Genomic DNA, 115343 nt, shown 5'->3' with positions numbered 1-115343 from the left:
CGCTATCGGCTAAAGCAAGCTTTGGAACTCCCTCAACATGAAACCGCCGCACGTGCAACACTTCATGTCGAACCGCCCCATCGGGAAAGTATCCATTGGTCGGAGCAAAGAGTTGAATGCTTTTGGCGTCTATGACGACTGCGAGCTTTCCCTGACCAGTAGTTCCACCTTCATTCTGCTTCGAATCGAGAATTACATTGATTTCAACGCCCGCACCTTCTTCCACGTCAAGGACGAACTGTTGGACTGGCTCATTAAGACGGGCAAGATATTCGGGTTGCATATTCACGAGGAGCGATATTTGGCAGGAAGACACTACATGAAGACTACCCGAAACCGGTTATGTGGGGATGTCCGTTCCTGGCCGATAACGGACGCTCATTCAGCAATTGTCCACCACGGAAAGCGACGCAATCCATGTCGCCTGGCTTGCAGGATTGCCTCTTGCCATCCGCTTCCATCTTTCCATCGCCTTCCGAGGGCGACCGTTCGCTCATGCGCCCCTCGGGCCCAGTCTTCGTCCGGCTGCCGCGAGTCGGATTGCGGTCCAAACGGGAATTCGAAATATCTCAATCGCTACATATATTGGTAACATTTAGGAATAATTCGATATAGAATGACGCCATGCACGGAAATACCTACACCGTTGAAGAAGTCGCCCGGCAACTCAAGTTGCACGTCAAGACAGTGCTGCGCCATATCAAGGAGGGCCGCCTGCGGGCCTCCAAGATCGGCAAGTCCTATCGGATTTCCGGTCCGGACCTGAATGACTTTGCCGGTTTGGCGGCGCCAGTAGCGAGCCAAGGCGAAATTGTGGCACGTACCACGAGCATCGTAGAGGTACCCGGGATATCGGCCGAATTTGCCAGCCGCATCGCAACCAACCTGCAGGCTTTGCTGATCAGCCGGAGAGGACACGGCCAGCCCATGCATCTTGATACCGCCTATAACCCGTTGGAAAGCCATCTGAAAATCATCCTGGTTGCATCGCCCAGAGAGGCCGCATCGGTGCTGGAGGCAATCGACTCCTTTCTTGGCTCGGCGCAATGATGCCGATATTCAGGACGCTCGATGCCGAGCGCCTTGCCCTGGCACGCTATCGCGATCTGCTGGACGAGTGGCCGGTTCCTCATACCCGTCGCATGGTGCCAAGCGGCATCGGAGAAACCTTCGTGCTTTCCTGCGGCCCGTCCGACGGGCCGCCGCTGGTGCTGCTGCATGGCGCCCAGGCCAACGCGGCAAGCTGGCTGGCGGACGCGGCGACATGGGCGCGGCACTTCCGCGTCCATATCCTTGACATGCCGGGCCAGCCCGGATTGAGCGCGCCATCCCGCCTGGTTTCCATCAGTCGCGCGGCCCTATGCTGGCTCGACGACGTGATGGATGGGCTTGGACTGGTCAACGCCTCGTTCGCCGGCATTTCGCTGGGTGGCTGGATGGCGTTGAACTACGCAGTATCGCGTCCAGGGCGGGTGGCGCAACTGGTGCTCATCTCGCCCGCCGGGATCGGACGGCAACGGGCATTCCTGCTCAAAGCCTGGCCCTGTTTGATGCTCGGGCAGTGGGGATTGCGCAGGATCCGTCGCATGGTGATCGGCCCTGTTGCCGGCGCGCTGTCGCCGTTCCATGCCAAGCTTGCCTCGCTGATGGAATACATCGGCCTGCATGCGCGTATTCAACCTATCGTGCTACCCAGGTTCAGCGATGCTGCTCTGGGTTCGCTGGCCATGCCGGTCATGGCAGTGCTGGGAGGAAAAGACGTGCTGCTTGATTCGGCCCACACGCGGGCGCGGCTTGAACGGTGCGTGCCGCACGCTTGCATACACTGGAGGCCAGAGGCCTTTCACTTCATCACCCGTGAAGCTGAAACCATCCAGGCATTTCTTCTCGCGCCTGACGCGCGCGGCACGCCATGAGAAGCGTGATCATTCCGATGGGCACGGTCCGGATACTGCATTGCCCGGCCCAGGAAGGGCGCATTGCCAGCGAAGGTGATACGGACTCCCTGCTCAGTGCAGCATGGGAGCACTGTGCGCAGCTGGTGGCCATCGATGCCAGCTGCCTGGACGAATCCTTTTTCCAACTGTCGTCTGGATTGGCGGGCCGGCTTGTCCAGCGCTTCGTGAACTACCGCATGCCGCTCGCCATTCTCGGCCAGCTCGGCCGCCATCTTGATGCCAGTCGGGCGCTTAGTGACTATGTCCGAGAATCCAATCACGGAAACGCCGTCTGGTTTCTCGACCGCTTTGCGGACCTGGAAAGCCGGTTGGGCTCCGACGTGCTTGCACCGCGCCGGCCGTTGCGGTGACAGGCGTCCTCCTGGGGCAAGAAGCCATGCCGGGCGCCCGTCACCGATAGAATCAATTCCGTTAATTAATCATGCTGGAGAGGTAGAAATGCGCAAGACATGGATGTTCGTGGCCCTGATCGCAGGTGGAGTTATCTCGACCGCGGCGTCGGCACGGACGATATGCACCATCGTGGCCGACGCATCGGAGAACGGCTCCATCGTCCAGAGTGGAGATTGCACCCGCCGCTTCACGCCGGCCTCCACCTTCAAGATCGCCATCAGCCTGATGGGCTTCGATGCCGGCGTCTTGCAGGACGAACATACGCCGGCCTGGCCCTATCAGCCAGGATATCCTGACTGGGGCGGCGACGCCTGGCGCCAGCCCACCGATGCCAGCCGATGGATGCAGTATTCGGTGGTCTGGTTTTCGCAGCGTGTAGCGCAGCAGCTGGGGGCGGCGCGGTTTCAACGCTATACGCGCGATTTCCGCTATGGCAACCAGGACGTGTCGGGAGAACCGGGCAAGCGCAATGGCACAAAGGGAGCATGGATCAATTCATCGCTGCGCATCTCGCCTTTGGAACAGATCGCTTTCCTGCGCAGGCTGGTGAACCGGCAACTGCCGGTCAGCGCACACGCGTATGAGATGACCGGCAGGATCACGCGCATCGCGGCTGCGCCGGACGGCTGGGAGATCCACGGCAAGACAGGCACCGGTTCACCGGGCTCCGATGGGCGCTACGATCCTGCGCATGCCTATGGATGGTTCGTGGGCTGGGCGATCAAGGGCGACCGGAAGCGCGTGTTCGCCCGCCTTATCCAGGACGATCATCCGACCCAGCCCAACGCCGGCCTGCGGGCTCGCGACGGCCTGCTGGACGACCTTCCGGCATTGGCCGATCATCTCGCAGGTCGGCCGCGATGAGCGTCGGCCAGCGCAATGCGCGGATCGATGCGCTGCGTGGCGTATCCATATTGCTGGTGCTGTTCCATCATTTCAACATCGCCTACCCGCTCAAAGATACGGTGCCGGCGACGATCTTTGGCGCCCCCGTGGTGCAGGCGATCGCCCGCAACGGCAACTACGGCGTCACCATTTTCTTCGTGATTTCCGGCTACCTGATGACGGCCAACACCTTGCGCCGATGGGGGCGGCTCGACGCCATCGATGCGAGGCGCTTCTACGCGCTGCGCATGGCGCGCATACTGCCATGCGTGTTCCTGTTGCTGGCAATGGTGGCGCTCCTGGCCGCGCTGGGAGGGACGCTCTTCCAGAACCGCGGATTTGGCGAGCCGCCGCTGCCGATGTGGATGACGGGTCTGGCCAGCCTCACCTTCTGGATGAATGTACTGATTGCGCAGCATGGCTGGGTGAACTATCCGCTGGGTGTGCTTTGGTCACTTTCCGTTGAAGAGGTGTTCTATCTGGCGTTTCCGATGGTTTGCCTGACGTTGCGCAGGCCGCGCTTCATCGGCGCGTTCTGGCTGCTGTTCGTCGTGACGGGCCCCTTATACCGCCTGGCGCACCAGGGAGATGAAGGCGGCTTTCTGTATGCGTACCTGGCTTGCTTTGACGGGATTGCCATCGGTTGCTGTACGGCGATCATGGTTGCACGAGGTACGCATCCATGGATGTCGACGCGCTGGCTGCAGTGCATGACGATCCTGGCGATGACATTGCTCTACCTGTGCTGGCCGATTTCCCGTAGCAATGTACTGGGCGTGACTGCAATGGCGCTGGGAACCGCTCTGCTGCTGGCCGGCGCTTCTGGAAAAACTATAGCGCCAGGTTCCGCGGGATACCGATTCCTGGCGTTCTGCGGCGGTCTTAGCTACGAAATCTACCTGTTCCACCTGATCATCCTGGGCCTGATGCGCACCGCAATCCCTCCCATCACCGCGTCATCGGCTGTAAAGCTGGGACTGTTGGCCGGATACCTTATCTGCTCGTTAGGGGTGGCCTGCGCTGTGGCTCGCTTTTTTTCGCGTCCCTTTAATCGCCTTGCGCATGAATGACCGTATCTGGCCGATAGCAGTCCTAAACGCGATGTGATAAGATTTATGTCAATCGCCTGACAGCCCTCATCCCCGAAAACGGTTCTAGTCGGCTGTCGAGTTTCAGGCAAAACGTAAGCGAAAGCCCGCCTCTGGCGGGCTTTCTCCATTTCCGGCCTCCGTTTTTCCATCTTGCATTGCTGAAAAAAATTTCTAGCCTGCAAAGGTTACTCGACTCAATCCCTTCGAGCCAGACGACCTGGCTCCAGACGCTTGGCCCTCGGCGCCAACACCGAGTATTACTGCACATTTCATTTATATCTGTAGGGCCGCTACGTGGCCGGTTGCGGATATCTTAGAGCGACAGACCATTGGCGTTGAGTAGTTTTTTGGTCATTCAACTGTCCAGGGCGACTGAACTAGAAACGTCCACGTCGCCGAACTAGATGTCCACCATCACTGAAATACGCACTAACCAAGACCGACGTCAATGCCGATCTTGTTCTTTCAAAAATTCGAGAGAGAAAATCCGCATATCTCGGCAATCGAAAGCTGGAAGACATCGTACATACCTTGGTAAAAGCAACAAAAGGAGCCGCAGAAGAGTTCTTAATTCAATGCGATGACTTGGAAGTTCATGACCTCAGATTATTAAATCTGGCGCGCTTGGCTGCAGAAGGCGAATCCATCTCAAAGTATTTAACATGGCTAGCATCTGAATCTATAGCTTCAAAAATCCGACGCATTAGCTTTGAAACTCTAAGCGATATTCCCGTTGATCAAGGAAGTATTTCAGTATCTGGGCAAGCGACACAGAGTAAAGTCCTTTTCGAACTTTTCTCAGATGTTATCTTCGGCCCTGCTCAGCCTGCAGGAAGCTATCTCCAGTTTGGGGAAGTCCTGACCATTAAAGCCGGAAGTCATCGTGCATCCAAGGCTCCTGCGCTCAAACGAAGAGTGGTATCAGAGATCAGATCAAAAATAGGTTCGCGGCATCGTATACGTACAAACCAGCGGGAACATCAGCCGGAAGGTCGTCCTATGGCTATGCACTGGCATGCGCCAAACCGCTATCTTCTAATTTTGACGCCAGCTTGTGACCTTGTTCGATGCTCGTCGTCAAAGAACGTCTTGTGTGTAGTTGGCATAGCTGAAGATCTGAGCAAACTTAAAGACCAAATTTCCGAAAAGCTGTATGGCAAACATAAACAAGGGCTACGGCATCTGTTGAATGCCAAAGGTCCAGGCGCACCCATTCTAATTACCTGGCAAAAAGATCAGACCCTCATGCTTCCCCTTAGAGAATTGATCGGAGGAACATATCGGAGAGTTGCTCAAATGAATGAGCTGTACGCTCATGAGGTAAAAGAAGAGGTGCTAAGGCAGCTGGGCCGAGTCGGGACCCAAATCGATCCTCCACCTCCCTTCGCACTTCATGCTCAGCTTCGGTGGAAGACGTCTAGCAATAACCAGCCGCTGCAAACAGCAGAGACTGAAAAAGACGGCTTTTACGCAGCGGTACTTTCCTATGCCGATCAAGGTGAGGATAAATATCCTGTCGCTATACTCTCGGCCGAATTCCAGCGATGGGCGATTGCAAAGATCGAAGCAAGCATGCAAGGACAAGCTTCATTCACAAAGCTAGAGAATTGTCTGAATACTCTTCGGCAGAACACGTTGTTCACGTTAAAGAAAAATCTAGCGCACAAAGGTGAATTGCAAGTCCGACTCAAAGATGAGGAGAACGAGAACTTGAATTCATTCGTTGTCGATATTGCTTTGAGTCTTTAGGATAGATGCCCCCTTTCTTCTTATCTCGTAAGAAGAAAGGGCATTTTAAGCACCTTTAAGTGTTTCTTGCAGTCGGCTGGAAATACCAATCAATTGAGCAATCCGTTTCGCGTATGAAATCTGTCTAGGTCACGTTTTTGAAAATTTTATTAGCGCGACTTAGCATTGAACGTAAATAAAAGTATTGGCGTCCGCCATCGATTTTCGTCCCTGTCTCTGGATGTAAATAGGACTACTCCAAATTGAGCAAACTGGCGGATGCAGGATTGAATGACAAAAAAGAGAGCCATATAGGCTCTCTTTTTTTCATTTATTTACTATGACCATTCGTTTTCACGGGAGTGACAATTTTTTCACTTACTGTAACTCTCTACAGCACTTTTAAACATCAATATTCCCCGCCTGCAACGCATTAGACTCAATAAACGCCCGACGCGGCTCAACATCATCCCCCATCAGCGTCATGAAGATCTGATCCGCCGCAATGGCATCCTCGATCTGCACCTTCAGCAAACGGCGCACAGTCGGGTCCATGGTGGTTTCCCACAGCTGCTCGGGGTTCATTTCGCCCAGGCCTTTGTAACGCTGCTTGTTGACGCCGCGTTCGGCTTCGTCGCGCAGCCAGGCCATGGCCTGGCGGAAGTCGGTGACGGCTGATTCCTTGCGCTTTTCGCCCTGGCCGCGGGCGACGGAGGCGCCTTTGCGGATCAAGCCCTTGAAGGTCTGCGCGGCGTTCGACAGCACCTGGTAGTCGGGGCCGCTGGCGAAGTCGGCGTCGATCACGGTGGCCTTGATGTTGCCGTGGTGGCGGCGCTGGATGTGCAGGGCGAGCTTCTCGGAGAGTTCGTCGAGCTTGGCCACGACTTGCACGCTGGGGTCGGCGATTGCCTTGGTGAGTTCGGCGGCGGTGGCTTCGGCTTGTTCCAGGTTTTCCATCTTCAGGGTGACGCCGGCGTTCATGATGGCGTCGAGCGCGGCTTCATCGATGGCGCGCGTGAGGCGCATGATGATGGCGTTGGCGGTGTTGTACTGGCGGGCCAGTTCGACCAAGGCGTCGCCGCTGATGCCGGGGGCGTCTTCGGCCGGTTTCAGTTCGGCGTCGTTCAGGGCGATCTGCATCATGTATTGCGCTTCTTCGAGGTCGTCCTTGAGGTAGCGCTCATCCTTGCCGGCCTTGACCTTGTACAGCGGCGGCTGGGCGATGTAGATGTGGCCGCGTTCGACCAGCGCCGGCATCTGGCGATAGAAGAGCGTGAGCAGCAGGGTGCGGATGTGGGCTCCGTCGACGTCGGCGTCGGTCATGATGATGATGCGGTGGTAGCGCAGCTTGTCCGGGTTGAATTCGTCGGCGCCGATGCTGGTGCCCAGGGTGGCGATGAGGGTGGTGATCTGCTCGGAGGAGAGCATCTTCTCGAAGCGCGCCTTTTCGACGTTCAGGACCTTGCCGCGCAGCGGCAGGATGGCCTGGAACTTGCGGTCGCGGCCCTGCTTGGCGGAGCCGCCCGCGGAGTCACCCTCGACGATGTAGAGTTCGCACAGGGCCGGGTCGCGTTCCTGGCAATCGGCCAGCTTGGAGGAGAGGCCCAGGCCGTCCATGACGCCCTTGCGGCGGGTCAGTTCGCGCGCCTTGCGCGCGGCTTCGCGCGCGCGGGCGGCTTCGACGATCTTGCCGCAGATGATCTTGGCGTCGTTGGGCTTTTCCATCAGGTAGTCGGTGAGCGTCTTGGCGACGATTTCCTCGACCGGGCCGCGCACTTCGGAAGAGACCAGCTTGTCCTTGGTCTGCGAGCTGAACTTGGGTTCGGGCACTTTCACCGAGAGCACGCAGGTGAGGCCTTCGCGCATGTCGTCGCCGGAGATTTCGACCTTGGCTTTCTTGGCGAAATCGTTCTCGTCGATGTACTTGTTGATGACGCGGGTCATCGCCGCGCGCAGGCCGGTCAGGTGGGTGCCGCCGTCGCGCTGCGGGATGTTGTTGGTGAAGCACAGCACCTGCTCGTTGAAGGCGTCGTTCCATTGCATGGAGACGTCGACCGAGATGTTGGTGTTCTGGTCCGACATCTTGTCGCCGGTGGCCTGGAACACGGTCGGGTGCAGCACGTTCTTGTTCTTGTTGATGTATTCGACGAAACCGCGGGTGCCGCCTTCGAAGGCGAAGTTTTCTTCCTTGCCGGTGCGCTGGTCGGTCAGCTTGATGTGCACGCCGTTGTTGAGGAACGAGAGTTCGCGGATGCGCTTGGCGAGGATCTCGTAGTGGAACTCGACGTGGGTGAAGATTTCTTCGTCGGCCCAGAAGTGGACTTCGGTGCCTTTCTTGTCGGATTCGCCGATGACCTTGATGGGCGAGACCTGGATGCCGTCGATGGTTTCCAGTTCGCGGTTTTGCACCACGCCCTTGGCGAACTCCATGGAGTGCACCTTGCCGTCGCGGCGGATGGTCAGCAGCAGTTTCTTGGACAGTGCGTTCACGCAGGACACGCCCACGCCGTGCAGGCCGCCGGAGACCTTGTAGGAGTTCTGGTCGAACTTGCCGCCGGCGTGCAGCTCGGTCATCACGATTTCGGCGGCGGAGCGCTTGGGTTCGTGCTTGTCGTCCATCTTCAGGCCGGTGGGGATGCCGCGGCCATTGTCGGTGATCGAGATCGAGTTGTCGGCGTGGATGGTGACGTGGATCTCGCTGCAGTAGCCGGCCAGCGCTTCGTCGATGGAGTTGTCCAGCACTTCGAACACGAGGTGGTGCAGGCCGGTGCCGTCAGAAGTATCGCCAATGTACATGCCGGGACGCTTGCGCACCGCCTCCAGGCCTTCCAGGATCTGGATGGAGGAGGCGCCGTAGCTTTGTTGCGCGGAGTTGGTGTTGTCTGCTGGGCTGGAGGACATGGTTACCTTCTGAAAAAGCTAGCCAAACGACTAGAGACTGCGGGTGAAACGACAAAGAAACGACAAAATGCGACAGGGTTACGGCTGAAAACGGAATTCTTAAAAGCGACTGAGGGGCCGTCTCGGACGGCCCCTCGTGCGCTTGCAGGCGGCAGCGCTTAAATGCGCATCGGCATGACGACGTATTTGAAGTCGGCGTTGTCCGGGATGGTGACCAGGGCCGACGAGTTGGCATCGCCCAGGGCGATGTTGACGTAGTCGTTCTTCAGGTTGTTGAGCACGTCGAGCAGGTAGCTGACGTTGAAACCGATGTCGACGGTGTCGCCGCCGTAGTCGATTTCGAGTTCTTCGACCGCTTCTTCCTGGTCGGCGTTGGTGGAGCTGATCTTCAGGCTGCCGGGAGCGATCACCCAGCGCACGCCCTTGAACTTGTCGCTGGTCATGATGGCGGCGCGCTGCAGCGAACGCAGCAGCTGTTCGCGGCTGATGGTGAAGCTGTTCTTGTAGCCCTTGGGCACCACGCGGGTGTAGTCGGGGAACTTGCCTTCGACCAGCTTGGAGATCAGTTCGATGTCGGCGAAGCTCAGCTTGACCTGGTTGTTGGCGATTTCGAGTTTGACTTCTTCATCGCTCTCGTCGAGCAGGCGCTGCAGCTCGATGATGGTCTTGCGCGGGATGATGACTTCCTGGCGCGGGAATTCCTGTTCGGTGGCGACCTGGCAGAAGGCCAGGCGGTGGCCGTCGGTGGCGACCGCGATGACGTTCTTGCCTTCGACCACCAGCAGCAGGCCGTTCAGGTAGTAGCGGATATCCTGCTGGGCCATGGAGAAGTGGACCATGTTGAACAGGTGCTTCAGGGTCTTTTGCGGCAGGGTGACTTGCGCGTTGTACTGCTCGGCCTGGGCGACGGTGGGGAATTCTTCCGCGGCCAGGGTCTGCAGCGCGAAGCGCGATTTGCCGGATTGCACGGTCAGGCGCTTGTTGGCAAGCGAGATGGAAACTTCGCCGGAGTCGGGCAGGGCGCGCAGGATGTCGAGCAGCTTGCGCGCGGCCACGGTGGTGGCGACGGCGTCGCTGCCGGAGCCGACTTCGGCGTGCGTGGTGATCTGCACTTCGATGTCGGTGGACAGGAAAGACACTTTCTCGCCGTCCTTGCGGATGAGGATATTGGCCAGAATCGGCAATGTGTGCCGACGCTCGACAATACCGCTCACGATCTGCAGAGGACGCAGGAGCGTGTCTCTTTGGGTTTTAACCAATTGCATAGTCTGTTTGTCCTTGCTAATAGTGGTTTAAAGGATGCCGCTGGCTGACTTGCCGCTTATGCAAATGTCGCGCGTGTTCCCCTTCTGGTGAAAACAACCCGGAACCTGCCTGGAATACGCAACGCTCCTGCATTTGCACGGCCTGCCCGCAGCCGGTCCGAAACCTGTTCCCAAGCCGCCGGCAAGCATTCTGGCAGGCTGATTGTTGTGTTTTTAATCACACACCTGGACCACCCTGCGCGCCGGACAGCGCGTTAGGAACATTTGAAGGCAAATCCCCCATTTTTAAAGAGGTTTTCTCCGAAGTTTCCTTGATATCCCGCGGATTTCCTGCTCATTGGGCGGCCCTGGCGTCCGCCGGCGAAATATCGCCTTCCATTGTACCAATCATCCCCCTTCAACGTAAGTTTTTGCTTAGTAAACCGGTACCTTGGCGGCCGGGATTACGGGGATCGGCAGGGCTGGGAAAATGGTCCGGGAATGCCGGGGGCCGGGTAATTCCGTTCAGTTAATCCTGAATTTATCTCCGTCGCCCTGACGAAAGTCAGGGCCCAGCGTCGTTCAGCGTCTTTCGGGGCGCAACGAAAGACACTGGGTCCCGGCTTTCGCCGGGACGACGGGTTGGAAAGCGGCGGCAGCGGCCGTCCCAACGCGCCGGCCGCACATGAAAATGCCGCCCCAGCCTGCGGGCGGCATGTTGACGACATGGCGTACGGCTTGCCGGGTCAGCCCTTGAGGGTCTGCTCCAGCACGTGCAGCTCGTGGTTGCATTCCGGGCTCTTGGCGCGGTCGGCGGCGATCTTGCGCACCGCGTGCAGCACCGTGGTGTGGTCGCGGCCGCCGAACAGGTCGCCGATTTCGGGCAGGCTCTTCTGGGTCAGCTCCTTGGCCAGGTACATGGCGATCTGGCGCGGCCGGGCGATGTTGGCCGGGCGCTTTTTCGAGTACATGTCGGCGACCTTGATGTTGAAGAAGTCGGCCACGGTCTTCTGGATGTTTTCCACCGAGATCTGGCGGTTTTGCACCGACAGCAGGTCCTTCAGGGCTTCCTTGACGACATCGATGGTGATGTCCTTGCCGTGGAAGCGCGAGTAGGCCAGGATCTTGCGCAGCGCGCCTTCCAGCTCGCGCACGTTGGAGCGCAAGTGCTTGGCGACGAAGAAGGCGACGTCGTCGGACAGCACGACTTCTTCGGCGGAGGCTTTCTTCATCAGGATCGCCACCCGCATTTCCAGTTCGGGCGGCTCGATCGCCACCGTCAGGCCGGAGTCGAAACGGGAGATCAGGCGGTCGTCCATGCCGCTGATTTCCTTGGGGTAAGTATCGCTGGTGATGATGATCTGCTTCTTGGCCGCGATCAGCGCTTCGAAGGCGTAGAAGAATTCTTCCTGGGTGCGGCTCTTGCCGCCGAAGAACTGGATATCGTCGATCAGCAGCAGGTCCAGCGAGTGATAGTAGCGCTTGAAGTCGTCGAAACCCTTGCGCTGGTAGGCGGTCACCACGTCGCGCACGTATTGCTCGGCGTGGATGTAGCGGATCCTGGCGCCCGGGTTATCCACAAGCACCTGGTTGCCGATGGCGTGGATGATGTGGGTCTTGCCCAGGCCCACGCCGCCGTACAGGAACAGCGGGTTGTATGACACGCCGGGGTTGTTGGCGACCTGGGTGGCGGCCGCGCGGGCCAGTTGGTTGGCCTTGCCGGTAACCAGGTTGTCGAACGTCAACACCGGGTTGATGCGCGACTGTTCCTGGCGTGGGGCGACCGCGCGCACCGGTTCCGGTTCGGGCTGGTAGGCCTGGGCCGCGGGCAGGCCGAGGCCGGAAATACCGCCGCCGCCGGCGCCCGGATAGCCGGGTTCGGCGCCGCCGTTGGTGGCCGCTGCGGCGCGCCGGGCCTGGCCCACGCGCGGGTCGAGCACGAATTGCACTTCGATCGGGGACTCCCAGTATTCGCTGGCGAGGTTGGTGATGCGGCTGGCGAACTGGGCCTTGACCCAGTCGAGCTTGAAACGGTTGGGCGCGGCGATGCGCAGCAACCCGTCTTCATAGTCGAGCGGCACCAGCGGCTTGATCCAGGCGCTGTATTGTTGCGGAGTCAGTTCCTGCTCGAGTTTGGTGGAGCAGGTCTGCCAGAAGTTTTCCATGAAGCTTTCTTATTGAATAGGAGTGCGGCGCCGTTGAACGGATTCAGGTCAGGACCGGTGGATAAAAAACAATGTCGGCCGAGGCGCAAACAAGGGACGCATTTTACCCTGCTGCCGGAAAGTTATCCACAGGACGCGAGGCAGTTTGGCAGAGTAAAAAATCATATCCATCGGCGGGAAATGGCCGATTCGGACATTATTTTCCTGACAAGCGGCACCGCCATGCGGCTTGCCGGGGGACAGAGCCGATCGATTTCCTTTTCGACAATATTTTGATGGGGACAGTGTTTTTTGCAACCGGTGATTCCGTTTGCGGGAGACTGCCCGGCTTTGTCCCTTTTTTACTTCTTTTTATTCTTTTTGGCGGCTTTCCAGCCGGAGGGCGCCGACCGGTTCAAACGACCACGTCGCCATCCACGAATACCTTGAGTTCGCCCGGCTGGTAGGGCGTCCAGACTTCGTTGTTGGTCAGCGGCTGGGTGACGATGACGGCCACGCGGTCGTTGACCGTGGTGACCTGGGCGAAATCGACCGACAGCTCGTCATCCGACAGCTTGGCGGTGGTGAAGGGATGCTTGCGGATGATGTAGTAGAGGTGGGTGGAACAGTGCGTGTAGAGCGCCGATCCGTCCGAGAGCAGCATGTTGAAGGTGCCGTGGCCGGCGATATAGTCGGCGATCTCGCGCAGCGCGGCGCGCAGTTCGGCCAGCGGCGGCAGCGTGTCGCCGAAGCGCTTGCGGAACTCTTGCAGGATGTAGCAGAAGGCCTGTTCGCTGTCGGTGGTGCCGACCGGGCGGTAGGGGCCGTCGAGCTGCGGCGTGAAGTTTTTCAGGTCGCCGTTGTGGGCGAATACCCAGTAGCGCCCCCACAGTTCGCGCACGAAGGGATGGCAGTTGGCCAGCGCCACGCGGCCCTGGGTCGCCTTGCGGATGTGGGCGATGACGTGCTGCGACTTGATCGGGTATTGCTTGATCAGTTCGGCCACCGGCGACGCGATCGCGGCCTGGTGGTCGACGAAGGTGCGCACGCCGGCGCCTTCGAAGAAGGCGATGCCCCAGCCGTCGCTGTGATGATCGGTCAATCCCCCGCGGGTGGCGAAACCGGTAAAGCTGAAGACGATATCGGTCGGGGTGTTGCAGTTCATCCCAAGGAGCTGGCACATGGTATTCGAGACATTGATAAGTGTTGCCGGACTGTCAAAGTTATCACGATTGCCGCCTGCCGGGAGCGGCCGGCCCGGCCGACGCGGATAAAAAACGCAGATAAAAAAAACCCCGCGAGCTTGCGCTTGCGGGGTTAATCCTTCCTAAAGAGGGAGGAGGAGACGCGGTACGTACTACAAAACCTCAGAACTACTACTCGACTAGAAGTCGGCTTGCCGTGGAACGGCGGCGGGCGCTCAGTCGCGCGCGGCCATGTTGCGCAGTTCGTTGGCGAAATTCGGTTGGGTCAGGCTGTATTCGTTGGCCATGCGGTTCAACATGCGCTTGCCGCTGAACTTGTGCGCCAGGATACGCTGTTCCAGCGACTTGCGCGGCTTGACCAGCAGCACGGCGGCTTGCGCCAGGCCCAGCAGCAGCGGCTTGAACACCATCAGCACCGTCACCAATGCCCCCAGACCCAAGGCCGGGCGCACGTAGGCAGCCAGCATGCCGATCAGCGCCTGCGAGAAGGGAATCGCGGTTTCGGCGGGAAAGGCCAGGTTCAGGAAGGACATGTTATTTCTACCTCTGATAAGTCTTTGCGGTGCGCATCAGGCGCGTTCAATCTCACTGTTGTTGCATCGCAGTATATGTTTGTGCGGTTTGTATGACTACTTTAGAGTTCTCATATCAGTTATAGCGCTGATGAATATGGCCAAACGACACTGCCGCTCAGCGTTTGTGAATATCTCGCCGGCTTTGCTGGTGTAGCCTCGGTAGCGGGGGCTTTGTACCGACGAAAAAAAACCCCACAGGCATGGCCTGCGGGGTTAATCCTTCCTAAAGAGGGAGGAGGAGACAACGGATCGGTGTCCAGACGCGTTGATCGAATCAGCGTCAACACAGGCGCCGTACGCGCCTGGACAACCGAAATTCCTGACACCGGAGGCGGTGGCCGGTTGGGCCTGCCGCCATGTCGCGCAGCGAATGGCGCGCGACCGGTAAAAACTTGAATCCTGTACTGCCTTGCCGCCGGCGCTTTTTCAGCGCCTGTCGGCCGCTGTTGCCAATTAGCCGCGGGAAGCGATGAAACGCAGTTCGGCGGCCAGGTTCGGCTGGGTTGCTTCGAACTTGTCGGCCATGCGGTTCAGCTGGCGCGAACCGTTGGCGCGATCCTGTTCGGCGGCGACCAGGGCCACGGCTTGCAGCTCATGGGCCTTGACGAAGTGGATGAAGATGTTGCGCAGGACGGCTGCGAACTTGCTCTTGAACGTGGTGTTGACGGTGCTTTGTGCGATGGTTGCCATGATTCGATCCTTGACGTTGTGTGTTATGTTGCATTGCAGTGTAGTGAACTCACATTTATTTGACCAATTTCCTTTTCGGATATCAGTTATATAATTCGTGAATAGCTATTTCCGGAATTCATTCGCGATCCACTTTCCGCCGCAAAGGCCCGCCCTATGAGCTTCCTCACCCTGGACCTGAACCTGCTGCGCGTATTCGACGCGGTCATGACCGAGCAGAACCTGACGCGCGCAGCCAACTTGTTGGCCATGACCCAGCCGGCTGTCTCCAATGCGCTACGACGGCTGCGCGATACCCTCAACGACGACCTGGTGATCCGCACCGCGCATGGCGTCAAACCGACGCCGCGCGCCGAAGAACTGTGGCCGACCGTGCGCCGGGCGCTGTCCGAGCTGGAAGCGGTGATCGCGCCGGAAAGCTTCGACATCTCACGGGCCCAGAATACCTTCCGCATGGCCATGGTGGACGCCACCGCCGCGCTGTGGCTGCCGTCGCTGGTACGCACCATCATGCGCGACGCGCCGCGCATCAAGATCCGCATGATGCCGCTGACCACCCGCGACCCGCGCGCCATGCTGCTGCGCGGCGACATCGACCTGGCGGTGGGGTTTTTCCCCGGCGTGACGGCGCAACTGGCCGATGGCCAAGGTATGGCCAAGAGCCAGATCAGCCATGCCCGGCTGTACACCGGCCAATACGTATGCGTGATGCACAAGAACCACCCGCTGGCGGCCCAGCCGCTGACGCTGGATACCTACTGCGCCGCCGACCACCTGCTGGTGAGCCTGTCGGGCAAGCCGCATGCGGTGATCGACGACGTGCTGGCCGGCATGAACCGCGAGCGCAAGATCCTGCTGACGGTGAACCAGTTCTTCACGGCCGGGCGCATCGTCGCCAGTTCGGAACTGCTGACGGTGCTGCCGCGCCACCTGGTGGCCGCCACCGGCATGGCCGAGGTGCTGGTGGTCAAGGAGTTGCCGTTCCAGACGCCGGAAGAACACGTCGACATGCTGTGGCACGAGCGCGATGCGCGCAATCCGGCCCACAAATGGCTGCGCGCGCACTTGAGTGCAACGACGCACGACGAATTCGGTCGCATCAACATGAAGCGCTGATGCGGCGCATAGAAATATAAGAATCCCGCCGGCCCCGGGAGACAGGCGGCCGGCAGGGAGCTGCCCGCACCGTATGATCCACCCTCACGGGAACAACCATGCCAATGCCGCGCCCCCGGAAAATCCTCTTGTGGCTGCTCGCCAGCCTTTTCATCGTCATCGCCGCCGCGCTGATCTTCCTCCTGACCTTCGACTGGAACCGGGCCAAGCCCTGGATCAACCAGCGCGTGTCCGAATCGATCGGGCGCGAATTCGCCATCAACGGCGACCTCTCGCTGCAATGGCAGCGCGCCGGGCAGACCACGCCGCCGCAATCCGGATGGTCGAGCTGGGTGCCCTGGCCGCGGCTGCAGGCGCAAGACATCACGCTGGCCAATCCCGATGCGTTCAGCCAGTCCGGCAAGATGGCCTCGATCAAACAAGTCACCTTCACCCTCAACCCGGCGCCGCTGCTGGTGCATGACATCTCGCTGCCGACGCTGGAAATCCACAATCCCGACATTGCGCTCTTGCGCAACAAGGACAACGCCAATAACTGGACCTTCAAGAACAGCGACAGCGAACCGTCCGCCTGGAACCTGAAACTGGGGCGGCTGATCCTGCGCCAGGGCACATTCAAACTGGATGATGCGCTCCAGAAGATCGACATCAAGGCCGAGATCGACACCCTCGATCCCGACAAGGACAAGGTCTACGGCCTGGGCTGGAAACTGAAGGGCAGTTTCAACGGCGCGCCGGTGTCCGGCGATGGCCGTGCCGGCGGCGTACTCTCGCTGCAGGACCAGCAGCAGCCGTATCCCTTGCAGGCCAATGTGAAGGTAGGCAAGACCGCCATCGGCGTGCGCGGCACGTTGACCAAGCCGGCCCAGCTGGCGGCGCTGGATCTGCGCCTGTCGGTCTCGGGCGCCAGCATGGGCAACCTGTATCCGCTGACCGGGATACTGCTGCCGGAAACCCCGCCGTTCGCCACCGAAGGCCATCTGCTGGGCAAGATCGGCGCCGCCCATAGCGAATGGCGCTATGAAGAATTCACCGGCAAGGTCGGCAGCAGCGATGTCGGCGGCAGCCTGTTCTATAGCACCGGCGGCCCGCGGCCGCGGCTGGAAGGCGCGATCACCTCCAACCTGCTGCGTTTCGAGGACCTGGCGCCGCTGATCGGGGCCGACTCCAATGAGGAAAAAACGCAGCGCGGCGCGCAGGAACGCCAGCCGGCGGGCAAGGTGCTGCCGGTCAAGCAGTTCAGCACCGATGCCTGGGGCGCGCTGGACGCCGACGTCAAACTGACCGGCAAGCGCATCGTCAAGAAAAAGGACCTGCCCATCAGCGACCTGCACGCGCACCTGGTGCTCAAGGACAAGGTGCTGACGCTGGATCCGCTGAACTTTGGCGTGGCCGGCGGCAGCCTGAACTCGACCATTCGCCTCGACGGCCGGGACCAGCAGATGGAGTCGGACATGGCATTGACGGCGCGCCGCATCAAGATCCAGCAGTTGTACCCGGAACTGGACGCGTCCAAAACCAGCTTCGGCGAAATCAACGGCGACGCCAAATTGAGCGCGACCGGCAATTCGGTGGCGGCGATGCTGGGGTCGGCCAATGGCGAACTCAAGACGCTGGTCAACCAGGGCGCCATCAGCAAGTTCCTGCTGGAAGCGGCGGGCCTGAATGTGGGCAATATCGTCATCAGCAAACTGTTTGGCGATAAAGAAGTGAAGCTCAATTGCATGGTGGGCGATTTTCCGGTCAGTAATGGCGTGATGGATATCCGCACTTTCGTGCTCGATACGGACGATGCGCTGATCGGCGCCGACGGCACGGTGGACATGAAGCAGGAAAAGCTGGACCTGACCATCCATCCCAAGAGCAAGGGCTTGCGCATCATCTCGCTGCGTTCGCCGCTGTACGTCTCGGGCACGTTCAAGGAGCCGGACGTCGGCGTGAACAAGGCGGTATTGGCGTTGCGCGCCGGCGGCGCGCTGGCGCTGGGCTTGCTGGCACCGGTGACCGCCATCTTGCCGCTGATCAATGTGGATGGCGAACAAAAGACCGATTGCGCCAATCTGCTGGAGGAAGTGAAAAAACAGCCGCAGGCGCCGCCAGCCGGAAAAGCCGTTGCCGGGAAAGTTGCGCCTAAAAAATAGGCATGGGAGAAATTGGCATTTTTGCCATCATTGGCCGGGGGATAACTTTCCCGGCCTTTTTCATTTTTGGCGGCTTTTTTGCTGTCGTGAGTATTTGTTCAAATTATCGGAAAAGGCAAAACGCTCAAAAAATGCTTTGGAATACGCCCATTTCCCCCTGAAAGTCCGCTCCCGACGGGCCTGAAACGGCAAAAAATGCCAAATTCCCGAAAATTCCCCGTCCGCGCCAAGATGTCCACAAAAAGCAGCTCTACCTGTGGATAAAGGTCTGGATAACTTTTTCATGGATTGGGGAAAACCGGGAAAGTTATCCAAGATTATTTTTTATCCAATAACTGTCCGCCGGCCATACACGCCTTGCCAAGTGTTTATACTTTTCCCAACTCCATGATTCTTTTCCGGTAAACCGGGTTATCCACAGAAACGGGCCTGTGTTAACTATTACCTACTATTTATATATATAGACTTATTCAAAAAGACAAAAAACCGGAAAACCGGAAAACCGGCGGCAACCGACGATTCTCTCTATCTCATTTATCTCAAAACCCGTCTTGGATCTGATGCAGACGATGACTTCAAACCGCATCAACCCCATGGGTTGTTGAAGGAAGGCACAGGACGCCCTCAGCTCATTCCTTCAGGTCGACCGCAAGGGGTACCTCCAGCACCAGGTCGGTTTGCGCCTGGGCTACGCAAGGAAGGATCCAGCCTTCCTTTTTTTCTTCCTTGCTCAATCCCGGCCATTCGATTTGGTAACTTATCTCGCCTGACTTCAATTGGCACATGCAGGTACGGCAGGTTCCATTGCGGCAGGAACTGGGAATCCGGATGAATTGGGCCAGCGCCGATTGCAGCAGCGATAGGCCAGGGCGTTGTTCAAAACGCAAGCCGGCAGGTTGGATGTCGATGCAGTAGGGTGTCGCGGGAGGCATAGGGCGGTGGAGTCGATGTTGTTGGCCTGTCATTTCAGGCGTCTGTGGATAAGTCTTTGCATATCTATTGCGCGAATTGGGAATATCTCGGCAAGTTATCCAAAGGCGAAAATTTATCCAATATTTGTTCCTGCGCTATGCAGAAGCTTACCAAGCGTTTATCCCTGACGTAATTTGCTGATTCGATTCAGGTAAACCGGGTTATCCACAGAAAAGTCCTGCGTTAACTATTACTACTATCTTTATATATAAACTTTTAATTTAAAAAACAGAAAAGCGGAATTGCGGGGATAACCTGAAAAACGTCGCAAAAACCTGTCTGGCAGAAACAAGAATCCAAGAACGACAGTGCGCTCAACAGGCACCGGAGATGGCATCCAGCGTGCTAGTTCGGCAAGGGGGAGGGTGAAACAGAAACGCCTGCCGGTTCCAGGCCGGCAAGCGATGATGAAACTCAGTACTTCCAGATTTCCTGGAGCACCTGGAATGCTGCTTTGATGGCATTTTCGTTCTGGCGTTTCTCCAGTGAAACAAAACGCAGTTCGGTGGACAGGTCTACCGCGTCGGCGATCACCAGGCCATGGGCATGCGCCTGGCTCAAGGCGATCGATTCCCGCGCCAATGACAGGCCTACCCCCGATTTCACCAGATCCAGCATCGAAGATTCCTGGTCGACCAGGGCCACGGTGTCCGGTTGCACCTTGTGCTGGGCGAAGACCTTGCTCAACAGCCGGTGATGGGCGGATTCCGGCGGCGTCCAGATCCAGGGCAGGCGCGAGAGTTCTTTCCAGCCTTTGCCGGAGACCCGGCTTTTCCAGCCGGCCGGGGCGATCACGTTGTAGGTGAAGGGCGTGAGCGTCATGGCATGGAAACCCTTGCCCGGATCGTCCAGGAAAAATCCGACGTCCAGCCGTCCGTGCCGGATCTCATTCAAGACCGAGCCCGATATGTGATGGGACAACTTGGTGGACAGCTGCGGATGGCGTTCGACCAGCAACTTGAGGAAGGCGCCCAGGCGGATGAATTCCGGATCGAGGATGGTGCCGATGGCCAGCGAACCGGACAGGCGGTCGGCGCTGGTTTGCAAGGCGCCCGCATGGCGGCGCAGTTCCTGCAGGTCGGCCAGGACGCGTTCGGCCAGTGGCAGCAATTTGTTGCCTTCCACCGTCAGCACCATGCCGGCGGCGGTGCGGGTAAACAGGGCCAGGCCCAGCTGTTCTTGCAGCGACTTGATCTGCAGGCTGACAGCGGGTTGGCTGACATGCAGCTTTTCAGCGGCGCGGGTCAGGTTGCCTTCGCGGGCAACGGTAATAAAAGCGCGTAACTGTACGATATCCATCGCTAATTGTTATCAAATTCTTTATTCATGCATCATTCGGCATTATGTTGAAATGAGAGGTTTATAAGTCGTTCTTATATTACTGTTGATAATAACTCATTGGATAGGATCGAATTGGCGCGATATTCTTCCAACGTCTGCCTAATTGAGCGTTTATCGGCATTTCCATCGCGGGCCAGCAGGATTGGGAGACAAATCCGGCCCGATTTGATATCAATCACCAAAGGAATACTTATGAGCATCCCGCACATCGACCATTTCATCAACGGCAAGCTGAGGCAATCGGAAAGCGGCCGCAGCCAGGACGTGTTCAATCCGGCCACCGGCGATGTGGCGGCCAAGGTGTCGCTGGCGTCGGTGCAGGAAGTCAATGCGGCGGTGGCCGCAGCCAGCGCGGCAGCGCCGGCCTGGGCCGAGACGGCGCCGTTGAAGCGCGCGCGGGTGCTGTTCAAGTTCAAGGAACTGATCGAGCAAAACCAGGATGCGCTGGCCAAGGCGATCACACTGGAACATGGCAAGGTGTTTTCGGATGCCAAGGGCGAGGTGACCCGCGGGCTGGAAATCGTGGAATTCGCCACCGGCATCCCGCAACTGCTCAAGACCCAGTTCACCGACAACATCGGCGGCGGCATCGACAACTGGAACCTGCGCCAGCCGCTGGGCGTGACGGCCGGCATCACACCGTTCAACTTTCCGGTGATGGTGCCGCTGTGGATGGCGCCGATCGCCATCGCCACCGGCAACAGCTTCGTGTTGAAGCCTTCCGAGCGCGACCCGTCGCCGTCGCTGATGCTGGCTGAACTGTTCAAGCGCGCCGGCCTGCCGGACGGCGTGTTCAACGTGGTCCAGGGCGACAAGGTGGCGGTCGATGCGCTGCTGGAGCATCCCGAGGTGCAGGCGGTGTCTTTTGTCGGTTCGACGCCGATTGCCGAATACATCTATCGCAAGGCGACCGAGCGCGCCGGCACCTTCCCGCTGCGCGCACAGGCGCTGGGCGGCGCCAAGAACCACCTGGTGGTGATGCCCGACGCCAACCTGGAGCAGGCGGTCGACGCACTGATCGGCGCGGCCTACGGTTCGGCCGGCGAGCGCTGCATGGCGATCTCGGTGGCGGTGGCGGTCGGCAGCGTGGCCGACAAGCTGGTGGAGGCGCTGATTCCGCGCGTGAAGGCCCTGAAGGTCAAGAACGGCATGGAGGCCGACGCCGAGATGGGACCGCTGGTCACCGCCGCCCACAAGGTCAAGGTCGAGGGCTATATCCAGAGCGGCGTGGATGCCGGCGCCAGGTTGCTGGTGGATGGCCGCGGGCTGAAGGTGCCGGGCCATGAAAACGGTTTCTTCATCGGCGGCACGCTGTTCGACAACGTGACTACCGACATGAAGATCTACCAGGAAGAAATCTTCGGCCCGGTGCTGTGCGTGGTGCGGGTGCCGGACTTTGCCGAGGCGGTGAAGCTGATTAATGCGCATGAGTATGGCAATGGTGTGTCACTATTCACCGCCGACGGCAATACCGCGCATGAATTCTCGCGCCGTATCCAGGTGGGGATGGTCGGTATCAACGTGCCGATCCCGGTGCCGATGGCCTGGCATTCCTTTGGCGGCTGGAAGCGTTCGCTGTTCGGCGATACCCATGCCTATGGCGAAGAGGGGATTCGCTTCTATACGCGCTACAAGTCGATCATGCAGCGCTGGTCGGCGACCATCGGCAAGGGGGCGGAATTCACCATGCCGGTGGCGAAGTAAATTTCTGCAAGAGCGTCGTCCTGATGAAGGTCAGGATCCAGTGTCTTTGGCTTTTCGCCCCGTTATCGAGGCACGGTAAAAGACGCTGGATCCCGGCTTGCGCCGGGATGACGGGGAAAGAGCGACAGTAGACAAGAACGACAATAAAAACGGAGACACCATGCAATCGGCAGGGCAATACGACTACATCATCATCGGCGCCGGCACAGCCGGCTGCGTGCTGGCCAACCGCCTTTCCAGACAACCCGGCGTGAAGGTGCTGCTGCTGGAAGCGGGGGCCAAGGACGATTACATCTGGATCCATATCCCGGTCGGCTATCTCTATTGCATCAACAATCCCCGCACCGACTGGATGTTTCGCACCGAATCCGATCCCGGGCTGAACGGGCGCAGCCTGATCTACCCGCGCGGCAAGGTGCTGGGAGGCAGTTCCTCGATCAACGGCATGATCTACATGCGCGGGCAGGCGCGCGACTACGACGCGTGGGCGCGCATGACGGGCGACGACAGCTGGCGCTGGGACAATGTGCTGCCGCTGTTCAGGAAGAGCGAGGATTACTACCGCGGCAGCGATGAATTCCATGGCGCCGGCGGCGAGTGGCGGGTGGAGAAGCAGCGCCTGCGGTGGGACATCCTCGACGCGTTCCGCGAGGCGGCGGCCGAGAACGGCATTCCCAAGGTCGACGATTTCAACCGCGGCGACAATGAGGGCTGCGGCTATTTCGACGTGAACCAGAAACGCGGCATCCGCTGGAATGCCTCTAAGGCATTTTTGCGGCCGGCGATGAAGAGCGTCAACCTCGACATCATGACCGGCTCGCACGTGAAGAAGCTGCGATTCTCTCAAGGTGAGAATGGGCCGGTCTGCACCGGCGTGGAATTCACCGGGGGCGGCGGCGAGTGGTTCGCCGAAGCGAAGAAGGAAACCATCCTGTCGGCCGGCGCGATCGGATCGCCGCATATCCTGCAGTTGTCGGGCATCGGCAACGGCGAACTCCTGCAGCAGCACCAGATCCCGGTGGTGCATGCCTTGCCGGGCGTGGGCGAGAACCTGCAGGACCATCTGCAGATCCGCATGGCCTTCAAGGTCAGCGGGGCCAGGACGCTCAATGCGATGGCCTCCACGCTGGTGGGCAAGATGAGGATCGGCCTGGAATACCTGCTCACGCAAAGCGGGCCGATGTCCATGGCGCCGTCGCAGCTGGGCGCCTTTGCCCGCTCCGATCCGTCGCAGGCCAGCGCCAACCTGGAATACCACGTGCAGCCGCTGTCGCTGGAAAAGTTCGGCGATCCGCTACATGCCTTCCCGGCGTTTACCGCCAGCGTGTGCAACTTGCGCCCGACCTCGCGCGGCCATGTGCGGCTGGCTTCCATCGACCATGCGCTGGCGCCGAAGATCACCACCAATTACCTGTCCACCCCGGAAGACCTGAAGGTCGCGGCCGACTCGCTTAAGCTCACGCGCCGCATCGCCGCATCGCCGGCGCTGGCCAAGTACATGCCGCAGGAGTTCAAGCCCGGCGTGCACTACCGGACCGAAGAGGATCTCTACCGCGCCGCCGGCGAAGTGGGCACGACGATTTTCCATCCCGTGGGCACTTGCCGCATGGGGCGCGCCGACGATGCGGCGGCGGTGGTGGACTCGCAATGCCGCGTGCGCGGGGTGTCGGGACTGATGGTGGCAGACGCATCCGTGATGCCTGCCATCACATCCGGCAATACCAACTCGCCGACGGTGATGATCGCCGAGAAAGTCGCATCAGCTCTGCTTTCCGGGCGTTGAGGCGATATTCTTGGGGCGGTGGCCGATACGGTACTTATACGTATTGTAGGAATGGTACTACTCGGCTACTATGCGCCAAATATTAAAAAGAGCTTCTCGATTCGCCAGATAAGAACCGCGGTCCCTCATGCCAAAAGCGTCGGGCGATTTGCAGCAGGGCAGGCCTCGATGACCGGATGAACCGGCACGGGCATCAAAGGGAAAGATGAGACTATGACAGACGTCATTCTGGAGACAAGAAACCTGACGAAGGAATTCAAGGGTTTCACGGCGGTAAGCGCGGTCAATCTGAAAATTGAGCGCGGCCATATTCACGCACTGATCGGCCCCAACGGCGCCGGCAAGACCACCTGCTTCAACCTGCTGACCAAGTTCCTGGTGCCGACCTCGGGCCAGATCCTGTTCAACGGGAAGGACATCACAGCGGAAGCGCCGGCGCAGATCGCGCGCCAGGGCATCATCCGTTCGTTCCAGATTTCGGCGGTGTTCCCGCACATGAGCGTGCTGGAGAACGTGCGCATCGGCTTGCAGCGCAAGCTCGGCACTTCCTTCCATTTCTGGAAGAACGGCGAGAGCCTCAAGCAGCTCGATGCGCGCGCCATGGAATTGCTCGACGAGGTCGACCTGACCGATTTCGCGCAGACCACCACCGTGGATTTGCCCTACGGCCGCAAGCGCGCATTGGAAATCGCCACCACCCTGGCGATGGAGCCGGAACTGATGCTGCTGGACGAACCGACCCAGGGCATGGGCCATGAAGACGTGGACCGCGTCACCGCGCTGATCAAGAAAGTGTCGGCCGGGCGCACCATCCTGATGGTGGAGCACAACATGAGCGTGATCGCCGGCATCTGCGACCGCATCAGCGTCTTGCAGCGCGGCGCTGTGCTGGCCGAGGGCAGCTACGCCGAAGTCTCGCGCAACCCGCAGGTGATGGAAGCCTACATGGGCACCGCCGCCACCGAACTGCAGGGAGCGCACTGATGTCGACCGCAACCGTGAACTCTCCCGTGAATACCTCCCATTCCAATGCCCCGCTGGCGCTGCAGATCAGCGACCTGCAATCCTGGTACGGCGAATCGCACATCCTGCACAACGTCAACCTGAACGTGCGCCAGGGCGAAGTGGTGACGCTGCTGGGCCGCAACGGCGCCGGCCGCACCACCACGCTGCGTTCCATCATGGGCCTGGTCGGCACCCGCAAGGGATCGATCAGGATCAACGGCCAGGAAACCATCGGCCTGGCCACGCACAAGATCGCGCACTACGGCGTGGGCTATTGCCCGGAAGAGCGCGGCATCTTCTCTTCGCTGTCGGCGGAAGAAAACCTGATGCTGCCGCCGTTCGTCTCCAAGACGGACAAGGGCATGTCGATCGACGAGATCTACGACATGTTCCCCAACCTGAAGGAGCGCCGCAACAGCCAGGGCACGCGCCTGTCGGGCGGCGAGCAGCAGATGCTGGCGGTGGCGCGCATCCTGCGCACCGGCGCGCGCCTGCTGCTGCTGGACGAAATCTCGGAAGGCCTGGCGCCGGTCATCGTGCAGGCGCTGGCGCGCATGATCACCACCTTGAAAGCCAAGGGCTACACCATCGTCATGGTGGAGCAGAACTTCCGCTTCGCGGCGCCGCTGGCCGACCGCTTCTATGTGATGGAGCATGGCCAGATCGTCGAGTCGTTCGAGGCGTCGCAGCTGGAAGCGAAGATGCAGACATTGAACGAATTGCTGGGCGTCTGAACGCGCCGTTCGCAAGGCATGCGTCCTGATCCGGGAAGAGCAGGCTGCAAGAATCATGAAAAGTACTGCCAACAAGTACGTCGCGGGGGAGGCGATCCCTTTCCCGTCCAACATAAAGCTGTCTCGCAGGTCTATCAATTTAGCGGGCTCAACACTGAGGAGATGAAAATGAAACTTAAGGCAATGGCACTTGCTGTCACCGCTGCAGCCGCAGCGTTTTCGATGGCGCCGGCATCGGCGCAGATCTCCGGGGACGTGATCAAGATCGGTTTCATCACCGATATTTCCGGCGTGTATTCCGACATCGACGGCCAGGGCGGCGCCGAGGCGATCAAGATGGCGATCGCCGACATGGGCGGCGCGATCAACGGCAAGAAGGTCGAGCTGTTGGTGGCAGACCACCAGAACAAGGCCGACGTCGCCGCCAGCAAGGCGCGCGAATGGTTCGACCAGCAGGGCGTGGATGTGCTGATCGGCGGCACCAACTCCGGCACCGCGCTGGCGTCGGCCAAGATTGCGGCCGAGAAGAAGAAGCCCTACATCCAGATCGGCGCCGGCTCCGCGCGCCTGACCAACGAAGAATGCTCGCCGTACACCGTGCACTATGCGTACGACACCGTGGCGCTGGCCAAGGGCACCGGTTCGGCGGTGGTGAAGCAGGGCGGCAAGAGCTGGTTCTTCCTGACCGCCGACTACGCCTTCGGCCATTCGCTGGAATCCGACACCGCCAATGTGGTGAAGGCATCGGGCGGCACGGTGGTGGGTTCCGTCAAGCACCCGCTGGGCGCATCGGACTTCTCGTCCTTCCTGCTGCAGGCGCAAAGCTCCAAGGCGCAGATCATTGGCCTGGCCAATGCCGGCGGCGACTTCATCAATGCGGTCAAGGCCGCCAATGAATTCGGCATCACCAAGACCGCCAAGCTGGCCGGCCTGCTGGTGTTCATCAACGACGTGCACTCGCTGACGCTGAAGGCAACCGAAGGCCTGTACCTGACCGACAGCTGGTACTGGGATGCCAACGAGGAGACGCGCGCCTTCGCCAAGCGTTACTTCGCCGTGCGCAAGAAAATGCCGTCCTCGCTGCAAGCCGCTGACTACTCGGCTGCCCTGCAGTACCTGAAGGCGGTCAAGGAAACCGGTACCGACGATGCGGACAAGGTCATGGCGCAGCTGCGCAAGACCAAGTTCAACGACATGTACCAGAAGAACGGTTACCTGCGCGCCGACGGCCGCGTGATGCACGACATGTACCTGTACCAAGTCAAGGCGCAGTCGGAATCGAAGTATCCGTGGGACTACTACAAGCTGGTGCAAACCATTCCGGCTGAGCAGGCATGGACTACCAAGGCCGAGTCCAAGTGCGCGCTGTGGAAGTAATGCGCCAGGCGTACCGACTGTATCAACGCTGAAAAGCGGCAGTAAAAGAAGCGGCAGTAAAGGCAATCCGCGAAATCTGTCATTTCTGCTGGCCGGGAATGACAGATTTTTGCTGTTGGAAGCCGCCCCGGATTGTTTCGGAGGCAGTTTCCACGCAAGCACGCGATTGCGTTCTTCACCCATCTGGATGAACGGGTTTTTATGGAACTATTCGGAATCCCCCTGCAAGCCTTGCTGAGCCAGCTCCTGCTGGGGCTGGTCAACGGCTCTTTCTACGCCATGCTGTCGCTGGGCCTGGCGGTGATCTTCGGCTTGCTCAACGTGATCAACTTCGCGCACGGCACGCTCTACATGCTGGGCGCTTTCCTGGCGTGGATGGGCTTGAGCTACTTCGAGCTCAATTACTGGGTGATGCTGGCGCTGGCGCCGGTCCTGGTCGGCATTTTCGGCATCATCATCGAAAAGACCATGCTGCGCTGGCTCTACAAGCTCGATCACTTGTACGGTTTGCTGCTGACCTTCGGCATTACGCTGATGATCGAAGGCATCTTCCGTTCCATCTATGGCGTTTCGGGCCAGCCCTATTCGGTGCCTGAGGCGCTGCAGGGCGCGACCAACCTCGGCTTCATGGTGTTGCCGAACTACCGCGCATGGGTGGTGGCGGCTTCGCTGGTGGTGTGTTTCGCGACCTGGTTCGTGATCGAGAAGACCCGCCTGGGCGCCTACCTGCGCGCCGGCACCGAGAACCCCAAGCTGGTGGAAGCCTTCGGCATCAACGTGCCGCTGATGGTGACCCTGACCTACGGTTTCGGCGTCGCGCTGGCCGCGTTCGCCGGCGTGCTGGCCGCGCCGGTGATCCAGGTCTCGCCGCTGATGGGCTCGAACCTGATCATTACCGTGTTCGCGGTGGTGGTGATCGGCGGCATGGGCTCCATCCTCGGTTCCATCGTCACCGGCCTGGTACTGGGCCTGATCGAAGGCCTGACCCGGGTGTTCTATCCCGAGCTGTCGGCCACCGTGGTGTTCATCATCATGGCGATCGTTTTGATGATCCGTCCGGCCGGCCTGTTCGGCAAAGAGAAATAATCGGGAGACCGGCATGAACAAGAAACTGTTAGTTGTCATTCTGTTAATACTTGCATTGGCGGCGCCGTTCGGCCTGTATCCGGTGTTCCTGATGAAGATGCTGTGCTTCGCATTGTTCGCCTGCGCCTTCAACCTGCTGATCGGCTATACCGGCCTGCTGTCGTTCGGCCACGCCGCTTTCCTCGGCTGGGCCGGCTACATGTGCGGCCAGGCGCTGAAGGTGTGGGGCCTGCCGACCGAGCTGGGTTTGCTGGTGGGCACCGGCGTGGCGGCGCTGATCGGCCTGGTGATGGGCTTGCTGGCGATTCGTCGCCAGGGCATCTACTTCACCATGATCACCCTGGCGCTGGCGCAGATGCTGTACTTCGTGGCGCTGCAGGCGCCGTTTACCGGCGGTGAAGACGGCCTGCAAGGCGTGCCGCGCGGCAAGCTGCTGGGCTTCATCGACCTGGGCAACGACCTGACCCTGTACTACGTGGTGCTGGCCATCGCCATTTTCGGCTTCGCCCTGATCGTGCGCACCATCAACTCTCCCTTCGGCCAGGTGTTGAAGGCGATTAAGGAGAACGAGCCGCGCGCCATCTCGCTGGGTTATGACGTGGCGCGCTACAAGCTGCTGGCTTTCGTGCTGTCGGCGGCGCTGTCGGGCCTGGCTGGTTCCACCAAGACCCTGGTGCTGGGCTTCGAGACGCTGACCGACGTGCACTGGAGCATGTCCGGCCTGGTGGTGCTGATGACCCTGGTCGGCGGCCTGGGCACCATCGTCGGCCCGATCGTCGGCGCCATCATCATCATCATGCTGGAGAACAAGCTGGGCGACATCGGCAACTGGCTGGCCGGCGTGACCCATATCGACTGGTTCAGCACGCTGGGCGACTCGGTGACCATTGTGACCGGCTTCATCTTCATCATCTGCGTGCTCTTGTTCCGCAAGGGCATCGTCGGGGAGATCCTAGCCTTGAGCAAGAAGGGCGCGGCAAGCCAGCCGCACTGAGTTCGAGAGAGAAGCTTGCCATCCCCGCGATGGCAATCCTTGCCGCCGGCAAGTCATCGGGAGATGATTGCCGGCGGTATTTTTTTGCCGGTACGGCCGGGGTACATAACAGATGCGGCTGTTGCGTAACAGAGGCGGCCGGGCCGGATCTGTTGCCAATACGGAAGCCGGGGGCAGGGTAGAATAGCGCTCCCGGCCGGTAGGGGCCGGGCCATATTTGTCCAACAATAACAATCGCGCCAGTCTCCGGTCGTGCCCAGTGCCGCCGGGCTTGTCTTCGATCGAAAGCCTTTCCCATGCAATTTCGTTTTCCTGTACGGGTGATCCGCCATGGCTGATTACCTGATCCTGTGCGCCGCCGCCTTTGTCGCCGGCTTGATCGATGCGGTCGTCGGCGGGGGCGGCCTGGTGCTGGTGCCGACCTTGTTCTCGGTATTTCCCAATACGCCGCCGGCAACATTGCTTGGCACCAACAAAGTGGCGGGCGTCATGGGTACCAGCGCTGCGGCCATCAATTTCGCCCGCAAGGTTGCGGTACGCTGGAGCACGGTAACGCCGGCGGCGATCGCTGCCTTCGCCTTGTCCTTCTTCGGCGCCTATGTGGTCACCCATATCCCGACGGAGATGATCCGCAAGGCCTTGCCCTTCGTCTTGATTGCGGTAGCGATATATACGCTGAAGAAAAAGGACTTCGGGCAGACCCATGCGCCTACCCTGAGCGGCGCCAAGGAAATGGCGTATGCCGCATTGATCGGGGCCGGGGTGGGTTTCTACGACGGCATTTTTGGGCCGGGTACCGGCAGCTTCCTGGTCTTCCTGTTCGTGCGCGTATTCAGCTATGACTTCCTGTCGGCATCGGCGGTATCCAAGTTCGTCAATATCGCGACCAATCTGGCGGCCCTGTGCTGGTTCGGCTATAGCGGCCATGTGATCTGGCAGTTGGGCTTGCTGATGGCGGTATTCAATATTGGCGGTTCGCTGGTGGGTACCAGGCTGGCGATGAAACATGGCAGCGTATTCGTGCGCAAGTTGTTCTTGCTGGTGGTGGGGGCATTGATCCTGAAGAGCGGGTACGATGCCTTCCTGAAGTGAGCCAGGGAATGTATTTTCGGCGCGATGTTTCACGTGAAACATCGCATCGAAAATAAAAGCGGAAATCAAACGGAGCTACGGCTCCGTTTTGTTTTTTGGCATCCGCGGGAATTGTCGTCGCCCAATGTTTCACGTGAAACAGTCCATGCCGGCCAGCTAGCCGACAGATATCCGATAGCTAGCGGATATCGATAGGGCAGGGAATGAGGTAAACCAGCATCACCCCATGCCGATATTCCACTTAATACGATGGCTTGCCGACCCCATCATCCAAAAGACTTTATAATCTCGCCTCTGTTCACACCGTCTCTACGAGGCGCATCATGCTATTCCCCACACAATTTGACGTCATCGTCGTCGGCGGCGGGCACGCCGGCACGGAAGCCGCACTGGCCGCGGCACGCATGGGCCAGAAGACCCTGCTGTTGACGCACAACATCGAAACACTGGGCCAGATGTCCTGCAACCCGTCCATCGGCGGCATCGGCAAGGGGCACCTGGTCAAGGAAGTCGATGCCATGGGTGGGGCGATGGCGATCGCCACCGATGAAGCCGGTATCCAGTTCCGCATCCTGAACTCGTCCAAGGGGCCGGCCGTGCGCGCTACCCGCGCCCAGGCCGACCGCATCCTGTACAAGCAGGCGATCCGTTCGCGCCTGGAAAACCAGCCCAACCTGTGGCTGTTCCAGCAGGCGGTGGACGACCTGATGATCGAAGGCGACCGCGTGGTCGGCGCCGTGACCCAGGCCGGCATCCGGTTCCAGGGCAGGGCGGTGGTGCTGACCGCCGGGACTTTCCTGGACGGGAAGATCCACGTCGGCTTGAACAACTATTCGGGCGGCCGCGCCGGCGACCCGCCGGCGGTGTCGCTGTCGGCCCGCCTGAAGGAGTTGAAGCTGCCGCAAGGCCGCCTCAAGACCGGCACGCCGCCGCGCATCGACGGCCGCAGCATCAACCTGGCGATCCTGGAAGAACAGCCGGGCGACCTCGATCCGGTGCCGGTGTTCTCGGTCATGGGCAATGCGGAGATGCACCCGCGCCAGATGCCGTGCTGGATTACCCATACCAACAGCCGCACCCATGACATCATCCGCGGCGGCCTGGATCGCAGCCCGATGTACACCGGCGTGATCGAAGGCGTGGGCCCGCGCTACTGCCCCTCCATCGAAGACAAGATCCACCGCTTCGCCGGCAAGGATTCGCACCAGATCTACCTGGAGCCCGAGGGCCTGACCACCCACGAGTTCTACCCCAACGGCATTTCCACCAGCCTGCCGTTCGACGTGCAGCTGGAACTGGTGCGCTCGATGAAGGGCATGGAAAACGCCCACATCCTGCGTCCCGGCTATGCCATCGAATACGACTACTACGATCCGCGCGGCCTGAAGTCTTCGCTGGAAACCCGCCAGATCGCCGGCCTGTTTTTCGCCGGCCAGATCAACGGCACCACCGGCTACGAAGAAGCCGCCGCGCAGGGCATGCTGGCCGGCCTCAATGCCGCGCTGCAGACCCAGGGGCACGACGCCTGGACGCCGCGCCGCGACGAAGCCTACCTCGGCGTGCTGGTCGACGACCTGGTCACCCAGGGCGTGCAGGAGCCGTACCGCATGTTCACCAGCCGCGCCGAATACCGCCTGTCGCTGCGCGAAGACAATGCCGACCTGCGCCTGACCGAAATCGGCCGCCGGCTCGGTTGCGTCGGCGACGCCCAATGGGAAGCCTTCGAGAAAAAGCGCGAAGCGGTGGCGCGGGAAATGGAACGCCTCAAGAGCACCTGGGTCAACCCGCGCATCCTTGCCGCCGCCGAAGCCGAGCGCGTGCTGGGCAAGGCCATCGAGCGCGAGTACAACCTGCTCGACCTGCTGCGCCGCCCCAATGTGAGCTACGACAGCCTGATGAGCCTGAGCGGCGCCGAAGGCCAGCCGCTGGCCGGCCCCGGCATCGAAGACGGCCCGGTGCGCGAGCAGGTCGAGATCCAGGTCAAGTACGCCGGCTATATCGCCCGCCAGGCCAACGAGATCAGCCGCCAGGATCACAATGAAAACCTGAAGCTGCCGGCCGACCTCGACTACATGGAGGTCAAGGCGCTGTCGATCGAAGTGCGCCAGAAACTCAACAAGCACAAGCCCGAAACCCTGGGCCAGGCATCCCGCATTTCCGGCGTGACCCCGGCGGCATTGTCGCTGCTGCTGGTGCACCTGAAAAAGGGCGGCCTGAAGCTGGCGCAACAAAGCCAGGACAACGAAGCGGCCTGAGGACGGCAAGTACAAGAAAACGGAAACGGAATACGGATGAGCATCGCGGCAGACCAGACCCCATTGACCCGAACCCTGAAGGACGGCGCCGCCGAACTCGGCCTGCACCTGGGCGAGCGCCAGTTGTCGCGCCTGCTGGCCTACCAGGCGCTGCTGGCGAAATGGAACAAGGTCTACAACCTGACCGCGCTGCGCGACCCTGCACAGATGATGACCCATCACCTGCTGGATTCGCTGGCGGCGGTATCGGCCTTCGCCGGGGCGCGGCGCGTGCTGGATGTGGGCGCCGGCGGCGGCTTGCCGGGCATCGTGCTGGCGATCTGGGCGGCCGAGGCCGAGCCGCAGATGCACATCACCCTGGTCGATACGGTGCAAAAGAAAACCGCCTTCCTGACCCAGGTAAAGGCCGAATTGCAATTAGGCAATGTTTCGGTGATCCACGCGCGCGTCGAACAATTGCCTGTTGAGCAACAATACGACGTCATCACCTCACGCGCCTTTGCCGAACTGAACGATTTCATCGTCTGGTCGAACCACCTGTTGCAAGAGGGCGGCAAGTACATCGCCCTCAAGGGCGTCATGCCGCAACAGGAAATCGACCGGCTGCCGCCGGGCTGGAGCGTGGACAAGGTACAAGCCTTGCATGTGCCGGGGCTGGATGCCGAGCGGCATCTCATCTTTTTGGAAAGAAAGTCCCGATGACAACCTCCCTCGCCAAGGCCGCCGCTGCGGCCATTGCCGTGCTCATGCCGCTGGCCCTCATGGCCGCAGCAGGCGCGCAGGAAGTGAAGACCGTTCCCTCGGTCGACCTCAAGCGCTACGCCGGCAAATGGTATGAGATCGCCAAGATCCCCAGCGGCTTCCAGAAAAAATGCGTGTCCGGCACCACGGTCGAATACCGCCCCCGCGACGATGGCGATATCGACGTCACCAGCCGCTGCAAGAGCACCGAGGGCAACGACGAGGAGCGCGGCCTGGCGCGGGTGGCCGGCGGCAGCGGCAATACCCGGCTGCAGGTGAGTTTCATGCCGTCATGGCTGTCGTGGCTGCCGTGGGCCTGGAACGACTACTGGGTCACGGAACTGGACGCGCAATACACGCTGGCCACCGTCGGCAGCCCTTCGCGCGAATCCCTGTGGATACTCTCGCGCACGCCAACCGTCAGCGACGAGCAGTACGAGAACGCCGTCAACAACGCCACCAAGCAGGGGTTCGATACCGCGCGCCTGGTGAAGACCCGGCAGCCATGAATCAGCGCCGCCGTGCCCGCGATGGCGGCGCGGCGGCAAGCACGGAAAAAACAGAAAAACGGCAAAGGGAGAGGCAACATGCAGGCACTGTTTCATAGCATCGGCATCACCGACATCTGGCAACTGGTTGCCGCCACTATGGTATTCCTGCTGTTGCCCGGCCCCGGCACCTTTTGCGTGCTGACCTGCTCGGCCAAGCACGGCCTGCGCGGCGGCTTCGCGGCCATGGCCGGGCTGATGCTGGGCGATATCGTGCTGATGTTCCTGGCGGCCATCGGCGTGGCGGCGCTGCTGCATGCCAATCCGCTGCTGTTTCGCGGCATGCAGTACCTGGGCGCGGCCTACCTGGCCTACCTCGGATTGCGGCTGTTGTTTGCAAGAGGCGAGGGCGGTGGTACAGTCGTACCCTTTTCCAACGCCGCGGATTTCCGGCGCGGCTTTCTGGTGACGCTGATCAACCCGAAAGCCATCGTGTTTTACATGGCGTTCTTCCCGCTGTTCCTGGATCCCGCCACGCAACAGGGTGCGCTCACTTTCGTCACGATGGGCGCGGTGATCTGCTGCTGCACCGCCTTCTACGGCAGCATCCTGGTCCTGGCCGGCAATGCGGCCGCGCGGCGGCTGGCGCGCAACCGCACCATCGCCACCCTGGCTTCGCGCGCGGCAGGCGTGTTCCTGATCGGTTTCGGCATCAAGCTGACGACACAATAAGCGAGTGATCAAAACAATATGGCTAAAATTTTTTGCGTCGCCAACCAGAAGGGCGGCGTCGGTAAGACCACCACGGCAGTCAACCTCGCCGCCGGCCTGGCGCAACTGGATCAACGGGTTTTGCTGGCCGACCTCGACCCGCAAGGCAACGCCACCATGGGCGCCGGCATCAACAAGGCGACGCTGGAAGGCTCGATCTACGAAGTGCTGCTGGGCATGTCCGACATCCGCACGGTGCGCAAGGCGTCGGAGTCCGGCAAGTTCGACGTGCTGCCCGCCAATCGCGAACTGGCCGGCGCCGAAGTCGAAATGGTCGAGCTGGAGCAGCGCGAGGCGCGCCTGAAGAACGCCTTCGCCGCCGTGGCCGACGACTACGACTTCATCCTGGTCGACTGCCCGCCGGCGCTGTCGATGTTGACGCTCAACGGCCTGTGCTCGGCGCATGGCGTGATCATCCCGATGCAGTGCGAGTACTACGCGCTGGAAGGCCTGTCCGACCTGGTCAACACCATCAAGAAGGTGCATGCCAAGCTGAACCCGGACCTGAAGGTGATCGGTCTCTTGCGCGTGATGTTCGACCCGCGCATGACGCTGTCGCAGCAGGTTTCCGACCAGCTGGAACAACACTTCGGCGACAAGGTCTTCAAGACCGTCATCCCGCGCAACGTGCGGCTGGCCGAGGCGCCGTCCTACGGCATCCCCGGCGTGAACTTCGATCCCAATTCCAAGGGTGCGCAAGCCTATATCGCGTTCGGCGCGGAAATGGTCGAGCGCATCAAGACGCTGTAAGCCTCAGGCCGCGGCGTCGTTTTTCATCAGGCAATCCAATGGCAACATCTATGGCAACCAAAAAATCCAAAGGCCTGGGGCGCGGACTCGACGCGCTGCTGGGCGGCTCGTCCGACATCACCGAAGAAGCCCAGGCGCAAGCCGCGCAGGCCGGCCTGCCCAGCGTGATGGCGGTGACCGAGCTGCAGGCAGGCAAATACCAGCCGCGCAGCCGCATGGACGAAGGCGCGCTCAACGAGCTGGCGGCCTCGATCAAGGAACAGGGCTTGCTGCAGCCGATCCTGATCCGCGCCATCGGCCAGAAGAACGGCAAGGATATCTACGAGATCATCGCCGGCGAGCGCCGTTTCCGCGCCGCCAAGATCGCCGGCCTGACCGAGGTGCCGGTGCTGGTCAAGAATGTCGACGACCAGACCACCGCCGCCATGGCGCTGATCGAAAACATGCAGCGCGAAGACCTCAACCCGCTGGAAGAGGCGCAAGGCATCCATCGCCTGATCACCGACTTCTCGTTCACGCACGAACAGGCGGCGGTGGCCGTGGGCCGTTCGCGCAGCGCGGTCTCCAACCTGCTGCGCCTGTTGAACCTGGCCAAGCCGGTGCAGACCATGCTCATGGCCGGCGACATCGACATGGGCCATGCCCGCGCGCTGCTGGTGGTCGACTCGGCCACCCAGATCCAGCTGGCCAACCAGATCGTCGCCAAGCGCATGTCGGTGCGCGACGCCGAAAAGCTGGTCACCCGCGCTTCCGCCGAGCAGGCCGCCAAGCCGCGCGAAGGCAAGGAAAAATCGCGCGACATCGCACGCCTGGAAGAAGAACTGTCCGACCTGCTGGCCACCCAGGTCAGCATCAAGACCGGCGCCAAGAACAAAGGGCAACTGGTCATCAGCTTCAACGACCTCGATGCGCTGGATGGGGTGATTACCCGTTTGCGCGGGGAAGCGGTGGAGTCCTGATTGGCGATAAGCCGGTCGCAGATCAAGCCGCAATGCCGTCCAGTGCAAACTGGGCGGCATTTTTATTTGGCGCGCATCAAAACCTCGCCGTCATCCTGACGAAAGTCAGGATCCAGTGTCGTGCGCGGTGTCTCTGATGGGCAGCGAACGACACTGGGTCCCGGCATGCGCCGGGACGACGGGAGATGGTTGGCCGCAGTCCCAATGGCATGAAATAAAAAAGCCGCTTCAATCGAAGCGGCTTGAATTAATTATATAAATAATTTTTTGGACAGGCCCGAAATCAGAACGTCCGCTGCACATCCGAACGCGGCGGCAACTGGTAGCTCCAGGTCTCGGTCAGCACCTTGGGGCCGGACAACAGCGCCGCGCGCAGCTCCACCGCCTGCGCCGAATTCCGGACCTTGACCCGCAGCGTCAGGCGCCAGCCGTTGATGGCCGGGTTGGGCTGCAGTTTGGCATCGATCAGTTCGCCGTTGTTGCCGATGCTCACTTGCGGGCTGACCGGCGCGCCGGCCGGCAGCCTGGCCAGCGCCGGGCCGGTGAAGTCGACCAGCAGGGCGGTGGTGCCGTCGAAGCTGCGGATCAGGTTGGCCTGGGTCAGCTCGCCGTCGGTGTGGAAGGTCTGCTTCACCCAGCCCACTTCATCCTTTAGGATCGCCGCCTCGTCCATGGTCCAGTGGATGCGGTAATCGAACGCCATCGGCACGCCCCTGGCCGGCAATTGCGCCGGCAGCCAGTAGGCCACGATGTTGTCGTTGGTCTCGTCGGCGGTGGGGATTTCCACCAGTTGCACCGCGCCTTTGCCCCAGTCGCCCTTCGGCTCGATCCAGGCGCTCGGCCGCAGGTCGTAGCGGTCTTTCAGGTCCTCGAAGCCGGAGAATTCGCGGCCGCGCTGCAGCAGGCCGAAGCCCTTGGGATTGGTGACTTCGAACGAACTCACTTCCACGTTCTGCGGATCGTTGAGCGGACGCCACAGCCATTCGCCGGAACCGGTGTGGATCGCCAGGCCGTTGGAGTCATGGATGGCCGGGCGGAAGTTGCGCCTGGACGATTGCTGGTTGGGGCCGAACAGGAACATGCTGGTCAGCGGCGCGATGCCCAGGCGGGCCACCTCGCCGCGCAGGAACACGCGCGCCTGCACGTCCAGCACCGCATCCTGGCCGGGCGCGAGGGTGAACTTGTAGGCGCCGGTGGCGCGAGGGGAGTCGAGCAGGGCGTAGAAGGTCAGCTGCTTGTCGCCGGCGGCCGGGCGCTGGATCCAGAATTCGGTGAAGTGCGGGAATTCCTCGCCGCTCATCATCGCCGTGTCGATCGCCAGGCCGCGCGCGGACAGGCCGTATACCTGCCCCTTGCCGATCACGCGGAAATAGCTCGCGCCCAGCACGCTCATCACCTCGTCTTCCTTGTTGGGGCTGTTGACCGGATAGACCACGCGAAAGCCCGCATACCCCAGGCGCGCGGTGCTCTCCTTGTCGAAATGCAGGTCGCCGAAGTCGAAGCGGTCGGTGCTGTAGCCGATCTCCTGCGTGCGGCCGCCGACGATTTCATGGATCAGCACCGGCGAGTTGAACTGCATGCCCTGGTGGTAGAAGGCCAGCTTGAAGGGCGTCTTCTGGTCGCGCCATTCGAACTTCTCGCCCCTGGGCTGGATCTTCATGTAGTCGGCGAACTGCATGCTGGAAAACACCGGCGGCAGGTTGCTCGCAGGCTTGCGGTAAGGCTGGTCGACCAGCGCCTTGGCGCGGGCCGTCACCTGGTCCAGCGAAAAGGTCTGGGGTTGGGTCTGGGCCTGCGCAGCCGTTGCCAGCAGGGCGGCAGACAACAGCAAGGCGCCGCGCAGGGGAAGGCGCTTGAACACGTTCAGAATCACTCATTTCTCCATAAAGGCGCGGCGCCGGGCAGCGGGGGAGGCGTCCGGCGCGCGTTAAAACAGAATAATATAGCGAACCGTCCAGGTACCGGCGCGTCATAGAACAAGCAAATGCGCAAGCAAATGCGTAAGCAAATACGCAAGCAAACGCGCAGGCATCGATTGCGCAGGGCTTCCGCGCCGACGTGCATCACCCGTTTCCAGGCCGCGGCACCTCCAGCATGAGGAGATGCCGCGGCCAACGTTTACAAGAAGAGAGGAATTTACGTGTCCATCAAGCTTCCCGCCAGGCCGGCCGTCCACGCGCGCCGCCATCGCCGAACCGCATTGCTGTGCGCCCTGGCCTGTGCCGCCGCCTTGCTGGCGCCGCAGGCGCATGCCCAGGGCAAGCCGGCCTTGCTCGGCGACAAGGGCGCCTTCATCGACGACCTGATGTCGCAGATGACGGTCGATGAAAAGATCGGCCAATTGCGCCTGGTCAGCATCGGCCCCGACATGCCGGCCAACAGGCTGGCCGATGAAATCGCCGCCGGCCGCGTCGGCGGCACTTTCAACTCGGTCACGCGCGCCGACAACCGGCCGCTGCAGGATGGCGCCATGCGCTCGCGCCTGAAGATCCCGATGTTCTTCGCCTACGACGTGATCCATGGCCACCGCACCACCTTCCCGATCGGCCTCGGGCTGGCCTCGAGCTGGGACCTGGACGTGGTCGCCGCCGCCATGCGCACCGCCGCCGAAGAAGCCTCTGCCGACGGCATCGACATGACCTTCGCGCCGATGGTCGACATCAGCCGCGATCCGCGCTGGGGCCGCACCTCGGAAGGCTTCGGCGAAGATCCTTACCTGGTGTCGCGCATCGCCGAAGTCTCGGTGCGCGCATTGCAGGGCGAGCAAAAGCCCATCGCCGCTAACCGCCTGATGGCCAGCGTCAAGCACTTCGCGCTGTATGGTGCGGTCGAGGGCGGGCGCGACTACAACGTGGTCAACATGGATGCGCAGCGCATGTACAACGATTACCTGCCGCCCTATCGGGCGGCGGTGGATGCCGGCGCCGGCGCAGTCATGGTGGCGCTCAATTCCATCAACGGCACGCCCGCCACCTCCAACACCTGGCTGCTGCAAGACCTGTTGCGCCGCGAGTGGGGCTTCAAGGGGCTGACCGTGAGCGACCACGGCGCCATCACCGAACTGGTGAACCACGGCGTGGCGCGCGACGAGGCCGAAGCGGCGCAACTGTCGATCAAGGCCGGCACCGACATGAGCATGGCCGACCAGGTCTATATCAGCCAGTTGCCGGGCCTGCTCAAGTCGGGCAAGGTGACGCGGCAGGATCTCGACAATGCCGTGCGCGAGATCCTCGGCGCCAAGTACGACATGGGCCTGTTCCATGACCCTTACGTGCGCATCGGCCTGGCCGCCGGCGATCCGCCCAATGTCAATGCCGAGAGCCGCCTGCACCGCGCCGCCGCGCGCGCGGTGGCGCAACAGTCGATGGTGCTGCTGGAAAACCGCAATGCCACATTGCCGCTGAAGAAGAGCGGAACCATCGCGCTGGTCGGCCCGCTGGCCGACTCGCACATCGACATGCTGGGCAGCTGGTCCGGCGCCGGGGTGGACAAGCAGACCGTCACGCTGAGACAAGGCCTGCAGGATGCGCTCGGCGCCAGGGCCAAGCTGGTCTACGCGCGCGGCGCCAACATCACCGAAGACCGGCACATCGTCGATTACCTCAACTTCCTCAACTGGGACGATCCCGAGGTGGTGCAGGACCAGCGCAGCCCGCAAGCCATGATCGCCGAGGCGGTCAAGGCGGCGCGCAATGCCGATGTGGTGGTGGCGGCCGTGGGCGAGTCGCGCGGCATGTCGCACGAGTCGTCCAGCCGCACCCAGCTGACGCTGCCGGAGAACCAGATGGCCCTGCTCAAGGCCTTGAAGGCCACCGGCAAGCCGCTGGTGCTGGTGCTGATGAACGGCCGTCCGCTGGACCTGAACTGGGCGCGCGAAAACGCTTCCGCCATTCTCGAAACCTGGTACACCGGCACCGAAGGCGGCCATGCGATCGCCGACATCCTGTTCGGCGACGTCAACCCCTCGGGCAAGTTGCCGATCACTTTCCCGCGCTCGGTGGGCCAGATTCCCAGCTACTACAACCACGCGCGCCTGGGCCGGCCGTTCACCGAAGGCAAGCCGGGCAACTACACCTCGCAGTACTTCGAAGAACCCAACGGGCCGCTGTACCCGTTCGGCTATGGCCTGAGCTACACCGACTTCAGCCTGTCCGGCGTGACCATGTCGCAACCGACGATGAAGGCCGATGGCCGCGTCGATGCCACGGTCACGGTGAAGAATACCGGCCGTCGCGCCGGCGCCACCGTGGTGCAGTTGTACATTCGCGATGTGGCCGCGTCGGTGGTGCGTCCGGTCAAGGAGCTCAAGGACTTCCGCAAGGTATTGTTGCAGCCGGGCGAGCAAAAGGAAGTGCGCTTCACCATCGATGCCAGGGCGCTCAGCTTCTACAACGCCAGGCTGGAACATGTGGCCGAGCCGGGCGAGTTCCAGGTGCAGGTGGGGCTGGATTCGAAGGACGTGAAGACGGCTTCGTTCACCTTGGAATGAAACATATGTAACGCCGTATCGACCAAAGAAAAAAGCAGGACGTACCGGATGTACGCCCTGCTTTTTTCATTTCCTGTCATTGCCAACGGCTTGCGCCGGCGCCGATGGTGTTTTTCGTTTGGGTTCCTTTACGCCATCAAGACCGCAGGCTCGCCGTCTTCTTCGCCCAGGAAGCCGCCGCTCTGGTGCGCCCACAGCCGCGCATACAAGCCGTTGGCGGCCAGCAGTTCGCTGTGCGTGCCTTGCTCGGCGATGCGGCCCTGGTCCAGCACGATCAGGCGATCCATCGCCGCAATGGTCGACAGGCGGTGCGCGATGGCGACTACGGTCTTGCCTTCCATCAGCTTGTACAGGCTGGTCTGGATCGCTGCCTCGACTTCCGAATCGAGCGCGCTGGTGGCTTCATCCAGCAACAGGATGGGCGCGTCCTTGAGCATCACGCGGGCGATCGCGATGCGTTGGCGCTGGCCGCCGGAGAGCTTCACGCCGCGTTCGCCCACATGCGCGTCGTAGCCGGTGCGGCCCTTGGCATCGGCCAGCGTGCCGATGAAGTCGTGCGCTTCGGCGCGCCTGGCGGCATGGATCATCTCGGCGTCGCCGGCATCGGGGCGGCCGTAGAGGATGTTGTCGCGCACCGAGCGGTGCAGCAGCGAGGTATCCTGCGTCACCATGCCGATCTGCGCGCGCAGGCTGTCTTGCGTGACATGCGCGATGTCCTGGCCGTCGATCAGGATGCGGCCGCCTTCGATGTCGTAAAAGCGCAGCAGCAGGTTGACGATGGTCGACTTGCCGGCGCCGGAGCGGCCCACCAGGCCGATCTTCTCGCCCGGACGGATCACCAGATTCAGGCGATCCACCACCGGACGCGGCGACGCGCCGCCATAGCTGAAGTTCACGTCTTCAAAGCGCAGTTCGCCCTGTTTCACCTGCAGGGGTTTGGCGTCGGGCGCGTCCTTCACGTCGTGCGCGCGCGAGAGCGTGTTGATGCCGTCCTGCACCGTGCCCACGTGTTCGAACAGCGCCGCCATTTCCCACATGACCCAGTGCGCGATCCCGTTCAGGCGCAGCGCCATCGCGGTGCCGGCGGCGACCGCGCCGATGCCGACCTTGCCTTGCATCCACAGGTGCAGCGCGATGCCGGTGGTGCCGATGATGAGCACCATGTTCAGGATATGGTTGACCACTTCGAAGCCGGACACCAGGCGCATCTGCTGGTTCACCGTGACCAGGAACTCGCGCATGGCGCTGCGCGCGTAGCTGGCTTCGCGGCCGGCGTGCGAGAACAGCTTGACGGTGGCGATGTTGGTATAGGCATCGGTGATGCGCCCGGTCATCAGCGAACGGGCATCGGCCTGGTTGCGGGCCACCCGGGACAGGCGCGGCACGAAGTAGCGCATGGCGATCGCATAGGCGACCAGCCAGATCAGGAAGGGCACCAGCATCAGCAGGTCGAAGGTGCCGACCACGGCGATCAGCGTGACGAAGTAGATCACGATGAACACCATGATGTCGCCGGTGATCATGCAGAAGTCGCGCACCGCCAGCGCGGTTTGCATCACCTTGGTGGCGACCCGGCCGGCGAACTCGTTCTGGTAGAAGCTCATGCTCTGGCTGAGCATCAACCGGTGGAAATTCCAGCGCAGCAGCATCGGGAAATTGCCGGCCAGGGTCTGGTGCTTGTACAGCGTCTGCAGCGCCACCAGCAGCGGGCTGCCGGCCAGCACCAGGCCCAGCCAGAGCAGGTGGCGGCCTTCCTGCGCCCACAGTTGGGACGGCTCGACCTTGGCCAGCCAGTCGACAACGCGGCCCATCATGGCGAACAGCATCGCCTCGAACACGCCGATGATGGCGGTCATCGTGGTCATGGCCGCGATATAGCCGCGCACGCCGCGGGTACAGGACCAGATGAAGCGCATGAAGCCGCGCGGGGGCGGCAAGGGATGGTCTTCGGGATAAGGGTGAACCAGTTTTTCGAACCAGGCGAACATGCAAACTCCACAAAAGCCGGGCCTGCCGCGAAGCGGCGTCGCCGCGGCGCCGACGGTCGATGCAAGCGTGTCGGGCCAGGCAGGCGGGGCGTCAATTATTCATTCGTCGTTGCGCGCCGGCAGGTCGGTGCCGGTGGGATGACCGTGCGCGCAGGCATTGCTGGGCGGTGCGGCTTGGGGCCGCTTATCTTGTTGCCCGGTACGGCGATGACGTGTCTTCCTTGCTAACAATTTTCCTGCGGCACAGAGCCATTTTAGGGATCCGGAGCGTTGCGGAAGGAAAAGATGAAGCCGAATGATCTCATAACGGGGCGCATTGCGTACATCGCCGCACAGGAAAACACTTGTCGGGGAAAGCGAATTGTCGCTTCCCTGGAACAGGGCATTCTATCGGTAATGCCGTTCAGTTAAGCGTTGAACGGCATTTGTGTTTGTGCGGTCCAGATTCCGTTCGCCCTGAGTAGCTGCGCAAGCAGCGTATCGAAGGGCAGGCAAGAGCGGTAAGGCCGACACGCTGGCTTCGATACGGCCCTGGCGGGCCTACTCAGCCCGAACGGGCTCGGGTGATGCGTGCTTCAGGATTAGCCTTAACGGGACGGCATTAGCCTTCTATGGGTGCATGTTAAGTCTGGCTTAAGTCTGCAGCGGCAAGCTGGTCGGCAAATCCATCGACCACCCGCTTGCCATGACCAACACTACGCCACCCAGCAGCCCCGGCCGCGCCGCCATCTGGAAACTGATCAGGCCGTTCTGGGCGTCCGAGCAGAAATGGAAAGCCTTCGGTCTCCTGCTGGCGATCATCGCCCTGAACCTGGGCATGGTCTACATCAATGTGCGCCTGAACTCCTGGAACCGCGACATGTACGATGTGCTCCAGGCGCGCAATTATCCGCAGTTCAAATCGCTGCTGTGGCAGTTCTCCGGGCTGGCCTTCGTCTTCATCGCGGTCGCCATCTACAGCGTCTACCTGACGCAGGCGTTGCAGATCCGCTGGCGCTATTGGATGACCGAGCGCTACATGGACCGCTGGCTGGCGCACCGCGCCTACTACCGCATCGAACAGGGCCAGCAGGGGCGCCTCTCCGACAACCCCGACCAGCGTATTGCGGAGGACCTGCGCGCGCTGACTTCCGACACGCTGTCGCTGGTGCTGGGCTTCATCTCCAGCAGCGTCACCCTGCTTTCCTTCGTGCATATCCTGTGGGCGGTGAGCGGGCCGGCTGCCTTCTCCGTGCTGGGCCAGGCATGGAACATTCCCGGTTACATGGTGTGGTTCGCGGTGGCCTACGCGGCGGCCGGCTCGGCCATCGTATGGTGGATCGGCCGGCCGCTGGTCGGCCTGAACTTCAACCAGGAACGCTTCGAGGCGAACTTCCGTTTCGGCCTGATCCGCGTGCGCGAGCATTCGGAAGCGGTCGCCCTGTATCGCGGCGAGGCGCAGGAGCGCGCGCAGCTCACCGCGCGCCTGGACGACATCCGCGGCAACTGGTGGGACATCATGCGCGTGACCAAGAAGCTCAATATCGCAGTCAATTTCTACAGCCAGTTCGCGGTCATCTTCCCGATGCTGGTGTCGGCGCCGCGCTATTTCTCCGGCGCCATCTCGCTGGGCGTGCTGATGCAGATCAGCAACGCCTTCGGCCAAGTGCAGGATGCGCTGTCGTGGTTCATCAACGCCTTCACCACGCTGGCCAGCTGGAAGGCCAGCATCAACCGCCTGGCCGGCTTCAATGCCGATGTCGAGCGCGCGCAAGGCATGGCGCGCACCATCGAGGTCGAACGCCACGCCGGCAGCGCGCTGACCATCGAAGGCCTGCAGCTGTCCTTGCCGGACGGCGGCATGGTGCTGCGCGGCATGGATGCGCGGCTGGAGTCGGGCGAACATGTGCTGGTCAGCGGCCCTTCCGGCTGCGGCAAGTCGACGCTGATCCGCGCCATCGCCGATGTCTGGCCGTATGGGCGCGGACGCATCGGCCTGCCCGCCGGCGCGGCGGTGATGTTCCTGCCGCAGCGCAGTTACCTGCCCATCGGCACCTTGCGCGCGGCGCTGTCGTATCCGGCCGCCGAGGGCAGCTTCGACGATGCGACGATCGCGCGTTACCTGGCACTGTGCCGGCTGCCGCAACTGGCCGGCCGGCTGGACCAGGCCGCCAACTGGAGTCATGCCCTGTCGCCCGGCGAGCAGCAGCGCCTGGCCTTCGTGCGGGTGTTCCTGAACCGGCCGGCGCTGGTGTTCCTGGACGAAGCCAGCAGCGCCATGGACGGCGAAACCGAAGAAGCGCTGTACGCCGCCTTGCCGCGGGAGCTGCCGGGCGTGACGGTGGTCAGCATCGCCCACCGTGAGACGCTGGCGCGCTTCCATTCGCTGCGCTGGAGGTTCGTGCCGGCCGGCGAAGGCGAAGGATGCCGGGTAGAAGTCGCGGCGCTTTAAACGTCGTCCGGCGGCAAGCGAAAACAGGAAATGCAATACCGTTTTTGCATAACCCCGTACACTTGCGTATGCCACAATCTTTGAATGAAGGCGGCCAATCCGCCGCTTTCGCTCATTCCCGCACACTTGGAAAACTCACCATGAACGACCCCATCGTCTATCTCAACGGCGAACTTACGCCCTTGTCCGAAGCCCGCGTTCCCGTGCTGGACCGGGGTTTCATCTTCGGCGACGGCATCTACGAAGTGATCCCGATGTATGGCCGCAAGGCGTTCCGCGGCCGGCAGCACCTGGCGCGCCTGTTCCGCAGCCTGAAAACCATCTCCATACCGAATCCGCATGACGAAGCCGGCTGGTTCGCCCTGATCGAGCGCGTGGTGCAGGCCAACAGCCTGGACGACCAGATGATCTACATCCAGGTCACGCGCGGCGTGGCCAAGCGCGCGCATGCCTTCCCCAAGGAGGTGACGCCGACGGTGCTGATCATGACCAATCCGATGGTGTTGCCGCCGGCCGCCGCGCGTGAAAACGGCGTGGCTTGCGTGACCATGGAAGACCGCCGCTGGCTGAACTGCCAGATCAAGTCGACTTCGCTGCTGGGCAACGTGCTGGCGGCGCAGTTCGCGGCCGAGAATGAAGTGACCGAGGCGATCCAGTTCCGTGACGGTTTCCTGTCCGAGGCATCCTCGTCCAATGTATGGGTGGTCAAGGACGGCAAGATTTCCGCGCCGCCCAAGGACAACCTGATCCTGGAAGGCATCCGCTACGGCTTGATGGAAGAGCTGTGCGCCGTGCAGGGCATCGCGCTGGAAGCGCGCCGCATCCCGCGCGATGAGGTGTTCGCCGCCGATGAACTGTTCCTCTCCTCGGCCAGCAAGGAAGTGCTGCCGGTGGTGACGCTGGACGGCAAGCCCATCGGCAGCGGCAAGCCGGGCCCGGTCTATGCCAGGATCTACGCCGCCTACCAGGCGGCCAAGGCGCGCCTGTAACTCGCCGTTTTGAGGTTTTCCCCGCATGGGCCGCCAAGTGCGGCCCATGTGCGTTTGGGGGCGTATCGGGGCCTATCGGGCCTGATCCGCTGCCATATGGCGTAGAATGTCGGCATTCCCCCTCCCGCAACCCCGCCGCTTGAAGCCGGCCGTTTGAGCCCCATATGGGTACATTGAAAACGGAGCGCCAGCGGAACACGCCGAGCCATACTGCCATGACTATCCCCACCGAAGAATCCCTCATCGAATACCCGAGCGACTTCCCGATCAAGGTGGTCGGGATCCTGCACGATGAATTCGCCCAGACCATTGTCGAACTGGTGGTCGAGCACGACCCCGAATTCCATGCCGGCAAGCTGGAGATGCGGCCGTCCTCGCAGGGCAAGTACCTGTCGCTGACGCTGACCGTGCGTGCCACCAGCCGCGAGCAGCTGGACAACCTGTACCGCGCGCTGTCGTCGCATGAGAAGGTGAAGTTCGTGCTGTAAGCCCTTGCGCGATCGCGTATGAAACCCGGCGTTGCCTGCCAAGGCACGCCGGGTTTTTGTTTGAGGCGCCGGATCGAACTTTGTGGAACTACGCCAAAAACCGACACCGCAAGCACGCCAATGACGGAGCTTGGTTCACTATATGCCGATGTTTTCCGAAGAATCATCATGGCAAAAATCAAGCTCACCAAGTCCGCGGCATTGCCCGCCGGTTATGCCGGTATCCACGGCGGAATCGTGGAATTGCTCGATACGGCACGTCATGCGGCGGCGCGTAGCGTCAACGCGCTGATGACGGCGAGTTATTGGGAAATCGGCCGTCGTATCGTGGAAGCCGAACAGCAGGGACGGCGGCGTGCCGGATACGGGGAGCAGTTGATCGCTCGCCTGTCCGGTGACTTGACTGCACGGTTTGGGCGCGGGTTCAGCCGCCAGAACTTGCAGCAAATGCGATCATTCTTCCTGACTTGGCCGATTTGCCAGACTCTGTCTGGCAAATCTTCCTCCGTATCGTCAGCAGAGCGATTCTGGCGGCTGGACGAACTGGCGCGAATGTTCACGCTGCCGTGGTCTGCCTATGTCCGGCTACTGTCGGTCAAGGATGACCATGCTCGCCAGTTCTATGAAACCGAAGCCTTGCGCGGCGGATGGAGCGTGCGCCAGCTCGACCGGCAAATCGGCAGCCAATTCTACGAGCGTACGGCGTTATCGAAAAACAAGGCTGCGATGCTGGTGAAAGGCGCAAGACCAACGCCGGAAGATGCCATCACGCCGGGCGACGCGATCAAAGACCCGTATGTGCTGGAGTTCCTCGACCTCAAGGACGAATATTCGGAATCCGATTTCGAGCAAGCCCTGACCCGGCGATTGGAGGATTTTCTGCTCGAACTCGGCGATGGTTTTACCTTCGTCGGACGCCAGCGCCGCTTGCGCATTGACCAGACCTGGTACCGGGTTGATCTTCTGCTTTTTCATCGCCGCTTGCGTTGCCTCGTCATTATCGACCTGAAGCTCAGTCCGCTGACGCATGCTGATGTGGGCCAGATGCATTTGTATTGCAACTATGCAAAAGAGCATTGGACGCTGGCTGACGAGAATCCGCCCGTCGGCCTGATCCTGTGCGCCGACAAGGGCCATGCCTTGGCGCGTTATGCGCTGGAAGGGCTGCCCAGCAAGATCATGGCGGCCAACTATCGCACGGTGCTGCCGGATGCCGAACTGCTGCAAAAGGAGCTGGAAAGCACGCGGCGGCTGATGGAGTCTCACAGGGCAATTGCCCCCAAGGCGCGCAGGCGATAACCATGTATTGCGGCGTTAGCCGGGCCAGTCGCCGCTCTCGCGAAACAGTTTCATTTCCTTGAAGATCCACTTCTTGAACTCGGCCACGGCCGGCTTCTCCAGCCCTTCGGGCAGGTGCACGAAGTAATACGACTCGTCGGCTTTCAGGGCCACGTCGAACAGCCGCACCACCTCGCCGGCGGCGATTTCCTGCGAGGCGATCATGTGCCGGCTCAGCGCCACGCCGCCGCCGTCGGCCGCCGCGCGCAGGGTCAGCGAAGAATCCTCGATCACCAGTCCGCCGCTGGGCTCCGGCAAATCCAGCCCGGCTTGCTGCAGCCATGGCTGCCAAGATTCGCGCTGGTCCATGCGCAGCAGCGTGCATTGCGCGAGGTCGGCGGGTTTGGCGGGCTTCTTGCCGCGTTTGCTGCGGTAGGCGGGGGAGGCCACCGGGTAGTAGTAATCGTCGCTCAGTTTTTCCGATACCACGCCGCTATAGTTGCCGCGGCCGAAGCGCAGGCCGACGTCGACGCCGTCCAGGCGCAAGTCGGACAAATGGCTGCCCGACTGCAGCACCACCTCGATTTCCGGATGGCGGTCGATGAACTTCCACAGGCGCGGCGCCAGCCAGCGCGAGGCGAACGAAGGCGTGCTCGAGATCACCAGCCGTTGCTGGCGGTTCAGGCTGCGCAGATGTTCGGCGGCCAGCGCGATCTCGGACAGCGACTTGCGGATGGTGGCGGCGAAGCGCTGGCCGGTTTCGGTCACCGAGATGCGCTTGCCGTGGCGGATGAACAGCTGCAGGCCAAGCTCCTCCTCCAGCGCGCGCACCTGGTGGCTGATGGCGCCGGGCGTGACGTGGATCTCTTCGGCCGCGCGCGAAAAGCATTCGTAGCGCGCGGCGGCATCGAAGGCGCGCAATGCCGCCAGGTTGGGCAGCTTCCTCAAATCGGCCATGCTTGGTTCCTTGTGAATTCCATTCGCAATAACACCGAATATATATCGTTTTGGTTTGTGCGTGAGGCTTCCTACAATGAACTCCAATTCAACGAAATCACCGGAAATTCCTCTGAGAGGCCGCGCCATCAAGGCCTGGTGGCTTGCCCCGGGGTTTGTCCTGCGAAACGGGAAAAGGAGTGCGCCATGCCAATTTCATTCACAAACCAAACCGCCCCGCTATGCCTTGAAGAAGGGCGCGTCCACGCCGTGCGCCTGCAACATCCGGTACGGGTGAGGGTGCGTTGCGGGCTGGTCTGGCTGACGGTGGAAGAGGGCGGCGCCGACGTGTGGCTCAGTCCCGGCCGCGACTTCGATTTCCACGGCCGCGGGCTGGCGGTGTTTGAAGCCGTCAAGGGCCGCGCCGAGTTCGACATCCTGCCGCTGCCCGGCCCGCTGGCGCGCGCCGCCCGGGTCCTCCGCGGCTGGTTGGCCCGCAAGCCGCAGGCGACCGGGCCGGCCGCCGCCGACTGCTGCGCGGCGGGGGAGCAGGGCGCGCTGCGCATCAGCCGCCTGTTGCCGCGCGGACTGATCCGCTGGTTCTGAGCGGAATAACGGAAAGCCTGGCCGGTCGCCTTTTTCCAACGCTTTCCGCCAACAAATATTGCCCATGATGCAATATTGGCCGTCAAAACCCATGCCGCGCCGACGGGCCAGAGCGAAGTTCGCTAAACTGGCAGCCATGCAGACAGCAACACACACCGTCGGCGCGCAGCAAGCGGCCGCTTCGCCCGCCATCCTGGCCGGCCCCGGCCTGCCGCAGATCGTGCGGCGCGGCACCGAGCCCTACGAGGCCAGCTTCGCCGCCATGCGCGCCTACACCGACGCGCGCACCGCCGAGACGCCCGACCAGCTCTGGATCGTCGAACATCCGCCGGTCTACACGCTGGGCCTGGGCGCCGACCGTTCCCACGTATTGAATCCCCACGACATCCCAGTGGTACAGACCGACCGCGGCGGCGAAGTCACCTTCCACGGCCCCGGCCAGGCGGTGATCTACCTGCTGATGGACCTGCGCCGCAACCGCGCCGGAGCCCGTCTGTTCGCGCGCGAGTTCGTGTACAACATCGAGCAGGCGGTGATCGACACGCTGGCGGCGTATAATCTGGCCGGTGAACGCAAGCAGGGCGCGCCGGGCATCTATGCCGCCGACGGGGCGTGGCAGGGCGCCAAGGTGGCCGCATTGGGCTTGAAGATCCGCGGCAACGGCTGCACTTACCATGGGGTATCGCTCAACGTCGACATGGATCTGACGCCGTTTTCCTGGATCAATCCCTGCGGCTACGAAGGCCTGGCCACGGTCGACATGAAGACCCTGGGCGCCGCCGCTGCCCGCCTGGCCGACGTCCAGGCGTTGCTTGCCGAGAAACTGATCGCCCGCTTCACGGGCATAGAAGGGCGCTGAGGCACACGCCGGGCGCCGGAAATACCGACACCATGACTACCGACATCACTCCAGCAGCAGATTCCTCCAGCAACGCGGCGCGCGCCAACCCGCTCGACAAGCAGAAGGGCGCCGGCAAGACCGCCTGGATCCCGATCAAGATCGTGGCCGCCGAGAAACTGAAGAAGCCGGACTGGATCCGCGTCAAGGCCGGCTCGCCGACCACGCGCTTCTATGAAATCAAGGACATCCTGCGCGCCAACAACCTGGTGACGGTGTGCGAGGAAGCCTCCTGCCCCAACATCGGCGAATGCTTCGGCAAGGGCACCGCCACCTTCATGATCATGGGCGACAAGTGCACCCGCCGCTGCCCGTTCTGCGACGTCGGCCACGGCCGTCCCGACCCGCTCGACCCGAATGAACCGGAAAACCTGGCCAAGACCATCGCCCAGCTGAAGCTGTCGTACGTGGTGATCACCAGCGTCGACCGCGATGACCTGCGCGACGGCGGCGCCGCCCACTTCGCCGAATGCATCCGCCGCGTGCGCGAGCTGTCGCCCGAGACCCGCATCGAGATCCTGACCCCGGACTTCCGCGGCCGCATGGATCGCGCGCTGGAAATCCTCAAGATGGCCCCGCCGGACGTCATGAACCACAACCTAGAAACCGCGCCGCGCCTGTACAAGGAAGCGCGCCCCGGCTCCGACTACGAATACTCGCTGAACCTGTTGAAGCGCTTCAAGGATCTGCATCCGGAAACCCCGACCAAGTCCGGCATCATGGTCGGCCTGGGCGAGACCGACGAGGAAGTGCTGCAGGTCATGCGCGACATGCGCGCCCACAACGTCGACATGCTGACCATCGGCCAGTACCTGATGCCCAGCGGCGACCACCTGCCGGTGCGCCGCTACGTGCACCCGGACACCTTCAAGATGTATGAGGAAGAAGCCTACAAGATGGGCTTCGTGCATGCCGCCGTGGGCGCCATGGTGCGTTCCAGCTACCACGCCGACCAGCAGGCGCACGGCCTGGTCTGAGCAGCGGCGATCCCATCGCCGGACGCGGCCGGGCTATTCCGGCCGCGCGTAATGCAGCAGGACCACGCCGCATGAGAATGGCCTGGCATCGACCAGCCGCAGTGGAATGGCGCCGCCGATGTCCTTGAGCATGCCGCGGCCGTTGCCGAGCACGGCCGGATTGACCAGGAAGTGGAATTCATCGATCAGTCCGGCAGCCGCCAGCGCCGAAGCGAAAGCCGGCCCGCCGTAGGCGAGCATGTCCTTGCCCGGCTGGCGCTTGAGGTGCATCACTTCTTCCACCAGATCCCCTTTTGCCAGCACCGTATCCGGCCAGCGCGACTGCGGCAGCGTATGCGTGAACACGACCTTGCGCATGGCGACAATCTGCCGGGCGAACGCATTGCGCGCGTCGCCGGGCTGCTCTGCGACTTGCTGCCAGTGCGCGTAGAAGCCTTCTTCCGCCATCACCCGGCTGAGCAGGAGCGTATCGGCCGATGCGGTCAGCTCTTCGTGATGCCGGCGCAGCGCCTCGTCCCAGCGCCAGGGTTCGCCCCAGTTCCACGTCATCCAGCCGGTGTCGCCGTTGGCGTCGGCGGTAAAGCCGTCGATTGAAACCTGCATTTCCAGTTTGAGCTTTCTCATCCCAGTCCCCTTGTTGCGACCGCAGCGGTTTATCGGGCGCTGCGTCCGCCGAGTTCGCCGAGCAGTTCGCCCAGCCGCTCGAAGCCCTGGCTCCAGCCTCCTTTGTGCCCGTCGCGCGAGGCATCGGATGCGAAGCCTTCCTGGCGGAAAGTCATTTCAGTCTTGCCGTCGAGATCCTTCAAAACCACCGTGACCAGGGTTGGCGGTTCGGGTTGGCCATCCTGGCCGTCCCAGGCATGGGTGAACACGAGTTTCTCGCCGTGCACGATCTCGCGGTAGACGCCGCCCAACCACAATTCGGCGCCGTCCGGCGCGACCATGCACGCGCGCCAGGCGCCGCCGGGGCGCAGCTCGCCGCTGCAGTGGCTGATGCGGAAACCGTGCGGCGCCGACCAGCGCGTCAGGTGTCCGGGATCGGTCCAGGCCGCGAACACGAGGTCGCGCGGCGCATCGAATACGCGCGTGATGGTCAGCACGCGGTTGGCGGGGGCGGCTTTATTTTCCATGCGGTTTTCTCCGTTGCGGCGGGTGTTCTTTCCGGTCCTGCTGCAATTGCTCCAGGTACGCGTCGAGATTGTCGAAGCGCTGTTCCCAATAGATGCGGTACTTTTCAATCCAGTCGCAGGCTTCTTGCAACGGCTGCGCCGCCAGCCGGCACGGCCGCCGCTGCGCATCGCGCCCGCGTGTGATCAGGCCGGCGCCCTCAAGCACCTTGAGGTGCTTGGTGACCGCCGGCAGGGTCATGTCGAATGGCGCCGCCAGTTCGTTGACCGTGGTTTCCCCTGCGGCGAGCCGGGCGAGGATGGCGCGCCGCGTCGGATCGGCGAGCGCTGCGAACGTGGCGCTGAGCTGGTCGGGAGTCATGTTTTATACCAATTGGTTAATTTACTAAAAGGTAAAATAAAAAACGGCAACTGTCAACCGCAACCGTACCGGTTTCCGGCTCCCGCATATTGCAAAACCGCAGAGCTGCCTTCATCTGCATGTTTTCAGGCGTTCCCGGCCGCAAGCGCGGCGGGGGACTTTTGTCCGCCATCCGTTCAATTTCCCTGCGCATGTCCTTTTGCGCCCCTTCAACGACCGTCGGGCCGCGCTGAAATAAACCCGGCAGCAGGGTAAGATACGCGGTTCACCGCATCCGTATTGAAAGCAGGTTGTCATGTCGTCACCGATTGAGCCCGGCGCCGTGCCGGAAGAAAAACTCGAATTCGTCAGTTCGTGCAAGTTGCCCACGCCCTGGGCGACGTTCGAACTGCATGCTTTCTACGATGAGGTTGCCGACAAGGAACACCTGGCGCTGGCCCTGGGCGATGTCGGCAACGGCGAGCCGGTGCTGGGCCGCGTGCATTCCGAATGCCTGACCGGCGACGGGCTGTTCTCGCAGCGCTGCGATTGCGGCGCCCAGCTGGAAGCGGCATTGAAGAAGATCGCCAAGGAAGGCCGCGGCGTGCTGTTCTACCTGCGCCAGGAAGGGCGCGGCATCGGCTTGCTCAACAAGATCCGCGCCTATCATCTGCAGGACCAGGGCGCCGACACGGTCGAGGCCAATGAGCGCCTGGGTTTCCCGGCCGACATGCGCCGCTACACCATCGTGCTGCCGATGCTGGCGCACCTGAAGATCACCAGCCTGCGGTTGATGACCAACAACCCGCGCAAGGTGAAGGCGCTGGAAGACAACGGCATCCCGGTGGCCGAGCGCATCCCGCTGATCGCCAACCACAATCCGTTCAACATCGGTTACCTCGGCACCAAGGCGCGCAAGCTGGGCCACCTGCTGCCCGGCGTGGGCAAGGCCGGAGAAGCGCCCGCCAAGGTGCCGCTGGACGCGCACGACAACGAGTAGGAGCGCCGCAAGACGGACCGCGCGCGGTCCGTTTTTCATGGCGCGCAGTCCTCCGCAGTCTTCTTGACGCATCGGTTAGCATGGAGGTTCTCGCGCCGATTCCGCCCCCTATTTCTTCCCGAGCATGCCATCATGAACCCATCCGTACCCGCCGGCGATGCGCCGATTCCCGTTTCCCTGCTGACCGGTTTTCTCGGCAGCGGCAAGACCACGCTGCTCAATCACCTGATCGCCCAGCCGGAGATGAAGGACACCCTGGTCATCATCAACGAGTTCGGCGAGATCGGCCTGGATCACCTGCTGGTGGCCCACAGCCAGGAAGACACCGTGGTCGAGATGAGCAGCGGCTGCCTGTGCTGCACCATCCGCGGCGACCTCAAGAAGACGCTCAAGGACATCACCTGGCGTTTTGCCGAAGGGGGCCAGCGCAAGTTCAACCGCGTGGTGATCGAGACCACCGGCCTGGCGTCGCCGGTGCCTATCCTGCATACGCTGATGACCGATGTCTTCATCGCTTCGCGCTACCGGCTGGACGGCGTGATCGTCACGGTCGACGCCGTCAATGGCATGGCCACGCTGGATAACCACGTTGAAGCGGTGCAGCAGGCCGCCGTTGCCGACCGCCTGCTGCTGACCAAGAGCGACCTGGCCGACGCCGCCCAACTGGCGCAATTGCGCGAGCGCCTGCGCGCGCTCAACCCGGGGGCGCGGCAACTGCTGCCGCAGCATGGAAGGATTTCGCCGTCCGAACTGCTGGATGCGGGTTTGTTCAAGCCGGGCGAGAAGATGCCCGACGTGGCGCGCTGGCTCAACGAGGAGGCCTTTGCCGGGAAGACGGCGCACGATCATCATCACCATGATCATGGGCACGCCCATGGTCATAACCATGACCATCATGATCACGGCCACGATCATCATGACCACCATGACCATGCGCACGACGTGAACCGCCACGACGACCACATCCGCGCCTTCTGCTTCACTTTCGACGAGCCGATCGATCCGGCCCTGTTCGACGAATGGCTGAGCTTGCTGGTCGGTTTCAAGGGCCCCAACATCCTGCGCATCAAGGGCATCCTCAACCTCAAGGGAGAAGACAAGCCGACCGTGATCCACGGCGTGCAGCACATCTTCCATCCGACCGCGACGCTGCCCGAATGGCCGTCCGGGGATCGCCGCAGCCGCATCGTCTTCATCACCCGCGATATCGAGCGCGCCACCATCGAACGCTCTTTCGATGCCTTCATGCAGGCGCAGGCGATCGAGCAGGAAGAACGCAAAAAACAACAATCGGCGCCATACGGCTACTGAACCGGGACGGCGGCGGGCCGGTCGTTCATTCCGGCATCGGCCGCCGATAAAAATAAATCTGGTGTTTTTAATAATTTGACGAAGACCAGATTATTATCGGTATCGTTAAAAAGATAACGATTCGGTTATGCGGCGTGTGATCAACAAGCTGGGGGCAACGTTGTCGGCATCGCTTACGCTGATGCTGGGGCTGTGCGCAACCATAGTGGTATTCATCGCCACCAGCCACCTGGAAGACGACGCTGTCAGCCTGGATTTCGACCGCCGGGCGGCCTTGCGCACCTTCACCGTGCAGCGCGGCCTGGAAGAGGCCGTGCAGGTGTTGTCGACGATCAACCATTTCTACGCCACCGTCGGCGATCCCACCCGCCAGCAATTCCGCAACTTCACCGAGCCGCTGCTGGAGCGCTATCCGTATGTACGCGCCTTCGCCGTCCACCGCTTCGTCGCCGACGACGACCGGCAGGTGTTCGAAGCCTTGCGCCAGGGCATTGCCCCCGATTTCCAGATCACCACCCTGGCCGACGGCAAGCAGGAGCGGGCGCCCCAGCGTCCGTTCTACCTGGTGGTCGATTACATCGAGCCGATCAGCAGCAACCGGTCCGCGCTGGGCCTGGACATGAGCGCCAACCAGACCTTCAGGCAGGCATTGGAAACGGCGCTGGCCAGCGGCCGTCCGGCATCGACGCTGCCGATCCGCCTGGTCCAGCTGGGGGCCGACGAACGCGGCCTGTTGTTGCTGCAACCGGTCTACCGCGGCGGCATCCAGCCCAACAATGTCGATGAGCGGCGCGCCATCATGATCGGCGACACCGCCGCCGTGCTGCAGGTGACCGAATTGGTGAGCAAGATCCTGGACGGCGCCGGTTTGCTGGGCGACGAGCAGATCGGCCTGCGTATCTTCGTCGGCCCGCAAGCCGATGAGTCCAGCCTGGTGTACCGCCATGACAGCGCGATGGTGCAAAGCCATGCGCAACTGGCGACGCTGGGCAACCTGTTCCGTGAACCGTCCAGCATCATGACCAGCTTCGACATCGCCGGCCAGACCTGGCATGTGGAAATCAGCACGCCCCCGCGTTCGGTGTTTTCCGACCATTACGGCTCGCTGCTGATCTTGCTGGCCGGCATCATTTCCTCCCTGCTGGGCGCGGCCTACCTGCGCGCGCTGGCGCTGCGTTCGGATCGCGTGCAGCGCCTGGTCGAGGAAAAGACCGCCGAGCTGCGCCACACCAATGCGCTGCTGTCCGACGATATCAAGGCGCGCCGCCTGGCCGAGCGCGCCCTGCAACTGCGCCACCAGGCCATCGAAGCCAGCGCCAACGCCATCATCATCCTCTCCGCCCAGGAACCGGATTACCCGATCGAATACGTCAACCCGGCGTTCGGCCGCATCACCGGCTACAGCCCGGCCGAAGCCATGGGCCGCAGCATCCGCTTCCTGGAAGGACGCGACAGCGACCCCGGCGGCTTCGAAGCCGTGTGGAACGCCATGCGCGAGCAGCGCGAGTACAACGTGGTGCTGCGCAACTACCACAAGGACGGCTCGGAGCTGTGGAACGATTTCTACATCGCGCCGGTGAGGGACGACAACGGCGCCGCGACGCACTTCGTGGCGGCGCTCTACGACATCACCTCCATGAAACGCTACGAGGCCGAACTGGAATTCCAGGCCAGCCGCGATACGCTCACCGGCCTGATCAACCGCCACATGCTGCGCCACCACCTGGACCAGGCCATCGGCAACGCCGAACGGCAGAAGCAGGCGCTGTGGCTGGTGTTCGTCGACCTCGACCGTTTCAAGTTCGTCAACGACACGCTGGGCCACAAGGCCGGCGACACCCTGCTGCGCACCGTGGCCGGGCGCCTGCGCGCGGCGGTGCGCGAGGCCGACACGGTGGCGCGCCTGGGCGGCGACGAATTCATCATGATCCTGCCCGAGCAGGACGAGCTCACGCTCGACACCCGCAGCCTGCAACGCATCATGGATGCGGTGGCCGCGCCCATCGCGCTGGGCGGCCATACGCTGTTCATGACCTGCAGCATCGGCGTGGCCTGCTACCCGGCCGACGGCATCGACGGCGAGACCCTGATCAGGCACGCCGACATCGCCATGTACCGCGGCAAGCAGACCGGGCGCAACAACTTCCAGTTCTACACGCCGGCCATGAACGAGCAGGCGCTGGAACGCCTGCGCATCGAAGCCGACCTGCGTGGCGCGCTGGAGAACAATGAGTTCCTGCTGCATTACCAGCCCAAGGTCGACCTCGCCAGCGGCCGCGTCGTCGGCAGCGAGGCGCTGATCCGCTGGCAGCATCCGCAACTGGGCATGGTCTCGCCGGCGCGTTTCATCGGCCTGGCCGAAGAAACCGGGCTGATCCTGCCGATCGGCGCCTGGGTGCTGCGCACGGCCTGCGTCCAGTGCCGCCGCTGGCAGCTCGGCGGGCATGACGACATCAGCGTCTCGGTCAACCTGTCGGTGGGGCAATTCCTGCAGAAGGACCTGGTGACCTCGATTGCCGAGGTGCTGGAAGACACCGGCCTGCCGCCGGCCTCGCTGGAACTGGAATTGACGGAAAGCCTGATGATGACCGATGTCGAGCACGCCATCGGCATCCTGGGCGGCCTCAAGGAGCTGGGCGTGCGCCTGTCGATCGACGACTTCGGCACCGGCTATTCCTCGCTGGCCTATCTCAAGCGCTTCCCCATCGACGTGCTCAAGATCGACCGCTCCTTCGTGCGCGACATCACCATCGATGCCGACGACGCCGCCATCACCGCCTCCATCATCTCGCTGGCGCGCCACCTGAAGCTGCGCGTAATCGCCGAAGGCGTGGAAACCGACGAGCAGCTGGATTACCTGCGTCACTACGGCTGCGACGAGATCCAGGGCTACCTGTTCAGCCCGCCGGTGCCGGCCGAGAAATTCGAGCAGCTATTGAGGCAGGAGCGGGCCGTGGTCTGAGCGGCGCGCGCAATGGCCCGCCGGCCTTTTGCCTTGGACGGCCCGCTTCAATGGCGACCGATCCACGCCAGGATCAAGGCCACGGTCGGCAATGACAAGGTAGTGGATACCAGGATCGCGCGCGACATCCCGGCCACCTCGCGCTGATATAACTCGGCCAGCATGAAGGGGCCGGTGCCGATCGGCATGGCCGCCAGCAGTACCGCGCTGTCGGCCCACAGGCGCGGCAGCGGAAACACCCAGTACGCCAGCACCGCCGTCACCGCCGGCTGCAGCAGCAGCTTGAACACCACCAGCAGCGACACCGAAACGCCTTCGTCGTGGCGCACCGGCTGGGCCAGGAACAAGCCCAGTGACACCAGCGCGCAAGGGCTGGCCGCGCCGCCCAGGATCTTGAACAGCTGCTGCACGCCGCTGGGAATGGCCAGGCCCGACAGCGCCACCGCGATCCCGGCGACCGGCGCGATCATGATCGGGTTGCGCACCAGCGAACGGCCCACCTTGAACACCGTTTGCCCCAGGCCGGCCCCGGCATGCAGGCAGGTTTCCAGCAGCACGATGGCGACTGCGAACAGCAGGCAGGCGGTCATCACCATGGCGATCACCGACGGCGGCAGGCCATCGTGACCGAACGCCAGGTAACACAAGGGAATGCCGATGAAGCCGACATTGGCGTAGGACGCGCCCAGGCTGTCGATGATGAGATCGGCCGCGGGGGCTTTCTGGCGTGCGCGTATCCAGCCGGTCAGCAAGAATACGATGGCCACCCCGGCGGCGAACACGCCGATGAAGCGCACATTGGCGAAGTCGGCCGGCGTGAGCCGCGACATCGAATCGAACAGCAACGCCGGCAGGCCCAGGTAGATCACGAAGCGGTTCAGCTCGCTGGCCGCGCCCGCCGAGAGGATATGGCGCTTGCGACAGGCCCAGCCGAGGAAGATCAGCGCGAAGATCGGGAAGACGATATTGAAGATGGCGAGCATGGCGGCGCGCAGCGATGCTGCGCAGGAGGTGATGGTGATTGTCTGTATGGGGTAAGCGGCGCCGGTCGGCCCGAGGGCGCAGGCGGGATCAGGCCTGCTTCCTCTTCGATGCGTACTCTTCACTGGTCAGCACCCGCGCCAGGTGTTCGGCCGCGCTTTCGGCATGCTGGCGCGCCAGCTTGTCGGCCACCGCCGCGCGGCCATCGATGATGGCCTGCAGGATGGCTTCATGCTCGTCCCACACGGCGATGTGGGAGCGCACGTCCGACGAGAGGATGGCGCCCATGGCGCGGCGGATGTGGTGCCAGTGGAGGGCGGTGGTCTCGCCCACCATCGGGTTGCCGCAGCTGCGGTAGATGAACTGGTGGAAGTTCATGTCGGCCACGATGCGCGCCGACAGGTCGCCCATGTCCGAGACGGCGCGTCCGGCGGCGATCAGGGCGCGGCCCTCGCGCTCGCCGGCGCTGCGTTCATCGCCGTCCCGCTTCCAGCGCTCGGCGGCCTCGCGCGCGGCCAGGCCGTCCAGCACCGAGCGCACCTGGTAGAGCTGCATCAGCCTGGTCGGATCGAGTGCCGTCACCATCACGCCTTTGCGCCCGGCATCTTCGATGAAACCCTGGCGCTTGAGCAGCTGGAAAGCCTGCAGGATGGGTTGGCGCGATACGCCCAGCTGTTCGGCCAGGCCTTCCTGCGTGATTTTTTCGTTGGGCGCCAGCGTGCCGGAGCAGATCGCATCCAGGATGGCATCGTAGACCTGCTCGATCAGTTGCGCCGGAGCGTCGATTTTGTACATGGAGCTGCCGCTAAAAAGGAATCGGAATGGTAAGGCAAAGAACGGCGCAAGATGGAAAAGCCGGACATCGGGAAAATGTCGGCCCCGGCCGGTTTCCCACAAAACGCCATTTTCGTGTTCTGTATGCAGATTATTGCTGCGCCGCAGCTTTGTCAAGCCGCAGCGTCCGGCGCCAGGCGAGGGCGTAGAATGGCGGCCTTCCAACTGGCCGAACCTGATACCGAAACGCCATGCCCGCCCGTCCCGTCATCCCAGCCTCTGCCAACCTGCTTGCCGCCTGGCGCGCCGACCCGCATAGCGGCGACGCCGGCCATATGGCGCAACTGCTGGCGATGCCGCAAGCCGGGTTGGATGCCTGCCTGCAAGAGCAACACAGCCCGGCCATCCTGGATCTGCATTTCGGCGCCGGGCTGGCCTTCCTTTCCAGTTGGCGGCGTTTCGACCGGATGCGCGCGCAGGGCGGGGCGCAGCGTTTGCATTATGTGGCGATCCAGCCGCATCCCTGCACCGTCGGACAACTGCTGGCGCTGCATGCCGGCTGGCAAGAACTGGCGCCTTACGCCGACCGGTTGCGCGCGGCGTGGCCGCTGTTGCTGCCCGGCACGCACCGGTTGCTGCTGGATGAAGGCCGTGTGACGCTGACCCTGGTGTTCGGCCCGCTCGACGAAGAATTGGCGCGCCTGGAAGCGCCGTGCGACTTGTTCTACCTGCACGGGCGGCAGCAGGATTTCGACGCCGCCGCATCCGATTGGAACCCGCATGCCTGCAAGCGCCTCGCGCGCCTGGCCTGGACCGGCGCACGCGCGCTGGTGTTCGACGGCGCGGCCACGGCTGGCGCCATGCGCCAGGTCGGCTTCACCGGCGCGCCGGCTTTGCCGCCTGGATTGCCGCCGTTATTACCGCTGTTGTTACATTACGCGCCGGCATGGCCGCGGCCGCCCTCGCATGTGGCCGCGGCCGCGACCCCCTTGCGGCGCCAACCGGAACATGCGCGCCACGCGCTGGTGATCGGCGCCGGCCTGGCCGGTTGCGCCATCGCCGAACGCCTGGCCGCGCGCGGCTGGCGCATCGACCTGGTGGAGGCCGGCAACGGGCCGGCCACCCAGGCTTCCGGCAACCACGGCGGGCTGTTCATGCCGGCGCTGGCGCGCGACGACAGCCCGCTGGCGCGCCTGACGCGGGCCGCCTTCCTATTCGCCGGGCGCCACTGGGAGCGGCTGGGCGGCGTCGGTACGGCGGCGGATGCGGCCATTGCCGGCGAGCGCTGCGGCATCCTGCAGTTCGGCCGCGACGCCAGGCAGGCGCTGTCTTTCGAACAGGGCGCGCAAGACTGGAACTACCCCCCCGAATACGCCCGCTGGATGGACGCGGAACAGGCGCGCGCGCTGCTGGGCATGCCGGTCATGGGCGGCGGCTATTTCTTCCCGCAGGCCGGCTGGCTGAATCCGCCGTCGGTATGCCGTCGCCTGCTGGCCGTGGCGCAGCAGGGCGGGGCGCTGGCCACCCATTTCGGCCGGCAGGCGGCGGCCTTGCGTCGCGACGACGGGCATTGGCAGGCGCTGGATCCGGCGGGGCACATCATCGCGCAAGCGCCGGTGGTGATCCTTGCCGCCGGCGCCCAGGCGCGCGCGCTGGCGCAGAGCGCATCGCTGCCGCTGAACGCGGTGCGCGGACAGGTCACGCACCTGCCGGCGGCAGGGTTTCCCGAGCTGCCGGTGGCCTTGTGCGGCGACGGCTACCTGACCCGTCCCTATGGCGGCAGCGTATGCATGGGCGCCAGCTACGACCGCGACGGCGACACCGGCCTGCGCGCCGGCAGCCATGCCGAGAACCTGCAGCGCCTGCGCAATATGCTGCCGGGGATCGATCAACATTACGCCGTGCCGGATGCGCAAGCGGCCAATCTGCCGGGCCGCGTCGGCTTCCGCTGCATCGCCCCCGACCGCCTGCCGCTGGCGGGCGCCTTGCCCGACATGGAGGCCGCCGCCGCGCTGGCGCCCACGCGGCCGGAAGCGGTGCCGCGCCATGCTGGCTTGTACGGTTTGCTGGGCTACGCTTCGCGCGGGCTGATCTGGGCGCCGCTCATGGCCGAACTCCTGGCGGCGATGCTGGAGCGCGAGCCGCTGCCGCTGCCGCGCGACTTGCTGGCCGCGCTCGATCCGGCACGCTTCGTCTGGAAAGCCGACGCCGGGACGGCGGGGGCCGACGATTGCTGATGCCGGCCGGGCACGCCGCGGGTTGTTGGCATGCCTGGGGCGCGGCCGTCCCAAAGCGCGGCAGCCCGCCCACTGGGCCGGCCAGCCCCGGCTGGAGTAGAATGTCGCCTTTCGCGCAGCCCGCCTTGCGCCCTGTCCGCCGGGGCCCGCGCCGGGTTCGTCCGCCGGGACGACGCCCTCGGCTGCGCCGCTCCCATGCATTTCAAGCCACACTGGAAAGTCCCCGCACATGTTGCGCATCAATGAGCTATTCCTTCCGCTGGACCATACGGAAGACGACCTGAACGCCGCGATCCTGGAACGCCTGGGCATCGCCGCCGACGAGCTGGTCGGCTTCACGCTGTTTCGCCGCAGCTACGACGCGCGCAAGAAGAGCGCCGTGATCCTCACCTACACCATCGATGTGGAAGTGAAGGACGAAGCGCAGGTGCTGGCGCGCAACAAGAACAAAACCAATGTCGGTCCCACGCCCGATACCGGCTACCACTTCGTCGGCCGGGCGCCGGCCGGCCTGAAGCAGCGTCCGGTGGTGATCGGCTTCGGCCCGTGCGGGCTGTTCGCCGCGCTGGTCCTGGCCGAGATGGGCTTCAACCCGATCATCCTGGAGCGCGGCAAGACCGTGCGCGAACGCACCAAGGACACCTGGGGCCTATGGCGCCAGCGCGAACTCAAGCCCGAGTCCAACGTCCAGTTCGGCGAGGGTGGCGCCGGCACCTTCTCCGACGGCAAGCTCTACAGCCAGGTCAAGGACCCCAAGCATTACGGCCGCAAGGTGCTCAAGGAATTCGTCGCCGCCGACGCGCCGCCCGAGATCATGTACGTCAGCAAGCCGCACATCGGCACCTTCCGCCTGGTGAAGATGATCCAGTTGATGCGCGAGAAGATCGAGCAGCTGGGCGGCGAATTCCGCTTCGAGCAGCGCGTCGAGGATGTGCTGATCGAAGACGGCCAGATCCGCGGCCTGACCCTGGCCTCGGGCGAGCAGATCGCGGCCGACCATGTGGTATTGGCCATCGGCCACAGCGCGCGCGACACCTTCGAGATGCTGTACGAGCGCGGCGTCTACATCGAGGCCAAGCCGTTCTCGATCGGCTTTCGCGCCGAACATCCGCAGTCGCTGATCGACAAGTGCCGCTTCGGCCCCAGCGCCGGCCATCCCATCCTCGGCGCGGCCGACTACAAGCTGGTGCACCACGCCTCCAACGGCCGTTCGGTCTACAGTTTCTGCATGTGCCCGGGCGGCACCGTGGTGGCGGCCACCTCGGAGCCGGGCCGTGTGGTCACCAACGGCATGAGCCAGTATTCGCGCAACGAGCGCAACGCCAACAGCGGCATCGTGGTCGGCATCACTCCGGCCGACTATCCCGGCCACCCGCTGGCCGGCATCGCCTTCCAGCGCGAATGGGAAAGCCGCGCCTATGAACTGGGCGGCGGCAACTACGACGCGCCGGCGCAACTGGTGGGCGACTTCATCGCCAACCGTCCCTCCACGGCGCTGGGCAGCGTGGAGCCGTCCTACAAGCCGGGCGTCAAGCTGGGCGACCTCAACCCGTCGTTGCCCAAGTACGCCATCGACGCCATCCGCGAGGCGCTGCCGGCCTTCGACAAGCAGATCCGCGGCTATTCGATGCATGACGCCGTGCTGACCGGCATCGAGACCCGCACCTCTTCCCCGATCCGCATCAAGCGCGACGACCATACGCTGCAAAGCTTGAATACCAAGGGGCTGTATCCGGCCGGCGAAGGCGCCGGTTATGCCGGCGGCATCATGTCGGCCGCCATCGACGGCATCCGCGTGGCCGAGGCGCTGGCGCTGGATATCATCGGCCGGCAGTAAGGGACTAAGCATCCGGCAGACAAGACAAAGGCCGCTCCGGTTTCCCGGAGCGGCCTTTGTCGTTTGCCTGCAGCTTTTGACTGCTGCGTGTCTGCGTGTTGTTGCTTGTCGCTGTCGCTTGCCTGCCGATTACTTCTTGGAGCGGGTAGTCGCAGCCGTTTTTTCCGCAACCGCGGTGAATTGCTTGGCGGCGTTGCTCAGGTTGGCTTCCAGCGTTTCGACGGCTTGCTTGGTGCTCTTGGTCAGCTGTTCGTAGCCGGCGTTGGCGTTGGACAGGGTCGCCTTGAGCAGCGAAATCGCCTGTTCCGAACCCGGGGGCGCGTTCTTGCTGATCTCGTCGATCAGGGCGCCGACCTTGCGGCTGGTTTCGGCGACCTGGGCTTCGGCAGCCTTGGTGAATTCAGCTTGCGTGGCCGAAACGATGCCGGCCAGGTGGCGGCCGTAAGCGGCAGCCTTTTCAGCGCCCGGCTGGGCTTGCGCGGCGGCCAGCGCCAGCAGTTCCTGAGGGTCCTTGGCAGCGGCCAGTTGCTTGGCGGCGGCGGCGGATTCTTCCAGCGAAGCCTTGGTGGCCGACAGGTTCAGCTCGACGATCTTTTCCACGCCTTCGAAAGCCTTGGCGGTCAGGGTGTTGATCAGATCCAGCTGGGCTTGCAGGTTGGATTTGGTGGCGGCGGAAAACTGATCTTGGTACGAAAACATGTTCATCTCCTTGATGTTAATGACGATTTGATGCACTAAACGAACAGCCGGTATGGATAAACAAACGGCCTTCCACAGCGGCTTTCGACCAGAATCAACCAACAATCATGATTTGTGCGCCGCAACAATTCCTATTTTATGCACTTCTTTGGGGAGGTCAAGTGAATTTTGTGCGCCGCACAAAATAATTTGTAACATCGTCGAAAATATGCGACGCCCAATCCCGGCGCGGCTTTGCGGCCAATCAAGACGAACGTTCGGACACTTTCACCCGGGTTTCGCCGGTCGGAAGCTCATGCACCACAATGCCCGCCTCGGAAGACTCAAACTGGCAGCCGGCGCTGACTTCGATACCGCGCAGGCCATCCTGGTAACCCTGGTCCCAGCGCCACAGCAGCGATCCGCGCCCGAAATTGACATCCTTGGACGCCATGTTCCAGTCGCGCCCGGCATAGGGCAGGCGCACGATGTGGATGGTGGTGTCGGCGCCCAGCTCGGCCATCATCTTGCGGTCGGCGGCGGTGAGCATGACCGGCGGCAGGCGCTGGTAAAGGTCGTGCGCGGCGCGGCGCAACTGGTATTGCTTGAGATAGGCATCGATATGGCGCTGCGAGCGCGAGGCGAAGGTCACATCCTTTTCGCGCGTCTGCACTTCTTCCAGCGTTGTGGGCTCGGGGCCGTCGGCATGCCACAGGTCGACCATCATGCACAGCGTATTCATGCGCGGCTCATCGTTGAGGACCGCTTCCAGCGGGGTGTTGGAATACAAGCCGCCATCCCAGTACAGCTCGCCGTCGATGCGCACCGGCGCGAAGCCCGGCGGCAGCGCGCCGCTGGCCATGATGTGCTCGGGACCGATGGGGCGGGTGGCGGAGTCGAACTTGACCAGCGTGCCGCACGTCACCTTGACGGCGCTGACCGTCATGCGGATGCCGGCCTTGCGGTTGAGGTACTCGAAGTCGACCAGCCGCGCCAGCGTCTCCCGCAGCTCGGCGGTGCTATAGAAGCTGGCGTCCTCGGGCGGCACCGGCAGGCCCAGGGCGAACGGGTTGGGCGGGCGCGGCCGGAAGAAGCCCGGCGCGCCGCGCATGAAGGTATCGAGCGTGGTCAGCCGGGTGGACAGCAGGCGCAGGTTGTCGGGCAGATGCTGCAGGTCGAACAGGTCGGGATGGGCCACCGTTTCCCAGAACTCGCGCAGGCGCGCGATGCGCGTCTCGCGCGGGTTGCCGGCGATGATGGCGGCATTGATGGCGCCGATCGAGGTGCCGACCACCCAGTCCGGCGTCAGGCCGTTCTCATGCAAGGCCTGGTAGACCCCGGCCTGGTAGGCGCCCAGCGCGCCGCCGCCTTGCAGCACCAGAGCCACCCGGGGCTTGCCGGGTTCGGCTTGGTCGCGGGAGCGCGCGGCGGGCCTGGCCGGCACCGCCTTGCGGCGGCCGGCAGGGGCTGTCTGCTCGGGGATCTTGCGCATGTTCCTTCCTTTTGAAATCTCTCAGGAAAAGATCGGGCGGAAACGGAAACGTTCAGTAGACATCCGCGCTGCCAATCCGCCAGCGGGGTTCTAGCATAGCGCGGTTACAGAGGGAGGATGTGCGGCGGAGTGAAAGAAATATGGGGCAGGGCAAGCTCAGGCGCGCGTGCCTTGCCAGGACTCCACCAGCTGGCGCGCCTGGGTGCCCATTTCGTCCAGCGCCACTTCATGGCGGTGGTCGTAGATCATCATCGCGTACAGGTCGGCCAGCGCGTTCACCTCGGGCGACAGCGCGCATTCCTCGCCGGTGGCGGGGCGCTGCTGGCGCCAGTAGTTGATGGCTTGTTCGAGGTCGGTGAGGGAGAGCATGGGTTTCTTGTTGGTGACGGTGCATGGGAGCGGATCGGCCCATTCTAGCGCAATTCGGCTGCACTACTGTCTAAAAACACAGGTAAATCCGGTTCGCCAGGTCGACGATGAATGCCGGTTGCAGGTAGGCAAGAAATATCGCCGCCAGCACGCCCGCGCCGGCCAGCGCCAGCGACAGGCGTCGCCAGCGTCCGGCGCGAACATGCTCAGAGCGTCTGGCCACGGCAAAGTTCTCCACTCAGTTCACCGCCAGCGGGCGGGCAATCGCCTGCTCGCGCACCGGCAAGTTGATCAGCGTGGCGAAGATGCCCAGCGCCAGCGTGATGGCCCACACCGTGTCATAGCTGCCTTCACGGGTAAACAGCCAGCCGCCCAGCCACACGCCCAGAAAGCTGCCGACCTGGTGCGAGAAGAACACGAAGCCTGACAGCATCGACAGGTGCTTCACGCCGAAAATGCCGGCCACGATGCCGTTGGTCAGCGGCACGGTCGACAGCCACAGGAGCCCCATCGCCGCCGCGAAGACATACACCGACCAGGCCGACAGCGGCGCGGCCAGGAACAGCGCGATCGCCACCGTGCGCGAGAAATAGATGCCCGCCAGCAGGAAGCGCTTGGGCAGCAGGCCGCCCAGCTTGCCGGCGTAGTAGGAGCCGAAGATGTTGAACAGGCCGATCAGCGCCAGCGCCACCACCGCCACATTCGGATCCATGATGCCCTTGTCCTTCAGGTAGGAGGGCAGGTGCGCGCCGATGAACACCACCTGGAAGCCGCACACGAAGTAGCCCGCCACCAGCAGCTGGAAGGGACGGTAGGCGAACGCCTCGCGCACCGCCTCGGCGATGCTTTGCTCTTGCGCCGCCTTCACCAGCGGCGGCTCCCGCAGGCGCATCGCCATCGGCAGCATCGCCACCAGCACCAGCGCGGCCAGCCAGAAGAACGCCTGTTGCCAGCCGGCCAGCGAGATCAGTTGCTGCTCCACCGGCATCATCATGAACTGGCCGAAGGAGCCGGCCGCGGAAGAAATGCCGAAGGCCCAGGAGCGTTTTTCCGGCGGTGCGCTGCGGCCGACGATGCCGCTCACCGCGCCGAAGGCGGTACAGGCCAGCGCCGCGCCGATCAGCACGCCCGAGCCCACCACGAACAGCGCCGGTTGCGCCACCAGCGCCATCCACATTAGTCCGGCCGCATACAGGAACGCGCCCAGCACGATCACGCGCGCCGTGCCGAAACGGTCGCAGGCCATGCCGGCGAAGGGACCGATGGCGCCCCACATCAGGTTTTGCATGGCGATGGCCAGCGAGAAGGTTTCGCGCGTCCAGCCATGCGCTTGCGACATCGGCTGCAGCCAGAAGCCCAACCCATGGCGCACGCCCATGGCCAGCGTGAGCACCACGCCGCTGGCCAGCAGCACGGTCTTGAAATCGGGGGTACGGTCGGTTTGGAACATGTGTCTCTTCCCTTGAGGTTTTTTATCGTATTTTTGATCCCGGGGAGTTTACTGCAAAGGCGCCGGCGGTGCCGGCGGCCCCTTTCAGGCCAGGCGGTATGGCTGCGTACCTAACTGGGTGGCGATGGCGGCTTGCAGCGCGGCCGGGTCCAGCGGCTTGTGCAGCACCGGGAAGCCGCTGGCGCTGGCCAGGCCGATGCCTTGCGGCGAAGTGTCGCCGGTGACGATGATGGCCGGCACCTCGCTTCCCAGCGCCATCGACACGGCGCGGATCACGTCGATGCCGGTGACGCCCGCGGCCAGCCGGAAGTCGGTCAGCACCAGCTCCGGCGTGCCATCGGCCAGCACGCCCACCGCCTGTTCGCGCGAGCGCGCGGCCAGCACGGCATACCCCCAACTGGCCAGCAGGATCGACATGCCGTCGAGCACTTGCTTGTCGTCGTCGACCACCAGCACCGTGCGCCGGGCTATGTCCGGCCGGTGCGGCGCGGCCGGCGCGCTGGCCTGACCGGCGGCCGGTTCATGCCGGGATGGCAGGCTCACCGAAAAGCAGGAGCCTTGGCCGACCGCCGAACGCAGCGCGATGCGGGCGCCGATCAGGTCGGCGGTGCGCTGCACGATCGCCAGGCCCAGCCCCAGGCCCTGTTCGCGATCGCGCGCGATGTTCTCGACCTGGTAGAACTCGCGGAAGATGCTGTCGAAATGGTCGGCGGCAATGCCGATGCCGGTATCCATCACGCATATCTCCAGCAGGCCGCGGCGGCGTCGGCAAGCCAGCAGGATGCGGCCCCGTTCGGTATAGCGCACCGCATTGGAAAGGAGATTGGCCAGGACGTTCTGCAGCAGTACCGGGTCGGTGTCGATCCAGGCCGGGGTCGGGCGCACTTTCAGGCGCAGGCCTTTGGCGGCGGCGGCCTGGGCGAACTGGTTTTCCAGGGCGTCGAATGTCTCCTGCAGGCGCAGGCGGCGCGGTTCGACCTGGATGACGCCGGCGTCAAGGCGCGAAATATCCAGCAGCACATTCAGTAGCTGCGACATGCCCAGCAGTGCCGACTGCAGCCGTTCGGCCAGGGTTTCGATCGTGGCGCGTTCGATCTGCGAGGCCTGTGCCGCCATGCGCAAGGCGGCGATGTACAGGCCCAGCGCATGCGTGGGCTGGCGCAGGTCGTGGCTGGCGGCGGCCAGGAATTGCGACTTGCTGCGGTTGGCCAGTTCGGCGCGCTCCTTTTCCTCGGTCAGTTGGCGGATCAGCGCCGTGTTCTCGAAGCGCAGCGCGATGGCGTCGCGCACGGTGCGCTGGATCACCCGGCTATAGGCCAGGTTGACGCCCAGCAGGAACAGCGAAAGCACGCCCAGTACCGAAAACAGCGGCGTGTCATGGGCGAACGAACGTAGCGCGAACGGCAGCACGGTCGGCAACGCATAGGCATAGTAGGCCGGCCAGAACGACGACAACGAAGCGACCGAGCCGCCGGTCATGCCGGCCAGCACGATGCAGGTATAGACGGTGATGACGGTATTGTCCGGCGCGAAGAAGAGCGGCCCCATCGCGCCCCACAGGCAGCCCGAGATGCCGGCCCATGCCACGTAGCGCCAGCAGCGCGCCGATGTCGTCGCCGGCAGGTGCGCGCCGCCGCGCAGGTCGCGCCAGACCATGGCGATGCGGATCGCCGTGACCAGGCAGATCGCTCCCGCCCAGCCGAGCAGCAATGCATGCGGCACCTGGCCCCACAGCAGGAAGACCGTCAGGCTGGCCACCGCGATATTGCCCAGGAAGATCGGCGGCGACTGCCGATACAGGGTGTTGACCAGTTCGAGATAGACAGCGCGGTCCGAGGTCGGGAGCAGGGTTGTCATTGTTCTTATGCAATGGTGGCGGCGGCAATGCCAGGGTATTTTCCCGCGGGCAAGGCATCGGGTTTATTGTAATATCGGCGCACACAAAGGGGCTGCGTCGACCGGGGGGCAACAATGAAAACCATCGTACTGGCGGAAGACCACGCGATCATTCGCGATGGCTTGAAACTGCTCATTTCCACCAGGCCCGATCTGCGGGTGGTGGCCGATACCGGCCACGGCGACGAGGTCGAATGCCTGGTGCGGGAAAACCGGCCCGACCTGTTGTTGCTCGATCTCGACCTGCCGGGTTGCCACGGCGTGGAACTGACCCGCAAGATCAAGGCCGGGCACGGCGGCACGCGGGTGCTGATCCTCACCGCCAGTCCCAGCGCGGCATCGGTCGAGGCGGCCTTCGAGGCCGGCGCCGACGGCTATGTGCTCAAGCACGAGAATGCAGAGGAACTGCTATATGCGATCGCCCTGGTGCTGTCGGGCATCGTCTATCTCAGCAAGGGCCTGGCGCAACGGTCGGCACTGCCGCCCGCCCCCGAAGAGGCGCCGATTACGGCGCGCGAGCAGCAGATCCTGGCGATGATCGCGCGCGGCCAGTCCAGCAGCGATATCGCCGAGAAACTCAATCTCTCCGTGCTGACGGTGCGCAAGCACCGCCAGAATCTGATGGGGAAACTGTCCCTGCACAATGTCGCCGAAGTAACGGCCTATGTGTTGCGTTCCAGTGCACTGCCTCGATAGTAAGGCGTTGGCGGCGCGCACAAAATACTGCATATGCAGTATTTACCGGGAGATGGCCGGCTCTTAGCATGGGGGCTCTCCAACATTGGCCGAAAGCTTGTTCGGCATTGTGCCATGCCCGTACCGCATCGTTTCCCTTTGCCGCGTGCCGCGCATGGCCGGCCGGCCGCCTGCGCCGCCGGCATGCTCGCCTTGCTGGCCAGTACCGTCGCACAGGCACAGTCGCTCAACGAAGCGTCGCTGCAAGCTGTCTACAGCCAGATCGAAGCCTTGCGGCAGCAGCTTGTGCAGGAGCAGTTCGCCGCTCCTGCAGCGACGCCGCCGCCATCGGTGTCGCCGCTATCGCTGCCGACGATCCAGCCCGTCAAGCCGGGCGCGCTCCAGCCGGAAACCGAGCGCAGCGCCGCAGAACTGCAGAAGGAATTGGCGCAGCGGCAGCTGGAACTGGGCCAGCTCCAGAAACAGGAGTCGGAGAAAAGCCGGCAGGAACTGCTGCAGAAGCTGATGCTGCAAACCAAGCAGAAACAGCAAGAGCTGGCGCTGGTCCAGAAGCAGCCGGCGCAAATCAAGGAACAACAGCAGACCCAGAAGCAGCAGGAGTCGGAAAAAACCAAGCTGATGCAGCAAGAGTTGACCGAAAAGGAAAAGGAGTTGACGCAGAAGCTGCTGGAGAAAACCCGGCAGCAACAGGAAGAACCGGTTGGGAAGCAGTTCGAACAAGCCGAGCAGCAACCGCAGGAATCGATCCAGAAACAGCCGGAACAGGCTGAGCACCTGCCGGATCGCCGCACCCTGGCGGCCTATCTCAGCGCCGGACAGGGCGACCAGCAGGCACAGGCGCAATTGGCGGAGGCGCCCGATGCGGGGATAGCGGTCACCGCCGGCGCGATAGCGGTCACGGGCACCGTCGCCGATACGCAAACGCTCATTGCCGCTGCCGCAGCGACGATAGCCAGCGCGTCTTCCCACGCCAGCGCGCTATCTTCCTCCATGCAAGATGCCTTGCAGCGAGCCGGGCAACTTTCGGCCGTCGCCGCCGCACAATCGCAACAGTTGTCGCAACAGTCGCAACAGCTGAGCTATGAATATGTCACGGCGGGCCTGGTGACGCCGATGGCCAGTTGGCCGACCAACCTGGTGGCGACCTATAACGGCAACGTCAGCGGCACGCTCAACAATGGCGCGGCAGTCAGCGGCACATTCCAGGCCATGGTCGACTTCTCGACGATACACAGCATGGCGCCCAGTATTCCCGGCAGCATGACTTTTGCCGGCGGCCAGGGCAGCACCAGTTTCACCCTCACGCAAATGGGCGGCTACATCGGCGGCTCCATGTCCGGCACCTATGGCGGCCAGGCCGTGAGCGGCTATGTGATGAATGGCGTGCTTTACGGCCCGGCGGCCGAGCAGATGGCGGGGCAGTGGAGCATGCAAAATGCCGCCGCCACGCTGACCGGCAACGGCAACTTCCAGGCGCGGCGATGAGCGCCGCTGCCCGGCGTCGCCGCGATTGGCCCCGTTTTCCTTTCTCTTTCGTTGCCATGCCTTTGCTTCGTTCCCGCTTCTTTGGCCGCGCGTTGAGCGCGCTTCCGGTTGCCGCGGTGTTGGTGGCCTGCCCGCCGGCTCAGGCCCAGGTCCCCGGGCCGGCCGCCGATGCCGCGACAGCGCGCCAACAGGAGATCGGCCAGCAGGCGCTGCTGGAAATCGCCTTCGCGCGCAAACTGCTGTCTGAACGACAGCCGGAGATGGCGTGCCGCCTGCTCAAGGGCAGCCTTCCCGATGCCGATACCGAGGCCGAGCGGGTGCGCCTGCTGGCGCGTTGCTCATCGGCCCTGCGCGAGCGCGAGGCGGCCGAGGGCTACTACCGCCGGGCCATCGCATTGGCGCCTGATGATCCGACGGTCAAGGTCGAGCTGGCCGGGCTGTACCTTGCCATGGGGCGCAGCCAGGATTCATCGGCCATGCTGAGCGCCGCCGCCGGGCAAAGCGCCGGTGCGCAGCGCGACCAGCTGGAAACCGCCGCCGCGCAGTTGCGCGCCAACGACCCGGCGGCGCTGGCCGCCAATGTCGCCAATGCCGCCAACAAGGCCAAGCCCTGGTCGCTGCAGGTCTACATGGGGCTGACCTGGGACGACAACATCAACGCCGGGCCGGTCTCGCGCAGTGTGCCGGCCATCATCGGCGGCATTCCGGTTACCTTCGATCTGGTCGAGGACGCCATGCCGCACAAGTCGGCGGGCGCGGCGATGGGGCTCAATGCCAGCTACGGCATACCGCTGGACGGCCGCTTTTCCCTGCTGTTCCAGGGCGCCTGGTTCGGCACCGGCTATGTCGAGCGGCAGGACTACAACAACGACACCACCACGCTGGCGGCCGCCCTGGTCTATACCGGCAAGGCGTGGGCCGCCAGTCTCCAGCCCAATGTGCGCTACACGCGGCTGGACGGCCGTTTGCAGGAGAGCGCGCCGGGCGTGACCGGGCGCGTGGCGCGCAGCGTGACCGATACCGTATCGCTGACCGCCACCGGCGGCTACGCCAAACGCACCGTGCACACCGACGCCAACCGCAATGCCGATGCCTGGCAAGGCGGGTTCGGCGCGCTGGCGCAATTGACGCCGCAACTGCAGGTCGGCGGGGAGTACCTGTGGCAGCGCGAGCAAGCCAGCGCGGCGGTCTATTCGCGCCGGCTGTCGGGGCCGAGCGCTTACCTGCAGTACCGCATCGCCCCGGATCTGCTGCTGGGCGCCAACCTCAGCTATACCGATGTGCATTACGACCAGACCATGGCGCTGTTCGCCGAACCGCGCACCGACCGCCAGACGGTGGTTTCGCTGTCGGCGCTGTGGGATATCAGCCGCTACGTCGGGCGCAACATGGTAGTGCGCGCCCAGTACACCAATATCGACAATCCTTCCAACATCGCCTACAGCGATTTCCGCCGCAACATGTTCAGCTTGGGCGTGCAGATGCAGTTCTGACGGCGGGGGCGCGCCGGCCGATGCGCCGCGCATATGCTTGCGCGGAAAACGCAGCATGAGAAAACCAAGCAAGCACATGCGAAATGCTTCGTTCTGCTCAACGCCGCGCTTTGCTTTAATGATCCTCCGCCCTGGTGCGCCCACATTGGGGCCGCGCCGGCCATCTCAGGAAGGATCATTGTTTCATGTCAGCGGCCATCGACGCCTTGCGCGCACCCAGCGTGCGGCGCTTCTCCCAACGCCCCGCCCAGCGCATTGCCAGCCAGGCCCAGGCGCTGCAAGTCGCCCACGCGCTGGCGCAGGAATTCGCCCAGGGCGCCGCCGGGCGCGACCGCGAACGCCGCCTGCCGTTCGAGGAGATCGAGCGCTTCTCGCATAGCGGGCTGTGGGCCATTTCGGTGCCGCGCGCCTATGGCGGCATCGGCGCCTCGTGGGCCACGGTGGCCGAGGTCTTCAAGATCGTCTCCGCCGCCGATCCGTCGATCGGCCAGATTCCGCAAAACCATTTCGGCAATCTCAACGTCATCGCCAATGCTGGCAGCGAAGAGCAGAAACGCTTTTTCTTCGGCGAGGCCCTGGACGGCGCCCGCTTCGGCAACGCCGGGCCGGAACGCAACAGCAAGAACGTGCTCGACGTACGCACCCGCGCCGTGCCTGACGACGAGGCCGGCGACGGCAGCTACCTGCTGACGGGCACGCGCTTTTATTCCACCGGCGCCTTGTATGCGCACTGGATTCCCAGCCGCGCCATCGACGAGCGGGGCGATCCGCTGTTCGTCTACAACCGTGCCGACGCGCCGGGTTTGCGCGTGGTCGACGATTGGTCCAGCTTCGGCCAGCGCACCACCGCCAGCGGCAGCGTGGTGTTCGACCGCGTGCGGGTGCCGGCATCGCAGGTGCTGCATGTGAAGGATTTGCTCAAGCAACCCAACAACATCGGCCCGGTATCGCAACTGATCCAGGCCGCCATCGACGCCGGCATCGCCCATGCGGCGGTGCGCGACGCCATCGAATTCGTGACCACGCGCTCGCGCCCCTACGCCGACAGCGGCCTCGAGCGCGCCTCCGACGATCCCTACATCATCCGCGACATCGGCAACCTGAAGCTGCGCCTGCACGCCAGCGACGCACTGCTGGAACGCGCCGCAGGCGTGCTGGACGCCTTGCCCGAGGCCATCAGCTTCGAGCAGATGGCCGCAGCCTCGGTGGCCGTGGCCGAAGCCAAGGTGCTCTCCACCGAGCTGGCGCTGCTGGCGTCCGAAAAATTGTTCGAACTGGCCGGCTCGGCGTCCACGCTGGCTACCCACAATCTCGACCGCCACTGGCGCAATGCGCGCGTGCACACGCTGCACGACCCGGTGCGCTGGAAATATCACGCGGTCGGCAACTACGCCCTGAACGGCACGCCGCCGCCGCGCCATTCGTGGAGCTGAAGCGCTCCGCCGCCACCGACCGCCTATTGACCATTGTCCGAAGAAACGCCATGACCCAGACCGCAGCTCCCACTGCCCCCACCGCCACCGCGCCCGATTCCTTGCCGCCGTCCCCGGCTTCCGCCACCCCGCGCATCGTCGCCCGCATCCGCGACGACGCCGAGGCGCTGGCCGTGGCGCGCAAGCTGGCCGAAGACTTCGTGCGCGAATCCGCCCTGCGCGACCGCGAGCGCAAGCTGCCCTGGGACGAGCTGGAGCGCTACGTGCGTTCCGGCCTGTGGGGCATCACCGTGCCCAGGGAATACGGCGGCGCCGGCGTCTCCTACGGCACGCTGGCCGAAGTGATCGCCACCATCTCCTCGGGCGACGGCTCCATCGGCCAGATCCCGCAAAACCATTTCTATGCGGTCGAGCTGATCCGCGTCAACGGCAACGAATCGCAGAAGCGTTTCTTCTTCGAGCGCGTGCTGCAAGGCGACCGCTTCGGCAACGCGCTGGCCGAGCTGGGCACCAAGACTTCGCACGACCGCAAGACCAGCCTCACGCGCGACCCGAACGGCCCCGGCTACCGCATCAACGGCCGCAAGTTCTACGCCACCGGCGCGCTGTATGCCGACTGGGTGCCGACCTCGGTGATTGATGAAGCCGGCGTGCAGCAGCTGGCCATCGTGCCGCGCCACGCGCCGGGCCTGACCATCATCGACGACTGGTCCGGTTTCGGCCAGCGCACCACCGGCAGCGGCAGCGCCGTGTTCGACAACGTGCACGTGCCGGCCGATGCCGTGATCGGCTTCGCCGCCGCCTTCACGCGCCCGACCCAGATCGGCCCGATGGCGCAGATCCAGCACGCCGCCATCGACCTGGGTATCGCGCGCGCAGCCTACCGCGACCTGATCGCCTTCGTGCAGACGCGTTCGCGCCCCTGGATCGACAGCGGCGTCGAACGCGCCGGCGACGATCCGCTCACCATTCGCGAAGTGGGCGGCCTGACCATCCAGCTGCATGCCGCCGAAGCGCTGGTGCAGCGCGCCGGGCACAAGGTGGACGCGGCTGCCGCCGCGCCTACCGAAGACAGCGTGGCCGAAGCCTCCATTGCCGTGGCCGAAGCGCGCGTGCTGACCACCGAAGTCTCGCTGGCGGCCGGCAGCAAGCTGTTCGAACTGGCCGGATCGCAATCGACGCTGGCCGAACACAACCTCGACCGCCACTGGCGCAATGCCCGCACCCACACGCTGCACGACCCGGTGCGCTGGAAGTACCACGCCATCGGCAATTTCTACCTGAACGGCAAGAAGCCGCCACGCCACGGCGCGCTGTGAGAGACGCCATGCCGACTATCGGCGGCCGGCGGCGATGTCGCCATTGAGCTGACGCCTGCGCGGCAGGAGAGGGAACATGAGCAAGAAGGAAATCCGGCTCAACGCATTCAACATGAACTGCGTGAACCACATCAACCACGGCCTGTGGACGCACCCGCGCGACCGCTCGCAGGACTACACCGACATCGGCTACTGGACGCACCTGGCGCAACTGCTGGAGCGCGGCAAGTTCGACGGGCTGTTCCTGGCCGATATCGTCGGCGTCTACGATGTCTACCAGCAGTCGGCCGACATCACGCTGCGCGAATCGATCCAGTTGCCTGTGAACGATCCGCTGCTGCTGGTCCCGGCCATGGCCGCAGTGACCGAACACCTCGGCTTCGGCATCACCGCCAACCTGACCTACGAGGCGCCGTTCCTGTTCGCGCGCCGCATGTCCACGCTCGACCATCTCACCAAGGGGCGGGTCGGCTGGAACATCGTCACCGGCTACCTCGACAGCGCCGCGCGCGCCATGGGCCTGACCGAGCAGCTGGAACACGACCAGCGCTACGACCGCGCCGACGAGTTCATGGAAGTGGTCTACAAACTGTGGGATGGCAGCTGGGAAGACGGCGCCGTGGTGCGCGACCGCGCCAACCGCGTCTATGCCGACCCATCCAGGGTGCACAAGATCAGGCACAGCGGCGACTACTACCGCGTCGAGGGCATCCACCTGTCGGAGCCGTCGCGCCAGCGCACGCCGGTGCTGTACCAGGCCGGCTCGTCGGGGCGCGGCCAGGCCTTCGGCGCACGCCATGCCGAATGCGTGTTCATCTCCAGCCAGACGCGCGATGCCGCCCGCAAGCTGGTGCAGGGCATCCGCGCAGGCGCCGCGCGCGAAGGGCGCAATCCGGACGACGTCAAGATCTTCATGGGCCTGACCGTGGTCACCGCGCACACCGAACGCGACGCCCACGACAAGTACCGCGAATACGCCAGCTACGCCAGCCCGGAAGCCGGACTGGCGCATTTCTCGGCCGGCACCGGCATCGACTTCTCGCAATATGAACTGGATGAGCCGATCCGCGCGGCCAAGACCAATTCCATCGAATCGCTGGTCAAGACCGTGACCAACCCCGAACTCAACTGGACCAAGCGCAAGCTGCTGCAACAGCTTGAGCTGGGCGGGCGCTACGCCACCGTGGTCGGCTCGCCCACCCAGGTGGCCGATGAGCTGGAAGCCTGGGTGGCCGATACCGGCGTCGACGGCTTCAACCTCACGCGCACGGTCACGCCCGAGAGCTTCGAGGATTTCGTCGACCTGGTGATTCCGGTGCTGCAGGAGCGCGGTTCCTACAAGCGCGACTACGCCGCCGGCACGCTGCGCGAGAAACTGTTTCGCGGCGCCCCGACCTTGCCGGCGCGCCATGTCGGCGCCGGCTATCGCACGGGTGTGACCGCCTGAGGGCGCGTTGCGCCAACGAGGGGAATGCCATGCCCTTGCTCGACATCCGCGACCTGAAAGCTTCCTTCTCCGGCCGCGATGCCGTGCGCTGATCGCGGGGGCGGCGGCATCGCGGGCGTCGCAGATGGAGTCGCTGCGCGCTTAGTCGCTGCGCACATAAACAAGCGGGAAAAGATTCGTTCCACTGCCACGGGGCCGTCGTTACATTGGCTGTTTTTCTTGCCGGGGACGAAGGATGAAACATGCAGTGGCGACATGGATCAGGGGATGGACGGGCGCCGTATTGACGGCGGCATTGGCGGCGGCACTGGCGATGCATGCGCCGGCCCGGGCGCAGGACAAGGTGCTGAAGGTCGGCGTGACCAGCGGCCCGCATGCGCAGATCTTCGAAGCGGTCAAGCGCGTGTTCGAGCGCGACAATCCGGGTTACAAGATCAGGATCATCGAATTCAACGACTACATCCAGCCCAATGCGGCGCTCGATGCCGGCGAACTCGACGCCAACAGCTACCAGCACCGTCCGTTCCTGAATGCGCAGATGAAGGCGCGCGGCTACAAGCTGTATGCCGAGGGCAAGACCATGATCGGGCCGATGGCGGTCTATTCCAAGAAGTACCGCAAGCTGGAAGACATTCCCGCCGGCGCCAAGATCGGCATCCCCAACGACCCGGCCAATGAAAGCCGCGTACTGCTGCTGTTGCAAAAGCATGGCGCGCTCAAGCTGCGCGCCGGCATCGATGCCCTGACCGGCACCAATGCCACGCCCATCGACATCGTCGAGAATCCGAAGAAGTGGAAATTCGTCGAAATCGATGCGGGGCAATTGCCGCGCACGCTGGACGACCTCGATGCCTCCGCGATCAACGCCGACTTCGCCGCCAAGGCCGGTTTGAACCCCGCCAGGGACAGCCTGGTGGTGGAGAACGGGGACAGCCCCTATGCCTGCCTGATCGCCGTGCGCGAGAAGGACAAGGCGCAGCCCTGGTTGCCCAGGTTGGTGCAGGCCTACCAGTCGGATGAAGTGAAGCGGTTCATCGAAAGCGAATTCAAGGGCGGCATCCTGGCCGCCTGGTAATGCCGATTTCGTTTTATTCCGTTGCTGTCCCCGCATACGCCACGCAGCGCCGCGCCAGCGTATCGGTGGGATCCACCAGGACGACGGTCTTGCCGCTGCCGTGCTCCAGTTGCGGGTACGGCAGCAGCAGCGGCAGTTCGGTACATCCCAAAATGACCACGTCGGCGCCTTGCCGCACCAGGTCATCCAGGCCGGCGCGGATGTCGTCCTGGCACTGGCCTTCGGTATAACCGGCCTTGACCCCTTCGCGGCCGTAGATGGCGTTCATCACGCGCTCTTGCATGGCCGGCGAGGGCGTCAGCTGTTCCAGTCCCTGTTCTTCCAGCGCGCGGCGGTAGACGCCGCTGCCGACAGTGCCCGAGGTCGCCAGCAGGCCGACCTGCTTCAGCTCAGGAAAACGCGCGCGGATGCTTTCCACCGTCACCGTCAGCATGTTGACGATAGGGATGGAGAGGCTGGGCTGGATGCGCTCGACGTAGGCGTGCGCAGTGTTGCAGGGAATCGCGATGAGGTCGGCGCCGCCTTCCTCCAGTTTCTTGCAGGTGGCGTACAGCGCGATGGTCGGGTCCGGCCCCTGGCCGACCAGGTTCTCGGTGCGGTCGGGGATTTGCGGGTTCTGTTCCACATGCACCTTGATATGGTCCTGGTCGCGTTCGGCCGGCGTATTGCGCACGATCTTTTGCATGAAATCCACCGTGGCCGCCGGCCCCACGCCACCCACCACGCCGATCTTGAACGGCTTGGCCGACGTCTCGCGCCGGCCATCGGCCACGCATTGCGCATAGACCTGGTTGGCATCGACGATCGGCACCGGCAGCGTGCCGATGGCATGCGCCACCAGCGCCACTTCGGTGAGGCCGGGCAGGATCAGGTCCGCGCCTTGCGCCACCAGATCCTGCGCCGCCTCGGTCAGCAGTTGCAACGGCTTGCCGGTGAGCGCCCCCTGCTTGATGCCGCCTTCGCCATAGACCGCCTCGGTCACCGCGTCGCGGCCCTGCGGCATGCAGGGATAGATCACATCGAAGGCCGGCGCGGGAAAGTAGCGTTCGAACAGGCCGCTGGCGCGCGTGTAGTCCGAGGTCAGCACGCCGATGCGGGCGGCCTGCGGGTGGATGCGGCGCACGTGGCTGCGCAGCGCCTCCATCAGGTCGACGATGGGCAGCGTGGTGTTGGCCTTGAGTTCGTCGAGGAAGGTATGGCTGAGGAAGCAGGGCAGCACCACCGCGCCGACGCCGCGCCGTTCGAAATCGCGGATCATGTCGAACACATACAGCTTGCGCTCGGTGGTGGCGGCGCTGGTCGAACCGCTGCCGCGAAACGGATGCTGCTCGAACACGACATCGGCCTGTTCGATATTGCCGTGCGCCGCCATGGCTTTCATCAGCTTGAAGAAAACGTCGGCGCTGGCCAGCGGGCCGAGCCCGCCGATGATGCCGAACGAGCGGGTGCCTTCGATGAGGGGAGCCATGGTGTTTCCTTTGCGTTGGTGGGCCGGACATGTCGTCCGATACCTGCCAGTATGCGCTCCGGGAAGGGCGGCGTTCATGCTTAGCGTGCATGGAAGGGCGGGGCCGAGCGCGGCAGGTTTTTGCGGCCTATGCAGATAAGGCATGACGGGAGACGGATTTCCCCATGTGCTTGGATTATTGTCTCCTGCCTTTGCCCGCCATCTCAATTGGCTGATGCGAACATGTAGCGGCTGGCGAACGGCTGGCCCTTTTCCATCGGGGACGGCATCAGTCTGCGCAGGCCAGCCGTCCCGATGTTGAAACGGAAGGAGAGCAGAGCGGTGCGTTCAATGATGGCGTTCATGGGAACGTCTTGTGATCAATAGGTATACCGCAAGGTCAACTGCAGGCTGCGAGGCGGGGCCGTGGCGTAACGGATTGCGTTGGTGCTTTGGCTATTGTTGGAAGTCGCATCCTCCGGGCCGATATCGGACCAGCGCGCATAATAGGCATTGAAGACGTTCTCCACATTGAGCCTGACGGTAAAACCGGGAAAAGGCGCCATCCAAGCACCGGCATTGATCACCGAATAAGGCTGCGCCATCTTGGCGGTGCTGTTGGAGGCATCGCCAGCGATGCGACTCCTTGCCTTGCCCCAGGCATGTTCCAGGTTGGCATGCGCACCCCAGCCGGCCTGCCGGTAGCGCGCGCCGATGATGGCGCGCATCGGCTGGATCGAGTTCATTGGCACCCAGCGCTTGCCGACAACGGGAATGGATTGCCCCCAGGCCGTTGGCCGGCCGAATATCGATTCTTCTACATCGCCGCGTGCATAAGCGATGGCGGCATTGGCTCGCCATGCGGCATTGATATCCCATTCGCTTCTGGCCTCAAATCCTCGGATATGCGCCCGGTTTTCATTGACGCTCTTCCATTCCTGGAGCGCGCCCACATCAATCCTGTCGCCGACGACCCGGTTCTGAATGAAATCGCGATAGCGGCTTGTAAATGACGCCAGCGAGTAGCGAAATCCTTTGCTGGCACCGCGTACGCCAAGCTCTATACCGGTTACCTTTTCTGGTTTTAAATGGGGATTGCCCGAGTACATGTAAGTGAAAAACGGCAACTGATGGAAGTAGTTGGCGTTCAGTTGTTCCGGCGTGGGGGCGCGAAATCCCCGGGCATAATTAAAATAGGGCGCAAAGGCCGGCGCAAGCTCCCAGATCAGCCCCAGGCGCGGCGTGAAGGCATAGTCGCTGCGCGTTGCAAACGAGGCTTTTCTGGTTGCAAGTTCTTTCTTGTCGAGGGCCGATAAGGAAGACTCGTCCGGCACCAGACGGAAAAAATCGTAACGCAATCCCGGAATAATCTTGAACTGTGAGATGGATATCTCATCCTGAACAAAGCCGCCTGCCAGCAGATAGCTGCTGTCCGGGGAGACTTTTTGCGGAAAGTGCAGTCCGCTTCCCGGAACGGTTCCTCCAAGCGTCATCGCGATGTTGGAATAGCTGACATCCAAGCCGTGGCGCAGGGCATGGCTGGTCTGCCCGACCCGAAAATGGGTATCGGCCACGATATTAAAACCGATGGTCTTGTCGCTATATCGATTGTCGCGCAGGCGCTGAACTGTGCGCGGTGGCGCAACGGCGCCGAGGAAGGCGCCTTGTTTTTCAAAAAACCAATTATTAAGAAAATCCGTCAAGAACGAACCAGTAGGAACGGGCCCAAACACGCTTTCCTTCGTCAATTGCCGAATACTCGAATCCTGCCAATACAGATGCGCATGCAGCCGACTCAGCCAGTCTGTCTCGCTCCCATCGTGGAAATATTCGAGCGACAGGCGTTTGCGCTTGGTCGTGTCATAGGCATGCATCGAGCGCGTGGCCCGGAAAACCGGTGTCGGCGAGACTTGGTTTAAGGCATTGGTATCGACTTGCAGGTTCAGGTTCTCCAGCGTGGCTTGCAGGCGATTGGCGGGATTCATCTTGAACCCCAGCTTGGACAGGTAGTAGCGGCTTTCCATATTGACCGGATTGGGCGCGGTGCGGGTGCGGTCGAGCTGCTTGCCATTCTCTTGCGACCAGGTCTCGTGACCGCTGCGCAGGCTGCCCATGAACATGCCCTGCCAGCGATCGTCGTCAAAGGCGACACCGGCTGAGTGGTTGAAGGAATTGTCTTGTTGTGCATAGGACGACTGCATGAAGCCGCCTGTGCTTTTGCCCGTGCCGATCAGGTCGCGCGGCCCCAGTGTGGTGACGCTGACCACCCCGGCCAGGCTATCGGCGCCGTATTGGGTTGAATTGGCGCCGCGCAAAATTTCGATCTTGCGGAAGCTGTCGATCTCCCAATAGTCGCCGCGCCCGGTCTGAAATGCGGGCCCGAATGAAAAACTGTTGGGCAGGCGGATGCCATCCTGCACGATCAGCACCCGGTTGCCTTCAATGCCGCGAATGTTGATGGCTTCATTGCGGGCGCGGCCGGTCGCTGAACGCGTCGCTGAAAAGTTCGAAGGTCGGGTGCGCACCATCACGTCCACCTCGTCCCTGAGTGCGTCCTTGATGTTACGGGCGCCTTTTTCCTGGAGGTCTTCGCGCGTGACGACAGTGACGGTAGCCGCGATGTCATCGGGAACATGGTCGTCATGGACGGTAATATCGTCGAGTCGGCCACGGGTATCCGGGACGCCTTCGCTGCCAGTCGCGCCAGCGGTTAAACACCAGCCCTGGCAACAAGCCAATGCAATGGCCAGGGGGATCTTTCTCAGCATCGGGTCAGCCTTTCTTCTTGAAGGTGTTGGCTGACGTGACGCTGGCGTAACACGAATGGTTGGGAGGAGAGAGCCAGCGCAAGGAGGCGGGTTGGGCCACTTGCGCCGGCTGGTTTCTTCCATCGCTTCCCTGGCCGGTTGATGCGGCGGGAATAAACGGGAAACGGCCTCGCACAGGAGAATGCTTGGAAACGTGCGACAGCCGAGGCGAATGCATGCTCGTGACTGGATTCGCGCAAACCGGAGCCGCCATTCTTATTGAGAACGATTCCTATGTATGTAGAAGAAATCGGATATTTCCTGGCAGCCGGGCTTCGCTTCATCTGATCACCGTCGCATGGAGGAGCAATGCCAGCGGTTCCGGCCGGAAATAAATTCGTCTGCGGTTAAAATGCAAGGCCGATCCACTGGCAGGCATAAGGGTGTGCAGACGTTCTAAGCCTCGCCGCCAACCACAACGAACAACATGAGCTATACCCCGAGCCGGGCCATGGGCTACGGCTGCCTGATGCTGAGTATGTCGATGGTCGGCGCCTATGTCGCGCTGACCAAACCGCTGGCGGCGGCGCTGCCGATCTTTTTGCTCGCATGGCTGCGTTTCGGCATCGGCGCCGTCGCCATGCTGCGCTGGATGAAGAAGCCCGCGGATGAAAAGCCGTTGTCGCCGCAGTCGCGCCGGCTGGTGTTCCTGGAGTCCTTCCTCGGCAATTTCCTGTTCACGATCTGCATGATCACCGGCGTGTCGATGACCAGCGCGGTATCGGCCGGGGTGATCATGTCGGCCATTCCCGCCGCGGTGGCGCTGATGAGCTGGATCTTTCTGAAAGAGAAGATCACGCCGCGCGTGTGGGGCGCGGTGGCCTGCGGGGCGTTGGGCATCGGCATGCTGTCGTTCGCCAAGAGCAGCCACGGCGCCGGCGAGGCCCACGGCCAATATGCCTGGCTGGGCAACCTGCTGGTGTTCGGCGCGGTGCTGTGCGAAGCCTCGTATGCGGTGATCGGCAAGAAGCTGACCGCGGTGCTCACGCCCAAGCGCATCAGCGCCATCATCAACCTGTGGGGCCTGCTGCTGATGACGCCCATGGGGCTCTATACTGCGTTGCGTTTCGATTTTGGCGCCGTATCGGCCAATATCTGGCTGCTGCTGGTGTTCTACGCGCTGGCCGCCAGCGTGTGGACGGTATGGTTGTGGATGACCGGCCTGAAGGTGGTGCCGGCCGGGCGCGCCGGCGTGTTCACCGTGATGCTGCCGGTCAGTGCCGCGCTGGTGGGCGTGGCGGCATTGGGCGAGAGCCTGAGCGCGTTGCAGGGCGCGGCCTTCGCCGTGGCGTTGGCCGGCATGCTGCTGGCGACCTTGCCGGGCGGAGCCCAGACTGAATTTCAGGAAAAACCATGAACAAACCGAACCGCCCGCAAGGCAAGCAGCAAGTTAAACCCAACGGCAAGGCGGCCGCCAAGCCGCAAGGCCCGGCCAGGGACAAGCCCAGGACCCACGTCGCCACCGATGCCTCGCGCCGTCGCCAGCATAATGCCCATGCCGCATCGCAGGTGCTGGACGAGGGCGAGGAGCAGGTCTTGCAACTGGCCGCGCTGGCCGCCGCCGTGGCCGTTGGCGAGCCGGATGCGGCCGGACGCCGCGTGGGCCAGGACGAACTGGAGCGCATGGTCCGCAAGTGCCTGCGCCAGCGCGATGACGAAACCTTGTATGAAGCGCTGGAGCACCTGCGCTTTGAAGACAGCCGCGGCCATGCCTTGCTGCGCGCGGTGGCGGAAGAGACCGCCGATATTGTGTTCATGCGCCGCGGCGAGAAGGAAATGGAAATCAACGCCTTCCTGATCCCGTTCCTGGCGCGTACCCAGGGCGGCTTGCAGGCCGGGCGCGTGTTTACCGATGGCGATGCCTTCGACACGCTGCGCGCCAGCTTGCAGGAAGCCGGACTGGAGAGCCCGCAAGCCCGCGTGGTGCTGGTGCACCACCTGTACCACCCGGACGAGATCGGCGCGCTGACCTACAGCGATGTCGATGCCATGAACCGCGACGCGTTCGCCTCGCTGACCGACAAGAAGGTGATGAGCGTGCCGGCCATCGAGCGCAGCATGCGCGGCTGGCCGGCCAATGATTTTGCGGCCGACGATGAGGCGCTGGAGCTGCGCTTTTTGCTGGGCTTTGCCCTGAAGGACCTGGACGATCCCTTCTACGCGGTGCCGCAGGACGAGGCCGCCGCCGACGCTTACTTCGAACGGCGCGCCGAGCGCTTCCGCGCCTGGGCCGACAAGCACACGCCGCTGATGCAGCACTGCCTGACCGGCAAATCCGGCGACGAGGCGCGCTGCCAGCTGCACTTCATGTACCAGGACCTGTTCCACGGCGCCAAGCAGACCGGCAATGCCGAATACGGCACGCTGCAGATGATGTCGGAGCTGGAGCATGGTTTAGCGCAGTCAGGTGCGGCCGCCGCCGATGCCACCGCGATCTTCGCGCTGGCAGATGAAGATGGCGAGAGCGTATTGCAGGTGCAACTGCGCGCGGCCGGGCAAGTGCTGGCGCAAGCGGCGCGGGTGCTGGAAGGCGACCCGCATGAGCAACTGGCCGATGCCGCCGATGCGGTCGCCACGCTGGGCGTGGCGCAATTCAGGCTGGCCGACGGCTTTGCCGCCGATGGCAGCGTGCAGCGCGAGCGCGACTTTCGGGCCTGAGCGCGCGGCCGCGGCCGACTATCGGCTCAATCGAGCAGCGCCTGCAGGCTGAGGCCTTTGGGCTGGCAGCGGAAATACAGGTCGACCTGCATCGGCCGCCAGCCGCGCACCAGTTGCCGCAGGTCGGCATTCATCTGCTGCTTGCCGCAGAAGTCATGGGCTTTTTCCTTGGCGGCAGCGGTCAGCGCGGGTATCGACATGGTGTAGCTCACGCCGGTGGCGGTGACCATGAACATGTCGCGTTGCTCGGATTGCACTTCACTGAAATTGGCGCAGCCGGCCAGCGTGCCGGCGCCGATGCAGGCAGCCAGCAGGTATCGTGATGGATGTGGTTTGCGCATGAGTTCCCCCTCTTGCCGCGGCATTGTTGACGCAGGGGTCTCAGCGTAAGCGTTGGGGAGCGGCGGCAGGGGGCTTCTTACCTTGATTTACGCCGATGTCGTTGCTGTTAAAAAATGCCGGGATTTGCAAGGATGGTGCGGTGTCGATAGCCATCTCGAAGCGTTGTCCCCGGATTCAAGCCGAAGTCTGCGAACTCCCTGTCGGTGCAAGCGCCTTACGACATGATCCGGGAACAGGCGACCGACCACTGATGGGTAAATGAGTGTGAGTGCAGACTTGGCTGCGAGCACATCCATAGTGCAACAGTGCTATTTTTTCAGTCTACTATTGGCTAGGAGAAGACATGCTGCATCCGCGATCTGGTTCTTCTTGTACGTTGTGAAATACGACCGATCAAAGGTCATCCAATAGGCGCGCCTGTTTACGCATGTCGATGCCCCGACAATCTCTTTATCCAGTCATATGATGCCCAAAACCAGCTCCGAAGAACTGATTTCACGCCTGGCGCTTCAACCGCATCCGGAAGGCGGGCATTTCAGGGAAACCTATCGTAGCCAGGAACGCGTCAAGCGCTCGCATGGCGATTCGACACGCTCGGCCGCTACTGCCATCTATTACCTGCTGCGCGGCAAGGAAAGGTCGACGTGGCACCGAATCAAATCGGATGAAATGTGGCACTTCTATGATGGTGCCCCCTTGCATGTGTACGTCCTCTTGCCAGAGGGAAGACTGACAGTCTTCCGCCTCGGCAATCCATTGGAACACGACGGAGCGGATTTCCAGGCGCTGGTTCCTGCCGGCGCTTGGTTCGCGGCAGAGTGTGCGGTCGCAGACGACTATAGCCTAGTCGGATGCACCGTGGCACCAGGCTTCGAGTTTGATGAGTTTGAGATTGCTCAGCCAGATCTTCTCCTGAAGTACTGGCCTCAGCATGAAGAACTGATTAAACGCTTGGCATGAAAATGCCAACGACCTAGCAAGAACCGGGATGTGAAGTATGTTTGCTACCGGCCACAACCAGCCATTGACAATGTCCCGATAGCGGATTTCCGCCCAGCTTCCCTACGTCTGCATTATTGGAGTTGTTATACGGACCCCACCAAGGATCCTTTCTTGTCCTATGAGTGATTCCAAAAGCATAATGGGTGTCTCAATATTAATTGTTATACGGTCCGCCGGGCCCGTTTGCTAATTGTTAGAGCCTCCCTATGTTAAACGACGAATATAGCCCCTCAACAACGGCGCTCTGTTTCGAAAACTTCAAAGCAGCCGCGCTGTACTTCGAGCGAGTGCTTCCGCTCAACATGGGCCGTATGCAGGGAGACCCTGACGTTGGCGATATTCTGATTGGCTATCCTGAATCAGTCCCCTCGGCAGCTCTTTCACACCTCGTGGATGGTGTCGAAGGAAATACCATTACATACAGTCACGCTACCCGAGTCATTGAGTTGTTTGGAGTGAAGTGGGCAGAGTTTGCAAAGAAGGCCGAACCCTACGCCAGGCTTTGGTCACTGGATTCTCGTGACGGTGGGGCGCGAGACGTTTCCGATGAATATCGAAAGCTTCAGAAAGCCTACCTAGCCGATGCTCATCAAGACGATCAATCGACTATCCGTCAGATATTCCATGACTACGCAGCCAGCCTTGGCTTTGACAAATTTTGCGTGGTGCTACCAAGTGGCAATTATGAGGGCAGTTGCCAAAGTGACCCAAGCATCACGCTCTCCCAGTTAAACCTTATTGACGCAAGCAATGCCGAATGGCGCCAAATTCTTGAGGTGCGTCAGGACATTCACTCCCACCGTAAACTTGCTCGACTCCGCCTATTTTTGCATAGCAGTTACGCTGGTCGCTCTTTCTCATTCATCGAGGATGACCTATGTCGGCGCTTGGATGAGTATGAGGCTGTGACAAAGAAATTCGGCTTCAAGACCACGCTGTCATCGCTCTCAATGTTGCTTGACACAAAAGCTCTACAGACGTCTGTAGGGGGCGGGCTTCTTGCAGGCTTATTTGGCGGCCCAGTGCTTGGTTTCTCCGCTGCCGCAGCTATTGAGATTGGCAAGGTCGCTATTAATGTTGCCGAGAAGTTCCATGAGATGAAATTGTGGAGGGACGGACACGAATTAGCTTACATATTCGAAACACAGAAGACCCTTACATGAGAATCTGCAACCCCAGCTCTAAGAATCGCATCGAGGTGACCGCCGGGAAGCTGCGCTTCTCTGTTCCTCATCACCTGCCACACCGCTAAACGTTAGCCACTTTCCTACCGCTATGTACTGCCCTTACACAGACGAAGAACTTCTGCCGACCGAAACAAACTGCGAGCACATAATTCCTTTATCTCTTGGGGGATCTAACCAATTCACAATAGGAGTGAATGCAAAATTCAACGCTGAAGTTGGAAGCAAAGTCGATGGTGTATTGGCAAACGATTTTCTAATTCTCTCTAGGCGAATTGCATTAGATGCCAGGGGACACACTAAAAAGAAACCGATCGCGATAAGCAAGAAATCGACGATGGGCGACCAAAAATCACCGGTCCAAGTCGAGTTCTTCTCTGAAGACGGTCTAAAAGTTTACGATCCGATCAAACGGCGCAACTTGACCGAGGAGGAAGTATCAGGAAAGACGTTTACGTCCAGCTTCACATTGCATCGCTTCTCGCGTTTGCGGTTCGCCGCAAAGGTTGCCCTGGCAACAGGCTATTTTGTATTTGGCGAATGGTTTAGACAAAACGTTGCACACGACGAACTTCGCACCCTTATGAACCTTGATTCGTCACCAAGTCCCGAGGATTTTGAGGGGTTCCGGATTCAGGTGTACGACGAGTTCACTCAACCTAGCGAGGCCGATCAGCAACAGTTTGTCATGGACGAGGCTTTTTGCAGGATAGTCAAAGGTTCTTGCGTGTATTTTGTGCCCGGCCCGGTCAACTTGGGTGTTACCGTTGGCGTTCTCGGAGAATATCTAGCGACACTAAACATTCCTGCGAAAACCGACGAGTTTCCATTCTCAGACGAGAACGACCTTGGGCATACAGTTCTATTGGAAAACGGGCAAATGGAGCGGATCTCATACAGGCAGTTCGCTCGGCGTGTCTACGACAAACTACAGCTCGGCACAATTGGCTAACTTTCCAGCCAACCGAAAGCGGGGCACTCTTCGAACGCGTCGCCTCGCACGGTTGCCGGTTAGTTTCACGTTTCTGAAGGTCCGATTTTCCAAGTTGGCAATTTCCGCTTTGGGTCGCAAGTAGCTCGAGCCGAATGACCGAAACCGACCAGAAGCGGACGCGCGCCCTTGACATTGGTCATCTGGAACACCCTGGCGGCGCAGCCGTTATCAAGAGCGGAGGATTTGATTAATGGCACTTTTACTACCTCAGATGGTTGCGACGTCGAAGGATTCTTTGGCGGCACTTACCAAGAAGTACGGGAATCTGCCTCCTGACTACATTGAGTTTCTAGCTATTCACGATGGCGCGAAGCCGCCCGCGAACGTGCTTGAAGGTACAAATTACAGTGTGGGTGTGAATGGCTTTCTGTCTGCGTCAGAAATTATTAGCAGGGCAGATTCGGTTGAAGGACTTCCGGTTAATTTATTGCCGTTTGGTGAGGACGACTCCGGCAATTTTGTATGCATTGGTACCGAAGATCATCTGGTTTATTTCTGGGATCATGAACTTGATAGCAATAAAGTCGTTGCGAAGAGCTTTGCTGATTTCTTGAATAGATTAGAACCATTTGATCTCTCATCTGTGAAGTTGAAGTCAGGTCAAGTCAAGCGCGTTTGGATAAATCCGGACTTCAAACCAGAGTTTTAATATCTGATAATCACGCAACCTGAGTTCGGAGATGCATATCATGAGCTTCCTGCTTAAGGTCGCCTTTCGGCCAGAAGCCGGCTTTCGGTCTCGACCGACGTTATTCCCCCGGAATTGTCGATTTCAGGATTAAGGCCGAATTAGGTCGCAAAAAGGTCCTGTATCAGCACATGCCGATACAAGGCCTTTTTGCGAGAGGAGGGCGCGCAAGCTATTGATCCAAGAAGTGTTGCGCCAGAGACATAAGAGCGCTTCGAAATAAAAAAGCCCGATCAAGAGCATCAATTTATCGAACCTGATTCTGACCGCGGCTGACCTCCCGCCGTCACTATAACTTGTCTCACAGCGCCCGTACGGGAATGCAAATGTCGCAGCTGAACTCACCCGTTTCAGGGGCTCGCGCCGTAGTAGCGGAGAACATCTCGAAACACGGCCTATCGTCGCATTGCAGCCCGCTGGACGGCAGCCATTCGCGCGTCAGCCAGATCCAGGCCCCGGCGATCGTTTCCGGCTTGCCTTTGAAGCGTGCCGCCGCATAACGCCCGCCTGGCAGGACCAGGCTATCGGTCTTCTCGCTGCCAGGAAAATCTGCCGCTACTTCAACGCAAGCGTCGTATCGACACTTTGAGGCCGGCGTAACCGATGGATCGTCATGGCCGATCCCGTAACATGTCGCATCGCTCAGGCCATGCGACTGCATCCAGGGCGTCATCTTGTTGCGCCAGAACTCTCCGATTGCAGGGCCATAGGGGCCGATCAGGCGTTGGTAGGCGACGCGCACCGCGGGCAATTCGATAATGCGCACTTCCATGGTAGTCCCTTCCGTCGTTAGGTAAGAGACGTCATCTTCGGCGAATGCGATCTGACATGCCTGATCAAGATTGCCAAAGACCTGATCTGGATTGCTTTCCTGGCCGTTTCTCCGCTGCCCCATGGCGGCAGCTTGCTCCGCCATGCGCCGTGGTGTATTGGAACGCCATTCCGATGGCGTGCAGCCGAACTTGAGTTTGAAGGCGCGTGCAAACGCTTCTGCCGAACTGAATCCTGTGGCCAGCGCGGTTTCCAGGACCGTTTCATCGTTCCCGCACGACAAGCGGAAAGCCGCTTTCTCAAGCCGGCGGCGTCGGGCGTAGCTGCCCAGCGTCTCGCCCATGAAGGCAGTGAAGATCCGATGGAAATGAAAGCGAGAGAAATTGGCGACGTCGGCCAACTCTGTGCCATCCAGCGGTTGGTCCAGATGGGCATCGATATAGTTGAGCACGCGGTTCATGCGTCGCGTGTATTCGGCGCGAGAAGCCTGGGCGGAAGCTTTGCTGGTCATGTCGGCGGATTATAACTCTCGCCCTGGTCGGCGCTGCGTGCAGCGCTTAAACAATGTCGGCCGGTTCGGGCGCACCATCTGCCGTCGCCTGACTTGCATCACCCGATATCGAATTTCACCCCTTGCGCCAGCGGCAAGGCGCCGCTGTAGTTGATGGTGTTGGTGGCGCGCCGCATGTAGTTCTTCCATGCGTCCGAACCCGACTCGCGGCCGCCGCCGGTTTCCTTCTCGCCTCCGAAGGCGCCGCCGATTTCGGCGCCGCTGGTGCCGATGTTGACGTTGGCCAGCCCGCAGTCGCTGCCCAGTGCCGACATGAACAGCTCCGTCTCGCGCACGTCATTGCTGAAGATGGCGGAAGACAATCCCTGCGGTACCGCGTTGTTCAAACCGATGGCTTCCTCGATGTTGTCGTACTCGACCAGGTAGAGGATGGGCGCGAAGGTCTCGGCATGCATGACCTCGCTCTGGCGCGGCATGCGCACCAGCGCCGGTTGCACATACCAACTGGAAGAGGCCGCCTGCGCCGCACCGACCGGCACGCGTTCGCCACCAATGACCGTGCCGCCTTGCGCCTGCGCGTTGCGCAGCGCGTCTTGCATCGCTTCATAGGCGCGGCGGTCGATCAGCGGGCCGACGAGAGTACCTTTTTCGCGCGGGTCGCCGACGGCCAGGCGCGCATAGACCTGGGCCAAGCGCTGATGCAGGCGGTCGGCGATGCTGCGGTGGACGATCAGGCGGCGCAGCGTGGTGCAGCGCTGCCCGGCGGTGCCCACCGCGGAAAAGACGATGGCGCGCAGCGCCAGTTCGAGGTCGGCGCTGGGGGTGACGACCATGGCGTTGTTGCCGCCCAGCTCCAGCAGGCTGCGGCCCAGGCGCTGCGCCACGGCGACGGCCACCTTGCGCCCCATGGCGACGCTGCCGGTGGCGCTTACCAGCGCCACTTGCGGCGATTGCGACAGCGCTTCGCCTAACGCCGCGCCGCCCAGCAGCAGGCCGCACAGTCCTGGCGGCAATAATCCGGGGTGGCCGCGTTCGAAGCGCGCCGCGGCTTCATCGAAAGCGCGCATCACGGCCAGGGCTGTCAGCGGCGTTTTCTCCGACGGCTTCCAGACCACGCTGTCGCCGCATACCAATGCCAATGCCGCATTCCACGCCCACACCGCGACCGGGAAGTTGAACGCGGTGATCACGCCGCATACGCCCAGCGGGTGCCAGGTTTCCATCATGCGGTGGCCGGCGCGTTCGCTGGCGATGGTCAGGCCGTGCAGCTGGCGCGACAGGCCGGTGGCGAAGTCGCAGATGTCGATCATCTCCTGCACCTCGCCGATGCCTTCGGACTTAATCTTGCCGGCTTCCAGCGTCACCAGCGCGCCCAGCGCGGTACGCCGCTCGCGCAAGACCTCGCCCAGCAGGCGCACCAGCTCGCCGCGCAGCGGCGCCGGCGTCTGCCGCCATTGCAAAAAGGCGGCATGGGCTTGCCCGATAGTGCGTTGCGCATCGTCGCCGTTGTGTTCGCGCAGCCGCGCCAGCAGGCTGCCGTCGCAGGGTGAATGGACGGCGAGCGTGCCGTCTGCATGATCGAGCGCAGCGGCGTCGAGGCCGCAGGCGTTGAGGATGTCGGCGCTGGTCATGATGGTTTCCCGGTCGTTGTTACATGCCGCCGCTGGCGGTCATCTTGAAGATGCCTTGCGCATTGCCGCTGTCGAAGCTGAGGTCCAGGCGTTGCACGCCCTGTTCGTCGATGTAACGGTCGCGCGAGATGAATTCGTAGAAAGAACCCGGCACCGCTTTCTGTACCACCGCGCCATGCTCATCGCGCATCGGGCGCAGTACGGTGCAGGCGCGATAGGCGGTCTGGCGCACGCGGCCGTTGCGCGAGATTTCGATCTTGTCTTTCATCGGCCGCCTCAGCGCGCGTTGCCGTTCGGCCACCGCTTCCACGTCCGGCACGCGGTCGGTGGCGTGGTTGAAGACATTGCCCTCGGTGGCGATCCAAGCCATCTCGGCGGACTCCGCGCGCAGCCTTTCATACTCGGCCAGGCTGGGCAGTTCGTGCTGGCGTTCGAAGCACGACAGCAACACCGGCAGCAAGGCCTGCGCGGCCGCCAGCGGCAGTTCGCCATCGGCTTCCAGCTGCGCCAGCAAGGCCTTGGCATCGTCGCCGAGCGGGTCGCGCGAGGTGCCGATGACGCGGCTGACAATGGCCTGGAACTCCGGCGAAAACCGCTCCGCATGCAATTCGCTGACGAAGAACTGGGCGATCTCTTCAGGCGCATCGGCGTGGCCGTAGGTGCGGCCGGTCATGCCGATGCGTTCCAGCGGATAGAGGCCGTTCTGCACATAGCCCAGCGGACGCAGGATGCGGGTGATGGCGGTTTCGCCCGGCGGCAGCAGGCCGGTGTTGGCGCCCTGCACCGTGCGCAGCGCGCCGTGGTCGAAGTGCATGCGCTCGCCTGCGGCCATGGCGTCGGCGACGTAGGCGGCGGCGTCCGGCACTTCCTGCAGCAGCTTTTCGAACAGCAGCATGTTGAGCGCCTGCGCCAGTTCCAGCCGGCTCACTTCTGCGCGCGCGGGCTTGAGGGTACAGGTCGGCACATGCAGCGCGCGCAGCAGGAAATCGATCTGCTGCGAGGCGCGTTGCGTGCGCAACAGGCCGATGAGCTGCGCATCGGCGATGGCGACATCCATGGCGGAATCATGCGGCAAGCGGTCGGTGGCTGGGGTGGTCATGCGGTTCTCCCTGGGATGCGATAGGGGCAGTGTAACTCCGTCGCGCCGGATGTTCAGGCGCCGCTTCGCCCGTATCCTGGCCGGCATAAGCGCGGCCGAAGCGGTTGTCAAGCAGGTCCGGCAAGGCGATCTGCTCCTGGCGGATGAAGCCGCGCTGCGGCAGCCGGCCGGCGGCGAACAGGTCGAGCGCGGCGCATACGCCGGCGGCGGTGGTGATCTGGATCGCGCTCTCATGTATGCCATCGGCTTCGCGCGCGAATACCTTGCGGCTGAACACGCGCTGCAGGTATTGGCCGTTGCGGTGGCCGCTGACGGTGACGAACACCAGCACCACATCCTGCATGGTGGTCGGCACGGCATTGCGCAGGATGTCTTTCAGCAGCGCCGGCCGCTCTTTCAGGCGCAGCCCTTCCAGCAGGAAGCGCAGCAGGTCGCGGTGGCCGGGGTAGCGCACCGACTTGTAGTCGAGATTGGCGGCGCGCCCGGCCAGCGTCGCGCACAGCGTGCCCAGGCCGCCCGAGGTGTTGAAGGCCTCGTACTCGACGCCGTCCAGCGAGAAGTGTTCCAGGCCTTCCAGCGGCTGCACTTCCTGCAGGCGGCCGTCGCGGATCGCCTCGCACGGGTGGCAGTACTCGTTGACCAGCCCGTCCACGCTCCAGGTCAGGTTGTACTTGATCTCGTTGGTGGGGAACTCCGGCAGCGCGCCGACCCGCATCTTGATTTCGTCGATGTCGTCGAACGCCTGCGCCAGATGGTGCGCGGCGATGCCGATGAAGCCCGGCGCCAGCCCGCATTGCGGCATGAAGGCGGTATTGGCGTCCTGCGCCAGCTGCATGATGCGGCGCGTGGCCTGCACATCCTCGGTCAGGTCGAAGTAATGCACGCCGGCCGCGCGCGCGGCCTCGGCCACGGTGACGGCCATGTGCCAGGGCAGGGCGTTGATGACGGCGTCGCCGCGCGCCAGCAGGGCCTGCAGGCCGGCGACATCGCTGAAGTCGGCGCATTCTGTGACGACGCCCAGTTGCGCCAGCGGTGCCAGCGCCGCCGCGTCGCGGTCGGCGGCCAGCACCTCATAGTCGCCGCAGCCGTGCAGGCGGCGTGCGATGGCCAGGCCGATGTGGCCGGCGCCGAGCAATACGATCTTCATGGCGGTTCCTTTTTTCGATGTTCCCTGTAGCGCATTCTAGGCAAGGGTTCATACGATAAAAAGATGAAGATTGATGTTGAAATGGTGGTTTTTAAGACGTTTTGTTCTATAAGAAGATGCAAAACGTCGAATTATCCGACATCGTCGCGGCCAAGGCCGGGGCCCCGGCTTTGGTCCGGACGACGATCTGCCGGATGCGGATTGTTCCTGCTTTCCCATTGGTTGGGAGGGCGGCGCCGGCGGATTTCCGAAGGATGACGCAACAACAAATTTCATCCGGCAATTGCCCACGCACCCGCCTGCGCCTGGGCTAAAATCGACGGCGCTGTCCGGCCGCTTGCCGGACATATTTTTGACGCGCACAGTCGCCGCTGTCCGGCCACGCTGGCGCCATCCGCCAAACAGGGAGAATCCATGACCAACCGCCGCAGTTTCATCGCCAACGTCGCCGGCCTCGCCGCCGCGTCGTACCTGCCCAATGCCTTCGCGCAAGCCGCCGCGCCGGCTTCCACCGAAGCCACCTTCGCGCGCATCCAGCGCACCAAGACCCTGCGCATCGGCGCGGTGCGCGGCGCGGCGCCGTATTACAACAAGGACCTGGCCAGCGGCGAATGGGGCGGTTTCATGATCGACTTCGCCAAGAGCCTGGCGGCCAGCCTGAACGTCAAGCTGGACATCACCGAAACCACCTGGGGCAACTCGGTGCTGGACCTGCAGACGCGCAAGATCGACATCTTCTTCGGCATGAACCCGACCCCGGCGCGGCGTGAAGTGATCGGCTTTTCCGAGCCGCTGTTCCTGAACGCCTTCACCATCGTCTCCAAGAAGGAATACAAGACCTGGGCCGACCTGAACAAGCCGGAAGTGAAGATCGCCGTGGACATCGGTTCCTCGCACGACCAGATGATCTCGCGCGTGTGCCCCAACGCCACCATCGTGCGCCTGGAAAAGGCCGACGACGCCACCCTGGCGCTGCAGACCGGCCGCGTCGATGCGCAGGTGCTGGTGTGGCTGTTGTCGCTCAACATCCTCAAGAAGAACCCGTCGCTGGGCAAGATGTACGTGCCGCTGCCGCTGGAAGCCACTTCCACCAACATCGGCGTGCCCAAGGAAGACGACAAGGCCTGGGTCGAGGCCATCAACAAGTGGATCGTGGCCGAACGCAATGCCGGCAAGATCAAGCCGACCGTGCTGGGCAACCTGCAGAAGTTCTCCGGCGTGAAGCCGGAAGACGTGCCGCCGCAGATTCCGCTGTAACCAATCGCATCGGGTCGGCTGATGCATAGCCATGGCCGCATACGACAAGCCCCGCGCTCGGATGAGCTGCGGGGCTTTTGTTTTTCCGGGACTTGTTTTCCCGCAAGTTTTTGCGGCCACAGGCAGCTTGCCGGCAATGAGACAGCCGTCTCAGGCGCCGTCCATGCTGCAGTGCAGGGTAGCGCGCCAAAACGCCTGTGTTAAAACTAAGCATGTGCCCGGTTCGCCAGCGACATGCATACAAACGCAGCGCCTGCGAATCGTTTCGAACCTTAAGGAGTTCGTCATGCCCTATGTTCCGCAGGTCGATCACATGCGCCGTGTGCGCAACCTGATCGAAGGCCGTTCGCCGCAGGCCGGCGCCGATGTCCAGCGGCTGGCGTCGTCTTACCGGCGTTCGCTCGACCAGCACCATCTCGATCCCGCCAATACCGCCGGCCCGCGCGTGCTGAGCGCGTCCGAGCTGCGCCAGATCCAGCACCAGGAAGAGTGTTTCCTGCGCGCCTCGGGGCAATGCCTGTCCATGCTGCACCAGACGGTGCGCGAGGCCGACTACTGCGTGATGCTGACCAATGCCAGCGGCGTGACCATCGATTACCGCGTGGATCGCGACCGCCGCGGCGACTTCAAGCGCGCCGGCCTGTATCTCGGTTCCTGCTGGTCGGAGCGGGAGGAAGGCACCTGCGGCGTGGCCAGCGTCTTGCAGGATCGCATGCCGATCACGGTGCACAAGACCGACCATTTCCGCGCCGCCTTCACCACATTGACCTGCAGCGCGTCGCCCATCTTCGCGCCGGACGGCGGGCTGATCGGCGTGCTGGATGCATCGGCCATCCGTTCGCCCGATGCGCGCGACAGCCAGCGCCTGGTGAACCGGATCGTGCGCCAGAGCGCGGTGCTGATCGAAGACGGCTATTTCCTCAATGCCACCGCCGGGGACTGGGTGCTGTTGGCGCACCGCAGCCGGCATTACGTGGAAGCGCAGCCGGAAATCCTGATCGCTTTCGACGCGGTGGGCAATATCACCGCCGCCAACCGCTGCGCTCGCGCCTGTATCCCGGCGCTGAAGCACTTGCCGCTGCCGCTGGAACAGGTGTTCGATATCCGTCCGGAACGCCTGCTGGGCGCACGCGCGGAACAGGCGCTGGTGAGCCTGCGCTTGCTTGACGGCGGTGCGCTGCTGCATGCCCGCGTCCGCATCCCGGCGCGGCGCGCGCCGGCGGCGGCCGTTTCTTCCAGTATGTCCGGCGCAGCCATGCCGGCCGACCGGGCCCAGCCGGCGGGCGCGAGCGAGCCTGAACTGCTGGAGCGCAAGCACATCATCGCCGCCCTGGACGAATGCAAATGGCGGCCGGTGCCGGCGGCCGAGCGCCTGGGCATTTCGCGCGCCACGCTGTACCGGCGCATGCGCAGATTCGACATCGTGCCGCCGCACCGACGTTAGCGGCGCCGCGCGGGCCGGCCCGGTTCGGTTCCGGCCTTCTTTCCCCAGGCGGGCGCAGACCCGCTTTCCCAAGCAAGCAACCACTATCTATTTTCATAGAGGAGACATCATGTCCAAAACAAACCCGGACCAGGCCGTCGCCGGCATGCTCGAAACGCTGCAAAGCCATTTGCGCAACGGCAAGGCCGAAGCCGCCGCAGGGCTGTTCCTGGAGGACTGCTACTGGCGCGACCTGGTCGCCTTCACCTGGAACATCAAGACGCTCGAAGGACGGGCCCAGATCGCCGCGATGCTGGCGCAGCAGTTGCCGGCGCTGGGCGAGATCGGCCTGCGCCTGGCCGAGGGCGAAGCCGCCAGCCAGGCCGATGGCGTCACGCAGGCATGGATCACCGTGGAAACCGGCACCGCGCGCGGCAGCGGGTTGATCCGCCTGAAGGACGGCAAGATCTGGACCCTGCTCACGACCATGTCAGAGCTCAAAGGACATGAGGAAAGCAAGGGCGTGCGGCGGCCGATGGGCGCCGTGCATGGCGTGCATACCGGACGCAAGAGCTGGAAGGAGGAGCGCGAGCAGGAACTGGCCGAACTGGGCCGCAGCGAGCAGCCCTATTGCCTGATCATCGGCGGCGGGCAGGGCGGGCTGGCGCTGGGGGCGCGGCTGCGCCAGCTCAAGGTGCCGACCATCATCGTCGAACGCAACGAGAAGCCGGGCGACAGCTGGCGCAAGCGCTACAAGAGCCTGTGCCTGCATGACCCGGTCTGGTACGACCACATGCCTTACATTCCCTTCCCGGACAACTGGCCGGTATTCACGCCCAAGGACAAGGTGGGCGACTGGCTGGAGATGTACGCCAAGGTCATGGAGCTCAATTTCTGGGGTTCCACCGACTGCAAATCGGCTTCCTACGACGAGGCGGCCGGCGAGTGGCGCGTGGTGGTCGAGCGCGGCGGCGAACGGATCACCTTGCGGCCGAAGCAGCTGGTGCTGGCCACCGGCATGTCGGGCAAGCCCAACTTGCCGAAGTTCAAGGGCATGGATGTGTTCAAGGGCGAGCAGCAGCATTCGTCGAAACATCCCGGCCCCGATGCTTACCGCGGCAAGAAGGTGGTGGTGATCGGCGCCAACAATTCCGCCCACGACATTTGCGCGGCGCTGTGGGAAGCGGGCGTAGACGTGACCATGGTGCAGCGTTCGTCGACGCACATCGTCAAGTCGGACTCGCTCATGGAGCTGGCGCTGGGCGACCTGTATTCCGAGCGCGCGCTCCAGTCCGGCATGACCACCGCCAAGGCCGACCTTACCTTTGCCTCGATCCCGTACAAGGTCTTGCCGCAAATGCAGACCAAGGTGTTCGACGCCATCCGGGAGCGCGACGCCGGGTTCTATGCGCGGCTGGAGAAGGCCGGCTTCATGCTGGACTTCGGCGACGACGGTTCCGGCCTGTTCATGAAATACCTGCGGCGCGGATCGGGCTACTACATCGACGTCGGGGCTTCCGAACTGGTCGCAGACGGCAAGATCAAGCTCAAGAGCGGCGTCGACGTGAAGGAGCTCAAGGAACATTCGGTGGTGTTGAGCGACGGCAGCGAATTGCCGGCCGACCTGGTCGTCTACGCGACCGGCTATGGCTCGATGAACGGCTGGGCCGCCGACCTTATTTCGCAGGAGGTGGCCGACAAGGTCGGCAAGGTGTGGGGACTGGGTTCGGATACGCTCAAGGACCCGGGCCCATGGGAAGGCGAGCAGCGCAACATGTGGAAGCCGACGCAGCAGCCGGCGCTATGGTTCCACGGCGGCAACCTGCACCAGTCGCGCCATTACTCGCAGTACCTGTCGCTGCAGTTGAAGGCGCGCATGGAAGGCATCGCTACGCCGGTGTACGGCTTGCAGGAAGTGCACCATCTTTCCTGATGCCGGAAAGATGGGCGGCGCGCAGGGTCAGCGTTCGATCTTGCGCGCCAGCACGATGGAGGTGGTGGTGCGGGTGACGCCGTCGATCTCGCCGATCTCGTCGAGCAGCTGGTCGAGCCGTTCGGCCGAAGAGGCGCGCAGCCAGGCGACGTAGTCGAACTCGCCGGAGACCGAGCACAGCAGTTCGATCTCGGGCATGCGCCTGAAGCGCTTCAAGACGTCGCGCGCGGCCTTGGCCTCGACGGTGATGCCGACATACGCGCGCAGCGCGTTGTCGGTCACTTCCTGGCCCAGCTTGACGGTGTAGCCGGCGATGATGCCGTTCTTTTCCAGCCGGGCCAGGCGCGCCACCACGGTGGTGCGCGCCACGCCCAGCTTGCGCGCCAGGTTGGCCACGCTCTCGCGCGCCGACACCTGCAGCAGCGCGATCAGGTTGCGGTCGGTGTCGTCGAGGGTGTCGAGCCGCGTTTTCATGTGGTCGCCGTGTGGTCGATGTATGGCCGATCAGGCGTTGAAGCGCGCCAGGAACGCCTGGGTCGCCGCCTGTTGCGGATTGTCGATGACCTGCGACGGCGGGCCGGCTTCCACCACCACGCCGTCGCGCATGAACACCACCTGGTCGGCCACTTCGCGCGCGAAGGCGATCTCGTGGGTGACCAGGATCATGGTCATGCCGTCGGCCGCCAGGCTGCGGATCACGTTCAAGACTTCGCCCACCAGCTCGGGGTCGAGCGCCGAGGTGGCTTCGTCGAACAGCATCACATCCGGCTGCATGGCCAGCGCGCGGGCGATGGCGATGCGCTGCTTCTGGCCGCCGGAAAGCTTTTGCGGATACATGTCGGCGCGCTCGGCCAGGCCGACTTTCTGCAGCAGCGCCAGGGCCTTGGCGCGGGCTTCGGCCTTGGGCGTGCGCAGCACGGTGAGCATGCCTTCCATCACGTTCTCGAGCGCGGTCATGTGCGGGAACAGGTTGAAGTGCTGGAACACCATGCCGGTGCGGGCGCGGAAGCCGGCCAGTTCCTTGTCCTTGGGTAGGCGCGCTTTCTTCCCGTTCTTGCCGTCGAAATCGAAGTGGCGCTCGCCGATGCGCACCGAACCCTGGTCCGGCACGGTCAGCAGGTTCAGGCAGCGCAGCAGGGTCGACTTGCCCGAGCCGGACGGCCCGATCATGGCGACCACGCAGCCGCGGTCGATCTGGATGGAAATGTCCTTGAGCACCACATGGTCGCCGAAGGCCTTCTTGAGGTTGCTGATCTGGATCATCGAATTGCCGTTGCTCATCATTGGTTCCTTAAGCGTTGCTTAACCGTGCTGCGCCGACAGGCGGGTTTCCAGGCGCTTGGCCCAGATGGTGGCGGGCAGCAGGATCAGGAAATAGATGATCGCGACCAGGGTGTAGATTTCCAGCGGGCGATAGGTCTCGTGGGCGATGATCTGGCCCTGGTAGAGCAGGTCGGGCACGGCCAGCACCGACAGCAGCGAGGTGTTCTTCAACTGCATGATGGACTGGTTCACCAGCGGCGGGGTCATGCGCTTGAACGCCTGCGGCAGGATCACGCGCTTCATCAGCTGGAAGCGGGTCATGCCCAGCGCCCAGCCGGCTTCGGACTGGCCGACGTCGATCGAGACGATGCCGCCGCGAATGATTTCCGAGTAGAACGCGCCGCCATACAGCGCCAGCGACAGCATGGCGGCGGTGCCGGCCGACATCTCGATGCCCAGCAATACCGGCAGCGCGTAGTAGAACCACACCAGCTGCACCAGCACCGGCGTGCAACGGAACACTTCCACGAAGGCGCGCAGCGGCCCCGAGACGAACGGGTTGGAAGAGAGGCGGCCGAGGCCGACCACCAGACCGACCAACAGGCCCAGCGCGATACAGGCCACGGTATAGCCCAGCGTGTAGACGAAGCCGATGCCGATGATGCTCCTGAATTGCCAGAGCGAGCCGAAGTCCCATTGATACATCTGCGGTTTTCCTTCAATACGATTCAATATGGACCAGAGGCCTGGTCCGGGGCGGATGGGATACGAAATTTCCAAGCACGATCCATGCCCCGGCGCCACGGTTTCGGGCAGGGGCCGCCGCTGTCGCTGGCAAGTGTCGGGAAGGCATGGGGGAGGGCACGGATATCTTTTATAAGGATTGCATGGTCGCAACCCGCGAATCCGGCAATTGTAATGGAGAACGGCCGGCGGCGGACAGATCCGGGCCATGCCGGATCGGCCTGGCGCCCCACGCTGCTGCTGCGTTTGGTGGCGTTCGGTTGGAACGCATCCCGCCCCTGTTGATGAAATGAGTTCTAAAATAGCGCACTCGCGGCGATATGCTTGAATACGCCGCCCACCGGCTTTCCCAGCGATTGGGAATGCGCCCAATCCGACAACGACAATGAATCAGGTTTCCCCTTCCGTCACTTCCGACGAGCCGCACCGTACCATCCTCATCACCGGCGCCGCGCGCGGCATCGGCGCGGCGGTCGCCGCCTCGGTAGCGGGGCCGGGCGTGTCGCTGGTGCTGCATGCGCGCAGCGACTCCCCGGAACTGCAAGCCACTGCGCAGCGCTGTCGCGAGCAGGGCGCGCGCTGCGTGCTGGCCTTGGGCGACATGGCCGAGCCCGGCACCGCAGCGTTGCTGCGCGATACCGCGCTGGATGAATTCGGCCGGCTCGACGCGCTGGTGGCCAATGCCGGCTTCGCCGACCGCAAGCGTATCGGTGAACTGTCGGACGCCGACTGGTCGCGTTCGCTCGATGCGCTGCTCTCGGGATTCTTCCGGCTGACGACCGCCTGCAAGGAGGCATTGCAGGCGTCCGGTTCGGGGCGGGTGGTGGCGGTCAGTTCCTTCGTGGCGCATGTGTTCCGCCTGGGCGAATCGGGCTTTCCGGCGTCGGCCGCGGCCAAGGCCGGCATCGAGGCGCTGGTGAAATCGCTGGCGGTGCAGCTGGCGCCGGCCGGCGTCACGGTCAACGCGGTCGCGCCCGGTTATGTGCAAAAGAGCGACCCGGCCAAATCGGCCATCGACCCGGCGGCCTGGCAGGCCGCGCTCGACCGCATCCCGCTGCGTCGCTTGGGGCAGCCGCAGGAGATCGCCAATGTCATCGGCTTCCTGCTCAGCCCGGCGGCGTCCTATGTCACCGGCCAGGTCTGGCACGTGGACGGCGGACTGACGCTGTAACGCGCTCTTAATTTATCTGACCTCTCTCTGGGAACACCATGCGCATCATCGTGCTCGGCGCCGGCATCGTCGGCGTCACCACCGCTTATTTTCTCCGCGAGCGCGGCCATGAAGTCACCGTGGTCGAGCGCCGTCCCGACGTGGCGGCCGAGACCAGTGTCGGCAACGCCGGCCATGTCTGCCCCTCCTACGCCACGCCTTGGGCGGCGCCGGGCATGCCGGCCAAGTCGCTCAAGTGGTCGCTGCAGAGCTGGCTGGGCATCGAGGCCGCGTTGCGGTTTACGCCGCGGCTGGACGCGCACCAATGGAAGTGGCTCAAGACCTTCCTGGCGCAATGCACGCCCGAGCGCTATGCCGTCAACAAGGCGCGCATGGGCCGCCTGGCGCGTTACAGCCACTCGCAGCTGAAGCAGATCCGCGAGCGCCTGGACATCCAGTACGAGCAGACCAGCGGCGGCAACCTGCAATTGTTCCGTACCCAGGAAGGGGTGGACAACGCGGGCTTGTCGACCAGGGTGCTGGCCGAGGCGGGGGTGCCGTTCGAGTTGCTCGATGGCGACGGCTGCGTGGCTTTCGACCCGGGTTTGCGCGCGGCGCGCAACGAGTTGAAGGGCGGGCTGCTGCTGCCCATGGATGAAACCGGCAACTGCCCGCTGTTCGCCCGCGCGCTGGCGGCGTGGCTCAAGACGCAGGGCGTGGCGTTCCGCCTGTCGACGACGGTGGAAGGAATCGAGGTCGCCGGCGGCCGGGTGGCGGGGGTGCGCACCAGCGCCGGCACGCTGCAGGCCGATGCCTATGTGGTGGCCTGCGCCGCCGCATCGGTGCCGATGTTGAAGCCTTTGGGCCTGGATCTGCCGATCTATCCGGTCAAGGGCTACGCCATCACGGTGCCGGTGGCCGACCCCGAGGGCGCGCCCAGGAGCGGCGTCATGGATGAGTATTACAAGGTGGCGATCACCCGCATGGGCAATCACATCCGCGCGGCCGGCACGGCCGAGATCGGCAGCTGGGATACCAGGGTCGCGCCGCGCGACTGCGCTACCGCGATCAAGTCCTTGAAGAACCTTTATCCCAACGGCGCAGACCTGGCCAAGGTCGAATACTGGGCCGGCTTGCGGCCGATGACGCCGGACGGCGCGCCGCTGATCGGCAAGACGCCCTATGCCAACCTGTGGCTCAACGCCGGGCATGGTTCGAACGGCTGGACCACGGCCTGCGGTTCCAGCCGCATCATCGCCGACAAGATCGCCGGCGTGGCGACCGATATCGAAAGCGCCGACCTGGAGCCGCAGCGATTGATCTGATCAGGTCGTTGGTAACGCCGATGTATAACGTCCCGTTTCTGTCGCTAGCCAGGATGTAGACGTAGTAGCTCATGCCGGCCATCGTATGGGCAAGCAGGCCTTTGAAGAATCGATGAATTCGGATTTGCGAAGATTTATTCGCTACGCAAACGCCGTCGTCCTGACGCAGGTCAGGACCCGGTGTCGTTCAGCGGCCGTCGATATGCAACGGAAGCCACTGGAACCCGGCCTTCGTCGGGATGATGAAAAGAAATCGAGGGTCAGCGCTCGAACAGCGCGTCGACGTTGTCGCCGTTGCTGAAAGCGCTGATGGCCCAACCGGCCGGCGTCTTGTAGAAGATGAACTGCCAGGGGATGGCCTGCTTCTCGGTCTTCTCGATGTAGGTCAGCTTGAGCAGCGAGTCGCCGACCTTCTCTGAACGGATGAACTCGTAACCGACCGAATTGCCGACCTGCGCTTCGATCGCCATGCGCGTGCTGCGCGCGTTGACGCGGGCCGCTTCCAGCGCGCGGATGTCGATCAATGCGTAAGGCGACATCGCGGCGTAGGCGTCATCGGTGCGGCCGGCGCCGGCCTGGGCCATGATCTTGTCGGTCAGCGGCCGGATCTGGCTTTCGGAGGCCAGCGTATCGGCGTGGGCGGTGTGGCAGATGCCGGCCAGCGCGAGGGCGGCGAACAGCGGGCGCGGGAAGGATGGCTTCATTCGGATCTCCAATGGTCAAGGGAACATCTGCGGGGGCATTGTGCCATGGTGCGCGCAGGCGGGAAATGCAGGCGAAAAATGCAGGTGGGAAGCGCCGGGTGTAAAGCATGCGCAAGGGCAGCGTAAATCAAGGTAAAACAAGCCTGGCGCGGGAATCCGCGCGGCTATGATGTCCAGCCTGGAGCCCGTGTCTGTCGAACCGGGTTCCGTTCCGGGGGGAGCATCATGCGCACCATCATTTCCGCTACATTGCTGGCATCGTCATTGTCGGGTTGCATCGTGATGTCGTCCAATCCGCTGGTCGATGCCGCCAGCGTGATCGGATACGCCGCCTCCGGCGTGAAGGGGATGACGCCCAATCCGCCGATCAATCCCGTCGTCTACAACAAGGATCCGATCCGCGAAGTCTGCATCGAGTGGAACGGCGCCGTGGCCCTGAGCGACTTTGTGCCGGGCCTGCAGGCTGAGCTGCAAAGGCACGGCGTGTCGAGCCGCGTGTACGACGCCGGCACCCAATCCCCCGGCTGCCCGGTGACGCTGACCTATGTCGGCTACGTCAAATGGGACACCAAGGTGTTCTCCGATGCCTATACTCCTTACCTCACCTATGCCGCCCTGACGCTGCGCCGCGATGGCCGCGTGCTGGGGTCGGCCCAATACCGCATCGGCTCCTTCGCTCAGGACAAGTGGGCCAGCGTCAACGACAAGCTGGGTCCGCTGGTGGATGCGCTGTTGCCGGGCAACCCGCCGATCATCGCCGACAACTCGCCGCAAGGCGCCAAGAGCGCCACCGGCGGCTACTGAACCGATACTTCGCAGGCGACATAAAGAACGGCAACCGAGGTTGCCGTTCTTGTGCACGCTATCGCGGCGTGCATGCTGGCCACGCGCCGGCTTACCAGATCGTCAGCAGGCGGCGGAAAAACCCTTTGTCCGTGCTGGCGTCCGCGACCGTGCCGCCGCCCACTTGCTCCAGGCGCGCATCGGCCACGTTGGCCGAGGCCACCACCCCGCCGCGGATGTCGCGCGTGCGCACCACGCCGGAGAAGCGCAGCGTATTGACGTTGCTGTTGATGCCGATGCGCTTTTCCCCCGCCACCACCAGGTTGCGGTTGGGCAGCACTTCGACGATGGAGACCATCAGCGTGCCGGTCATGGTATTGCTGTTGCTGGTGTCGCCGGAGCCCTTGAACGAATTGCTGCCGGAGGCCGAATAGTTGGCGTCGTACAGCGCGGTAAACAGCCCGCCCAGCGGCGCCGATGAGCCTGGCCCCTTCTGCGACAGGGTGGTGTCGGTGCTGTTGTTGGTGGCGGACTTGTTGCTGCCGCTGATGGATTCGGAGATGTCGATCTTGATGATGTCGCCGACGTTGTAGGCGGTCGGCTCCTCGAACAGCTGCGCGCTGGAGACGCGGAAGATGGCGCCGTTGTTCTCGACGTTGGCCACCGGATAGGATGGCCGCACGCTGGTCGGGCCGCTCACCATGGGCGCCGGGCTGTAGCAGGCTGACAGCGATGCGGCCAGCGCGCATGCGCCGGCCAGACGATATTGGAACTTCATGGCGATCCCCCCGAGAATTGGCAGCCGGACTGGACTGTCTGGCTCTGCCGAGCGCCGGCGGCATATGTGCAATACGCGGCGGCTCGTGTGCGGATGATGTGCGCCAACGGTGTAAGCGGCGGTTAATCCGGTGTAAATGCCTGCAAACAAAAATCAGCCATGGTCAAGCCGCAGAGATGCCGGGTATTCATGCCTCATTTCCCATGCAGGCGCGGCGGCCGCGCGTCATGCGATGCTCCTTTTCGGGGCATAATGGCGGTTATTCCACCGATACGGCGGGCCTGTCCGGGGCACCCGCACCCAATCATGGCAACAGAAAAAAACCAGCCCAGCGTGCATGAGCAACTCGTGTCGGCACGCATCCGCGAGCGTATCAAGGCTGCCGGCGTGCGCTTTCACGCCAACGACAATATCGCCGCCTTCATTGAAGACGGCGAGCTTGAGCAATTGCAGGCCGAAGTGCAGGGCAAGCTGGCGGCGGTGCTGGAAAGCCTCGTCATCGATGTCGAGAGCGACCACAATACCCAGGACACGGCCAGGCGCGTGGCCAAGATGTATCTCAATGAGGTCTTCCGCGGCCGTTACCAGGCGCCGCCGGCGGTGACCGAGTTTCCCAACATCGAGCGTTTGAACGAGCTGATGATTGTCGGCCCGATCACCGTGCGCAGCGCCTGCTCGCACCACCTGTGCCCGATCATGGGCAAGGTGTGGGTGGGGGTGATGCCCAACGAGCATTCCAACCTGATCGGCCTGTCGAAGTACGCGCGATTGCTGGAATGGGTGATGAGCCGCCCGCAGATCCAGGAGGAGGCGGTGTCGCAGGCGGCCGACCTGCTGATGCAGAAGCTGCAGCCGGACGGCCTGGCCATCGTGATGGAAGCCGACCATTTCTGCATGCACTGGCGCGGCGTGAAGGATATGGAGTCGAAGATGATCAACAGCGTCATGCGGGGTTCCTTCCTGCGCGACGCCAACCTGCGGCGCGAATTCCTGGCGCTGATTTCCCAACGTCAACGAGGTTAGAACGCATTGCGTGAACAGGCGTGAGATGTGTTCTGTCCAAGAAGGGTGCTGGCGGCGTTGCGCTCCTTGCACTTCATCCCAAATGGGGTAAGCTCGCACTCAGGCCTATTCATCAAATGAGTTCTCATCATGTTAGTTCGTCTGATCTATGCAAGCCGTGCGCGCAGCCCGATTTCCCACGAGGTGGTCGAGGCCATCCTGGCCAGCGCGCGCAAGCACAATCCCCAGAAGGGGATCACCGGCGTGCTGTGCTACAGCGACGCCATCTTCGTGCAGGTGCTGGAGGGCGGGCGCGACCAGGTGAACCAGATGTATGGCCAGTTGCAGCGCGACGAGCGCCATCACGACCTGGTGTTGCTGGGGTATGAGTCGATCGACGAACGGCAGTACTCGTCATGGACCATGGGCAAGATCCGCCTGGACAAGATCAACCGTTCGCTGCTGCTGAAATATTCGGTGTGCGGCGAACTGAATCCTTACCTGGTCTCCAACTGCGCCACCGTGGCGCTGCTCAACGAACTGGCCTCGACCGCGGCCTTCGCCCAGCGCGACTGAGCCCGGTCATGCCGGAGGGCGTTGCCGCCATCGGCTTGCCGGCCTTATTTTTTCAGCGGCGGCGCATACGGGTTCTTGGTCAGCAGGCGCAGGAAGCTGGCCAGGCAGGCCGCCCCGGCGAAGGCGGCGCCGCAACCCAGCGCGAAACGCGATCCCTGGCTTTCCGACAGATTGAAGCACAGCGCCACCAGTGCCGCGCCGATGCTTTGGCCCAGCAAGCGCGCCGTGGCCACGATGCCGGAAGCGCCGCCGCTGCGGTGCGGCGGCGCGCTGGTCATCAGGGCTTTCAGGTTGGGCGACTGGAAGAAGCCGAAACCCATGCCGCACAACAGCATGCGCCAGCTGATTTCCCACACGCTGGGCGCGGCCGGCATGAAGGTCATCGACAACAGGCCCGCGCATAGCAGCGCCAGGCCGACGCCGCCGAGGATGCCGGCCGGATAGTGGTCGGACATGCGGCCCGCGATCGGCGCCATGATGGCTACGGCCACCGGCCACGGGGTCATCAGCAGGCCGATCTCGACCTGGCTGCGGCCGAGGTCGTGGTGGAAGAAGAAGGGCAGCGAGACAAAGGCCAGGCCTTGCGCGGCGAAGGAACACACGGCGGTGATCGCCGATAGCGAGAACATGGGGTGGCGGAACAGGTCGACCGGCAGCATCGGCGCCGGGTGCGAGGCTTCGCGGCGCAGCAGGAACAGGCCGCACACGATGGCCGCCGCCAGTTCGATGCCGACCACGCTGGCCTGGGCCTGGTGCGCGCCTTCGCCGATGGCCAGGATCAGCAGTCCGAAGGCGGCGGCATTGAGCAGCGCGCTGCGCACATCGAATGTATGCTTGGACAGCGCGGTGTGCGGCAGCGAAGGCAGCGCCAGCACGATGGCGACGATGCCCAGCGGCACGTTGACCGCGAACAGCCACGGCCACGGCGCAATGGCGAGGATGCCGGAGGCGACGCTGGGGCCGACGGTGAAGGCGATGGCCACGATCAGCGTGTTCAGGCCAACGCCCCGGCCCAGCGAGCGCGTGGGGTAGATGAAGCGGATCAGCGCGGTGTTGACGCTCATGATTCCGGCCCCGCCCAGCCCTTGCAGGAAGCGGGCCATGACCAGCGTAGGCAGTGACCACGCGACCGCGCACAGCAGCGAGGCGGCGGTAAACAGCACCAGTCCCCAGATATAGATGCGGCGGTAGCCGACGATTTCGCCCAGCGCCGCCAGCGGCAGCAGCGACACCATCATGGCCAATTGGTAAGCGGTGACGATCCAGACCGAGCCCGCCGGCGTGGTGTTGAGGTCCAGCGCCATGGCCGGCAGGGCGGTGTTGGCGATGGCGGTGTCCAGCGTGGCCAGGCCGACGGCGATGAGCAGCGTCATGATGGCGCGGCCGCGTTGTTCGGGCGGCAGGCCTTCGCCGGCGATGACCAGGTGACGGGTGGGTTCGGCGGCGCCGGTGGATGAAGGCTGCGATGACATGTGCTTGGGCGAGGTAGGGGCGGTATGCCTGCTAACGGCAAGGTGCGCCGCTTGTCTGTTTATATATAAGAGCCTGTTTCCGGCACAGGCTCCGGCCGGCCCCCGGTTGAGGCGGCGTTCAATGATAGCGGGGAAACGCGGGGTTTGCTGGCGACGGTGCCTGCTGGCGGGATGGTGCGCTATGATGGCGGTTTGCGCCGGCGTGGCCGGCGCGTTTTGATGACGGAGTCGCGAGCATGTCCAATAAGCAGTTGTCGCAGCGCCTGTGCGCATGGATCGACCAGCATTTCGATGAGGAAGTCGGCGTCCTGCAGCAGCTGATTCGCATACCCACCGATACCCCGCCCGGCAACAACGCGCCGCATGCGGATGCGGTGGCCGAGCTGGTCAAGGCCTGGGGCTGGAGCGCCGAGAAGCATGCGGTGCCGTCGCAGCAGGTGGCCGACTACGGCATGCAGAGCGTGACCAACCTGATCGTGCGCCGTCCTTACGCCGCCGGCGGGCCGACCGTGGCGCTCAATGCCCATGGCGACGTGGTGCCGCCGGGCGAAGGCTGGCGCCATGATCCTTACGGCGGCGAGATCGACGACGGCCGCATCTACGGCCGCGCGTCGGCGGTGTCCAAGAGCGACTTCGCCAGCTATATCTTCGCGGTGCGCGCACTGGAGGCGCTGGGCGTCGATCTGCGCGGCGCGCTGGAACTGCATTTCACTTACGACGAAGAGTTCGGCGGCCTGCTCGGCCCCGGCTGGCTGCTGGAGCAGAAGCTGACCAAACCTGACTTCGTGATCGCGGCCGGCTTCAGCTACAACATCGTCACGGCCCACAATGCCTGCCTGCAGTTTGAAGTCACCGTCAATGGCAAGGCGACCCACGGCTCCATGCCCGAAACCGGCCATGACGCCTTGCAGGCGGCAACTACCATCCTCAATGCCATCTATGCGGCGGTACCGGGCCTGAAGGATATCCGTTCATCGATCCCCGGCATCAGCCACCCGACCATGATCGTCGGCCGCATCGACGGTGGTACCAACACCAACGTGGTGCCGGGCAAGGTGGTGCTGAAGATGGACCGCCGCATGATCCCGGAAGAGGATCCGGCGCAGGTCGAAGCCGGCGTGCGCAAGATGATCGGGGACGCGGTGGCCGGTTTGCCCGGCATCCGGGTCGAGATCCGTCGCCTGCTGCTGGCGCGCGCGCTGCGTCCGCTGCCGGGCCACGAGAAACTGGTCGACAGCCTGTTGCGCAATGCGCAGGAAGTCATGGGCGAGACGCTCACTACCAACGGTTCGGCGCTGTATACCGACGCGCGCCTGTATGGCGAGCATGGCATCCCGGTGGTGCTGTTCGGCGCCGGCCCGCGCACGCTGATGGAATCCAATGCCAAGCAGGCCGATGAGAACCTGGCGCTGGACGATTTGAAGAAGGCCACCAAGGTGGTGGCCATGACGCTTCTGGACTTCGTCGGCCCGCAGGCTTGAGGGCGCCGTCTGGCGCCATCGGTCAATGGGGCCATCGTCATGGCGGCCTCGCCGCTTCGCAAGGGATTCATGTGTTGCCGGTATGGCAACGCATAGAAATTTTTCCGATAAGCTCATCTTGATTACAATGGGAGCCCGCATCAGGCTTTCCTGCGGCAGCCGTCGGCCGATAACAAACAAAAGAGCGATGGTGTGTTGCCGATGGGCGGCCCGGATGCGGGAAGGGCATGAAGCCATGTCCGCGCTCCCTGCTGGAACCGTTGGACAATTCTTTCAGGCCGGTGCAGCATTCCGGCTCTACGGTTTGCCTGAGCCTTGCGCCATGCCCTTATCCTGAACGCATATGTGTACGGCTTGCGGAGCGGGCGTAAGCAGGTTTCCGAGAAGGCCTGAGCGCCAGGATTACACCGAAAGTCTTGTGAGGACCCTGATCAATCGCATGCAGAACGCCATCGAGCACACCTCTGATCTGGCAGGACAGCCTGCCGCCCGGCAGGGCTATCTTGGATTGTCGTTCCGGCAGTTGCTGCTGGCCGCGTTCCTGCTGATCGCCGCGCTGTTGAGCGCGACATCCGTCCATGCGTTGTTTACGCTGGATCGCATGGCCACCAACAGCAGCGACACCGCGCGCCAGGCGGTGCAGCTGACCGAGGCCGCGCAACGCCTGGCTGAGCGCACCGTGGCGATGGAACGCAGCGCGCGCCAATACCTGGTGCTGGACGATCCGGCCTTCCGCGACCGTTTCGTGGAGGCGCGGGACCAGGCCAGGGAAGCGTTGGGCGAGCTGTCCGATTCGTTGCCGATGGCGCCGCGCGATATCTTCAGCCAGTGGGGCGTGTATGCCGACGAGGCGGCGGCAGTGCTGGATTCCGAATCGCGCAAGGACAAGTCCGAGCAGTTGAAGGTGTTCCAGGATTTTGCGCGCCTGCCGCCGTTGAACGAGCGCATGACGCAGGAAAGCCGGCTTGAGGTCGACCGCCGCAACAATGCGCTCTCGGCCGCGCTTGAACAGCAGCGCCAGATGCTGACGTTGCAGGTGGTCGGCGCCATCCTGCTGGCGGTGTTGCTGGCGTTCGGCTTCGGGCTGTGGCTGTCGCGCCCGCTGGCGCAGCTGGAGCAGGCCATCGGCCGCCTGGGCGATAACCGGTTCGACCAGCACATCGAGGTGCACGGCCCGGCCGACATTCGCCGCCTGGGCCAGCAACTGGATTGGTTGCGCCAGCGCCTGGCGGATCTGGAGGCGGAGAAATCGCGTTTCCTGCGCCATGTATCGCACGAGTTGAAGACGCCGCTGTCGGCCTTGTGCGAAGGGGCGGCGCTGCTGGACGATGGCGTGGCCGGCGAGCTCACCGACAACCAGCGTGAGATCGCCCGCATCCTGCGCCAGAATACGCAGGCGCTGCAAACGCAGATCGAGGACCTGCTGCGCTATAACGAGGTTTCCTTCGATGCCCAGCATATCCAGCCGGTGCCGGTCGACCTGCGCGCGCTGCTGCACAAGGTGATCGACGACCAGCGCCTGCAATGGCTGGCGCGCGAGCTGAAGGTGGAGATCGAAGGAGCCGCGCGCACGGTGGTGGTCGATCCGGAAAAGATGGCGATTGTCTTGGGCAACCTGCTGTCGAACGCCGTGCGTTTCAGCCCGAAAGGCGGCTTCATCCGTTTCTTGCTGTCCGATGCGCCGGGGATGGTGCGCATAGAATGCATCGACCAGGGCCCCGGCGTGGCGCCGACCGACGCCAACCGCATCTTCGAACCGTTCTACCAGGGTTTGCACCAGCCGACCGGCGCGCGCCGCGGCAATGGCATCGGCCTGTCGGTGGTGCGCGAGTACGTGCAGGCGCACAGCGGCTATGTGCAGTTGATGCCGTGCGAAAGCGGGGCGCATTTCAGAATCGAGTTGCCTGATGAAAAATAAAATCCTGCTATTGGCCTGCTGTCTTTTGCTGGCGGCTTGCGCCGCGCAGCCGGATGCGCCGACCGCCAATATCAAGCTGATCCACGCTGCCAGCAACATCGATGAGCTGCTGGCCTATAACGCCGTGCTGCGCAAGATGCCGGCGGCCGAGCTGGGGCGCGAACTGCAGCGCATCAATGCTTATCCGGCCAGCCCTTCCAACAACGTGCGGCGCGCCATGGCGCTGTCGATGACGCGCGATCCCATCGACCTGGCCAAGGCCGAAGCCCAGTTGTGGAACGTCATGGCCGATAACAGCGTCGAAGCGGAGAAGCTCAAGCCGTTGGCTCAACTGTTGGTCAGCTCTTACGCCGATCTGCGCCGCGTGGCCGACAACGCCGAGAAGTCATCCATCCAGCTCAAGGATGCGCAACGCAAGGTGGACCAGCTCAACGACAAGCTTGAGGCCCTCAAGAACATAGAGCGGAGCCTGCCGGCCGGCGGCAAGTAACAGCGCCATCACCCGTCGGGCCCGTTCCCCATATCAGGAACAGGAGCCCCGATGGGACATTCTTCCCCCTTATTGCTGGTCGACGACGATCCCGACCTGTTGCGCCTGCTGACGCTGCGCCTCAACGCCAGCGGCCACCGCGTGGTCGCCGTGGAAAGCGCCGAGGCGGCGCTGGCGCAACTGGCCATCGCGCTGCCGTCGCTGGTGATCACCGACGTCCGGCTGCCGGGCATGGACGGCCTGGCGCTGTTCGATGAGATCCGCAGCCGCCATCCGACCTTGCCGGTGATCCTGCTGACGGCCCACGGCACCATTCCCGACGCGGTCGAGGCGACCACGCGCGGGGCCTTCGCCTATCTCACCAAGCCTTTTGACGGCACGCTGTTGCTGGACAAGGTCGCCCAGGGCCTGAGCCTTTCCGCGCCGGCATGCGAAACGGAAGACCAGGCCTGGCGATCCGACCTGATCAGCCGCAGCCAGCGGGTCTCGGAATTGCTGGCCGAGGCGCGGCTGGTGGCGGCATCGGATGCCAGCATCCTGATTCGCGGCGACAGCGGGACCGGCAAGGAACTGCTGGCGCGCGCCATCCACCGCGCCAGCCAGCGTGCGGAGAAACCTTTTGTCGCAGTCAATTGCGGCGCCATTCCCGAGCAGTTGCTGGAGTCCGAACTGTTCGGCCACGTGAAGGGCGCGTTCACCGGCGCGATGGACAGCCGGGAGGGCCTGTTCCAGGCTGCCGATGGCGGCACGCTGTTCCTGGATGAGATCGGCGATATGCCGATGCCCTTGCAGGTCAAGCTTTTGCGCGTGCTGCAGGAGAAGACGCTGCGCCAGGTCGGGGCCAACCAGCCCAGCAGCGTGGATGTGCGCATCATCTCGGCGACCCACCGCGACCTGGAGGCGGCCATGGCTGAAGGGCAGTTCCGCGAAGACCTTTATTACCGGCTCAATGTGGTGGCGCTGCACCTGCCGTCGCTGGAGGAGCGGCGCGAAGACATCGCGCTGCTGGCCAACCATTTCCTCAAGACGACCGCGGCCAGGTACGCCAGGCACCTGACCGGCTTCGCTCCCGATGCGCTGGAGTTGTTGAGCCTGGCGCATTGGCCGGGCAATGTGCGGCAGCTCTATAACGTCGTGGAGCAGGTTTGCGCCTTGTCGACCACGCCGCTGATTCCGGCGTCGCTGGTGCAGCGCGCCTTGCGCGCGCCGACGCTGGATCTGCTGCGTTATGCCGAGGCCAAGCAGAAGTTCGAGCGGGATTACCTGATCCGCCTGTTGAAGCTGACCGACGGCAATGTGTCGGATGCCGCCCGTCTGGCTGATCGTAATCGCACCGAGTTCTATTGGCTGTTGCAGAAGAATGGGCTCGATCCGCGGATGTTCCGGGGCGGAGAAGAGAGCGTCATCGCAGAGCGACAGACATGATTCCTTATAAATCAATGACTTACCAATTTCGGGTGGCGGAATTGTCGCCCAGGGGCGACGAAAACCGGGTCTATGGGCCGGGTTGGCGCGTATACATAGGCGAAGATTGTTTTCCAAACCATTGAAAACATTGAAGAAATTGGTGGGTGGCACGGGGATTGCGAAGAACAGGGTAGGCGGTGCCGTTAAGGCGCCTACCGTTTTTCTTCTCTCTATATAAGGAACCCATCATGGAAAAGACTGCATTCATTGCCAAGCTGGTTGCCGCATCCTTGTTTGCCGCCGTTGCCGCGGCCCCGGCCGTGCGGGCGGCCGATACCGGCGATTCGCCCAAGGCGACCCAGAAAGCCGGCGCCTATATAGACGACTCGGTCATCACCACCAAGGTGAAGGCGGCACTGGTGGGAGACAAGCAGGTCTCGGCCATGAAGATCAAGGTGACGACCAAGGATGGCGTGGTGACGCTCAAGGGAACGGTGCCCAACGCTGAGGTCGGCCAGCATGCATTGCAGTTGGCCGCCGGGATCGAAGGTGTGAAGGATGTGAAGAGCGAGCTTACCGTCAAGGCCAGCTAAGCCGTTGATGGCGGCGCTTGAAGCCGTTATTTGAGCGGGCAGAAAAAGAGCCGGGGCCGCCCCGTTAGGGGCGGGCATTTTTTTTGAATTATTTCCGTACAACGAGGCGTGCCGCAACGCCAGTGCTGGCGCGGGTTTGGCGGTGGAGGTTGGGTGTG

General features: G+C 62.9%; 99 protein-coding genes (1 of these 99 running past the window's edge). 61 read left to right on the top strand and 38 right to left on the bottom strand.

Annotated features, from left to right (window positions below; translation table 11 throughout):
- Positions 1-289, bottom strand: the 5' portion of a protein-coding gene (locus tag FB597_RS18490) for a hypothetical protein (RefSeq protein WP_141917608.1). It extends 434 nt beyond the left edge of the window; the window shows 289 of its 723 coding nt (coding positions 1-289); it begins with the start codon at positions 287-289; the stop codon falls past the left edge of the window.
- A 335-nt stretch (positions 290-624) separates the two neighbouring features.
- On the opposite strand from FB597_RS18490, the gene FB597_RS18485 reads away from it, so the two are divergent.
- From FB597_RS18485 to FB597_RS18460, 6 genes are all read left to right on the top strand, one after another.
- The gene (locus FB597_RS18485; protein WP_141917610.1) at positions 625-1050 is read left to right on the top strand and encodes a helix-turn-helix domain-containing protein; all 426 of its coding nucleotides are present in this window, start codon (positions 625-627) and stop codon (positions 1048-1050) included.
- Complete coding sequence (locus tag FB597_RS18480; protein WP_141917612.1) at positions 1047-1916, top strand: alpha/beta fold hydrolase; 870 nt, start codon at positions 1047-1049, stop codon at positions 1914-1916. The genes FB597_RS18485 and FB597_RS18480 overlap by 4 nt, the downstream gene beginning before the upstream one ends.
- The gene (locus tag FB597_RS18475; protein WP_141917614.1) at positions 1913-2308 is read left to right on the top strand and encodes a DUF4180 domain-containing protein; all 396 of its coding nucleotides are present in this window, start codon (positions 1913-1915) and stop codon (positions 2306-2308) included. Before FB597_RS18480 ends, FB597_RS18475 begins: the two co-directional genes overlap by 4 nt.
- An 88-nt stretch (positions 2309-2396) precedes the next feature.
- Positions 2397-3215, top strand: coding sequence for a class D beta-lactamase (blaOXA, locus tag FB597_RS18470; RefSeq protein WP_141917616.1), 819 nt, complete (start codon positions 2397-2399; stop codon positions 3213-3215).
- Entirely contained in the window at positions 3212-4306 is a 1095-nt protein-coding gene (locus FB597_RS18465; protein ID WP_141917619.1) for an acyltransferase, read from the top strand. The genes blaOXA and FB597_RS18465 overlap by 4 nt, the downstream gene beginning before the upstream one ends.
- A gap of 552 nt (positions 4307-4858) precedes the next feature.
- Positions 4859-6076 (top strand): hypothetical protein, encoded by a 1218-nt coding sequence (locus FB597_RS18460; RefSeq protein ID WP_144770339.1) that lies wholly within the window; start codon positions 4859-4861, stop codon positions 6074-6076.
- 381 nt (positions 6077-6457) lie between these two features.
- On the opposite strand, the gene gyrB is transcribed toward FB597_RS18460, so the two are convergent.
- The 6 genes from gyrB to FB597_RS18430 form a co-directional block, all read right to left on the bottom strand.
- Positions 6458-8956: a DNA topoisomerase (ATP-hydrolyzing) subunit B gene (gene gyrB / locus FB597_RS18455; protein WP_144770338.1), complete on the bottom strand. Its 2499-nt coding sequence runs from the start codon at positions 8954-8956 to the stop codon at positions 6458-6460.
- A 158-nt stretch (positions 8957-9114) separates the two neighbouring features.
- Positions 9115-10221: a DNA polymerase III subunit beta gene (gene dnaN / locus FB597_RS18450; RefSeq protein ID WP_141918006.1), complete on the bottom strand. Its 1107-nt coding sequence runs from the start codon at positions 10219-10221 to the stop codon at positions 9115-9117.
- A 725-nt stretch (positions 10222-10946) separates the two neighbouring features.
- A complete protein-coding gene (dnaA, locus tag FB597_RS18445) occupies positions 10947-12365 on the bottom strand; it encodes a chromosomal replication initiator protein DnaA (RefSeq protein ID WP_144770337.1) in 1419 nt (472 codons plus the stop codon).
- Positions 12366-12759: 394 nt separating this feature from the next.
- The gene (locus FB597_RS18440) at positions 12760-13527 is read right to left on the bottom strand and encodes a class II glutamine amidotransferase (protein WP_144770336.1); all 768 of its coding nucleotides are present in this window, start codon (positions 13525-13527) and stop codon (positions 12760-12762) included.
- Positions 13528-13764: 237 nt separating this feature from the next.
- Positions 13765-14082, bottom strand: a complete 318-nt coding sequence (locus FB597_RS18435) for a hypothetical protein (protein WP_141917994.1) — start codon at positions 14080-14082, stop codon at positions 13765-13767.
- 495 nt (positions 14083-14577) lie between these two features.
- On the bottom strand, positions 14578-14814 hold the full coding sequence (locus FB597_RS18430) for a hypothetical protein (protein ID WP_141917991.1): 237 nt from the start codon (positions 14812-14814) through the stop codon (positions 14578-14580).
- Between the two features lie 156 nt (positions 14815-14970).
- Between FB597_RS18430 and FB597_RS18425 the strand changes: the two genes are divergently transcribed.
- Both FB597_RS18425 and FB597_RS18420 read left to right on the top strand, forming a co-directional pair.
- Positions 14971-15930: a LysR family transcriptional regulator gene (locus tag FB597_RS18425; RefSeq protein WP_141917988.1), complete on the top strand. Its 960-nt coding sequence runs from the start codon at positions 14971-14973 to the stop codon at positions 15928-15930.
- A gap of 104 nt (positions 15931-16034) precedes the next feature.
- Positions 16035-18071, top strand: a complete 2037-nt coding sequence (locus FB597_RS18420; RefSeq protein ID WP_144770346.1) for an AsmA family protein — start codon at positions 16035-16037, stop codon at positions 18069-18071.
- A gap of 60 nt (positions 18072-18131) precedes the next feature.
- Here FB597_RS18420 and FB597_RS18415 read toward each other — a convergent pair whose 3' ends face one another.
- The 3 genes from FB597_RS18415 to FB597_RS18405 all read right to left on the bottom strand — a co-directional run bounded on the left by FB597_RS18415 (position 18132) and on the right by FB597_RS18405 (position 20342).
- Complete coding sequence (locus FB597_RS18415) at positions 18132-18386, bottom strand: hypothetical protein (RefSeq protein ID WP_144770335.1); 255 nt, start codon at positions 18384-18386, stop codon at positions 18132-18134.
- Positions 18387-18700: 314 nt separating this feature from the next.
- Positions 18701-19003 carry a 2Fe-2S iron-sulfur cluster-binding protein gene (locus FB597_RS18410; protein ID WP_144770345.1) on the bottom strand — a complete coding sequence of 101 codons (303 nt, stop codon included), beginning with the start codon at positions 19001-19003 and terminating at the stop codon, positions 18701-18703.
- Between the two features lie 454 nt (positions 19004-19457).
- Positions 19458-20342 carry a LysR family transcriptional regulator gene (locus FB597_RS18405; protein ID WP_144770334.1) on the bottom strand — a complete coding sequence of 295 codons (885 nt, stop codon included), beginning with the start codon at positions 20340-20342 and terminating at the stop codon, positions 19458-19460.
- Positions 20343-20576: 234 nt separating this feature from the next.
- On the opposite strand from FB597_RS18405, the gene FB597_RS18400 reads away from it, so the two are divergent.
- The 14 genes from FB597_RS18400 (at position 20577) to FB597_RS18335 (ending at position 36123) form a co-directional block, all read left to right on the top strand.
- Positions 20577-22088, top strand: coding sequence for a CoA-acylating methylmalonate-semialdehyde dehydrogenase (locus FB597_RS18400; protein ID WP_144770333.1), 1512 nt, complete (start codon positions 20577-20579; stop codon positions 22086-22088).
- A 160-nt stretch (positions 22089-22248) separates the two neighbouring features.
- Positions 22249-23871, top strand: a complete 1623-nt coding sequence (locus FB597_RS18395; protein WP_144770332.1) for a GMC family oxidoreductase — start codon at positions 22249-22251, stop codon at positions 23869-23871.
- Between the two features lie 213 nt (positions 23872-24084).
- Entirely contained in the window at positions 24085-24855 is a 771-nt protein-coding gene (locus FB597_RS18390) for an ABC transporter ATP-binding protein (protein WP_141917965.1), read from the top strand.
- Positions 24855-25610, top strand: a complete 756-nt coding sequence (locus tag FB597_RS18385; protein WP_144770331.1) for an ABC transporter ATP-binding protein — start codon at positions 24855-24857, stop codon at positions 25608-25610. The genes FB597_RS18390 and FB597_RS18385 overlap by 1 nt, the downstream gene beginning before the upstream one ends.
- A 168-nt stretch (positions 25611-25778) precedes the next feature.
- A complete protein-coding gene (locus FB597_RS18380) occupies positions 25779-26987 on the top strand; it encodes an ABC transporter substrate-binding protein (RefSeq protein ID WP_141917958.1) in 1209 nt (402 codons plus the stop codon).
- A 201-nt stretch (positions 26988-27188) separates the two neighbouring features.
- On the top strand, positions 27189-28073 hold the full coding sequence (locus tag FB597_RS18375; protein ID WP_144770330.1) for a branched-chain amino acid ABC transporter permease: 885 nt from the start codon (positions 27189-27191) through the stop codon (positions 28071-28073).
- Between the two features lie 13 nt (positions 28074-28086).
- The gene (locus FB597_RS18370; protein WP_141917951.1) at positions 28087-29067 is read left to right on the top strand and encodes a branched-chain amino acid ABC transporter permease; all 981 of its coding nucleotides are present in this window, start codon (positions 28087-28089) and stop codon (positions 29065-29067) included.
- 330 nt (positions 29068-29397) lie between these two features.
- Positions 29398-30159 (top strand): TSUP family transporter, encoded by a 762-nt coding sequence (locus FB597_RS18365; RefSeq protein WP_141917946.1) that lies wholly within the window; start codon positions 29398-29400, stop codon positions 30157-30159.
- Positions 30160-30482: 323 nt separating this feature from the next.
- The gene (gene mnmG, locus FB597_RS18360; RefSeq protein ID WP_144770329.1) at positions 30483-32414 is read left to right on the top strand and encodes a tRNA uridine-5-carboxymethylaminomethyl(34) synthesis enzyme MnmG; all 1932 of its coding nucleotides are present in this window, start codon (positions 30483-30485) and stop codon (positions 32412-32414) included.
- Positions 32415-32450: 36 nt separating this feature from the next.
- Complete coding sequence (rsmG, locus tag FB597_RS18355) at positions 32451-33116, top strand: 16S rRNA (guanine(527)-N(7))-methyltransferase RsmG (protein WP_144770328.1); 666 nt, start codon at positions 32451-32453, stop codon at positions 33114-33116.
- A 44-nt stretch (positions 33117-33160) separates the two neighbouring features.
- The gene (locus tag FB597_RS18350; RefSeq protein WP_144770344.1) at positions 33161-33664 is read left to right on the top strand and encodes a lipocalin family protein; all 504 of its coding nucleotides are present in this window, start codon (positions 33161-33163) and stop codon (positions 33662-33664) included.
- A gap of 78 nt (positions 33665-33742) precedes the next feature.
- Complete coding sequence (gene leuE / locus FB597_RS18345) at positions 33743-34375, top strand: leucine efflux protein LeuE (RefSeq protein ID WP_141917940.1); 633 nt, start codon at positions 33743-33745, stop codon at positions 34373-34375.
- Positions 34376-34393: 18 nt separating this feature from the next.
- A complete protein-coding gene (locus FB597_RS18340) occupies positions 34394-35164 on the top strand; it encodes a ParA family protein (protein ID WP_141917938.1) in 771 nt (256 codons plus the stop codon).
- Between the two features lie 50 nt (positions 35165-35214).
- The gene (locus tag FB597_RS18335; RefSeq protein ID WP_141917936.1) at positions 35215-36123 is read left to right on the top strand and encodes a ParB/RepB/Spo0J family partition protein; all 909 of its coding nucleotides are present in this window, start codon (positions 35215-35217) and stop codon (positions 36121-36123) included.
- Between the two features lie 283 nt (positions 36124-36406).
- On the opposite strand, the gene FB597_RS18330 is transcribed toward FB597_RS18335, so the two are convergent.
- Positions 36407-37996, bottom strand: a complete 1590-nt coding sequence (locus tag FB597_RS18330) for a glucan biosynthesis protein G (RefSeq protein ID WP_370454729.1) — start codon at positions 37994-37996, stop codon at positions 36407-36409.
- 267 nt (positions 37997-38263) lie between these two features.
- Here FB597_RS18330 and bglX point away from each other — a divergent pair, with 267 nt between their 5' ends.
- Positions 38264-40612, top strand: coding sequence for a beta-glucosidase BglX (bglX, locus tag FB597_RS18325; protein WP_144770327.1), 2349 nt, complete (start codon positions 38264-38266; stop codon positions 40610-40612).
- Positions 40613-40740: 128 nt separating this feature from the next.
- Here bglX and FB597_RS18320 read toward each other — a convergent pair whose 3' ends face one another.
- Positions 40741-42600 (bottom strand): ABC transporter ATP-binding protein, encoded by a 1860-nt coding sequence (locus FB597_RS18320; RefSeq protein WP_144770326.1) that lies wholly within the window; start codon positions 42598-42600, stop codon positions 40741-40743.
- 685 nt (positions 42601-43285) lie between these two features.
- On the opposite strand from FB597_RS18320, the gene FB597_RS18315 reads away from it, so the two are divergent.
- The 4 genes from FB597_RS18315 (at position 43286) to FB597_RS18300 (ending at position 47807) form a co-directional block, all read left to right on the top strand.
- Complete coding sequence (locus FB597_RS18315) at positions 43286-45031, top strand: ABC transporter ATP-binding protein/permease (RefSeq protein ID WP_141917929.1); 1746 nt, start codon at positions 43286-43288, stop codon at positions 45029-45031.
- 140 nt (positions 45032-45171) lie between these two features.
- Positions 45172-46020, top strand: a complete 849-nt coding sequence (locus FB597_RS18310; protein ID WP_141917927.1) for a D-amino acid aminotransferase — start codon at positions 45172-45174, stop codon at positions 46018-46020.
- 164 nt (positions 46021-46184) lie between these two features.
- Positions 46185-46508 carry a DUF493 family protein gene (locus FB597_RS18305; protein ID WP_141917925.1) on the top strand — a complete coding sequence of 108 codons (324 nt, stop codon included), beginning with the start codon at positions 46185-46187 and terminating at the stop codon, positions 46506-46508.
- 168 nt (positions 46509-46676) lie between these two features.
- On the top strand, positions 46677-47807 hold the full coding sequence (locus FB597_RS18300) for a YhcG family protein (protein ID WP_144770325.1): 1131 nt from the start codon (positions 46677-46679) through the stop codon (positions 47805-47807).
- A gap of 15 nt (positions 47808-47822) precedes the next feature.
- On the opposite strand, the gene gcvA is transcribed toward FB597_RS18300, so the two are convergent.
- Positions 47823-48743, bottom strand: coding sequence for a transcriptional regulator GcvA (gene gcvA / locus FB597_RS18295; protein WP_141917920.1), 921 nt, complete (start codon positions 48741-48743; stop codon positions 47823-47825).
- Positions 48744-48929: 186 nt separating this feature from the next.
- Between gcvA and FB597_RS18290 the strand changes: the two genes are divergently transcribed.
- From FB597_RS18290 to lipA, 3 genes are all read left to right on the top strand, one after another.
- The gene (locus FB597_RS18290; RefSeq protein WP_141917918.1) at positions 48930-49328 is read left to right on the top strand and encodes a DUF2917 domain-containing protein; all 399 of its coding nucleotides are present in this window, start codon (positions 48930-48932) and stop codon (positions 49326-49328) included.
- 136 nt (positions 49329-49464) lie between these two features.
- Positions 49465-50187, top strand: coding sequence for a lipoyl(octanoyl) transferase LipB (gene lipB / locus FB597_RS18285; protein ID WP_141917915.1), 723 nt, complete (start codon positions 49465-49467; stop codon positions 50185-50187).
- Between the two features lie 32 nt (positions 50188-50219).
- Positions 50220-51203, top strand: coding sequence for a lipoyl synthase (lipA, locus tag FB597_RS18280; protein ID WP_050468616.1), 984 nt, complete (start codon positions 50220-50222; stop codon positions 51201-51203).
- Positions 51204-51236: 33 nt separating this feature from the next.
- Here lipA and FB597_RS18275 read toward each other — a convergent pair whose 3' ends face one another.
- Genes FB597_RS18275 through FB597_RS18265 form a run of 3 tightly spaced genes read right to left on the bottom strand, consistent with a single transcriptional unit; the run spans position 51237 to position 52691 of the window.
- Complete coding sequence (locus tag FB597_RS18275; RefSeq protein ID WP_141917488.1) at positions 51237-51827, bottom strand: dihydrofolate reductase family protein; 591 nt, start codon at positions 51825-51827, stop codon at positions 51237-51239.
- A 29-nt stretch (positions 51828-51856) separates the two neighbouring features.
- Positions 51857-52333 (bottom strand): SRPBCC domain-containing protein, encoded by a 477-nt coding sequence (locus FB597_RS18270; RefSeq protein WP_144770324.1) that lies wholly within the window; start codon positions 52331-52333, stop codon positions 51857-51859.
- Positions 52323-52691 (bottom strand): helix-turn-helix transcriptional regulator, encoded by a 369-nt coding sequence (locus FB597_RS18265; RefSeq protein ID WP_144770323.1) that lies wholly within the window; start codon positions 52689-52691, stop codon positions 52323-52325. The genes FB597_RS18270 and FB597_RS18265 overlap by 11 nt, the downstream gene beginning before the upstream one ends.
- Positions 52692-52986: 295 nt before the next feature.
- On the opposite strand from FB597_RS18265, the gene ribA reads away from it, so the two are divergent.
- The 3 genes from ribA to FB597_RS18250 all read left to right on the top strand — a co-directional run bounded on the left by ribA (position 52987) and on the right by FB597_RS18250 (position 57943).
- Positions 52987-53670 carry a GTP cyclohydrolase II gene (gene ribA / locus FB597_RS18260; RefSeq protein WP_144770322.1) on the top strand — a complete coding sequence of 228 codons (684 nt, stop codon included), beginning with the start codon at positions 52987-52989 and terminating at the stop codon, positions 53668-53670.
- A 132-nt stretch (positions 53671-53802) separates the two neighbouring features.
- Complete coding sequence (locus tag FB597_RS18255; protein ID WP_144770321.1) at positions 53803-54981, top strand: GTP-binding protein; 1179 nt, start codon at positions 53803-53805, stop codon at positions 54979-54981.
- 127 nt (positions 54982-55108) lie between these two features.
- Positions 55109-57943, top strand: coding sequence for an EAL domain-containing protein (locus FB597_RS18250; RefSeq protein WP_144770320.1), 2835 nt, complete (start codon positions 55109-55111; stop codon positions 57941-57943).
- Positions 57944-57990: 47 nt separating this feature from the next.
- On the opposite strand, the gene FB597_RS18245 is transcribed toward FB597_RS18250, so the two are convergent.
- Positions 57991-58926: an AEC family transporter gene (locus FB597_RS18245; RefSeq protein WP_141917504.1), complete on the bottom strand. Its 936-nt coding sequence runs from the start codon at positions 58924-58926 to the stop codon at positions 57991-57993.
- Between the two features lie 88 nt (positions 58927-59014).
- On the bottom strand, positions 59015-59719 hold the full coding sequence (locus FB597_RS18240; RefSeq protein ID WP_141917506.1) for a GntR family transcriptional regulator: 705 nt from the start codon (positions 59717-59719) through the stop codon (positions 59015-59017).
- 230 nt (positions 59720-59949) lie between these two features.
- Between FB597_RS18240 and mnmC the strand changes: the two genes are divergently transcribed.
- Positions 59950-61935, top strand: a complete 1986-nt coding sequence (gene mnmC, locus FB597_RS18235) for an FAD-dependent 5-carboxymethylaminomethyl-2-thiouridine(34) oxidoreductase MnmC (RefSeq protein WP_144770319.1) — start codon at positions 59950-59952, stop codon at positions 61933-61935.
- A 229-nt stretch (positions 61936-62164) separates the two neighbouring features.
- Positions 62165-63772 (top strand): NAD(P)/FAD-dependent oxidoreductase, encoded by a 1608-nt coding sequence (locus FB597_RS18230; protein ID WP_144770318.1) that lies wholly within the window; start codon positions 62165-62167, stop codon positions 63770-63772.
- Between the two features lie 129 nt (positions 63773-63901).
- On the opposite strand, the gene phaP is transcribed toward FB597_RS18230, so the two are convergent.
- The 6 genes from phaP to FB597_RS18205 all read right to left on the bottom strand — a co-directional run bounded on the left by phaP (position 63902) and on the right by FB597_RS18205 (position 69618).
- Complete coding sequence (gene phaP / locus FB597_RS18225) at positions 63902-64471, bottom strand: TIGR01841 family phasin (RefSeq protein ID WP_141917514.1); 570 nt, start codon at positions 64469-64471, stop codon at positions 63902-63904.
- A 244-nt stretch (positions 64472-64715) separates the two neighbouring features.
- On the bottom strand, positions 64716-65942 hold the full coding sequence (locus tag FB597_RS18220) for a patatin-like phospholipase family protein (protein ID WP_141917517.1): 1227 nt from the start codon (positions 65940-65942) through the stop codon (positions 64716-64718).
- Between the two features lie 156 nt (positions 65943-66098).
- Complete coding sequence (locus tag FB597_RS18215; RefSeq protein WP_050468602.1) at positions 66099-66311, bottom strand: DUF3717 domain-containing protein; 213 nt, start codon at positions 66309-66311, stop codon at positions 66099-66101.
- A gap of 70 nt (positions 66312-66381) precedes the next feature.
- Positions 66382-66534 carry a hypothetical protein gene (locus FB597_RS20345; RefSeq protein ID WP_183405900.1) on the bottom strand — a complete coding sequence of 51 codons (153 nt, stop codon included), beginning with the start codon at positions 66532-66534 and terminating at the stop codon, positions 66382-66384.
- Between the two features lie 15 nt (positions 66535-66549).
- Positions 66550-67761, bottom strand: coding sequence for an MFS transporter (locus tag FB597_RS18210; RefSeq protein ID WP_141917519.1), 1212 nt, complete (start codon positions 67759-67761; stop codon positions 66550-66552).
- A gap of 84 nt (positions 67762-67845) precedes the next feature.
- A complete protein-coding gene (locus FB597_RS18205) occupies positions 67846-69618 on the bottom strand; it encodes a hybrid sensor histidine kinase/response regulator (RefSeq protein WP_144770317.1) in 1773 nt (590 codons plus the stop codon).
- Between the two features lie 114 nt (positions 69619-69732).
- On the opposite strand from FB597_RS18205, the gene FB597_RS18200 reads away from it, so the two are divergent.
- The 7 genes from FB597_RS18200 (at position 69733) to FB597_RS18170 (ending at position 78605) form a co-directional block, all read left to right on the top strand.
- Entirely contained in the window at positions 69733-70353 is a 621-nt protein-coding gene (locus FB597_RS18200; RefSeq protein WP_144770316.1) for a response regulator transcription factor, read from the top strand.
- A 114-nt stretch (positions 70354-70467) separates the two neighbouring features.
- On the top strand, positions 70468-71838 hold the full coding sequence (locus tag FB597_RS18195) for a hypothetical protein (RefSeq protein ID WP_144770315.1): 1371 nt from the start codon (positions 70468-70470) through the stop codon (positions 71836-71838).
- Between the two features lie 92 nt (positions 71839-71930).
- On the top strand, positions 71931-73331 hold the full coding sequence (locus FB597_RS18190; RefSeq protein WP_186442819.1) for a surface lipoprotein assembly modifier: 1401 nt from the start codon (positions 71931-71933) through the stop codon (positions 73329-73331).
- 185 nt (positions 73332-73516) lie between these two features.
- On the top strand, positions 73517-74764 hold the full coding sequence (locus FB597_RS18185; RefSeq protein WP_144770313.1) for an SfnB family sulfur acquisition oxidoreductase: 1248 nt from the start codon (positions 73517-73519) through the stop codon (positions 74762-74764).
- A gap of 50 nt (positions 74765-74814) precedes the next feature.
- Entirely contained in the window at positions 74815-76083 is a 1269-nt protein-coding gene (locus tag FB597_RS18180) for an SfnB family sulfur acquisition oxidoreductase (RefSeq protein WP_144770312.1), read from the top strand.
- A gap of 76 nt (positions 76084-76159) precedes the next feature.
- Positions 76160-77530 carry an LLM class flavin-dependent oxidoreductase gene (locus FB597_RS18175; RefSeq protein WP_144770311.1) on the top strand — a complete coding sequence of 457 codons (1371 nt, stop codon included), beginning with the start codon at positions 76160-76162 and terminating at the stop codon, positions 77528-77530.
- Between the two features lie 235 nt (positions 77531-77765).
- Positions 77766-78605 carry a MetQ/NlpA family ABC transporter substrate-binding protein gene (locus FB597_RS18170; protein ID WP_144770310.1) on the top strand — a complete coding sequence of 280 codons (840 nt, stop codon included), beginning with the start codon at positions 77766-77768 and terminating at the stop codon, positions 78603-78605.
- 13 nt (positions 78606-78618) lie between these two features.
- Here FB597_RS18170 and FB597_RS18165 read toward each other — a convergent pair whose 3' ends face one another.
- From FB597_RS18165 to FB597_RS18160, 3 genes are all read right to left on the bottom strand, one after another.
- Positions 78619-80073 (bottom strand): aspartate/glutamate racemase family protein, encoded by a 1455-nt coding sequence (locus tag FB597_RS18165; protein ID WP_144770309.1) that lies wholly within the window; start codon positions 80071-80073, stop codon positions 78619-78621.
- Positions 80074-80276: 203 nt separating this feature from the next.
- On the bottom strand, positions 80277-80417 hold the full coding sequence (locus tag FB597_RS20340; protein WP_186442818.1) for a hypothetical protein: 141 nt from the start codon (positions 80415-80417) through the stop codon (positions 80277-80279).
- 15 nt (positions 80418-80432) lie between these two features.
- A complete protein-coding gene (locus FB597_RS18160) occupies positions 80433-82820 on the bottom strand; it encodes a TonB-dependent hemoglobin/transferrin/lactoferrin family receptor (RefSeq protein WP_186442817.1) in 2388 nt (795 codons plus the stop codon).
- 466 nt (positions 82821-83286) lie between these two features.
- Here FB597_RS18160 and FB597_RS18155 point away from each other — a divergent pair, with 466 nt between their 5' ends.
- Both FB597_RS18155 and FB597_RS18150 read left to right on the top strand, forming a co-directional pair.
- Positions 83287-84216 (top strand): DMT family transporter, encoded by a 930-nt coding sequence (locus tag FB597_RS18155; RefSeq protein WP_141917549.1) that lies wholly within the window; start codon positions 83287-83289, stop codon positions 84214-84216.
- Positions 84213-85517, top strand: a complete 1305-nt coding sequence (locus tag FB597_RS18150; protein ID WP_144770307.1) for a DUF2863 family protein — start codon at positions 84213-84215, stop codon at positions 85515-85517. Before FB597_RS18155 ends, FB597_RS18150 begins: the two co-directional genes overlap by 4 nt.
- 26 nt (positions 85518-85543) lie before the next feature.
- On the opposite strand, the gene FB597_RS18145 is transcribed toward FB597_RS18150, so the two are convergent.
- On the bottom strand, positions 85544-85858 hold the full coding sequence (locus FB597_RS18145; protein WP_144770306.1) for a hypothetical protein: 315 nt from the start codon (positions 85856-85858) through the stop codon (positions 85544-85546).
- A 463-nt stretch (positions 85859-86321) separates the two neighbouring features.
- Between FB597_RS18145 and FB597_RS18140 the strand changes: the two genes are divergently transcribed.
- From FB597_RS18140 to FB597_RS18125, 4 genes are all read left to right on the top strand, one after another.
- Entirely contained in the window at positions 86322-86819 is a 498-nt protein-coding gene (locus FB597_RS18140) for a cupin domain-containing protein (RefSeq protein WP_370454728.1), read from the top strand.
- Positions 86820-87067: 248 nt separating this feature from the next.
- Positions 87068-88024, top strand: coding sequence for a hypothetical protein (locus FB597_RS18135; RefSeq protein WP_144770305.1), 957 nt, complete (start codon positions 87068-87070; stop codon positions 88022-88024).
- 214 nt (positions 88025-88238) lie between these two features.
- Entirely contained in the window at positions 88239-88997 is a 759-nt protein-coding gene (locus FB597_RS18130; RefSeq protein WP_144770304.1) for a hypothetical protein, read from the top strand.
- A gap of 232 nt (positions 88998-89229) precedes the next feature.
- Positions 89230-89688, top strand: coding sequence for an SMI1/KNR4 family protein (locus tag FB597_RS18125; protein WP_144770303.1), 459 nt, complete (start codon positions 89230-89232; stop codon positions 89686-89688).
- Positions 89689-90028: 340 nt separating this feature from the next.
- On the opposite strand, the gene FB597_RS18120 is transcribed toward FB597_RS18125, so the two are convergent.
- The 4 genes from FB597_RS18120 to FB597_RS18105 form a co-directional block, all read right to left on the bottom strand.
- Complete coding sequence (locus tag FB597_RS18120) at positions 90029-91009, bottom strand: GyrI-like domain-containing protein (protein WP_144770302.1); 981 nt, start codon at positions 91007-91009, stop codon at positions 90029-90031.
- Positions 91010-91107: 98 nt separating this feature from the next.
- Positions 91108-92640, bottom strand: coding sequence for an aldehyde dehydrogenase family protein (locus tag FB597_RS18115; protein WP_144770301.1), 1533 nt, complete (start codon positions 92638-92640; stop codon positions 91108-91110).
- Positions 92641-92659: 19 nt separating this feature from the next.
- Positions 92660-93697 carry a DUF1338 domain-containing protein gene (locus tag FB597_RS18110; protein WP_370454730.1) on the bottom strand — a complete coding sequence of 346 codons (1038 nt, stop codon included), beginning with the start codon at positions 93695-93697 and terminating at the stop codon, positions 92660-92662.
- A 7-nt stretch (positions 93698-93704) separates the two neighbouring features.
- Complete coding sequence (locus FB597_RS18105) at positions 93705-94886, bottom strand: saccharopine dehydrogenase C-terminal domain-containing protein (RefSeq protein WP_144770299.1); 1182 nt, start codon at positions 94884-94886, stop codon at positions 93705-93707.
- A gap of 414 nt (positions 94887-95300) precedes the next feature.
- Between FB597_RS18105 and FB597_RS18100 the strand changes: the two genes are divergently transcribed.
- The 3 genes from FB597_RS18100 (at position 95301) to FB597_RS18090 (ending at position 99499) form a co-directional block, all read left to right on the top strand.
- Positions 95301-96143, top strand: coding sequence for a transporter substrate-binding domain-containing protein (locus tag FB597_RS18100; protein WP_141917563.1), 843 nt, complete (start codon positions 95301-95303; stop codon positions 96141-96143).
- 286 nt (positions 96144-96429) lie between these two features.
- Positions 96430-97587 (top strand): sigma-54-dependent Fis family transcriptional regulator, encoded by a 1158-nt coding sequence (locus FB597_RS18095; protein ID WP_144770298.1) that lies wholly within the window; start codon positions 96430-96432, stop codon positions 97585-97587.
- Between the two features lie 109 nt (positions 97588-97696).
- Positions 97697-99499: an NAD(P)/FAD-dependent oxidoreductase gene (locus FB597_RS18090; protein ID WP_144770297.1), complete on the top strand. Its 1803-nt coding sequence runs from the start codon at positions 97697-97699 to the stop codon at positions 99497-99499.
- A gap of 27 nt (positions 99500-99526) precedes the next feature.
- On the opposite strand, the gene FB597_RS18085 is transcribed toward FB597_RS18090, so the two are convergent.
- Genes FB597_RS18085 through FB597_RS18075 form a run of 3 tightly spaced genes read right to left on the bottom strand, consistent with a single transcriptional unit; the run spans position 99527 to position 101467 of the window.
- Positions 99527-99973, bottom strand: a complete 447-nt coding sequence (locus tag FB597_RS18085; protein ID WP_141918149.1) for an Lrp/AsnC family transcriptional regulator — start codon at positions 99971-99973, stop codon at positions 99527-99529.
- A 30-nt stretch (positions 99974-100003) separates the two neighbouring features.
- A complete protein-coding gene (locus tag FB597_RS18080; protein WP_141918152.1) occupies positions 100004-100780 on the bottom strand; it encodes an amino acid ABC transporter ATP-binding protein in 777 nt (258 codons plus the stop codon).
- Between the two features lie 21 nt (positions 100781-100801).
- On the bottom strand, positions 100802-101467 hold the full coding sequence (locus FB597_RS18075) for an amino acid ABC transporter permease (RefSeq protein WP_141918155.1): 666 nt from the start codon (positions 101465-101467) through the stop codon (positions 100802-100804).
- Positions 101468-101891: 424 nt separating this feature from the next.
- Between FB597_RS18075 and FB597_RS18070 the strand changes: the two genes are divergently transcribed.
- Together FB597_RS18070 and FB597_RS18065 are read left to right on the top strand one after the other, a co-directional pair.
- Positions 101892-102677: an SDR family NAD(P)-dependent oxidoreductase gene (locus FB597_RS18070; protein WP_144770296.1), complete on the top strand. Its 786-nt coding sequence runs from the start codon at positions 101892-101894 to the stop codon at positions 102675-102677.
- Positions 102678-102715: 38 nt separating this feature from the next.
- A complete protein-coding gene (locus FB597_RS18065; RefSeq protein WP_144770295.1) occupies positions 102716-103981 on the top strand; it encodes a D-amino acid dehydrogenase in 1266 nt (421 codons plus the stop codon).
- A 260-nt stretch (positions 103982-104241) separates the two neighbouring features.
- Here FB597_RS18065 and FB597_RS18055 read toward each other — a convergent pair whose 3' ends face one another.
- Positions 104242-104685, bottom strand: a complete 444-nt coding sequence (locus tag FB597_RS18055) for a hypothetical protein (protein ID WP_141918166.1) — start codon at positions 104683-104685, stop codon at positions 104242-104244.
- A gap of 225 nt (positions 104686-104910) precedes the next feature.
- Between FB597_RS18055 and FB597_RS18050 the strand changes: the two genes are divergently transcribed.
- Entirely contained in the window at positions 104911-105489 is a 579-nt protein-coding gene (locus tag FB597_RS18050; RefSeq protein ID WP_144770294.1) for a cell division protein FtsI, read from the top strand.
- Between the two features lie 91 nt (positions 105490-105580).
- On the opposite strand, the gene FB597_RS18045 is transcribed toward FB597_RS18050, so the two are convergent.
- Complete coding sequence (locus FB597_RS18045; RefSeq protein WP_141918172.1) at positions 105581-106246, bottom strand: flagellar basal body L-ring protein FlgH; 666 nt, start codon at positions 106244-106246, stop codon at positions 105581-105583.
- A 306-nt stretch (positions 106247-106552) separates the two neighbouring features.
- Between FB597_RS18045 and folE the strand changes: the two genes are divergently transcribed.
- Positions 106553-107269, top strand: coding sequence for a GTP cyclohydrolase I (gene folE, locus FB597_RS18040; RefSeq protein WP_144770293.1), 717 nt, complete (start codon positions 106553-106555; stop codon positions 107267-107269).
- 129 nt (positions 107270-107398) lie between these two features.
- Complete coding sequence (locus tag FB597_RS18035; protein WP_141918177.1) at positions 107399-107824, top strand: BLUF domain-containing protein; 426 nt, start codon at positions 107399-107401, stop codon at positions 107822-107824.
- Positions 107825-107868: 44 nt separating this feature from the next.
- Here the strand turns inward: FB597_RS18035 and FB597_RS18030 are convergent, their stop codons facing one another.
- Positions 107869-109296 carry an MFS transporter gene (locus tag FB597_RS18030; RefSeq protein ID WP_141918179.1) on the bottom strand — a complete coding sequence of 476 codons (1428 nt, stop codon included), beginning with the start codon at positions 109294-109296 and terminating at the stop codon, positions 107869-107871.
- Between the two features lie 236 nt (positions 109297-109532).
- Here FB597_RS18030 and FB597_RS18025 point away from each other — a divergent pair, with 236 nt between their 5' ends.
- The 5 genes from FB597_RS18025 (at position 109533) to FB597_RS18005 (ending at position 115185) form a co-directional block, all read left to right on the top strand.
- A complete protein-coding gene (locus FB597_RS18025) occupies positions 109533-110777 on the top strand; it encodes an ArgE/DapE family deacylase (protein ID WP_144770292.1) in 1245 nt (414 codons plus the stop codon).
- Positions 110778-111216: 439 nt separating this feature from the next.
- Positions 111217-112695, top strand: a complete 1479-nt coding sequence (locus FB597_RS18020; RefSeq protein WP_141918214.1) for a HAMP domain-containing sensor histidine kinase — start codon at positions 111217-111219, stop codon at positions 112693-112695.
- Positions 112685-113185: a hypothetical protein gene (locus FB597_RS18015; RefSeq protein WP_141918184.1), complete on the top strand. Its 501-nt coding sequence runs from the start codon at positions 112685-112687 to the stop codon at positions 113183-113185. The genes FB597_RS18020 and FB597_RS18015 overlap by 11 nt, the downstream gene beginning before the upstream one ends.
- A 51-nt stretch (positions 113186-113236) precedes the next feature.
- Positions 113237-114610, top strand: a complete 1374-nt coding sequence (locus FB597_RS18010) for a sigma 54-interacting transcriptional regulator (protein ID WP_144770291.1) — start codon at positions 113237-113239, stop codon at positions 114608-114610.
- 230 nt (positions 114611-114840) lie between these two features.
- The gene (locus FB597_RS18005) at positions 114841-115185 is read left to right on the top strand and encodes a BON domain-containing protein (protein WP_141918189.1); all 345 of its coding nucleotides are present in this window, start codon (positions 114841-114843) and stop codon (positions 115183-115185) included.
- The last annotated feature ends 158 nt before the right edge of the window (positions 115186-115343 follow it).

The organism is Herbaspirillum sp. SJZ099 (genome assembly GCF_007828355.1).
Taxonomy (GTDB): Bacteria; Pseudomonadota; Gammaproteobacteria; order Burkholderiales; family Burkholderiaceae_D; genus Herbaspirillum.
The sequence above is the reverse complement of the archived record's forward strand: the minus strand, read 5'-3'. Positions and strand labels throughout refer to the sequence as shown.

What these genes read in the sequence shown, in the direction of transcription:
- FB597_RS18485 (WP_141917610.1), top strand. Translation starts at nt 625, where the DNA reads ATGCACGGAAATACCTACACCGTTGAAGAAGTCGCCCGGCAACTCAAG.
- FB597_RS18480 (WP_141917612.1), top strand. Translation starts at nt 1,047, where the DNA reads ATGATGCCGATATTCAGGACGCTCGATGCCGAGCGCCTTGCCCTGGCA.
- FB597_RS18475 (WP_141917614.1), top strand. Translation starts at nt 1,913, where the DNA reads ATGAGAAGCGTGATCATTCCGATGGGCACGGTCCGGATACTGCATTGC.
- blaOXA (WP_141917616.1), top strand. Translation starts at nt 2,397, where the DNA reads ATGCGCAAGACATGGATGTTCGTGGCCCTGATCGCAGGTGGAGTTATC.
- FB597_RS18465 (WP_141917619.1), top strand. Translation starts at nt 3,212, where the DNA reads ATGAGCGTCGGCCAGCGCAATGCGCGGATCGATGCGCTGCGTGGCGTA.
- gyrB (WP_144770338.1), bottom strand. Translation starts at nt 8,956, where the DNA reads ATGTCCTCCAGCCCAGCAGACAACACCAACTCCGCGCAACAAAGCTAC.
- dnaN (WP_141918006.1), bottom strand. Translation starts at nt 10,221, where the DNA reads ATGCAATTGGTTAAAACCCAAAGAGACACGCTCCTGCGTCCTCTGCAG.
- dnaA (WP_144770337.1), bottom strand. Translation starts at nt 12,365, where the DNA reads ATGGAAAACTTCTGGCAGACCTGCTCCACCAAACTCGAGCAGGAACTG.
- FB597_RS18440 (WP_144770336.1), bottom strand. Translation starts at nt 13,527, where the DNA reads ATGTGCCAGCTCCTTGGGATGAACTGCAACACCCCGACCGATATCGTC.
- FB597_RS18435 (WP_141917994.1), bottom strand. Translation starts at nt 14,082, where the DNA reads ATGTCCTTCCTGAACCTGGCCTTTCCCGCCGAAACCGCGATTCCCTTC.
- FB597_RS18430 (WP_141917991.1), bottom strand. Translation starts at nt 14,814, where the DNA reads ATGGCAACCATCGCACAAAGCACCGTCAACACCACGTTCAAGAGCAAG.
- FB597_RS18425 (WP_141917988.1), top strand. Translation starts at nt 14,971, where the DNA reads ATGAGCTTCCTCACCCTGGACCTGAACCTGCTGCGCGTATTCGACGCG.
- FB597_RS18420 (WP_144770346.1), top strand. Translation starts at nt 16,035, where the DNA reads ATGCCGCGCCCCCGGAAAATCCTCTTGTGGCTGCTCGCCAGCCTTTTC.
- FB597_RS18410 (WP_144770345.1), bottom strand. Translation starts at nt 19,003, where the DNA reads ATGCCTCCCGCGACACCCTACTGCATCGACATCCAACCTGCCGGCTTG.
- FB597_RS18405 (WP_144770334.1), bottom strand. Translation starts at nt 20,342, where the DNA reads ATGGATATCGTACAGTTACGCGCTTTTATTACCGTTGCCCGCGAAGGC.
- FB597_RS18400 (WP_144770333.1), top strand. Translation starts at nt 20,577, where the DNA reads ATGAGCATCCCGCACATCGACCATTTCATCAACGGCAAGCTGAGGCAA.
- FB597_RS18395 (WP_144770332.1), top strand. Translation starts at nt 22,249, where the DNA reads ATGCAATCGGCAGGGCAATACGACTACATCATCATCGGCGCCGGCACA.
- FB597_RS18390 (WP_141917965.1), top strand. Translation starts at nt 24,085, where the DNA reads ATGACAGACGTCATTCTGGAGACAAGAAACCTGACGAAGGAATTCAAG.
- FB597_RS18385 (WP_144770331.1), top strand. Translation starts at nt 24,855, where the DNA reads ATGTCGACCGCAACCGTGAACTCTCCCGTGAATACCTCCCATTCCAAT.
- FB597_RS18380 (WP_141917958.1), top strand. Translation starts at nt 25,779, where the DNA reads ATGAAACTTAAGGCAATGGCACTTGCTGTCACCGCTGCAGCCGCAGCG.
- FB597_RS18375 (WP_144770330.1), top strand. Translation starts at nt 27,189, where the DNA reads ATGGAACTATTCGGAATCCCCCTGCAAGCCTTGCTGAGCCAGCTCCTG.
- FB597_RS18370 (WP_141917951.1), top strand. Translation starts at nt 28,087, where the DNA reads ATGAACAAGAAACTGTTAGTTGTCATTCTGTTAATACTTGCATTGGCG.
- FB597_RS18365 (WP_141917946.1), top strand. Translation starts at nt 29,398, where the DNA reads ATGGCTGATTACCTGATCCTGTGCGCCGCCGCCTTTGTCGCCGGCTTG.
- mnmG (WP_144770329.1), top strand. Translation starts at nt 30,483, where the DNA reads ATGCTATTCCCCACACAATTTGACGTCATCGTCGTCGGCGGCGGGCAC.
- rsmG (WP_144770328.1), top strand. Translation starts at nt 32,451, where the DNA reads ATGAGCATCGCGGCAGACCAGACCCCATTGACCCGAACCCTGAAGGAC.
- FB597_RS18350 (WP_144770344.1), top strand. Translation starts at nt 33,161, where the DNA reads ATGCCGCTGGCCCTCATGGCCGCAGCAGGCGCGCAGGAAGTGAAGACC.
- leuE (WP_141917940.1), top strand. Translation starts at nt 33,743, where the DNA reads ATGCAGGCACTGTTTCATAGCATCGGCATCACCGACATCTGGCAACTG.
- FB597_RS18340 (WP_141917938.1), top strand. Translation starts at nt 34,394, where the DNA reads ATGGCTAAAATTTTTTGCGTCGCCAACCAGAAGGGCGGCGTCGGTAAG.
- FB597_RS18335 (WP_141917936.1), top strand. Translation starts at nt 35,215, where the DNA reads ATGGCAACCAAAAAATCCAAAGGCCTGGGGCGCGGACTCGACGCGCTG.
- FB597_RS18320 (WP_144770326.1), bottom strand. Translation starts at nt 42,600, where the DNA reads ATGTTCGCCTGGTTCGAAAAACTGGTTCACCCTTATCCCGAAGACCAT.
- FB597_RS18315 (WP_141917929.1), top strand. Translation starts at nt 43,286, where the DNA reads ATGACCAACACTACGCCACCCAGCAGCCCCGGCCGCGCCGCCATCTGG.
- FB597_RS18310 (WP_141917927.1), top strand. Translation starts at nt 45,172, where the DNA reads ATGAACGACCCCATCGTCTATCTCAACGGCGAACTTACGCCCTTGTCC.
- FB597_RS18305 (WP_141917925.1), top strand. Translation starts at nt 46,185, where the DNA reads ATGGGTACATTGAAAACGGAGCGCCAGCGGAACACGCCGAGCCATACT.
- FB597_RS18300 (WP_144770325.1), top strand. Translation starts at nt 46,677, where the DNA reads ATGGCAAAAATCAAGCTCACCAAGTCCGCGGCATTGCCCGCCGGTTAT.
- gcvA (WP_141917920.1), bottom strand. Translation starts at nt 48,743, where the DNA reads ATGGCCGATTTGAGGAAGCTGCCCAACCTGGCGGCATTGCGCGCCTTC.
- FB597_RS18290 (WP_141917918.1), top strand. Translation starts at nt 48,930, where the DNA reads ATGCCAATTTCATTCACAAACCAAACCGCCCCGCTATGCCTTGAAGAA.
- lipB (WP_141917915.1), top strand. Translation starts at nt 49,465, where the DNA reads ATGCAGACAGCAACACACACCGTCGGCGCGCAGCAAGCGGCCGCTTCG.
- lipA (WP_050468616.1), top strand. Translation starts at nt 50,220, where the DNA reads ATGACTACCGACATCACTCCAGCAGCAGATTCCTCCAGCAACGCGGCG.
- FB597_RS18275 (WP_141917488.1), bottom strand. Translation starts at nt 51,827, where the DNA reads ATGAGAAAGCTCAAACTGGAAATGCAGGTTTCAATCGACGGCTTTACC.
- FB597_RS18270 (WP_144770324.1), bottom strand. Translation starts at nt 52,333, where the DNA reads ATGGAAAATAAAGCCGCCCCCGCCAACCGCGTGCTGACCATCACGCGC.
- FB597_RS18265 (WP_144770323.1), bottom strand. Translation starts at nt 52,691, where the DNA reads ATGACTCCCGACCAGCTCAGCGCCACGTTCGCAGCGCTCGCCGATCCG.
- ribA (WP_144770322.1), top strand. Translation starts at nt 52,987, where the DNA reads ATGTCGTCACCGATTGAGCCCGGCGCCGTGCCGGAAGAAAAACTCGAA.
- FB597_RS18255 (WP_144770321.1), top strand. Translation starts at nt 53,803, where the DNA reads ATGAACCCATCCGTACCCGCCGGCGATGCGCCGATTCCCGTTTCCCTG.
- FB597_RS18250 (WP_144770320.1), top strand. Translation starts at nt 55,109, where the DNA reads ATGCGGCGTGTGATCAACAAGCTGGGGGCAACGTTGTCGGCATCGCTT.
- FB597_RS18245 (WP_141917504.1), bottom strand. Translation starts at nt 58,926, where the DNA reads ATGCTCGCCATCTTCAATATCGTCTTCCCGATCTTCGCGCTGATCTTC.
- FB597_RS18240 (WP_141917506.1), bottom strand. Translation starts at nt 59,719, where the DNA reads ATGTACAAAATCGACGCTCCGGCGCAACTGATCGAGCAGGTCTACGAT.
- mnmC (WP_144770319.1), top strand. Translation starts at nt 59,950, where the DNA reads ATGCCCGCCCGTCCCGTCATCCCAGCCTCTGCCAACCTGCTTGCCGCC.
- FB597_RS18230 (WP_144770318.1), top strand. Translation starts at nt 62,165, where the DNA reads ATGTTGCGCATCAATGAGCTATTCCTTCCGCTGGACCATACGGAAGAC.
- phaP (WP_141917514.1), bottom strand. Translation starts at nt 64,471, where the DNA reads ATGTTTTCGTACCAAGATCAGTTTTCCGCCGCCACCAAATCCAACCTG.
- FB597_RS18220 (WP_141917517.1), bottom strand. Translation starts at nt 65,942, where the DNA reads ATGCGCAAGATCCCCGAGCAGACAGCCCCTGCCGGCCGCCGCAAGGCG.
- FB597_RS18215 (WP_050468602.1), bottom strand. Translation starts at nt 66,311, where the DNA reads ATGCTCTCCCTCACCGACCTCGAACAAGCCATCAACTACTGGCGCCAG.
- FB597_RS18210 (WP_141917519.1), bottom strand. Translation starts at nt 67,761, where the DNA reads ATGTTCCAAACCGACCGTACCCCCGATTTCAAGACCGTGCTGCTGGCC.
- FB597_RS18205 (WP_144770317.1), bottom strand. Translation starts at nt 69,618, where the DNA reads ATGACAACCCTGCTCCCGACCTCGGACCGCGCTGTCTATCTCGAACTG.
- FB597_RS18200 (WP_144770316.1), top strand. Translation starts at nt 69,733, where the DNA reads ATGAAAACCATCGTACTGGCGGAAGACCACGCGATCATTCGCGATGGC.
- FB597_RS18195 (WP_144770315.1), top strand. Translation starts at nt 70,468, where the DNA reads ATGCCCGTACCGCATCGTTTCCCTTTGCCGCGTGCCGCGCATGGCCGG.
- FB597_RS18185 (WP_144770313.1), top strand. Translation starts at nt 73,517, where the DNA reads ATGTCAGCGGCCATCGACGCCTTGCGCGCACCCAGCGTGCGGCGCTTC.
- FB597_RS18180 (WP_144770312.1), top strand. Translation starts at nt 74,815, where the DNA reads ATGACCCAGACCGCAGCTCCCACTGCCCCCACCGCCACCGCGCCCGAT.
- FB597_RS18175 (WP_144770311.1), top strand. Translation starts at nt 76,160, where the DNA reads ATGAGCAAGAAGGAAATCCGGCTCAACGCATTCAACATGAACTGCGTG.
- FB597_RS18170 (WP_144770310.1), top strand. Translation starts at nt 77,766, where the DNA reads ATGAAACATGCAGTGGCGACATGGATCAGGGGATGGACGGGCGCCGTA.
- FB597_RS18165 (WP_144770309.1), bottom strand. Translation starts at nt 80,073, where the DNA reads ATGGCTCCCCTCATCGAAGGCACCCGCTCGTTCGGCATCATCGGCGGG.
- FB597_RS20340 (WP_186442818.1), bottom strand. Translation starts at nt 80,417, where the DNA reads ATGAACGCCATCATTGAACGCACCGCTCTGCTCTCCTTCCGTTTCAAC.
- FB597_RS18160 (WP_186442817.1), bottom strand. Translation starts at nt 82,820, where the DNA reads ATGCTGAGAAAGATCCCCCTGGCCATTGCATTGGCTTGTTGCCAGGGC.
- FB597_RS18155 (WP_141917549.1), top strand. Translation starts at nt 83,287, where the DNA reads ATGAGCTATACCCCGAGCCGGGCCATGGGCTACGGCTGCCTGATGCTG.
- FB597_RS18150 (WP_144770307.1), top strand. Translation starts at nt 84,213, where the DNA reads ATGAACAAACCGAACCGCCCGCAAGGCAAGCAGCAAGTTAAACCCAAC.
- FB597_RS18145 (WP_144770306.1), bottom strand. Translation starts at nt 85,858, where the DNA reads ATGCGCAAACCACATCCATCACGATACCTGCTGGCTGCCTGCATCGGC.
- FB597_RS18140 (WP_370454728.1), top strand. Translation starts at nt 86,322, where the DNA reads ATGATGCCCAAAACCAGCTCCGAAGAACTGATTTCACGCCTGGCGCTT.
- FB597_RS18135 (WP_144770305.1), top strand. Translation starts at nt 87,068, where the DNA reads ATGTTAAACGACGAATATAGCCCCTCAACAACGGCGCTCTGTTTCGAA.
- FB597_RS18125 (WP_144770303.1), top strand. Translation starts at nt 89,230, where the DNA reads ATGGCACTTTTACTACCTCAGATGGTTGCGACGTCGAAGGATTCTTTG.
- FB597_RS18120 (WP_144770302.1), bottom strand. Translation starts at nt 91,009, where the DNA reads ATGACCAGCAAAGCTTCCGCCCAGGCTTCTCGCGCCGAATACACGCGA.
- FB597_RS18115 (WP_144770301.1), bottom strand. Translation starts at nt 92,640, where the DNA reads ATGACCAGCGCCGACATCCTCAACGCCTGCGGCCTCGACGCCGCTGCG.
- FB597_RS18110 (WP_370454730.1), bottom strand. Translation starts at nt 93,697, where the DNA reads ATGGATGTCGCCATCGCCGATGCGCAGCTCATCGGCCTGTTGCGCACG.
- FB597_RS18105 (WP_144770299.1), bottom strand. Translation starts at nt 94,886, where the DNA reads ATGAAGATCGTATTGCTCGGCGCCGGCCACATCGGCCTGGCCATCGCA.
- FB597_RS18100 (WP_141917563.1), top strand. Translation starts at nt 95,301, where the DNA reads ATGACCAACCGCCGCAGTTTCATCGCCAACGTCGCCGGCCTCGCCGCC.
- FB597_RS18095 (WP_144770298.1), top strand. Translation starts at nt 96,430, where the DNA reads ATGCCCTATGTTCCGCAGGTCGATCACATGCGCCGTGTGCGCAACCTG.
- FB597_RS18090 (WP_144770297.1), top strand. Translation starts at nt 97,697, where the DNA reads ATGTCCAAAACAAACCCGGACCAGGCCGTCGCCGGCATGCTCGAAACG.
- FB597_RS18085 (WP_141918149.1), bottom strand. Translation starts at nt 99,973, where the DNA reads ATGAAAACGCGGCTCGACACCCTCGACGACACCGACCGCAACCTGATC.
- FB597_RS18080 (WP_141918152.1), bottom strand. Translation starts at nt 100,780, where the DNA reads ATGAGCAACGGCAATTCGATGATCCAGATCAGCAACCTCAAGAAGGCC.
- FB597_RS18075 (WP_141918155.1), bottom strand. Translation starts at nt 101,467, where the DNA reads ATGTATCAATGGGACTTCGGCTCGCTCTGGCAATTCAGGAGCATCATC.
- FB597_RS18070 (WP_144770296.1), top strand. Translation starts at nt 101,892, where the DNA reads ATGAATCAGGTTTCCCCTTCCGTCACTTCCGACGAGCCGCACCGTACC.
- FB597_RS18065 (WP_144770295.1), top strand. Translation starts at nt 102,716, where the DNA reads ATGCGCATCATCGTGCTCGGCGCCGGCATCGTCGGCGTCACCACCGCT.
- FB597_RS18055 (WP_141918166.1), bottom strand. Translation starts at nt 104,685, where the DNA reads ATGAAGCCATCCTTCCCGCGCCCGCTGTTCGCCGCCCTCGCGCTGGCC.
- FB597_RS18050 (WP_144770294.1), top strand. Translation starts at nt 104,911, where the DNA reads ATGCGCACCATCATTTCCGCTACATTGCTGGCATCGTCATTGTCGGGT.
- FB597_RS18045 (WP_141918172.1), bottom strand. Translation starts at nt 106,246, where the DNA reads ATGAAGTTCCAATATCGTCTGGCCGGCGCATGCGCGCTGGCCGCATCG.
- folE (WP_144770293.1), top strand. Translation starts at nt 106,553, where the DNA reads ATGGCAACAGAAAAAAACCAGCCCAGCGTGCATGAGCAACTCGTGTCG.
- FB597_RS18035 (WP_141918177.1), top strand. Translation starts at nt 107,399, where the DNA reads ATGTTAGTTCGTCTGATCTATGCAAGCCGTGCGCGCAGCCCGATTTCC.
- FB597_RS18030 (WP_141918179.1), bottom strand. Translation starts at nt 109,296, where the DNA reads ATGTCATCGCAGCCTTCATCCACCGGCGCCGCCGAACCCACCCGTCAC.
- FB597_RS18025 (WP_144770292.1), top strand. Translation starts at nt 109,533, where the DNA reads ATGTCCAATAAGCAGTTGTCGCAGCGCCTGTGCGCATGGATCGACCAG.
- FB597_RS18020 (WP_141918214.1), top strand. Translation starts at nt 111,217, where the DNA reads ATGCAGAACGCCATCGAGCACACCTCTGATCTGGCAGGACAGCCTGCC.
- FB597_RS18015 (WP_141918184.1), top strand. Translation starts at nt 112,685, where the DNA reads ATGAAAAATAAAATCCTGCTATTGGCCTGCTGTCTTTTGCTGGCGGCT.
- FB597_RS18010 (WP_144770291.1), top strand. Translation starts at nt 113,237, where the DNA reads ATGGGACATTCTTCCCCCTTATTGCTGGTCGACGACGATCCCGACCTG.
- FB597_RS18005 (WP_141918189.1), top strand. Translation starts at nt 114,841, where the DNA reads ATGGAAAAGACTGCATTCATTGCCAAGCTGGTTGCCGCATCCTTGTTT.